The sequence below is a fragment of the Pirellulaceae bacterium genome (genome assembly GCA_029243025.1).
Lineage (GTDB): Bacteria > Planctomycetota > Planctomycetia > Pirellulales > Pirellulaceae.
This window is the reverse complement of record JAQWSU010000021.1, coordinates 1-115,343: the sequence shown is the minus strand read 5'-3', so window position 1 is coordinate 115,343 and position 115,343 is coordinate 1. Positions and strand designations below refer to the sequence as shown.

Sequence of the window (115,343 nt, the reverse complement as noted above, 5' to 3'; positions counted from 1 at the left end):
AGCCGTATTTCTTAGCCGTTAAATATTCACCTAAAGTCGTAACATCATCCTCAAGCCGTAAAAACCTAGGAGCTTGCCGATTGAAACGCAGCACATCCTTCAACATCCAATAAAAGCGAGGATTGAACAGGTTCAATCGCTGCGCGAACAGACCATTGAGAGAGCTACCTTGATACTCCAGACCGGATCGTTCACAGCGGACACTGAAGCTCATATCACTTAGTTGATGCGGCACGCCCAACAATTCCAAGAGTCGAATGAACTGCGGATAAGTCTGGTTATTGAAGACCATGAAACCGGTATCGACGGTGTACTCCGCGTCAAACGTCTGTACCTCGATCGTGTTCGTGTGCCCCCCCAGATAATCGGCTGCCTCAAATAGGGTGACATCATGATCCGGATGCAATAACCAAGCACAGACATTCCCGCTGACACCACCGCCGACAATCGCTATACGCATTCAAACATCCGTCCGTACAGATCAAGGGGAACGCTGCTCAGCTCGCGCTGACAAAGTGAAATCTCGCCCCTCGTCCAACACACGTTGGGGTACCGGTCGCAGATCCCAGACGATCCCAAGCCACGACAACAGAAGTAGAACGTAATAAGTGATATCGATTTCCCACCAGTAGAATCCTTGTCGCGCCGAGGACGAAAAGTAGTGATGATTGTTGTGCCAACCCTCACCAAACGTCAACAACGCCAGCCAAAAGTTATTGCGACTTTCGTCACCTGTCGGGAAACGACGGCTGCCCAACGTGTGGGCAAGGGAATTGATGGCATAGGTCACGTGATACAGCAAAACCGTCGAAACGAGAAAGGCCCAAACAAACATTTGCCATCCGTTAGTCCCCAACTGTGGTATCCAAACCTCCAATGCCGCTCCGAGAGCAAACATGGAAATAGCGAGCACGATCGGCGAAAAAAATTCAAAGCGATCAAGAAAACGTAACTCGGGAAACCGCCACAAATCCTTCAAACCACGACGTTCAAGGTCGTAATTCTCGCGACACAAAAACCAGCACGTATGACTCCACCAAAACCCATGAACGTGCGGTGAATGCACGTCGGCGATACGATCGGAGTGCCGATGATGGTCGCGATGATGAGCTGCCCACCAAATGGGCCCACGCTGGACGGCTGCGTTGCCGAGTAATGCTCCCACGAACTGAAACCAGCGAGAAGTCTTGAAAGCCCGATGCGAGAAATAACGATGATAGAAAGCCGTTAGTGCAAAGACGCGAACAAAATAAACCAACATTGCCACAATGACGGCGATCCAACTTACACCCACCAGGAAAACGGCAAGGCAGCCGATGTGCATCAACGAAAAGGGAATGATTCGAACCAGATCTCCCTTCTCAAACCGCGAAGCAGCTGCAGACATCTTCATGGAATTTTCCAAAGCAGTTTACCTCTTCCCATCCATTGACAGCGAACTGTTCACGACGCGAACGCCTGTCAATCTTTCGCCCAGCGATAGGCAGTTAGTCCCTTCAGGTCTCGAACGAATAGTTGCCCACGATCGAAAGCGAGATGAGCCCAAGTCGACTCCTCGCTGACCTTCTTCCGATCGAGAATCTCAAATTCGATCGGGTTTGCCGCGATCAACAACAATTCGCCTCGTTCATCCAAAGCCAGAATGCGGTCCCCCTGAGCCAACAGACTCCAGTACTGACCGAACGGCTTGGTGATCCATTTGTCCTCACCGGTCTCCGCATCGAGACACGCAAAGCGCCGATTTCGGAGATGAAGATAGATGTGATTGTCGACCACCACCGGCGAAGACATATAGCCCTGTACTTTGTTTTCCCATCTTTCCGAAACAGAAAATCCTTCCGGCGTCTTGTCAATTCCGAACATGAAAGACTTACCGCCGTAACTGCTCGTGAACAACCGCTCACCAATCTTCGTCGGTGTCACGATGTTCATGCCACGAAAAGCGGGGATATCCTGACTCCAAAGAAGTTCGCCCGTCTCCAGCGACAGTCCGGCGAGTGTCGTTCGACTCTGCACCAACAATTGCCGTTCGCCTCCCATGGTCTCGATGACCGGCGAGGAAAAGGCGCTACCGTTCATGCCACCACCATCGTTCATCGACCGCCAGACAATGTCTCCGCTCTGCTTGTCGATTTTGATTACCGACGCCCCTGCCTGAACGTAAATGTATTCTCCATCGATTAATGGCGATGAAACGTACCCGAAAGTCGGTACTGGAGTCTCCAGTTCCTCGACGAAATCAATACGCCACTTCTCCGTTCCCGTTTCGATGTCGAGCGCCACCAACACATCACGGATCCCTGCCACATAAAGCGTCTCTTCATCAGTGGCCGGTGTCGCGCGAATCCAACTCCCGTTCGATCGAGCAAAGAAGGGAACGCTCACAGCACCTTCCCATTCCTGGGACCACAATTGTTCGCCAGTGTTGCGATCGAAGGCGGTCACCCGCTCCGACTTTTTATCTATCGTTTCGGTCACAAACACCCGATCACCGCGAACAATCGGCCCCGAATAACTCGGCCCCAGCTTCACTTCCCACTGCTTTACCAGCGATGTGTCATCCAGTTTATCGGGCCAGACGGGCCCTGACGCATGCCCATCGCGCTGAGGTCCCCGCCACTGGCTCCACTCGGACTCCGCCGCGCCGGCGTGCAAGCCGAAACTGATGGTGAGTGCCCAGACGGCGATCGTAAGGAGGTTTTTTTTTCTCATGCTAAGCCAGCTCCATCGAGGGTTTCCATCACGCGTCAACCATCGTTCGGTCGCCGCATCGCTATGAATCAAGCGCCACTATAGAACCTTGCTCAATTTCGCCAACTCAAAAAAACACAACCTGTTGGGTAGCAAAGACTTAACGCATGAACCATTTGCATTCAAGAAAGCTCGAGTTATTTTTCGTCTCCTTTTATCGGTTATGTCCGCCGGCCCGCGATTTGGCCCGCAACCCGAGATACGTCCATGAGGTGAGTTAAGATGACTTCCATAGCTCCGAACGATCGATCGGAAACGAGCCCCGAATATACTCCAAAGGCAGCTTCAATGAAATTACTCGTATCCGGGGGAAGCGGTCTCGTGGGGACTGCGTTGCGGCGGCAAATGTCGTCAGATTCCTGTCAAATCACCACGCTGACGCGCTCCGAAGGGTCAGAGGACTCGATCCACTGGTCGCCCGAGCAGGGTCTGCTGCCGCTCGATCAAATGACCGGATTTGATGCGGTTGTCCACCTGGCCGGCGACAACATCGCAGACGGTCGCTGGACGGCAGCCAAAAAAGCCCGAATTCGGGATAGTCGGGTCAACGGAACCACTCTGCTCTCGAAGGCACTCGCAGAGCTCGAAATTAAACCAAAAGTGTTGGTTTCTGCCTCAGCAATCGGTTTTTATGGGAATCGGGGCGACGAAAAACTGGTCGAGGAGGCCTCCAATGGATCCACCTACCTTGCTGAGGTGTGTCGCGAGTGGGAAGCCGCGACACAACCGGCGAAAGACGCAGGAATTCGCGTCATCAACCTGCGTTTTGGGATTATTCTGAGTCCAAAGGGTGGCGCGTTGAAAAATATGCTTTTGCCGTTCCGCTTTGGAGCAGGAGGGCGAGTCGGGAACGGCCGCCAGTACTGGAGTTGGATCTCCCTTGCTGACGCCGTGGGCTCCATCGAGCACTCGATTTCGCACGCTGAATTAGTAGGGCCTGTCAACGCAGTCGCTCCGGAACCTGCTACGAATCTCGAGTTCACGAAAGCCCTGGGTGGAGTGTTAAAACGACCGACAATCTTCCCAATGCCCGCAGTTGCTGCGAAAATGGCCCTGGGCGAGATGGCAGACGCACTGCTTTTAAGCAGTGCCCGAGTCTACCCCCAGAAACTACAAGCTACCGGTTACACCTTCCAACATCCTAATCTTGCTATCGCTCTGCAGAGTTTGCTTGGCTGAGTTAGCTCCCCGCACGACGAATTATCAGCGGAAAATTTATGACCGATCAATTTGACTGCGTTGTTATTGGAGGCGGCCCCGGCGGTTGCACCACGGGCGCTCTCGTTGCCGAGTCCGGCCACTCGACACTCGTCGTCGAGAGAGAAAAAGTGCCTCGATTCCACGTGGGTGAGTCGTTAATGCCAGAGACTTACTGGACGCTCCAACGCTTGGGTGTTCTCGATAAAATGAAGCGGTCGGGCTTCGTCCCCAAGTCAGGTGTCCAATTTGTCACCCAATCGGGAAAAGAATCGCAGCCCTTTTTTTTCCGCGAACACGATGATCGGGAATCATCAACGACCTGGCACGTCGAGCGTGCCCGTTTTGACCAGATGTTGTTCGACAACGCGGCAGAAAAAGGAGCGGTCTGCCGCGATGAAACTCGCGTCACCGCGATCGAATTTCGAGAGCAAGGTCCGCATCGGGTTCAAATGCGGCGAACGGACGGCAGTTCGTACGACATCGAAGCAAAAGTTCTTGTCGATGGTTCGGGGCAATCCGCCATGATTGCCAGCCGGCTTGGGCTTCAAGAATTTAATCGCCGTCTCAGGAAGGCATCGATCTGGACCTACTACCGCGGAGCCGCGAGAGCGGAAGTCCCAAGCAAGAACACGACCTTGATTCTACTCACGAGCGACAAGAAGGCATGGTTTTGGTACATCCCGCTGGCAGACGACATCGTCAGCGTTGGAGTCGTGGGCGATAACGATCATTTGTTGAAGGGACGTGGGACTCCCGAAGACACGTTTCAAGAGGAGCTAGAAAAGTGCGAAGCCGTCGCGAGACGGATCCAACCTGGCCGACAAGAAGGCTCATTTCACGTCGCCAAAGAGTTTTCTTATTGGAGTCACAAGCATGCTGGCAATGGTTGGGTCTTGGTCGGTGATGCGTTCGGTTTTATTGATCCAGTCTACTCTTCCGGCGTCTACCTCGCGTTGAAGTCGGGTGAGCTGGCCGCAGATGCAATTGTCGCGGGTTTTGAAAAGAATGATCTTTCCGGGCAACAGCTCGGCGGCTGGGCAGAAGACTTCAAGAAGGGGGCCCAATGGATCCGAAAGCTCGTCCACGCCTTCTACACGGACGATTTCAGTTTCGGTCAGTTCATGAAGGCACATCCAGAGCATCAGGGCAACTTGACCGATCTTCTGATTGGCCGTGTTTGGCACGAGGGTGTAGGAAAGATCTTCAATGACATGGATCCGATGGTGTCACAATCGGAAGACACTGCGAGCACCTGAGAGGCGAAGAGTTCGAAACGACGAGGTCATTCCGGCTTAATCGCATGAAAGTACTTCCGAATTGTTTCCCGGTGGCCCAGCGGCAAAGCCTCTTGCTCCAGGACGCCTTCGGCCGCCCGCTCGAACTGCTTAAACCGTTGCTCGTATTCAACTCGTTTTGTCTCATCCGTCGGAGCTGAACCGGCTAACTCTTTCTCAGCAGGCCCTTCGCCGGCGATCCCGGAGATCGTTTCGCGTTTTCGTTGTGAAGCCAGATCTGCAGTAGCCGGCTGCTGCAAGGATTCAGGTGAGGAGCCTCTGCCCCACGTCCGTCTCGGTTGTTTTGTGGGCCTTTCGCTTGTTCCACCACTCCGAGCAACGCCCTTCGCCTCATTGATTTTCGATTTTTGTTTCGCCAAACTGCTCAGCAGTGCTTTTCTCGCTGCCAATTGTCTCGAGAAATCGGCCAGACTTGAGGCGGACGATTTTTGCTTGGCGAGGTTGTTGATAGCCGCCGAATCATCATCCGCTTTTGAAGAATTGGCCAACTCGTCGGTAAGCTTCGCCAACTTGGCTTGGTCTTGGTCACGAAAATCATCCGCCAGTTGTGCAAGTTCCCCGAACAGTTCGGCCTTTTCTCGAGACGTGACCTTTTCAGGTTCAAACTGATTAAGATCATTCGCTGCCGCCAAATAGTCCAGGTCCTCGAGAGCCCTACCGGCACTTTTCATCGCATCCGCTTGCTGTAGCGCCTGGCCCAATTCTTGCATGCTGGGATTGAGATGTGAGAGATCCCATTCTTTTTGGGCATCAGCAATTCTAGTTTGCATTTCGGACAGCGTGGCAAGCGCCTCTCGCGAGTCAACACCAGGCAACTTCATTTGCTTGACCATCCGATCAAGGTCGGCTGTCAAATCGTTCAACGTTTCTCGCTCTTTCGCATCCCACTTGGTTTCTTCCTTGTCCGCATCCTTCTTTCGGTCAGGTTGAGACAGCTGACGTAAAGGGTCGACCAATTCCAGCTCAAGTTCTTCGGCCAAGCGTACCAATTCGGGGCGAACGGATTTTGGTCCCGTGTCGCCCTTGCCTGATGCAAAGGGCAAGGTAAGCAGTAGCCAAGCGGTAAGCAACAACAGACAGGCAAAAGGGAACACCTGGGGCATGACTCGCGGAATAACCCGATTTGCTGAAACCGCTTGAAGATGGAGAAGCGCATCGTCGATTTGCAACTGTTGTAATGGAACCAAATCACTTTTTTCAGTCAGGCAGACCGCGGTCAGAGCGCGATCTTTCAGCACGTAAACCTGATCCACTTCACGTGCCACATTCATCCAGGATGGTTTTTCAAGAAAGGCAAGAGCTATCCCAACACTCACCACCAAGAGTGGAATGATGGATGCAACCCAAACTAGGAGCGGAACGCCAGCGAGTCTCAGAACGGCAAGCAGCAATGCCAACGCAGACCCAACCAAAAGCGCATGAATCGCAGATCGAAGTACCGCAAAACGGTGCATGCGTTTTTGAATGGGGCGCAATCGTTTGTGCAACTCACTGTGTTGCATAGCCTACTCCGACGAGTTGCATAGCCTACTCCGACGAACTGCTGATCGTTCAGCCTACAAGATTTCTAACACGGATGACATGCTCAACTCAACGAACCGGCCGCTTCGATCGACCTAATCCCCAGCTGGAAAGGTCGGTCCGACGTAAAGCAATGTCAATCACCAACAAGAACAGTGAAAACGAGAGCAACCAGGGCCACAAAGGTTCCGCACGTGAAGCCGGCGGCATCGTTTTCTGAAAAAACTCGGCCGCCGTGGGATTGAACTGGCCCCCCGAGGCATCGGAAACTCGCCGTAACAAGTCGGAATCGGTGGGTTTCAGTCGCAATTCGGCTGGGTAGCCCACATCAAAACCTTGTGAGGTCTGAAGTACAACTTGATTGTTTTCAGTTTGCGTAAGATCAACAAAATAAGCACCCTCATCTTTTATCGGGATGCGAATTGAGTATCGCCCTGGTGCGGTCTGCGGCACGACATAGGTCTCTTTTTCAACCTGATCAGCTGGTCGCACCAGAGTTAACTGCGTAACAAGTTGATTTTGAAATTGCCCGTTTGAATCAACAACGTCCAGCGTCACCTCCAGCGCGTCGTCCAGTTGCCTCAAATTCAACTCGCCTTGCTGAACGTCGCGATTTCGCATCACGCTTCGCGTCAACTGAGCCCAAAAGGCGGGAAAGTCAGGCCACGACATCCACTCGGATGCCCAACGACTTTTTGCATCCGAGGTAAAGACCATCGTCTTACCGAGTCCATATCGCCACCATGCCAAGAGAGGGTCTCCCTCCTCCGTCGTCAGCACAATCTCACTCGTCGGTTTCGCTCGCGTGGCAACAAAACCAAGCAGTGGAGGCGAGTTTTCGAGATCAACGCCATCCAGAATTCGCGTCACGCGGGCCTGTTGAGGCAGGAAAGGCAGTTCGTTGATGGCAGATCGACTTGCTGTCACCGTTTCTTTAGCAAAGATCTGTGGCACGGCTTGCGGATCATCACAAAGATAGAAACGTCCGCTGCCGATTTCGGCAATATCTCGCAGAGTTTTCTCATCGGCACCGTCCCCCACTGCCACGGTGGACACAGTGATGCGCTGTGCGACCATGTCGGCAGTCACTCCGGCAAAATCTCCCGGTGCTGAAATCCCGTCCGTCAGAATAATCACGTGTTTCAGCTTTGCGACCGCTGTCTGCAACGCCCGATATGCATCTGCCAACGCCGGGTACATATTGGTTCCACCGCCTGTCGCCAGTGTACGAATGCGGTTAACGATAAATTCCTTGTCAGATGCAGAATGCAATTCACTGATCCAATGAGAGCTATTGTCGAAAGCAATCACACCAACCTGATCACGTGGCCCCAACAATTCGACCGCGCCGCGGGCAGCATCTTTAGCTAATTCCAGCTTATCCTTTGCCATCGAACCTGATCGATCGATAATCAAAACAATCGCCAAGCTAGGCTTTTCTTTATCCTTTTTGGAGTCACTGCGGACGGGGAGCATTTCTTCAAGTGGCGTGCGATAATAACCTCCGAGCCCAAACGCCTGATCGCCTCCTACAACCAACAGCCCACCTCCAAAATCATAGACATAGCTGCGTAAATTCTGCATCTGTCGCAGTGAAATCTCCGTCGCAGGTACGTTAGAGAGCAGAACCGCGTCGTAAGTCTGGAGCGCATCAAGTTTTTGGGGCAGCCCCTGGGGCGGGCGCAAATCAACGTGGATCTGTTGTTCTTCAAGTGCCCAACGCAGCACGTCTGTTGTCGCGGGATCGCTATCGATTAACAACACTCGTGGCTTTCCCGTCGCGTTAACAGACCCGGATGCTTGATTGTTGTTTAGGAAAGTATCCTCAATCGCCCCAACGCGTACGGTGTAGACTACTTTCCTTTGCCCCGCCACTTGCTGCGGCACCAAGTATCGATTTTCGCCAATTTGCAAGCGAACCGTTTTCGTATCAATCTTAAGATCATCGCGAAAGAGATTAAGTTCGGCAGATTGTTGCCGCGTACTATCAATCACCACTTCCAGATTAAACGGTTCACCTTCCCGCACTTGAGTGGGCACGTCGACCGCTGACAGCTGCACTTCCGGATCACGGGGATCAGGCAAGGGAATGGTCGATATTGGAATCTCGCCTAGCGAAGCAATGCGATGAACATCGGCCACGGTTTGATTGCCGTCCGACAAGAGAACCACTTCGGGCACATAATTCGGCGGAATAACCGCCCTCGCAGTCTCCACAGCAGCAGCTAGATTCGACGCCAAATCACTCCAACCCGCTGGGCGAATCCCGGCCCTGTCGTTCGCCGCTAAAAAGTCCTCGCTCACATTTCCCGGCGTCGCTGCAAAGGGCAGAAAAACGACTCGAGCATCGCCCGCAGCCGCCTGGGCGTTTGCAATCCAGTCACGAATCAACTGTTGGCCTTCCTCGCCAACGCTACGACTTTGATCAATCGCGACAACAACAAACCGTTGGTTCGTCGTTCGCAACCAAACTAATCCTGCCATGGCACAAACCAATAGCATCCCTAGCACAAGTCGAACCCCAAACAGCAGATGCCGTTGGGCGTTGGGCAGATCAACGAGGCTTCGCCAGGCGCCGAAAGCGAGCCAGGGAATCAAGAACACCGCAAACACCAACATCGTTGGTCGCGCAAATTCAAGCGGCAGAGAATCAAGCATCAGCCGACCCACCTCCGCTGATAAAGGTACCATTCGATTGCGCTTAACAGCAGAGCAGCAAACGTCAGGTAAAACCAGATCGGATAGTGTCCCCAACCGCCGAGCTCACTCCAATGGGAGACATTCGTTGTTGTCCGAATATCACTCTCCGTCTGACTTGCAAGGTTACAGGCCAATGTGACCGTCTCAATCTCTGTTTCTGTGCCGGCTTCCTCCATTGGTTCCAGTTCGTAAAAACCGACGTGATCCAAAGGCCCAATGACAACTTTACCAGCCTGCACAGGTCGGGTCTCTCCCTGGGGATCGCTGATTTGCCAATCGGCTTGCTCACCGGCAGCAAGATGCGGCAAAGTGATTTGCGCCGTCCGCCCCGTCGCAATTGCACTCTGCAGGTCAGCATTCCCATCTTGAAACCAAGCAATCGCGTTCGACATCAGAATCGGGAAAGCCGTCCGCAAAGGTAAATCACCTCGCAGTAACTCGGTCGTCAGCAACAAGAGACGAGTGCCGTTTCGCTGACTTGCCAGGTAGAGCGGGTTTCCATCCAATGACTCTGCAAGCGTTTGATACTCTGTCGTGAACCGCAACTTGCGGGCGCCGGGAAAAACCACATTTTCAAGATTTACATGGGTCATGAGAGGACTTACTGAATCCTGCGACACGACGATGGGATCACGTATCGCAGCTTGCAACTCCCACCAATCTGAATCCGTAATTGGGTCAATCACAAACACATTTCCGGATGGCACCTGTTCCAGACGAGTGCGGTGCAGAATCAAGATCGACCCTTCCGGAATTTCTCCAGGCAAATCGGGAGTCACGACAACTTCTAATTGAGGGATAACCGACAAAACGCTTTCCAGAAACACACTCCCGGGAGTCACCAGTATCACCGGCTGCACGGGTCGAGGCACCACGACGGCAAAAGCTTGATTGTCACATGCGAGGAGATCCTTTTGATCCAAACGCGCCACCAATCTTCCGCCCTCAGCACTCGCATAATCGAGCACCAAGGTGCGCACCTCATCTGCTTTAAGTTCCAATGGGATTACATCAAGCAATCGATTTTCAAGACTCATTTCCAGTCGTAGCGAGGCTGGCTCATCGGAAAAGTTACCCACTTCGACCAGTGTTTGAAATCCCACCAGATCATCAAGATTCCGCCGCACTTGCAGCTGGGTAATCCCTCGATTTACGGCCGATCCGCCACAAGTGCGAAGCTCCACCACGTGTTCGGCTTCGCTCAAAGCGATTTCCTGATCGGTCAGCAAAATAATTTTGACGTTCCCATGATCGGCAACAAGACGTCGCGCGACGTTCAGAGCCTGATCCAGGTGGGCTGGAGCATCGGTTGGATTCAACTCAGATAATGCATGGCGCAAACTACGTCGATGGTCGGTCAAGCCGATCTCAACAGCGGCGTTTGCAGTGGATATGATCGCCATCTGATCACCTACACGTAATTCCTCGATCAACCGTTCCGCTTGCTGCCTGGCCCATTCAAAACGAGACGGACTCACATCAGTTGCTGACATACTGGCAGAATCATCGACAACAACGACGATCCGCCGCGCTTGATCTAATTGCGAGATAAACAAGGGATTGGCAAGTGCGAAAACCACGAGAGCCAGGAATAGCAATTGCAACAGCAACGAAACAATTTGCCGTAAGCGTTGCCAGATGGCGCGAGGCGTTTGCTCCTCAAAGACCTGTTCCCAAAACATAGTCGTAGATACGGACTCTCGGCGCAACTGCACCTTCAAGAGGTAAAGGGCGAGGATCGGCAACGCCAGCAGTAGCCATAACAAAGCGTTAGGAACAGCCAACTGCATGAAAACACCTCAGGACACAGTTCCGGAGTGACGCATCATTCGCAATACCAATTCGTCAAACGGCAACTCGGTTGAACTCTGTACGTATCCCATGCCATATCGAGCGGCGTAATCCTGCGAGGATTCGAGAAATTGCTGGAATACTTGGCGATAACGTGCTAAGCCACGTTCATTGACCGTAACCTTTTTTCTCTCCCTCGTTTCGGCATCGACCAGTTCGACATCACCGCGAAGCTGAGGATTAGCCTCATTTTGATGATAAAGGTGGACCAGATAGGGTTCAAAACGATGAAATCTTAAGCGATCAAGCCCCTCTCGATAGCCATGAGGGTCCATCAAGTCGCTCACCACAATGGCCAATCCAGACCTGCTCTGTCGATGCACGAAATCCGTGGCACAACGCTCGAGATTCGTATCCTGTCCCACTGGCTCTAGCTCTTCCAGAAAACTCAGCAACGAGAGCACACAATCCTTACCACGAGTAAGTGGGTAGGTTGCCAAGATCTCACCCGCGAATGCATTAATGGAAACTCGATCTAAGTCGGCAAGGGCAATATAGGCGAGCGCTGCAGTGATCTGTCTTGCGTAATCAAACTTTTGAGGCTCGCCAAACCGCATACTTTGGGAACAGTCGAGGAACAGATAGACATGCAAGTCCTGCTCTTCTTGAAAACGTTTTAATAACAGCTCGTCGTGTCGTGCCAGTACACTCCAGTCCAGATATCGCAAATCATCTCCGGTGGTATATTCCCGATGTTCTGAGAACTCAACTCCAGCGCCCAGCTGTTTTGTCCGGCGTTGTGCCAGGAGTTGCCCGCGAAAGACGCGTTTAGACACCAGCGAAAGGTATTCCAACTTGCTCAGAAAATCAGAGTCAAATAACGCCATAAAATCACCCGTAGCGAACAGTCGCCTAGTTAAATTAGTCCGCGATCGAAGTGGATTGGGTGACGTGTTTCAATATATCATCGATGACATCGTCTGGCTGAATGCCTTCGGCTTGCCCCTCAAAATTCAAAATAAGACGATGTCGCAACACATTGTGCACAACCTTTTGCAGATCATCTTGAGCCACATTTAGGCGACCATCCAAGATGGCTCGTATCTTAGCGGCCAGAATCAGAGATTGTGCACCACGTGGACTCGAACCGTACCGCACGTATCGCTTGGTTAACTCCGAGGCCTCTGCTTGTTCCGGATGGGTCGCCATCACCAATGAAATACCGTAACGGCGAATCGGATCAGCAATGGGAACCTGCCGCGCCAACCGACACATGGCGACCACGCGTTGCGAATCCAAAACTGAGTTGGCGACCGGTTGATCGGTTTCGGTGGTGCGATCCAAGATCGTTTCGATCTGTTCTGTCGTGGGAAACTTCACAAGCAACTTAAAGAGAAATCGATCGAGCTGAGCTTCGGGCAACGGATAGGTACCTTCCATTTCCAACGGATTTTGGGTCGCCATCACAAAAAACAACCCGTCGAGCGAGTAACGTTTACCGGCAACCGTTACTGCGTGTTCTTGCATGGCCTCCAACAACGCGGACTGAGTCTTGGGCGTAGCTCGATTAATCTCGTCAGCCAGCAAAACATTCGTGAAGATCGGCCCTTTCTGAAACTCGAACTGTCGATCCCCGCCTGCTGCCTCCAACAAAACATTGGTGCCAATCAGGTCAGCAGGCATCAGATCGGGTGTGAATTGGATACGGGAAAAATGGCTTTCCAATACGTCGGCAAGCGTTCGCACCAACAAGGTTTTCCCGAGCCCGGGGACGCCTTCTAACAGCACGTGACCTCCGGCAATCAATGCGGTCAATGTCGCCTCGACGATTTCATCCTGACCAACAACCACCTTCGCGACTTCGGCTTTGAGTTTGGCGTAGTCGTCGCGAAACCCGAGCAGTTCGTCTTTCAAATCCTGGCAATCTGACACAAATATCATCCTCAAATTTCGGGCCAGCGAAATGACAATACGCAGGAGAAAACACCAAGCAACCGAGACTGCCAAGCGAAACAAGCCAGACAGGCAATTCTCACTTCGATCGATACGTTTGCGACATCAGGATAAGCTAGACCTCGCGTCGCTTCCAATCCTGGGGCGCAATACCAAACCGTTCCTCCCCATCCCGAATTGCTTCTTCCAAGGTCTGAATCCACGTATCGGCAGTGAAGAAACCGTCGGGTGACATTATAAGATGGTAACCGTTTTTGTCGTCACCTTCTATTTCGAGTTTGATGTCACACTCGCTGCCAGGCCCACGATACCCGGAATCCGGCGATGAGCTCCAGGCATTCTTCCGTCCCCAGACACGTATTCGTGTTGAACTTGTCCAGCGCGGCATAACGACCTGAGCACCCAATATTAACGGGCCATCCGCGACAGCGATCGGTGGCAAAACAAACCACCCTTCGCGGAATTGAGTGCAAGAGAGAGTGTGTGGAGTCGGACCGCATCAGGTCAGAAAGCCACCCTCTCAACTAGCTGTTTTTTTTGCGGCCTTCTTCTTGGTGGTTTTTTTGGCAGCAGCCTTCTTTTTGGTTACTTTCTTCTTCGTTGTTTTCTTTGCAGCGGCCTTTTTCTTCTTCACTGTCTTCTTGGCCGCTTTTTTCTTTTTCGCCTTCTTCTTCGGCGCACGAGCCGCTCGTTCGGCTAACAATTGGACGGCAACTTCAAAGGTGGTCTCTTCCGGAGACGTGCCCTTCGGCAGCGACGCATTGGTCGTTCCGTCAGTTACATACGGGCCATATCGCCCCTCGAGCAATTTGATGGGCTCCTCGGTGACGGGAGAATTGTCGAATGTCTTAATCGGTTCTTTGGGTGCACCACGTCCGCGACCTCGCGTCTTCGGCTGCGCGAGTAAATGCAAAGCCTGCTCCAACGTTACCTCCAACGGTGAAACGTCAGCCGGCAACGATCGCGTCTCCTTATCGCATTTGACGTACGGTCCATATCGACCGTTGAAGGCCATGACCGATTCTTTCGACTCAGGGTGCTCGCCCAAGTCCCTGGGCAACGACAGCAGCTTCAGAGCAATTCCCAGATCCACATCCTCCGGCTTCATCTCTTTCAGCAAGGAGGCATTCTTCGGTTTTTCACCGTCTTCCGGCAAACCAAGCTGAATATAGGGCCCAAATCGCCCCTGCTTCATGAAGACCGGTTTGTGAGTGTCCGGACAAACCCCAAGCGGTTCATCGTCCTTGGCAGCTTTCTCAAGTAAATCAATAGCCCGCTCAAGAGTCAGTTCATCGGGCGCCATTCCGTCGGGCAAAGAGGCCTTATTCTCACCTTGCTCTAGAAACGGCCCATACTTACCAACTCGCAACACAATCGGATCGCCCTCCGCGACAGGCGTCCCGACTGGGAAGCGACTCATGACACGAGGATCAATTTCCTTCTCTTTGGATTGCAAACGCGTCTTGAGTCCTGGCTTTCCATTCCCAAAATAGAACTCCTTCAAATACGTAACGTGCTCAGTCTCCTGTCGACTGATTGCATCCAAAAAGTCTTCCATTTGCGCTGTAAACTCGTAGTCAACGAGTGAAGGTAAATGCTCTTCAAGCAAACGAACCACCGTAAATGCTGTCCAGCTTGGGACCAGTGCATTTCCCTTTTTGAAGACATAATCACGTGCCTGAATCGTGTCGATGATCGACGCGTAAGTACTCGGACGCCCAATGCCCTTCTCTTCCAAGGTCCGTGTCAATGTGGCTTCGGTAAATCTCGCTGGTGGCTGCGTCGTATGACTTTTTGGATCAGTCGAATTGCACTTGATCTCTTCCCCCTCAACGACGGCAGGCAATAAGGTTTCTTTGTCCGCCAACTCTGCTTTTGGATCGTCAGATCCTTCCACATACGCACGCAAGAATCCTTCGAAGTCAATCGTGGTTCCACTTGTTTGGAAAACCGCGCCCGCACCTTCCACCGTAATGATAATCCGACGCTTACGAGCATCAGACATTTGGCTTGCTACAGTCCGTTTCCAAATCAAATCATAGAGTTTGTATTCATCCGCATTCAGCTTACTCTTCAAAGACTGGGGCGTCGGAAAATCGGCACCCGCGGGGCGCACTGCCTCATGAGCCTCCTGAGCATTCTTTACCTTAGATGCGTACACACGCGGCTTATCGTAAAGATAGTCATCACCGTACTCCGACTTGACCAGGTTCCTCGCCGTATTCACGGCAACGTCGGCTAGTGTCGTTGAATCCGTACGCATGTAAGTGATGTAACCATTTTCGTATAGGCTTTGAGCCGCATTCATCGTGCGACGAGCCGTGAAACTGAGCTTTCGGTTCGCCTCTTGTTGCATGGTGCTGGTGGTGAACGGAGCCTTGGGTTTTTCCGTGAAAGGCTTGACCTCTAACGAAGCGATTCGAAATTCGGCCGTCGCAAGTTTCGCGGCCAACTGGTTGGCTGCTGCTTCGTCCATCAGATGCAGCGAATCGTTCTTTAGCTTACCCGTGGACGTGTCGAAGTCCTTGGCTCGTGGAATCTTCTTGCCATCCACCGACATTAAGGTCGCCTCAAACGATTCGCCATTCAACTTGGCAAACGCACCGATTAAATCCCAATAGGTCGATGAAACGTGCGCAATTCGCTCTCGCTCACGCTCGACAATCAAGCGAACCGCCACACTCTGTACACGACCTGCCGACAGACCGGGACCAACCTTCTTCCACAATAATTGCGAGACGTCGTAGCCATAGAGTCGGTCAAGAATTCGCCGAGTCTCTTGAGCACGAACCAGCCCTTCGTCGATCTCGCGGGGATGGGCCAAAGCGTCTTCGATGGCAGGCTTCGTGATTTCGTGAAACACCAAGCGCCTGACTGGCACCTTCGGCTTGAGCAACTCCAGCAAATGCCAACTGATCGCTTCCCCTTCCCGATCTTCGTCCGTCGCCAGAAAGAGGTCTTTGGATTCCTTCAGAGCTTTACGTAATTTCGTTACTTGCTGCTTCTTACCAGGCGGCACGATATAAACTGGTTTAAAATCTTCCTGGACATTAACCCCCAAATATGCCCAGTCTTCCTTCTTGAACTCCTCGGGCACCTCTTTCGAACCTTGAGGCAAATCACGAATGTGGCCGATGCTAGCCTCGACCGTGTAGTCGCTCCCAAGAAATTTTGAAATCGTTTTTGCCTTCGCCGGTGACTCAACGATCACCAACGATTTCCTTTTTTCGCCGGATGATTTCTTAGCCATAGCTCAAATTCTTGAATAAAAATGCCTGGGAAAACGGTGATTCGCCACCGCTAAAAACTGCAAACTGCTCACATTATCGGCTAGACCTTTGCCGATAATTCCATTCCTTTTCGCCGCTTCGCACGAACGATAATTTCGGCCTGATCGGTCCATCCCAACTTGATCATCCGTATAATAGCTCAAGTGTCTACCGGACGTTGCTTCCAAGACAAGCCTTTTTGGGATTGAATTTGCATCCAGTCTCCATACAATCAGCCGTCTTCCCGGGTGCCGGGCTAGGCAAATCAAATAATACGCTCTCCTCCGACTTGTCAAGTCGGCATGCCGGTCAATCTCGGCCGTAGATTAGACCGTGAGGACCCACGATGTCGAACCCACTCGCAGCATTTCGTAAGCATCAAAAAATCCTTTTGGGGGTTTTTGGTGTCGCTTTGATGATTGTTTTCACCGTCGGAGGCATCGTCAGCCAGTGGATGGGCACGGGGGGAACTCGGCCCACCAAGGGCGATCCTGTCGTCAAACTCAAAGCCGATCCGTCCGCTCGGTCAACTGAGACATTAAGCGAACAGGACATGACGAGTATGCGTTCTACGCGGATTGTCTTGCGTGAATTTATGCGACGCATCAACGGACTTGCCGTAGAAGCCGGTGCAACTCCGCAAAGATCTCTGGGAATTCCGGACAGTGTGGACGAAAGATCCTTGCTACAAACGCTGATTCTTTCGCAAAAAGCCCAAGAAATGGGATTGGTGGTTAGCAATGAGTCGATTAACGGTTTCTTACTGAGATATACGCAAAATCAGCTTGTCTCCAAAGATTTCTCAGAGGTGCTGAAAAATCTGACGCAGGGTCAGTGGTCGGTAACCCGTTTTTACAACGCAATGCGACAGGAATTGCTCGCTCTCAGGTTTATCGAGCTCTTTAATCGAGGATTGTACCCGGCAACTCCCGCCGCATCCTGGGATTATTTCCAACGCTTAAACCGCCAAGTCCGCATCGAAGCGGTCCCATTCAATGCATCAGAGTACCTGGATCGAATCAATCCACCGGCTGAGGCCGAAATAAAAAGCGAGTACGAAGCAGGAAAAGACCAATATTCTTTCCCAAGCTCGCCAAACCCCGGTTTCAAACAACGAAAAAAAATCAGCCTGCAATACGTCACGGCGAATCTGGACTCTTTCCTGGAGGAGGAAAAAAAGCAGATTACTCCCGAGGAAATCGAGAGCTACTACAACGAGAACAAAGAAAATTTCCGGAACACCCAACTGCCCAACGAAAGTGACTTCGGCATTCAAACGCCCCCTGCTGCTGCTGTCAACGAAAACGATGCCAGTTCGGAAGCAACCGACGCTCTGCCAACAGCGGGTACAGAGACGAACGAAGACGAGTCGACAGAAGAGATCGACAATAACTGTGACCCATTTCAGCAAGAGAGCGACGATTCGGTTGACGTAACCAACGCACCAACCGATCCAGAGCTTCCCAAAGACGACCCGGCAGAAGCCAAAGACGACTCGGCAGAGGCCAAAGACGACTCGGCAGAGGCCAAAGACGACCCGGCAGAAGCCAAAGACGACTCGGCAGAGGCCAAAGACGACTCGGCAGAAGCCAAAGACGACTCGGCAGAAGCCAAAGACGACTCGGCAGAGGCCAAAGACGACTCGGCAGAAGCCAAAGAAAATCCCTCAGGTAATTCTGATTTAAGTGACATTCTCCCCAACAATGCTGAAATCTCAAACGATGACACCGTTGATCTGAACGACCTACCAGACGGTGTTCAGCCAGAGGAAAAAGAAGAGTTCAAACCACTCGAAGAGGTTTCTGATCAGATCCGCACAGAACTGGCCACCCCGCGAGCGTTCGAGAAACAAACAGAAGCCATCAGCGCAATCCGGATCAAGATGGAAGATTACAGTGCGGCCTACGAGGGTTGGACGGCCATGGAGAAAAAGGGAGCCCAACCGACTCCGCCCAATTTGCAACAGATCGCTTCTGAGCAAGGTCTAACGAGTGGTGAAATTCCACTGATGGATGTAGTTCAAATGCAGGAAATCGACCCGCTCACCGGTGACCCTCGTTATCCCATTGCCCAGGCGTTCAATGCGAACTTCGTACCGTTCGCCCAACTTGCATTTTCCGATAATTTGATCAACTACAAACCCCGCGAGATTAGGGGATACGTTCGCGATCAAACCTACCTGTATTGGAAAACGTCGGAATTAGCGGAAAAAACGCCAACCCTGGAGGAATGCAAAGCTGAGGTTGAGCGCTATCTTAAAATGAAAGAAGCTTTGACGAAGGCAAAGGAAGCCGCCGAAACTGCTGCGAAGCAAATTCGAGACAGCAATCGCACGCCGGAAGATTTCTTCCGCAACTCACCCAACCGCAAGGTGGTTGAGGCAGGCCCTTTCTCGTGGATGTCACGAGGCAGTTTTCCAAATCAGCCTCCGCAAATCAGTCGCATTGAAGGAATTGACTTCGCGGGCAATGCATTCATGAGAGACGTCTTTCAACTGAAACAAGGTGAGTCAAGTGTTGCAGTCAACAACCCTGAAACGACCGCCTACCTAGTTTACCTTAAGGCAGATGTCTCCAATCCAAATCAGCTCCGAGATACATTTTTCCGCACCGGCTTTTCACCGGAGATCGTTCAGCTTGGACTGAGCGAAAGTCGGGAAATGCTACGTGAGTGGTACAACAAGTACGAGAAGCAGCTAGAAGTTGAGTGGCTGCGGAACCCGGAGACGGACGGTCGCCTACGCTAAGCAAGCCCTGGTAAGAATGAGAAGAGCCCGGAATGATCCGGGCTCTTTTTTTGGGCGGATTCCCTCTTTTCCGTTGAGGTTCTGCAGCGGCCGAGCAGAGGCTAACCCTGGGGTTTGAGAATCACAATACCGAGCGGGGGCAAGTTGATGCCGATCGACCAAGGCCGTCCATGCCACTCACTGGCCTCAGCATTCACGCCAGGATAGGTCCCGATATTGCTGCCACCGTAATGTTCGGAGTCAGTATTGAGGATCTCTTGATACCATCCACTGCGATGCACTCCCACTCGATGATTGGGCCGCGCCACGGGTGTGAAGTTACAGCAAACGAGCAGTTCATCGTTTGGATCAGCACCACGCCGTAGGAACGCCAGTACACTGTCATCGGCACTTTGACAGTCAAGCCACTCGAATCCGTCGGATGTAAAGTCTCGCTGGTAGAGGGCCGGTTCGTTACGTAGTGTGTGATTCAAATCACGAATGAGATTCTGCATACCTTGGTGAGATTTCCATTGGAGCAGATGCCACTGCAAACTCTCATCACAGTTCCATTCATTCCATTGGGCGATATCATTTCCCATGAACAGCAGTTTTTTTCCGGGATGCGTCCACATGTAGCCGTACAGCAGTCGAAGGTTGGCAAATTTCTGCCAAATATCTCCCGGCATTTGATCCAGTAAGGATCCCTTCCCGTGCACGACTTCGTCATGCGACAGGGGCAAGGTGAAATTCTCGGTGAAGGCGTAGATCATGCTGAAGGTCAACTCATCGTGGTGATGTCGACGATGAATTGGATCATTTCGCATGTAACGCACGGTATCATTCATCCAACCCATATTCCACTTCAACGAGAAGCCCAAACCACCGGACGACGTCGGGCGAGAAACTCCGCCCCAAGCTGTGGATTCTTCCGCCACGGTTACAACACCGGGAAATTGTTCGTGGGTTTGCTCGTTAAACTGCTTCAATAGGGTAATCGCTTCCAGATTTTCTCGACCCCCGTATTGATTCGGAACCCATTCACCATTTTCCCGGCTGTAATCGAGGTACAGCATCGATGCAACCGCATCAACGCGAAGACCATCGATGTGATATTTGTCCAGCCAGAACAAAGCATTCGACAACAAGAAGTTACGAACTTCGTTGCGACTGTAATTAAAAATGAGTGTTCCCCAATCCGGATGTTCACCTTGTCGGGGGTCGGCATGTTCATACAGAGCGGTCCCGTCGAATCGTCGCAAACCGTGATCATCTCGCGGGAAGTGAGCCGGTACCCAATCTAAGAGAACACCCAGGTCGTGTTTGTGGAGGTAGTCCACAAAGTACATGAAGTCTTCCGGTGAACCATACCGACTGGTCGCTGCATAGTAACCGACGGTCTGATATCCCCAACTCCCCGTGAAAGGATGCTCACTGATCGGAAGCAGTTGCACGTGGGTGTAGCCGATTTCTTGACAATATTTGACTAGCTCATGGGCTAATTCACGATAGCCAATCCAATCGGTGGGATCTGTCCCGTTGCGTCGCCAGCTACCTAGATGAACTTCGTACACACTCATCGGTTGTTCAAGCGCGTTCGTCGCTTTACGCCGATCGAGCCATTCTTGATCCGTCCACTGATAGCGAGTGAGGTCAGTTACGATGCTGGCAGTTCGAGGTGGCACCTCAGCCGCAAAGCCGTACGGATCACACTTATCCACATTGTGTCCATGCTGATTGACCTGGTACTTGTACTTCGTGCCATGCGTTAAGCCAGGTACGAACAACTCCCAGACACCACTAGGGACTCGCTTGCGCATCGCATGCCTGCGGCCGTCCCATTCATTGAAGTCACCAACAACGCTGATTCCCGTTGCGTTGGGAGCCCACACAGCAAAGTTGATTCCTGAGACACCCTCGATGGTCCGAGGGTGAGCCCCCAGCTTGTCGTAAGACTGCCAATGCTGACCTTCACCCAACAAATGCAAGTCAAACTCACTCAATAGCGGAGAGAAGGCATACGGATCATGCATCGTTGTTTTTCGTCCAGCTGAGTCTTCAATGTGCAATTGATAACGATTCATGCCTTCATGCCCCGGCCACGGGCAGATCGCTTCATACAACCCTGAAGGATGAATCCGTCTCATGGGTAACCGTGCCGCATCAGCCCCATGATCGATCCAAACTTGCTTCGACTGAGGTAGATAGGCACGAACCGCCAGTGCGCGCCCACCATCGTGTTCGACTTCGTGCGGCCCTAACAGTTCAAATGGGTCTTCGTGACGCCCTTCGATTAAAGCACCAACACTATCTAATTTAACACTTGTTCGCACCAGATTCTCCTCTGTTTCCCACAGTCGTAATTCTGTTCCAATTGCTTCAATTTTTAAATCTGAAGGCCGCAGATCGGATTTCCGACCCAAATAATGCCTAGCTTGCCGATTGCATTCCGCGATCAGCTGCTGGTGCCCCCTGCATCAGTGCTCTTGCACCCCGCGTCACGAATTTGGCAAGCAGACGCACGCGTTGCGAAACCGTGACATCTGCTTGTTCACCCGACAAGACAGCTGAGTTCTCCTGAGTAGCGTGAGCGGAGTCAATTCGCCAAGTCCGACACTCCACACGATGGAACTTCAAGGCTTGATCAATGCGTTTCCATAGATCGCTGTTCTTCACGGGAACACGGCGACCGTAACGCTCCCACTGCCAATTGTTGTTCCGCCACTCTGAAATTCCGAATCGGAATCCCCGGCTGACTTGACGACTCGAGGTCACCAGTGTCACGCGCGACGGTTGCTCCAAGGCTTCCAAACCACGGATCACCGCCAACAATTCCAACCTTTCGCCCTGCATACCCGGCTCGTCGTCAGCAGCTTCCACAACGGTTTCGCCCTGGAGCGATTCGAGCAGAAAGTGCCAACGGCCCTCCGAGGGTGAATCGGTGGCTTCCTGGGCTTCTGAAAAGAGCAAGAAATGAGGCTGTTTTGCAACCATGGCTCATCGATCCTGTGCTGCAAGCTAATACCGGAGTGGGGTGGGTCGATTCTCACCGGATGAGGTCGAACCGAGCTTCCTACGGACAATGATCGCAAGAAGGCGTGACGATGTCTCCTATCGGCAGTTTCTCCCTAAGCTCCCCAGTTTATCTGACAAGAAGTGTCGAGTTGCGGCTGAATAGAAGAGCAACAAGCGGTTCAAAGCCGGCCAACAGGCCGTTCAAAGAGTGAATCCACATCTCGTTAGAGAGCTAGGATTTTCGAATAATCGCATCGCCGGCAGAAGCCTTAGCGTCTTCGATCTTTGTCCAGTCGCGACGTTGTCGGGAGCTGGGGATCGACATTTTCCGGCGATACTTGGTGATTGTGCGACGGGCAACGTTGAGCCCATGTTTTTTCAGTTGCCGCACTAATTCGTCGTCGCTGTAGGGTTTGGTTTTGTCCTCTTGGTCGATGACCTCCTGTAACTTGATACGAATCGCATCCCAAGCTACATCTTCGCCATCGTCACTCTTCGTTCCCCCGACAAAGAATCGCTTCAATGGGAAAATCCCGCGTGAAGTCTGTATCCATTTGTCGTCTACAGCTCGGCTTACCGTCGTCACATGCACCCCGACCTTATCGGCGATTTGCTGCATTTTCAACGGTTCAAGCGCATCCGTCCCATCTTGGATAAAACGCGTCTGATGATCGACGATCGCCTGCGAAACACGCGTCAGCGTGTTTCGACGTTGCTCGATCGATTCGATCAGCCACTGAGCTGCGTTGATTTTTCGCTTAATGAACTCACGTTCTTCCGGAGTCGCTTCTCCGTTCATCAGTCGCTGACGGTAATAGTTGCTGATACGCAGACTGGGTGTGTGTCCTTCTTCGAGATAAACCTTATAGCTGCCATCGTCTTGGCGTTCGAGAAACACGTCAGGGGTCACGGTGGGAGCGATCGTGGAAGTAAAGTCCGCTCCCGGTTTCGGATTCAGTTTTTTCAGCTCATCCCAAGCATCTTGAATCCGTTGGATGGAATATCCTGTCTTTCGTTGGATCGCCGGCAAGCGGTTATCCCGCAGATCTTCTAGATGGCCTGATATCAGGGTTTTGACTTCGTCGTACATTGCCATGCGAGGCTGCAGTTGCAGCAGCAAACATTCACGCAAATCGCGTGCACCAACCCCCTTAGGTTCGAGCGACTGAACCGCTTCCAAAGCTCGACGCGCCAACAGACGCGTTTCCTCGCTCGCGTCGGACGGCAGCAAATCGTCTAAATTCGTCGTGAGATACCCATTCGTGTCGAGGCTGGTCACGACTCGCTCAGCCATTCCCAGTAGTTCATCCCCCAAGTCCATTTCGCCGAGTTGCATTTCGAGATAATGCTGAAGTGTTTCAGCGCGAGCTGCAATGTTGGCCATCGCATCGTGTTTGCGGCTGGCCATCTCCTCCATGCGATTCGCGGATCGCCGCGGTGAATCGTCAAATGCATCGGGAAACTCCCGGTCCATTTCGATCAGACGTTCAAAATCGTCCTTATTATCTTTGTTCTCATCGACGACCAGCTCTTTTTCACTGTCCGCAGGCGCATCAGGATTTTCGCGTTCAACCGGCTCTTCCGGCGAATCCGGATCCTGGTCGCCCGTCTCCAACATCGGATTCTCATTCATCTCTTGCTCGATTCGCTCTTCTAAAGCGAGCACCGGCAACTGCAAAATCTCCATAGACTGGATCATTCGCGGGGCCAGCACTTGCTTCTGAACGAGTTTTTGTTCGAGTCCGAGTGAAAGACGCATGTTGAAAGTCGCTATCCGTTCCTCATTACGATTTAAAATGACTTATCCGATAAACGTACCTTGAAGCCAGTAAAACGCATCCGGCTCCTCCGAAAACTTGGCATGAATCTTGAAAACGCCCAGCAGATCGCTAGAGTTTTTGTCGTCCACTCATCGCATCCGCCAAAATCTCTTTGTTCGTGAACTCCAACACACTGCCAGAGGTAATTCCACGTGCGAGTTGCGTAACCTCAACCGGCAACTCTTCCAATAAATTTGAAATATGCAGCGCCGTCCCATCCCCTTCCACTGTGGGATTTGTCGCCATGATGACTTCTCGAAACACGCCGCTTCGCACACGCTGCACAAGTGCATCAATCGTGAGCTGATCCGGCCCTACCCCCTCGAGCGGCGCAATCCGTCCAAGCAGTACATGGTACAACCCCCGATAGACACCAGCCGCTTCCAACTGGATCAGATCACGAGGCTGCTCCACCACGCAAATCTTCGTTTGATCCCGAGCCGGATCGAGACAAATCTCACAATGCTGCTGCTCCGCTAAGTGATAGCAGGTCTCACAGTAACGGACGTTTTCCTTCACGTTGCGAATCGCGTCGGCGAGTGCTAAGGCATCCGGCTTGTTAATCCGCAAGATGTGATAGGCCAAGCGTTCCGCCGACTTACGACCAATGCCGGGCAACTTGGCGAATTCGTCGACCATCCGAGTGACGGATTCGGTGAGGTGCGCCATCTACTTTCAATCCTTGTTGGAATCTACGAAGCGTCAAACCGCTTGGTTCCCTTAACCCGTGAACTTCCCCAATGCTTCATCCAATCCGGGCAGCTCCATACCGTCCGTGAGCGACTTGACAGCCTCAGCATGCAATTCCTTCGCATTCCGCAGGGCTTGATTGACTGCGGCCGGAACCAGATCTTCGATCATTTCGGTTTCACCGCTTGCGACCAGCGAGGCCTCAATCTTCACCTTAGTGATCTCCCCCAAACCATTGGCCTCGACCTGGACCATTCCCCCCCCGGCCGAACCTTCAACGCGCTTCAGCTTGAGTTGTTCATTGATGTCTTGCATGCGTCCACCCATTTCTTGAGCTTGGCGCATCAGATTACCAATGTTCGCGAGTCCTTTTAACACGACGAACTCCTTTAAAAGTCTTGTTTCTTTGCTCAGGACGACTTCTTTTCATCCTGCCCCAGCTCAACCGACGTCACCTCGGCATCGAACAATTCCACAGCAAGGGCGACCCAAGGATGGCTCGCAGCTTGCTGTTTGAGTTGCTGTCGCGACATGACCGGTTTCGGCGGAGTCGGGTGAGCGCGGTCTTCTTTCAGGACGTGAAAGTCAAGGCGAAGTGGACGTCCTGCTGCTACGGACAAGGCTTTTTCAAGAGTTTCTTTCCGAGCCGGCCGCTCACAGAATGATTTGCTCGAATTATACATCCCCCGAAATCGCACGACCAGTCGATTTGGCCCGGAAATTGCTACACTGTCAGCATGCGACGCACAATCAGCGGTCATGTCGTCAAGCGAACCTAAGGCGGCATGCCAAGCCTCTCGGGCCTGGGACTCGGTAAGCGGAGGATGGTTGCCTGTCTCCACAGGCTCTGAATCATCCACCTTCGCTTCAGTAGGGGGAGTCGAATCACTCTCCTCGTCAGCCGGCTCCGCCGAAGCATTCAGGGCTGGGGCGGTTGAGGGAATGGGAGCGGATTCCCTGCTAGAACGGGGTCCGCTCGCGTCAGGGCTTCTTTTGGCGGGAGCTGTTTTTTTTTTCGAATTCGGCACCGGACTGATCGCAGAAGCAGAATCACTGCAATCTAATCTTTGGATCAATTCAGACAGATCATCCAATTGTTCGAGCTGAGCAATCCTCACCAGGGACAATTCCAGCAAAATTCGGCTGTGGACACTTTGTTTCATCCTCGAAATTGTTTGATCGATAATCTGCACGGCCGCCAGCAACGACTCCATGCCCCAACTCTCGGCGCGTTCACGCAGCGAATTGAATTCAGAGGGAGCATGATACATGAGTATATCGGGAGAGCAGCCGACATGAGCTGCCATCATATCCCGAAGACAACCGACGATCTGTTCGGCCAACTGCCCAGCATCAACGCCTTCAGCCAGTGCCCGTCCCAGCCCATTCAACGCCCCTGCTGCATCGCGATCGGCCAACGGTTGGACCAAATCACGCAAGCGTTCATCACGGGCCGTTCCCAACATGGTGTGAACATCGTCAACTGAGATATGATCCCCAACAAATGACAGCAGTTGCTCGAGCAGTGATTGACTGTCACGCATGGAACCCGCAGCTCGTCGAGCGAGAAGCTGCAACGCGGCGGGGTCCGCCTGCGCTCCTTCTTGCTCGATAATTTGCTGCAAACGTGCGACTATTTCTTCCGCCGATACAGGCGAAAAGTCAAAACGCTGACAGCGAGACAAAACCGTGATCGGAATCTTCCCAGGCTCCGTGGTGCAGAAGATAAACTTTACATGCTCCGGGGGCTCTTCCAGCGTCTTCAACAACGCATTGAAGGCCTCTTTCGTCAACATGTGCACTTCATCGATGATGTAAACCTTGAAGCGAGCTCGACTCGGGCGGATCCCAACGTTCGACCGCAATTGACGAATCTCATCAATGCCCCGATTGCTCGCTCCATCAATTTCCAAAACGTCGACATCGTCACCATTGGCAACTTGTAAACAAATATCACAGCGACCACAGGGTGTTGGCGTCGGCCCGGTTTGACAATTCAACGCCTTGGAAAGAATGCGAGCTGTCGATGTCTTCCCAACACCGCGAGCGCCCGTAAAAAGATAGGCGTGACCAACGCGATCCGTCGTGATCGCGTTGCAGAGCGCCTGAGAAACCGTTCCTTGTCCCACTAAGTCTTCGAACGACTGCGGGCGATACCGCCTGGCGACAACAACGTACTCGCCAGTTTGATTCGATCGATCTTCAGAGCCGGACATAGTTGCGACAATCCAGGGTGGAGACTTCGTTCGGCAGCCCCGAACACCGAGCTGGCATCGACAAAACAGCGGATGACATTCAACTGCGGGCACAACCGAGCACAGAGCGACCCCCGCACAAGAGTACCCCACTTAGGGCTGCTCCGGTTAAGGCCTGACCCGGTTCGCGGCTCCCCCTCGCAGGGGTCGCTCAGCACCCGGTTTGTCCAGCAGAAGACTCTGTTTTGTACGAAGTTCCCCCTTGATCGTCAACGTGGTGGCCGCCAACAACAGACTCTGCAGTGATCCGCTAAAGTTCAGAAGCGGGTCGGAATTCGGTCCGAATCACGGATCGCGATAAAACTATTGCAAAAAGAGCGATTGGGGACTCCAACGAACAGAATGAGCGTCTAGAAGCGTGCGGCAATACCCGCGCCAAGCCCGTAATCAACTGCTGCCTCATTCAAGCCAAGGATAGCTAAAATGTCGAGTTGCAAGTTGTCGTTGACCAAGTAGGTAAAACCACCATCCATGTAATAAGTCGGCTTGGCGGTCGGCGAAATGGCACTGTCAGGCATCAACCCAAACCACTCGACATAGGTGCCCCACTGTTCGGTCAGGCTCAAATTGACAACAGCGCTCTGTCCGAACTCGTTGAAATCGTGCCCTAAATCATCGACTTCACCCAACAACTGCGTTTGGCCAGCAACCGAACACCAGTCGTTAAGATCCAGCTTGTAAATCAGAATTCCACCCGCTAACACTTTGTCGGCGGTAAATTCAGGACTGCCGGTCGGCAAAGTCATCTGAAGAATCAATGCCATTTCCGGGCGAAGTCCACACTGTTGGGTAAGGGCTAACTTAGTGCCAAGCTGTAAATCATCAGAGCCGACAGCACTTTCCCGTATCCCTTGCCCCCTCAAACTCTCATCCAACACAGTCCAACCGACTCGCAACTCGAACCAGTCACGGAACAATCCGACTCGCAGCAAACTATTCGGGTAGGCATGCCCCGACAGACGTTCACCACCAAAATTTTCGTCTTCGACATAGAGATATCCCATCTCCAGCTGCAAAACGCCCCGCCCTACGGTACTTGACGCTTCCGTGAAATCGGGTCGGTCCGTCTGCAGTGGCTCCGCAAAGACGTTGCCTCTCGGTTGGACCTGAGTTCCGGCCCAAGCAAATAAGGTCGGCAAATCACACGAATTACAGTCCGCGTTAACAAACCTTGGCGAGAGGCAGAGCGCCAGAAGTAAAAAAACGAGTGATTTCGCATAAAAGCTCAGAAATACAATCCGATCGATCATTTTTTTTCCTGACTGCAACGTCAAACGGGTAGCTCTCGTGCAGAACCCGTATCTGCGTAAAAATCCGCACAATCTATTTATTCGACAAGTGGCAACGGTGGAATTTAGGCAAGCGCAAGGAGTTACCGCCTTGATCACCAATCCCGCCCATACCACCGTCACAATCGGTAAATTCGCCTCCAGGCCCCCAAAGGCCGATGCAGGAACGTCCCCAACGGATCCAACCAGCCGCAGACCGCTTCTGGATTACTTTTCCGCCTAGAAAAGTTGACCGTTTGTGAAACGAGGGATAAATTAAGCTGAGAGAATAAGTTACGCGATTAAGATCAGCCGAATCACCCCAAGCGTTTTCGTTCATGGGCGTCACCTATTTCAAACGATTTCGTATGGAAATCCCGCTTCGAGCGGCAACGTTCCACCCCCCGCGTCTACCGAAGAATTACCAGCTTATTCGGTGGGACGTTTCTCTGATTCCCCACCATGCGGATGCGAAGTACCGCAGCTTTTGTAACGAAATCGACGCCGACGTTTTTCCTTGCTTGGGTGATCTTTCTGGCTGCCTACGCTTGATGGGCGAAATTTCGGAAAAGAATGGCTTTACACCCGAAGCAACTTGGCTCGTGATCTACCGAGACCCGTTGGAAAAAACGATTGATGCCTGCGCCACGATCCAAGGAATTGGTGACCACCGAGGCTGCGGAAGCATCCAAAATCTGGGGGTCATCCCAGAACATCGAGGCTTGGGGATTGGCTCATTTCTGTTGTTGAAAGCGCTTGACGGTTTCCGGCGTCAGGGACTTCATCGAGCATCGTTGGAAGTCACCGCACAAAACGTGGAGGCAGTCCGTCTTTACCAACGTCTGGGATTTCGTCGCGTCAAGACCGTATACAAAGCGGTAGAAGTAGCCTATTCTTAGGCTGGTTCGTTTAATCCCCAAGTCGCTGCTTTCCATGTCTTGCAGCAACCGGCGGACTGGCTCGTTCAAGAACCCTGCTCGTGACAAACTCGATTCATTCGCACACTTACGAAAACGGATTAGTGCTGTTGGCGGAGACCATGGATTGGGTCGAATCTGCAGCCTTTGCCTTGCTTTTACCCGCAGGCTACGTCCACGATCCAGCCCACCAATTAGGTGTGGCAAATTTCACTTGCGAGATGGTTCAGCGAGGCTGTGGTGACCGTGACAGTCACCAGTTTGTCGAAGATCTGGATCGTCTGGGAGTCGACCGGAGCGTCTCGGTTGCGGCTGCCCACACGAGTTTTGGTGGTGCAACACTCGCTGACAATTTATTTGATTCGTTGTCGATATACGCAGATCTGGTTCGAAAACCCATTCTCCCGCCCGATCAACTCGAGGAAGGCCGACAAGTCTGTTTTCAAGAGCTGTGGTCGCTGGAGGATGATCTCGCCAGAAAAACCATGATGCGTCTCAAAGAGCGTTTTTATGGCGCCCCATGGGGCCGATCATCATACGGTACACGTGATCATCTGGAAGCCATTTCCATCGAACAGATTGTCGAGCACACCCAACAATGCTACCAGCCTTCCGGCGCGATCCTCAGTGTTGCCGGCAAAGTGGACTGGGAACATTTGCGGGATCAAATCGAGGGATTATTTGGGGATTGGAGCAGCCGCACCAGTCATCCAATTCCTGAATCACCTGCGACTCGAGGCTACGAACACGTCTCGTTTGATTCAAGTCAAACTCAAATTGGCGTGGCTTACGAAAGTGTTCCCTATGCCCACCCAGACTACTTTCAAGCCCGAGCGGCCGTAGGCATTCTAAGCGACGGCATGAGCTCGAGGTTGTTCACGGAGATTCGTGAAAATCGAGGCCTTTGTTATTCGGTTTATGCTTCCTGTCATTCACTCCGAAGCCGCGGCAGTGTCTTGTGCTATGCGGCCACCAGTACAGAACGTTCGCAAGAGACCCTGGATGTGATGCTGTCAGAGTTAAAGCGGATGAAGGATGGTGTGCGAAAAGACGAACTCGACCGCCTTAAGGCTCGACTCAAAAGTTCCTTAATCATGCAACAGGAATCGAGTTCGGCTCGTAGTTCCTCCATGGCTGCCGATTGGTTCCACCTCGGACGCGTGATGGCCATGGATGAAGTGGGAAAGATCATCGATGAATTGAGCTGCGATTCGATCAACGCATTCTTGGAGAAAAATGCCCCCGAGACATTTACCGTCGTAACTCTTGGTGAGAAGAAGCTGGAGGTGCCGATTGGAATTTCGTGAAGCGACGTTACCGAACGGCCTTGAGATCGTAGCCGAATGCAATCCGCGTGCGTACACGACAGGTCTGGCCTTTTTTGTCAAAACTGGCTCACGTGATGAAACAGCTGAGATCGCTGGAGTCAGCCACTTTCTTGAGCATATGACCTTCAAAGGTACACCCCGTCGCAGCGCCGCTGATGTAAATCGTGAGCTTGATGAGATTGGCTCAAATTCGAATGCATTCACAAGTGAAGAGCAAACGGTTTATTATGCAACGGTTCTACCGGAGTATCAGGGACATGCCTTGGATCTCCTCGCCGACATCATGCGTCCTTCATTACGATTGGACGACTTCGAAACCGAGAAGCAAGTAATCATCGAAGAGATTCACAAATACGATGATCAGCCACCGTTCGGCGCACATGAAAAATGCATGGCTGCATTTTTCCAGGATCATCCCTTGGGAAATAGTATTCTCGGAACGGTGGAAAGCGTCGACAATCTCAGTGCAGCAGCCATGAAAACCTACTTTCAACAACGCTACAGCCCTGGCAACATGACGCTGGCGGCAGCTGGGCGTGTTGACTTCGACGCACTGGTTGAGGACGCGAAAAAATGGTGCGGTGATTGGCCTGCCTGCGAAACGTCTCGCGAAACCGCCAAAGTGGTCGGTCGCAAGCATTTCGAAGCGCTGCAAAAAGAATCTGCGACTCAAGAATACGTCGTGCAGGTTGCCTGCGGCCCATCCGCTGATGAAATGGAACGATACGCCAGTCGTATTCTGTGCACCATTTTGGGCGATGACACAGGCAGCCGATTTTATTGGGAGTTGATTGAAACAGGACTGGCTGAATATGCGGGTGTCGGACCGTACGAATTCCAAGGAGCTGGAATTCTGATGACCTACCTCTGCTGCGACCCCGCAAACGCAGAACAGAACCTGGAACGAATTCTGCAAATTCAACGGCAGTTGGAAACGGGAGGAATCACGGATTCCGAGCTCGAAATCGCCAAAAACAAAATTTGCTCGCATGTCGTCCGACAAAGCGAACGTCCAAGTAATCGCCTTTTTGGCGTAGGGAATGGTTGGATTCAACGCCACAGCTACCAATCCGTCCAAGAAAGATTGGCGGCTTACCAAAAAGTGAACATCGCTGACATCGAACGAATTCTGCAAAAATATCCAATGTCTACCAATACAACGGTGGCCGTTGGACCCCTCAACCAGTTCGCAGCCCCCTCTTAACGGCAGCCTCAGCTGCTTCCATCGACAGGCCTCATCGACAGGCCTGGGGGCGGATCGCCAAAACTTCTCTCGAAAACTCGCTTTGCCTGCGATCTGCTCGGCCCCAAACCCGCCACCCAACGGAGTTCCAAAGCACGGCTTAAGAGACCGCAGCCGCGTGAATGCCCTAGCCAGATACCGCTTGAGCCTTCTGCGGTGATTCCCTAGAATCCGCGTTTCGCTATCCGTCTCTGGAGCCTCCTCATGGAACGATCACTCGTATTACTGAAACCTGACTGTGTTCAACGCCGCCTCATGGGAGAGGTGATTTCCCGCTTCGAAGAAAAAGGCCTGAACATCATCGCGATGAAGATGCTGCAAGTCACACCCGAACTGGCGAAACAGCATTACGCCGAACATGTCAGCAAGCCATTTTACCCAGGTCTCGAAGCATTCATCACCGGTGCTCCGGTTGTCGCCATGATCATCGAGGGCCTGGAAGTGATCCAAGTGGTGCGAGACATGCTTGGAGCGACCAGTGGTCTCAAAGCAGCAGCAGGAACAATTCGCGGTGACTTGAGCAGTAGTCGCCAAATGAATTTAGTGCATGCATCGGACGGTACCGAGGCAGCCGAACGGGAAATCGGACTCTACTTCTCGCCAAACGAAGTCTGCGACTACGAGCCGACCCTTACACCATGGATGAAGGCAGCTGACGAATAGCAGCTGCCTCGCTGAATCAATCAGCGGACCGGCACTGCCAACTGGTCAATCATGTCGCGAGTCGCTTGCTCAACGGCTGCAAGCCAGCTTGAACTTGCAAGCGATTCATATTCGGGTCGCGCGTGGGCAAAAATGATTCCTCGAGAACTGTTGATGATCGCCCCGAGTCCGCGTTCATCCATGGCGTGCCGAACACTCTCTGCAGTTCCTCCCTGCGCACCGAAACCAGGAACCAGAAACCAACTATGAGGCATTGCGGCGCGTAACTCAACAAGTTGCTCGGGATACGTCGCACCTACCACAGCACCAACGGCTCCATAACCGTGGGTTCCTTGGGTCTCTGTTGCCAACGTTTCCACAAGCTGAGCAACATGTCGGTATAAAGGCTGGCCATCAATTAATTGATCCTGAAAGGTCTTCCCTCCCGGGTTCGACGTCTTTACCAAAACAAAAATACCCGCATCCTTCGACAAACCAGCTTCCACGAAGGGCGTCAGGCTATCGTCTCCTAGGTAAGGGCTCACCGTTAAGGCATCTGCCCCCCACGGTGAATCGGCTCCCAAGTAGGCCTCGGCATAAGCTGTGGCAGTTGAACCAATGTCATTTCGTTTTCCATCGAGAATTACCAGCAAATCTCGCTGCCGCGCGTAAGCGATGACTTCCGCCAAGGCTTGGAGCCCGCAAGGCCCAAGCGCTTCAAAGAAGGCCATCTGAGGCTTCACGGCGGGTACCCGACCGGAGACCACATCGATGATCTCTTTGCAAAACAACGCATAGGCTTTTGACTGAGTCGGAAAATCGGCATCTTCCCCCGGGAAGATTGCCTCCGGCAATTGCCCCAATCTTGGATCAAGACCAACAACCACGGGATTCTTTCGCTGCAAAATCGCATCGGCGAGACGATCGGAGAACGGCACGAGAGTTCCTTTTCCTTTCCGAGCAAACCCGAAATCTAGGGCCACGACGTGACGTGGCTAACTGTCCCCCATCCTAAAAAGAAAACACGAATGCCACAACGACACACCCTTCGAGCATTGGCCGCTTCGCTGGATTTGATATTTCCCGCCGTCAAGAGTTGGTTGGCAGGTGAAGACGCATCAGCCATTCCGGTTGTCGACTTGCACGACCAATAAGATCTTGCACGACCAAAAAGATGTTGTGCAGCCAAAGCAGCTTATGATTGATCGTCGCTCCGTCTTCCACGGCTCGCGAAACCTTACGTCGCCTGCTACTCAAGCCAGCGGATCCAGGCAAACAACGCCTCGAATCTTCCGGCCGAATTGAACCAGGAAGTGAGCAGCAACGATGTTCCAATTATCGGCGCAATCGACACGCCAGACCGACCAGTCCAATCAGTAAGATAATAAGGCTACTCGGTTCTGGAACAGCGAAAACACGAGCTCCCACTTCATACCCGCCGGCGGTAAATGCGGTGACAAAATCCGAGCTATCAAATTCGGTGTCACCATTCCAGTCTCCCGTCGACCAGCTTGAATTATCGTCGACGTTATCTTCGTATTCACCTGCTGCAAATACAGCAACAAAATCCGAGCTGTTGAACTCTCCGTCAAGATTTGAGTCACCAAAATAGGTATTCGCAACAACCTCAACCCACTCGATCCGATCTTTCGAGTCGACCCGTCCGTCAGCTGTTAAATCAAAGCTCGCAGGATTGTTACCGAATCGAACCTCTGCACTCAGCAAATCGATATCCATCGCATCCAATTGACCATCGCCATTAAAATCACCACGGATTCCAGCGCCCGGCAACAACGGCTTTCCCAACAAGCCGTCTTGATAAATCTTGGAGACTTCCTCACTGGTGAGAGCTCGATGCCAAATCCCAAGATCATCTAGCCGACCGTCCCAATACCCAGGACAACATCCTCCCGGATCAGCCGCATCGCCGAAGTTGTTGGTCTTCACACCAATTCCAAGTGCTTCACTATTGGGTGCATCCGTGAATTCAGTCCCATCATAGAGTTGATCATCAACGACTTCACCATTGCGATAGAGAAACACCGTTTCTTCGATTGGGTCGACGACAAAAGCAAAGTGCTGCCATTCTTCAAATTCAATGTCATCCACATCGGTACCCACATTGGCGGCACCCGACTCCGTGGTAATGAAGATGTTGAGCGTATCCGCATCTCCAACCCCGAGCCCAAAATGAAACTGCCCTACGGATCCTTGCCCCCAGTTTTTGACAAGCGAAGCCCAGGTGGGAGCTTCGTTTGCATATCCCCAAATTGAGACCGACAACGCCGTCTCAGCTAGGGGATGTTCGGCAGCAATCACAAAATCATCGATCCCGTCATACTCAAGAGCCCCACCAATCTGCCCGGCAACCCACTGCGAATCGTCATCGGGAAATTCATACAGTTCCCCATCTGACGACAGTCCCGTGACCTCGGTGAGCGTCAAACCGGCACCATCGTCGAACGGATAATAAGCGACTAAACCATCCGTAATTGCCCCATTCGCAAGAAAAGTCCAACTTGTGCAAAAAACGCAGCAAAGGACAGTTTGCACAAAAACCAGACGATCCAGTTGAACTTTTCGGATGGAGCGCATCGTTATCTCCTCGACATACAGAAAACCACACCGTCTCAGTGAAAGTGCAGCAAAAAAAACGTTCAGCACGGCATCGAACGTATACCAAACCAGCAGGCCAATCAACAAAAAAGCGTGGGGCAACTGTTCCGAACGAATGTCTGATTCCCCTCTCCAGTGCCGAGAGCGATTATGCAGCTATTTTGTCGACTTTTGCTCTTTGATTCCTCGATACCGGCCCTCTCCGCCCTCTTCTCATCGAGGGAGGTGCTGTCCGTAAACCAACGCTTTGTCCTTTGTGAAAGCTGGCGTGCAGCATCAAGAGTCGGACTTGACGCTTTGGCATCTATCCGGTCAACTTACCCGTTCTTCGGCGTCTACAGACGCTTCCGACTCACACGTGTTCAAGGATGCAATTGACGTGGGCCGAGAGACTGAGTAGGCTCGGAGGATTGCGGCCCTTGTCAAAAGGGTGGCTCGGGGTGTAGCGCAGCCTGGTTAGCGCGTTTGACTGGGGGTCAAAAGGTCGAAGGTTCGAATCCTTTCACCCCGACTTGAAATCAAAACAGCTCATCGCGTTCATTCGCGGCGAGCTGTTTCTCGTTTGGTTGCAGCAACTTGCACGATCCATGAAGCCCATGTGGGTCGGTTCAAACAGGCGGTACATTTCAGGCCAGGCAAAGAAAAATCACTCTAAACTTATGTCAAATAGAGAGTTACCGAGTTCAAGTTCCGTCGCCACTCTCGGCGTTCGTCACTCGGATTCGAGTCCTATCTGAGGAACTTCAGGTCTCACTCCGAAACCTCATGTGCCGACCACTGCTCCAGATCGTGTCACTGGTCCGTCTGAATCCGGATCTGACGGAGTCCAGCAGCGACTCCTCCCACGACGATCCGACCGTCGGTCGGATGGATTGCAATCGAGTACGCCCAACCTTCGAGGGCGGGAATGTCCTGCGTCACTTCCACTTTCTCAGGTTGCACCGGCGTGGTCGGCGACAGGTATCGTACACCGACTCGTAACCTTGACGCGGAAGAATGGGATACGCCTTGGGATCGGCAAGTATGTTGGCTTCGGCATCAGCACCAGTTTCTCGTCGAATTCGATCGAAGAAACGCGCGGCGGATTGTTCGACGATGCGGCTGATCAGCCTAGATTGTACTTCTGTTCCAGTCGCCCCGACTTTTTCAGGCAAGAGTGTTTCGGAACCTCTTTCCACACAACAGCTTGCGAAAAGTTCAAACCTGTCTCGTTGCCATAAGGCAACGAGACAGGCGGCTGTCCGGCAATTTCTATTGTGTTGACAACCCGTCCTGCAGTGTTTGTTTTCAGGGCCAAATGTGCGAAAACAGTTCTTACTATTTCACAACGAATGTAAGTGTTGGGACCGTGCAATTGAAACGAATCAAGCTTTCCGAGAAGTTCTCCAAAATCACCGAACATTGGCGGCCCAAAATCGTTGCCGAGCTTAATGGCCAAGAACTAAAGCTGGTCAAGTTTCACGGAATGTTTCCCTGGCATCGCCATGAATCCGAAGACGAGCTCTTTCTGGTTTGGAGGGGTTCGATGCGTATCGAGTTCAGAGATAAAGTTGTTGAGCTAACGTCGGGAGAGCTGTGTGTTGTGCCTCGAGGTATCGAGCACAGGACACTGGCGGATAGCGAGGCAGAGGTACTTGTATTTGAGCCTTCGAACACAAGGAACACAGGTGACATTATCGACGATGATTTCACTGCCCCTGGGGGTATCAAGATATGAAAGCTGAAGAACTTCGGACCAGACCATGAAAACTCGTCCGTGTTCGATGGAAGATTTCAGTGCGGTGATTCAGCTTCTCCATCAGCTTTGGCCCGACCGATATCTTGATTCCCAGCGACTCAAGGACACCTTTCAACTCGCGCTCCAAACAGCTCAACAACGCTTACATTGTGCCACCATCGACTCAAACGTTGTCGGCTTTTGTTCGCTAAGCGTCAGGCATAGTCTTTGGTGTCAGCAGCTACTCGCACATGTCGATTCTGAGCTTGGCAATCCAGTCGCGAAGCTCCGTGTTATTACGAGCGGTCGCCGACTCGTCGACTCGTCGATCTCCTTGAGTATCCGCTGGCTCAACAACTCGTCTTTTGAGACTACAGCGGTCTGCCAAGTTTCTTAATGCCGCCGAGCCATAGCGGCACCTTTCAGATCGAAGTGATGGCGGTGGCCTACTTCGAATTCAGGAGAAGGCCACTCCTCGCCGCAACATCGATGCAGGCGGTCCAGATCCACAATACTTTGCCAAGTCGATCCATCCAGCCCCTGAGATAGAGTAGCGAGAACGCAATTACGACACTGGCCACAGTTGCCCAAATGCAAATCGCGATCGTCAGCCCGAAAATGCCTCCGACCGCCCAGAACGCAACCGGACAGGCCAGGAAGAAGAAAAAACCTTTGCGATGAGTAGCCTATCGTCACGTTGGCACATGCGAACAACGACCAACAAACTGGAGACCAACAAACTGGAGACCAAGCACCCCAACACACTCAGTAGGAATATACGGGTGACGAGATTGAGCATCCACGAAGAACAGCTGAAACATTGCCGTTTTGTAAAGTCCAACAATCACCTGGCGGAATCGTAAGTTCGCGACGATGCGGCTGATCAACCTCGATTGTACTTCTGTTGGGTAATTAGAGTGATCCTTCGTCATATTGAATGAGGCAACCGGTGGGTTTCGTCACGGATATCGAAATCGGCTTGGCTGCGAGCGCCGTGGTGATTGCGTCTCGCAAGTCGTGTGACGTTGGCGATTGCCTCCTCTTGCCGAAGCCGACGTACAAGTCATCGATGCGGCCCCGATACAAGATTTCTTCCTGCGGCGAGATTAAAAACGATTCGGGTGTTACCTCTGCGCCAACACGCCGTGCAATCGTTTGGTTCGGATCGAGGATCATCGGCGAAGCGATTTCGAAGTCCGCTACGTGTTGTTTTGCTTTCCCAATCGTCGCCGACTTCGTTGGGTTGATTTGGTAGAAGTCGACATCCGCCTCGGCAAACTCTTTGACGATCTCGCGCAGCGTTGGCTGGTATGCGTTGGCGACCGGACAATCTGTGGTGACGAAGACCAAGACGCAAAGTCGATCCGCGCCGGGTGCAAATAGTTGGTGCGCGTTACCGTCAATATCGGTCCACTTTTCGGCTCGCTCATCAGAGTCGCGTACCTCGCTGCGTCCTGACGCACTTAACGTTAACTCGCTGTCCTGCTCGACGCAGCCAACGAAACCAACCATCAGGAGGCAATACGACAGCGAACGGAAAACGGGCTTAATCATCGCCGACCTCCTCGGAAGTTACGCAATCGGTTCATCCTGCCGCGAGCTGCTTCCAGTTCGACTTTATCCAGCACGCCGTCTTTGTTTTCATCGAGGCGATTGAAGATCTGTTCGCCGCGAGGGAACTGCCCCGCTAATTCTGAACGTTGAATACGACCATCACGATTCGCGTCCAGACGGTCATCGGCGATCGATTGTGCCGGTCCACTTTCGCGGTTGCCTCCTCCAAGTTGACCATTGCGCGCGGCAGTCACGAATGCACGACGCATTTTCCCGCGAACGGCCTCGTTGAGCCGAGCCTGATCGCTCGCGTTTTTGGCGACGACTTGTAGACTAACACTACCCATCTCGTCGAATGACTCGCGGCCCCATGCCACTCGTTTTGGCGGATTGCTTGGGTTCGACGGATTCGCTTTCGAGTTGTCGTAAAGGACCTTTCCATGGATGACAGTTCCCGCAGGCAGTGCGACAGGACTTGAGAACTGATACATGTCCTGCCAGTCCAAGTCCCATTCGTGAATCTGCAACAGGTCAAGCATCTTGCCACTTGGCAGTCTTGCGGTCATGCACATTTCCTTGCCGAGATAATGAGCGTGCCCCGACGCGCGAATTGCATTCACATCGACCGGCAAGGTAAACGAATCGATCAGCGCATAGTCTGTCTTGCCAGCAGGAATGTCGATGTTGGAGAACCGTCCAAACAGCGGTGGAATCTTAATCGTGGTCAGTTGTCGTGACGGCGGTCGATCAGCCAAGTACAACGCCAGTTTGGCGTGTTCGGTTTCGTGTTTGCCAGTTGGATGGAAGTGTACCTGCATCACAATGTCCGATCCCTTGGGAAGCAGCATGGCATTGTCTCCGGGCAGTAGCATGGGCGTCGTTCCCGGTACGTATCCGCCCAGTGAAATCGACGGCTGAATTGACGCGTCCTTGTTCCGGGCGTTGGCGGATGCCATCGCGGCCCGTCCAAGAAAGCCCATTCCTGACATCCCCGGCTTGCCGTCTTTGCCGTCTTCGGATCGCGACGACTTGGCTGCATCCACAAAGAAGAGCGCGTGATGCAACGCAGATTTTGCTTGCGACTTAACCTCGACCGCCTTCACCCATTTGTGTTCGGGCAAATCAAGCTGAAAGACAAACGAGCGATAGACGTCGGGACCACTCGCGGGAACGTCAAAGCTACCGTTCATTTCGACTACCACATCGGGCCGACCGAGTTGCCACTCAGTGGGAAACTTAGGCAGCGGCGGCGCGGTTCGCGGGTTGCCTTGTGGGGCGCCGGCTGCGACCCAGCGTTGGATCAGCTGAAACTCGTCTCTCGTAAGCCGCCGGTCATGTTGAAACGAGACGTCGTCGGTCATGTTTTTCCACGGTGGCATATACCCGTCATCGACAACCGCTTTGATCGTATCAGCTCGTTCCGCTATGTCATCGTACGTTAACAAATCGAATGGCCCCGCTTGTCCCGGACGATGGCATGAACTGCACTTCGCGTAGATGATCTTCGCAATGTGATCGGAGAAGGTAACTTGTTGTTGCCCTTGTGCGGTTCCGACAGCGCTGACAAACAGCACTGCTCCAAAAACTGACTTGGTGAATCGTAACATGGTCATTTCCTTACTATGGATTGCGTTCCGAAACGGCTAGCTGCCGCCCTCTACTAGTAGTCAGTCACGACACTATTCTCGGGTTCGGCACTTTGTCGCTGGACTCGCAAAGTTCAGTTTTGTCGATCCAACTGAATTCTTGCGAATCCAGCTACCAAAAAATTTGGCTGTGCCACACTACTAGTATTTGTCCGATTGCAGACGAGTGTGACTCCCAAGTGAATCAATTGGCTGGAAGACGAAATCGGATGTTCGAGTATTGGCTGTCCGATACATCAGCCACCACTTGCTAGAGTCCGGTTCTTGGATGAGATAAACTGGACGCTAACGCGCGGCTGATTTGATAATTTGGCGAGAAAGAATTCGCCACTCTATGGCTCGTGATGGTCGGCCATAAAAAACGTGTCCGGCACCTCGGTGACTTCGCGCAAATTCAATTCGACTCGGCTCTCGGCAACGGGACTGAACTTTTCCCGCAACAAGTGCATCCGCACGACAACGCCCGTTTCCGGATGAGCCCAAATCCGCACCGTCTGCGGTAGGTTGATGTCGTTTTCCGATCGCGTGGCCTCAATCGGACGGCACATGACCGCTGGGTCACCCGGCAGCGGTTCTTCCGCCAAAAGCCGCAGCTCGTATTGCTGTGGTAACTCCGTGAGGAACACATTCATTTGCAATTGCAGCGTCGTAAGACGGTCAATTACGGCTTCCCGCCGGTTTACCGCATGTTGCCAACTGTCGCTCGAACTCCATTTTTTTTTGCCACGAATCCACCAGCGATTCGTGCCATCGGAGCCGATCGTCGTCGGATAGAGCTGAGTGTCCGGAAACGTCGCCACGAATTGATCAGTTGAGCGCGTATAAAGCGTGCCGCCTAGTTCTCGTTCACGTCCGGCGAAAGTCGTCGTAACTTGCACGTCATAAACGCGGGTTATCGGAAGTCGCAGCGCAGCGATCACTTGTTCCATTGCGGCATGAGCACTTTTGGGCGTCGCCAATAAAAAACTGACCACAGCGAAAACGGCGATTGAGGCAGCAGTTACCATGACGGCCGACACCCACCGAAAGCGAGTTCTATCCGTTGGTGAAGGCTTGGCAACAGGGGCCAATTGACTGCGATCCACACCGACATGCCCGGTCTCTCGCACCCCATTCGTCTTCGATTCGTCATCAAGACCGCCCGCTGATGAATCGGAACCGTCAATGCGCGGCCCGGTAGAGTGGGCACGATCACGCGCATGCAATGTCGATTCCACGCGCCGCTGACGATCTTCTTCAGGCTCAAATTGTCCGGCGAGCATGCTATGCATTAGCAGCTGTTCGAGTTCCGAGCTGGTGAGTGCTGCCTCAACAGAATCGGCCCGGCTTGCCTGTCCGTCGTCGTCTCCGTCAAGCCACTCGTCGATTGAGTTCGTCCGGCGATTGTTATCTTGGTCGTCGCTCATATTCACCCTTACATAACTTTGCACGCAAGCGTATTGTGATTTATCGAAACGTCTTCATCGAATGCTCAAGCGGGTGCCGAACGCTCCGTCTTTCGCTGTATGCATTCGGCCAACAGTTGTCGTATCCGCTGCAACTGTTTGCGTATCGCCGCCGGTGAACTTGACTCGCACTGAGCGATTTGTGCCGCGTTCGAGTTTCGCTCATATCGCAATTCCACGATCCTGCGAGACCGCTCTGGCAACTCATTGACGCAGCCGCGAATTGCACTAACCTGCTCCTCCCACGCTTCGTTGATACCGTCGAATTTCCTAAAGATTGACTCGATCGCTTCCTCAGCCGTCGGACCAAATACTAGGCAGTCGCGGCGCCTCGAACGAGCCGCATTGCGCACCAAGTTGAAGGCAATTCCTCGTAGCCACGGGCCCAATGGCTGAGTCGGATCGAACTCGCCGAACTTGTTCCAAGCCGTAATCAGCGTTTCTTGAAAAAGGTCGTCGACCAGCCCCGGGTCGCGGACCATCGTCCGCAAATACGCTGTCACCGCACGTTCGTTCTCACGCACGAGCGTCTCAAACAAGATTTCGCAACGATCTCGTTTTTCGCGCAATTGATAACCTCTGTGATTGAAACTTGTTGCTACTATCTTCTATCGTACGAAATCTGGGAAGTGTGACTTTGGATCGTTGACCAATTACAAATCGGATTGAGTGCCAATTTCGCCGCCACGCATTGTCGACATCGCGCGCCACACAGCCACATCAATCTCATCGGGAATTGAACGGACTGATCCGTCACACATTCCTACGTTGACAAGTCCTGCATGCGCACTCCGCGCGGTCACGTAGGAGTCCTGTCCAACTGCTCTTAGCCGCACCCTGTCGCACGGCATTCCGATGTCGGGGCGATCCAAACAAAGGACAATTCGATCAGGTTCGACGGAGTTGGGCGTCTGTCGCGTAGACACGTGGTAGGCACCAATCGCCTTGCTTCGCCAAATCCGTCCACGTACGTCTACGAGTCGGGTAGGTTGAGTCGATCGAAATGGAGCCTTTCGCATTTCAATTATGGCCATTGTCTTGCTCGCCCCGTCGCTGATGTGTTGGAATTTTATCTTGGACGTTGTTTTCCCCGCATAGGCTGCGAAAGGTCCCTGTGTATTTTTGTCGGGCCTGCGAAAGTCGGCAAACCCCCAGTTGAATCCGTAATTCCCTTTCTGTTCGGCAAACGTCTTTCCTCGTGCCGATACGGTAATTATCTGCTCGACGTCGGAGGGGCAGGCGAAACTGGGTTCGCTAAGCACACTCGATCCGGAAAGGCCAGAGTCACGACGAATCGCAACGCCTGTGGTGCCTTCGATGTACGGTAGTAACTGAGTCGAAGTTGTTTTCTTGCCATTCATTTCGCCGTCTTGAAGATAGATCGCCCTATTGTTGAAGAAAGGACGCTGGGGTAAGTGACCACGTGCCGATTCAAACGCGACAATGGCCAGACAAATCTGTTTTGTGTTGTTGATACATTGCGTGCGACGGGCTGCTGATCTGGCAGCATTCACGGCCGGTAGCAAAATGGCCACCAATAGTCCGATAATTGCAATTACAACTAAAAGTTCAACAAGTGTGAATCCGTCAACCGACCGGCGATTTGAGGTAGGGCTCACGCTAATCAGCCTCCTATGAAGAATCGATAGCCAGGGGTCGTTTGCATAGGTTGTTGAAAGGGTCAAACAATGGTTTGCTCGCCATCCAGCGGCCATTCGTTTTCCGCTGAAGCAGGTTCGATTCCGACATGATCATCAGCCGCCGTGCGTTAACGCTCAGCGGCTGATTTGTCGATTTCGCTTCGTCTCTAAACAGGCCGCTCCGCGCAACCAAGGATCGCTCTATCAACGACGGAAGCGGCCAAGGCTGCGGACTCTCTGGATCACGTTCGACATGCGTGAACCGATTGGCGTTTCTGCTTGAGCCGCCTCAGCACGTGCTTCCTGTCGTGCTTCCTGTCGTGCTGCACGTGCTTCTTGTCGCGCTTCCCGTGCTTCTTGTCGTGCTGCACGTGCTTCAGCGCGGGTGTCGCCGTTGCCCACTTGTCGCTCGGCACGTTTCACCTCCAGGTGTTCGCTTAGTTCATCCTGAGTCACAGCGTCGTCATTGCCGGCCGCTTCGGAAATGCGTTCCCACCGTCGGTTTGAGACTTCGTCGGCTGTCACGCTTCCGTCATCATTCTTATCGAGACGCTCGAATGCTGCATCAAATCTTTCGGCATGTCCGGCGGATCGTTCAGCTATGCGGGTCTCGATATGCGAGGTTAGTTCAGCTTGAGAGATTCCGTTGCCGTCAGTATCAGCATCCGCGAGTCGCTCCAAGACTCTTCCTGCGATGCCGTCATCCGCTGTAAGGACAGTGTCGTCGTTGGTGTTCAATCGCGTGAAAACGCTCTCAGCAATATCTGGCGCTGACGGTGGTTCACCGACCAAAGCGCCACCGTGGAGCAGTTGTCGCGATTCAAGTGATTCCGACCGCAGCTTGCGGAATGACCTAGTCTTTGATTTCATGTGTTTTTCTCCAGATAAGGATGCTCAGACAGGATGCTCAGACAATTCGCTCTCAGATCAGGTGCGAATCTGTCACGATCGGAGAGCCAACGAACGGAACGTGCGTGTTACGAGATTCACTCTGCGACACACCTCCACATTCCGTCGAAACGGTACACGTACGAGTGCTTGCTCAAGCTGCCTCTCTTGCTCTCTATTGATAATTGTCCGTGCGCGGCCAAGTGTGACATCCTGCCAGAGAATTTGAAGCCAGCCATATAGCGCGCCTTGTGAACCCACCCCTGTTAATTCGACCTCGACAAAATTCGCGCAGGATGCGTCAACTTCAGCATTTACGATTCGCGGCCCACTGACGTAGGTGAAGAAGACCGACTTCAATTTGAAACGGCCAGAGTACCAACACGCACACTCGGCGCTCACGGAGAACTTGCTGAGACAGTCGAGCGATGAATTCAGGCCAAGGTGAAACTGGGCGAGCAAAAAATTCAATAGCCGTCCTGTCACCCCGAATCTCCTCAACAACCCAGTCCTTTGACCATGACGTCAGAGTGTTTTTTTCATGCGACTCCCGTCTGACTGCGCTGAGCAGATATCGCGTCAAAACAGACGAAATGCACGATTTCCTGACTCTACAAATGCCAATTCGCTGCCGGCCACTATAATTCTCTCCCCGGAGATGATGCTGTGTTGGGTAGTCCACCGGGTTCCCGTTTACGTCCTCAAATCGTGAGCACTTCCAGCTAATCCAGCCGAGCCCGAAGTTAATCTTTCCACCGATGCCACGGTTTCCTTCGTATCGCGTTTAGATTGGAGCAAAGCTGTGAGTCGCAAGAATCGTCAATTGTTCGTCGCTTACGGATGCCCGTCTGACGAATTCGACATCGTCTTTTACGGTGGGCCTCTTGATGGCGCCCGCGTCCGCACGGACGTCTTTCCCGACTCGAAGACGTTCACTCACCGGGTCGGCCAGCGAAACTATACCTACCGCTACACCCAAATCTCCTCATCTCGCTTCCACGCTCATCTCAACTCTTTTGAAGGCGGTTGAAGAGGAGGCGTAACAAAGAGTGGGTCATGAAAAGTCACATCCCGTGTCGGGATTGGCAACTTTTCATCGGGGACAACATGAAGAACCCCGGTTCTCGGGCCCGCTTGCAGCGCAAAAAAAAAGGCCTCTTGGTTTCCCAAGAAGCCTTTTTTGATTAATCAAACGTTAGCCAACAAATCGATCGTTGGTTACTTACGTCGACGAGCGAATCCAACCAAGCCGAAGAGGCTCAACATCGCCAATACGAGGCTGGAGGGTTCAGGCACAGCAGCTGTTGCCGGATTAGGACCACCAGGTCGCTGACCCGCATTGTAACCAGCGTTGCTGAAAGCTTCGACCAAGTCACCAGAATCGAACTTTTGGTCGCCATTCCAGTCGCCTTGTCCCCAGCTTGCAGCTTGGCCTGTTTCGTACTTCGCTGCTGCGAAGACGGTTACCAAGTCACCACTGTCGAAGACGCCGTTCAAGTCAGCATCACCCATCCAGGTGTTCTTCAGGTCGTTCACCCAGATCTTGCGATCAGCCGTATTGACCAAACCATCGTTGTTGAGGTCGTAAGCCAAGTCCTGGCTTGGGATACCAACAGCAGCGTTCAAGTCCAGGTCTTCAGCGTCAAGCAGGCCATTACCGTTGTAATCGCCGACCAAAGTACCGGCACAAACTTCGTAACAAAGCAAACCATTCTCAGCATCAAATGCCCAAGTCTGGGAAGGATCAAGCGAGGACAAGATAGGCGTTCCCGTGATCTGATCCGCATCAACGATGCTGAAGCTTTCACCCGTGCTGAACGATCCAACGCCCTTGATCTGGAAGGTCACACCATCCACATCCAAGATCGTCGTATAAACTTCTGAGTCAGGATTCTCGATCGCCAATTGATCAGCCGATCCGGAGTCTCCATTGACATCAAATTCCAACGGACGCTCTGCGACGACTGAAGCATTCAAGTCGGCACTGACGAGAGGCACACCCGTGTGCTTCACAGACCAATCGAGCGTACCGTCACCAAGCAATTCCCAACCATTGTCAGGACTAGCATCCTCAATCACTTCGCCTTCGATGACAGCGATTTCAAAACTGTCGCCGCCACCTCGCTCGAAGAATTGTCCGATGATCGCTGTTTCTAGCGGTTCGTCCAAGGTGAAAGTACCAACGGTCCAACCATGACCACGAGTTCCTTCGAAGCGAATCTGGTCATCGTCAAAGCTATCGTTGGTGTCAGAAGTCACAGTGAACTCAACACCAGGAATCGTGAGTGCACCACCGTCATCAGAACCGAATCCAACCGTCCATGTGCCGGCGGGAATCACTACTTCCGCGACGGTCTCAACCGCAAAATCTTCTTGACCGGTACCGGCGACACCGTTCGGGTAAGGGAGATTCACGGGGAACGTTCCGCCGCCACCTGCCATGTCAACAACCGGGTAAGATCCGACATCGCCTTCTTCGTCTTCGAGAATTTCTTCAGCGACTGTCATGCTGTCGATCGTTAGTCCCGTGTCGGTCACAATACGGCCGGAGTGTCCGGAAACACCAGGCTGCTCAGGGCCAAACACTTGGTTCGACACGGTGGCATCGAAAGTTCGCGTACCAATCACATTTTCGCCTGCGACGTACGACGGAGGAATAATGACACAACCTTCGCCAACATCCGTTCCGGTCTTGACCTGGATATTGTCGATATGGTGATAAGCGTTTGCTCCACCCGTTCGACCACCGAAAACAAGCAAACCAGGTGTTGGATCGTATTCAACCACTTGGTCGAACACTTCGACGTCTTTGTATTTAACACTCAGGTTGTTTGCACAAAGCTCGATCGAAAGATGAGCCCAATCCATCATGTCCTGTAATTCGTCGTCGAAAACCCCTTCAGGGCCCGTTTGCAACGAATCTTGGTCGTCAACTTCGCCGTTCAACAAAGGAAATTCGTATTGATCGACGAGATCGTTGTCGAGTCGAATGCTCATGCCAACAACGTCGGAACCACCGCTGAACCATTCATCAAAGCCGATGGCCAAACCTGTGGTTGTTCCCTCTTCAGGAAGATTACCTTCGTTGGTGGGGCTCGAAGCCCAACCTTCACCGTCGTCTAAGACAGGGTCACCAGGACGAGCAAAATTGAAACTGAAACCATCCGCAGGTCGACTCGTACCACCACCCACACGCAAGTCAGCTTCGATACTGAAAGCCTTCAGAGATTCCCCATTTGCCAAGTCGGGGAAAACAATAGCACCACGTTGGCCATTCAGAGCATCGGTAATGCTCAAATATCCGGTGTCATCAAACCCATCATCTTCACGCCACTCCGATGTGCCGAAAAATTCGATGCCCATGTCTTCCGGATCGGTTTCGAAATCAAGGTCAAAGACATCGGCTTTCACCGATGTACAACAGAGGGCTAACATCAGCCCCGCAACAAGATACTTAAAATTCCAAACTTTCATTTTCGTCCCCGCTCGAAAAAAACGTGGCAAAACAATAACGATCAAGGTTGCGTAACTAAATTCCGCCAAACTCACTACCAGCGAGTTCATCGCAGCCAAGTGGATCGAACGCCACAAGGAAGGCTACGGTCGGTACAACCAAAGCATTTAGATCTGTCAGTTTCCCTAACCTAATCGACAAATCCTATAATGCAACCGCACCTCCGTGCTTGCTCACAGAAATTCTTGGAAGCTTGTGAAGAAGACGCTTTTAAGCCAAGAAAGGGCTGAAACGTGAAGCCGATAAGCATGCCTTCAAAAATTCAACAACCGTTTAAGAATCGGAACGGCGGTTACCTTAGCGACTCGCATTGCTTCTCATTTTGAACCTCGCCCCCCTGAGGCGCAAGAAAGAACCAAAGCAAATCTAAAAAGCGCAGAGAAGGAATCCGTTTGTCGCCTCAGTCAGCGGAAGCTCCAGTCAGCCATCATCACGCATCCGGCCAACTCGCTCCGTGCCTTGGGACACCGGTTCCCATCGCCTGGCGGCGTTTCTGGAGAAATTCACCGGCAGCGAAAAAGGATCCGTGCTTTCATCCAGCCCTTTGCCAAACTCGGTTCGTTCTTGGACATCCGAACATTCCGCTCACAATCGTCGAGCCTGAGCTATGCAATCAAGTCGCGAACAACACTCCCTCGCGACAGCACAAAGGGACGATTCAACGAATCTCGGATCTCTGTTTGGTGAGAAATCCCAAGTTGGTGCCACATGGTGGCAAGCAAATCAGCTGGAGAAATAGGCTGATCCGCCACTTCACCGCCCTTCCAATCACTGGCTCCCACCGTTTGCCCTGACTTGATTCCACCTCCAGCAAGCGTTGTGGAATAGACATTGGGCCAATGATCACGACCTGCTTGTTTGTTGATGACAGGCGTACGCCCAAATTCTCCTGAATTAATCACGAGCGTTTTGTCCAAGAGGCCGCGATTGGCAAGATCTTCAATTAAGGCGGCGAAACCCTGATCAATCGGTGGGACAATTTGTTTGTAGCGCGGCTCTAGATTCCCATGCGTGTCCCATTCCTGATTGAACGCATTGTAAGCGACGAATTTGACTCCCGCTTCTACCAGTCGACGAGCCACCAACAATGACTGACCACACTTGTTGCGGCCATAGCGATCTCGCACATGAGTCGATTCCTTGGAAAGGTCGAGCGCTTCTCGGACTCTCCCATCAATCACCAAATCGTAGGCAGACTGTTGCAACGCATCGTGCTTACGGCGTAGCTCCACTTCGAGGCGACGAGCCATCTGATCGAGTTGTTTCATCAGTTGCAATCGATTGTTCAATCGCATCTTCGTCATCCCCGCCTGCATGGCGAGTTGAAGTGGCTGATACGTGTTGCGATTGGGATCACCCTCGATCACGAGCGGGTCAGAAACCGCTCCTAGAAATCCGCCGTACTGTCCCGGCATACGATTGGAAGGCCCGGGAATGCTCAACCAATTGGGGAGCGAAACGCTACAAGGCACGGATCCCACGCTTCGAGTTAGATGATTCAAGACCGCGCCAGGCCCCGGAAAATCGTTAACATGGGCTTCCCGATCCTGGTCGGGTTGATTCACTGAGCCTGTTAAAGTGACATATGTACCCGCAATATGATTGGTGAATCGATGAGTCATTGATCGCACCACGGACAAATGATGAGCCACCCGAGCCGTGTGAGAAAGAGGTTCACCAAATTCGACACCGGGCACGGAGGTCCGAATGGTCTGGTAGGGGCCTCGAATTTCCGGCGGTGCCTTCGGTTTTGGATCCCATAAATCGATATGACTCGGACCACCTTGCAACAAGATAAAAATACAGCTCTCCGCTTGCGGTGCCACGGAGGCCGCTTCGCCGTGTTGCGACACAAGCCCGCCCAAGATAGAGACACCGCCAATACGTAGGAGCTCTCGTCGATTAACCAGCAAATCATCCATGTCAATGTTCTCTTTTGAACCTTCCACTTGCCCAGTTCAAAAAACGACGTTTCCCATTGTCTTACGCAGTTCAAGCGGATGCAATCATCAACTTGCCTGCACGATTTCCCGCAATCAACTCAGCCAAAATGAGTTACAGACAACTCTGCGGCATTTTACGCCCGAAAGACAGCCGATTCTCGACAGACTCTCTTTCACTTACGTTTCATTTGAGAATTTTGAGCTGCAGATTCTTAAACTCCACAATCATCCCAGGGTCGTGCAATTGAAGCTGAATCATCCCCTTATGTAGGCGGCGTTTCGCCTCCAAATGTTCGATAAACTCCGATGACAGCTTGCCATTGATATAAAAACGGAATTGGTTGCCCTGAGCAACGACTCGAACATCATTCCACCCACCACGATGAATATCGTCTAAAGTCACGGCTCCATCAATTTTTGTGATCGCGGGTTGGTCATTTTCATCAATCACCAGCCGATCGCCTCGAAAGCAAGCGTGCTCGGTGCGACCTGGCGTATGAAAATCCCATGCACCGAGAACCTGTCGACCAATTCCCACATGACCAAAATCGGCGTGGTAACTCTGAAAGCCGCGCTTTCCGGTTTCATCTTCACGGGCGCGAATACTCACCCCACTATTTCCTTTCCCTGGAAAGCGATAACTGAGCTTGAGTTCAAAATCAGCAATGTCGTGCTTGTCGTAAACTAAATAACTTCGACCCTTGTCACCATTGCCAACAATGGCACCCTTTTCAACTTGCCAAGCCTTTACAGCCTTTGCCGGCATCACTGTCCAACCGTCAAGAGTCTTGCCGTCGAAGATTGAGACAAAACCGGCTTCGACGTCCGATTCCGCCGCGGACCCGATGCTGGGCACCGTGAGGATCAGGGCGAAAAGAAACAGAATTCGGCAGCGACAGTTCATTTGATTTCCCCAAGATCTGAAAGGTATTGAATGAGGTCCAACAATTGCGGACGGGAAAGTACCGAGGTCAGTCCGCGAGGCATCGGGCTTCCTGTTGTCACTAGCTCGTCAATGTCCTCTCGTTTGATAGAGACCGTTTCGGACGAACCAATCTTTTGCAACAACAACTCACCGGATGATCGATTTTTCTTTGAGTTACGTTCATACCCCTGATAAATCTTGCCTTGATGGGTAATCACCTGGACCACTGAGTAGCCCTCTTTGACTTGCCGATTTGGCCAGAGTAACTCTTCGGTAATTCGTTCAGGCGCGAGGGTTGTACCGATTGAGGTCAGATCAGGGCCAATTTGCGTGTCACCTTCCCCCCCCACTTGATGGCAGGAAATGCAGGCCAGCGATCGAAACCATTTTTCACCACGTGCGGGCACACCCCGCTGGGCCGCCTCCGTCACAAGTTGCGCCACCTCCGCCTCACTGAATTCCGGTAATATCGAGGCCGTCCCCGCAGAGCGATTTAAGACATCCAACAAAACTTGGTCCGAACGACCGGTGGAAAACAGTGATCGTAACATTTGTTTGGCACGGTGAAGGGAAAGTGGCGTTTCGCGCAATGACATCGCGAGAGCCTCTGCGCCTCCCTGCTGATCAAGAAACGCCTGCAAAACGGATTCGGTTTCGACGGCATCCGGCTGATCGAGATCCCGAAAAAGCTGGCCTGCCAGCTCGGCCGCCAACGACACGTTTCTTCCGATGAGTGCCTGCACCGCTGCGGCGCGAATTGAGAAGGCTACATTCGAAGTGGCGACTTTGACCAAGACAGCTTCAGAGCCTGGCAGCTTCATCTGTCCCATCGCATGCAAAGCAGCCGTCCGTGTGGCCGATGGCAAACGATTATCTTGAGCCATCTCCGAGACACGTTCCCCCAATTCAACCACGCCCCAAATGCCAATCAGCGTCAAGGTTTGAGCTTGAAGTGAAGAGTCATTCCCATCGCTCAAAAAGGGCAGTAGGAGATCGGCCAAATCACCTGCAGGCCGAACGTCTCGAAAGCGAGCGACCTCCACCAAACGCGAAAGGACCTCCGCGTGAAAGGCAGCCTGATAAACCTCGGCTTCTTCGAATTGCGACACATCAAGGCCAAAATCGCACAAATCCTGCGGAGCACCCACCGCAAAAATTGCAGCGGAAGCAGTAGCCCGGGCGTCACGAGACAGCTCCTGGGAGCCAACCAGTTGCTTGAGGCTTTCTACGACCTCCTGGCCGCCTACCTCGTTTAACACCGCAATCAAATGTTTCGGTTGTTCAAAATTCAGTTCCCCCCGTTGGAAAGCAGGAAACCACGAGGGGCGTAATTGATGGATCGTTTGCTTGAACGCATATTCAATCCATTCGTCTCGAGGTTGGTCGCTGACACAGGCAGCGACAACCATCGACAAGGGTGAATTGATTGCTGAGCAGGCGATCACCGCCTCCATTCGGACAAGTGGATGCTCATCTCGAACGCGTTCCGCCAGCAAGGTCAATGGGCTCTCCAATCGATCATGCCAACGACCGACTACACGAGTCGCATAGGCTCGTGCCATGGGTTCACGCGCATGGAGTAAACGCGTCAAGAGCGAGGGTTCGACCACCTCAATTGTCTCGTAGGCCCCCAAAGCTTCGTACAGATGATGCTCATAAGCAGGTTGCTGCGGATCGAGCTCACGAACCCATCGATTGAGTTCAGTTGCCACCTCGTTAACGTCACGTTCGGTGAGCGTCCGTTTCGCCTGATAACGAGTCCAATGTTCGGGCGCCATCAATCCATCGAGAACTTCAGCCGTCGAAATCTGGCTCAGTTTTGGTGGCTGAATCGTCGGTTCTTGCGTCGAGATTCGCCAGATCCGTCCATGCGCTTTGTCACGCGTTGGATCACGATAAGCATCATCTTGATGACAGGCGATCGGATTGTACCAATCCACGACGTAGATCGCTCCATCAGGGCCAACCTTCACATCAATCGGGCGAAAATTACGATGCTTCGAATGAAGTAAAGGGGGCTGCCATTCGAGTTTAAAACCGGCTTGTTGGCTTGCTACCGTAAATCGTTTGATGCGATTCGCTTTGTAATCGCCGATGGCAAAACTACCACGTAAAGCTGGGGGAAGATGACGCCCATCGAGATAGCCAATCCCGCAATAGCCTCCTGGTTTCCCGATCGTGCGAATTCTCAATCGGTGTGAGGTGGAAACCTGTCCGGGTGAAAGAAAGGTCACGCCCCCGGCACCATCAACACTGAAGATTTGTCCCCAAGCGTCAAAGGCAACTCCCCACGGATTACCGGGCCCCATGAAATCATCCAAAAGCGGGTCCAACTGCAATCGCTTGGGACGGAAACGATAAAAACCTGCCTGATAAAGATCGCTTGAGCCCCAAGGGGTTTCCACACGTGATTCGCAGCCATCCCCCTGTCCAAAGAACAATTCACCACCCGGACTCCAGATGAATGAATTGATCGTTTGATGAGAATCGCCATTGCCAAAACCACCCAGCAGCCGACGTCGCTCATCCGCCTTTCCATCACCGTCATGGTCTTTCAAAAAAAGCAATTCGGTATTTTGACCAACGTAAACGCCTCCGTCTCCAAATTCCAAACCCGTGGGAATGTTCAAGCCTTCCGCAAACACGATCGAACGATCCGCTTTGCCGTCACCATTCGTGTCCTCCAACATGATAATTTTGTCGTTGGGCAAATCTCCCGGGAACACATGAGGATAAGTCGTGGTAACGGTTACATACATGCGACCTTGTGGGTCCCAACGCAACGCAAGTGGCGACGTCAACCCTTCGCGTTCGGACGCGAACAGATTGACTTTTAATCCTGCGATCGTCGAGAACGACGACAGTTCAACATCGATATCCGCATCTGCAGCACCATGCAACACTTCCGGCGTTGGTCGCTTAAGCCCAAGATCCTCGCCGTCACTCGCAACCTGCCAGACTCGTTGTTCGGCCTGATCAATCAAAGGCAACAGCTTTCGCCACTCTGCCTTAAAAGGGATGTAATTCTCCCCCCCGCGTGTGAATTGTCGTTCGCCATCATCCCCATAGAGCAACTTCCAGTTGGCAGGACGCCAATAGTCATACCAAAGTCGATGTCTTTCAATCACCGCGCTTCGCAACAACTCCAAACCTTCTATCTCTTCCGTCTCCACACCCAACTGATTGGCAATTTCCCGCGACATCGCTAATTGAGACGCTGGTCGGACATGCATTCCATCGTCTGTTAAGTCGGAGAGTTCGCTGGAATATAGGTCGACAAAGTTCAAGCCCCGATCGGTCGCGAGCTGCTTGATCGCATCAACGTACAACCCTAGGTCGGCGTTATGTTGGCTCAAATTCGGAATCAAACGATCCGGTGGTGATTCAAAACGAGACGGCGCAATCAATACAATCTGCCGGCCGTGTTTCTGATAGAGGTCAATCAACTTTTTGTAAGCCGTGATAAATTCATCCCGACCACGCAAACCGGCCATCGACTCCAACTGACCGAATTGAGCGATTATGGTCGTCGCTCCGACACGTTCGAGTTGATCATCAAGGTTCCCGAATCCATCGATTCGCCAACGCTCGAAAATAGTTCCCTGCCGAAACACCGTGTCCGCTTCCCAGCTAAGATCACGAAAGGAGGGACGCTGTGATGAAAATTCTTTCGCAAGCCAGGCTTCGAGATAGCCCGCCTGCTGCATGTGCAACAGATTAGCTCCTCCCATCCAGACAATGACCTCGTCTTGCTGACACTCAAATTTCGGTTGGGCTTGGACACAGTTGGCGACAAAAAGTAGCGTCACCCAACTCAACACCGATGAGATGGATCGTTTCCCAATCAACCGATTCCGACTCGGCTGGTCTCCATCCCGATCACTCAAAACATCCCAACAGAAATCTATTATTGCGTGCGTCAATCTCTACTCCTCATCGATTCAGGCGACGTTCGTCCCAGTTTTGCGTTTCTGTAATCATTAGCAACTGCCTCCAGGGGCGGTCGTGGTCCGGTGCGGTAGCCTTTCAATCAATCGGTAACCAAATCACCATACGCTTGTAAACAAAATCATTTTATGGTCGGGGAGGATCGCAAAGCAAGCGATCCGTTCTGCTTCGCGTTAAGCTCCTCAATTTGCACCTATTCCGCCTAGAATGTAAAAGCCACGTAGATCCTGAATAGATCCATTCGTCACAATTCGAAGCAGACAAGAGCTGAGAGGCCCGGCGATGGCGAAAAATGCCCCGCACGAGAAATCAGCAAAGCTCGACTCAAGCAGTTGTCAACGAAAGAGAGTCACTCTCGGATTGAGCTGGACCAGCTCATTCCGAGAGTGACTCATCTGGAAACTCGGATCAATAGAAATGGCCCCGCAGTAATACCCCGCAGTAATACCCCGCAGTAATACCCCGCAGTAATACCCCGCAGCGCGAAAACAGAGGAAGCGATCAGACGCTTCCTCTGTTTCTAATTCGCGGCGGTGATTACACTCCCGCGAAAGGATTCTTCTAGATCGGCTTACTGTCGCTTACGACGCAGCAGAACGAGCCCAGACATCAACAGTAAGACAAATGTTGATGGTTCCGGTACCGCCGCTGTTAATGCATTCGGACCACCAGGTCGAGGACCTTTGTCGTAGCCGGCGTTGCCGAAAGCTTCGACTAAGTCACCTGAACCGAACCGCATGTCGCCATTCCAGTCACCCTGACGCCAAGTCGCTAATGCACCCGTCTCGTACTTCGCAAAAGCGAATACGGTGACCAAGTCAGAACTATCGAATTCACCGCTGAGGTCCGCATCTCCCATCCAGGTATTTTTGAGAAAGTTGGTCCAAACAACACGGTCAGTCGTGTTTACGAAACCGTCACCGTTCGTGTCGTAATCCAGATTCTGCTTCGCGATCCCCTGGGACGCATGCAGATCGAGATCAATAACATCTAACAGACCATTCTCGTTGTAATCGCCAGGGATCGAAGGATTAGGATCGATCGCTTTCACCGTCGTACGGCCACCGGCAAATGTCACGGCCAGTTCCGCATCGCCATCATAGCCTTTCAACCATTTGCTTTGGATGTAGGAAGCGATGTCATCTCGCTTGTCGCCTGCAACCGTCAACACACCTTCGGTGATGTCAATTTCTGCACCTCGGTACAGATTCAAATCTCGACTGCCGACGTTCAGCGTGCCACCATAAAGTCCGATTTCGCCAACTCCCCGCTGTCCATCTCCCGGCATCTCAAGACCATTGACATTAAACTCGCCGCCGGTCATTTCCAAGATTCCCGTGGAGCTTTTCGGAGCATCCACCGTGCTTTGATCGCCCATGATGAGCATACCGGGGTTGCCGGTTAAGTTGACAACGCCACCACTCATTTCGAAGGTCGCCCTACCGAACTCCCCCCAGAAAATCCCTCTACCTGTGACGTCGAGACTGCCGCCGGTCATTCTCAGCTTGGGAGAACCATCGTCACCAATCATCACGGACACGCTTGCTTCCATCCCCTCTTCGATAAGGGGTCCCTTTTTACCTCGGGCCGGGGTTCCACTGACGAACGCGGAAGTTCCAACAGGAACTTTGTTTCCCGACCAGTTTTCTGGATTGTCCCACAGAGTATCCTCCCCTTCGCCGGTCCAAAAAGCGGCAAAGCTTTGAGTACTCAGAAACGTCGACACTAACAAAGCAAAACAGATGAATCTGAAAGACTGAAGTCTATCGATCGATTCTCTTTTTGCACAAATCATCTGAATCAACGCCTCGATCATTCCAGTTTCCTCCGAAACTCTTGGGGATAAAGCAATTTCAAAATGCAGCCTCCGCTACCTCGCGCCCACCAAGCAGCATCCAATTCAACTGAACGGCTAACACCCGCAACTTGAATGCCGCAGTCAGACCGAGAATTCGGCGTGCTCCGATTTTAGCTGCCGGAGAAACGAATAGCAAACAATCGGTAAGAATATAAACAGCAGCCCGGCAATCCGCCCCCATCGCTTTGGACGAAGAGTAAATTTCCTTGAACTTTGGCTACCACGAATCGGACGAGTATTGAATAAAAAACCTCCCTCGCAAAAAGTAACGTCTGGGCGAGCAGACCATGCCGGCTCTCCAACTGATCTAACTCAAATCGCCGTGTTCCGCCGTGCTTTCACTTGGCCTTTCCCAAACCGACAACCTCCGCAGCCACCGGAGCCATCATCGACCGACTGGCGGCTGGCAGCCAGGTTGAGATTCCGGCTAAGCGGTTTCTATTCAGAAAAACAAGAATTTTCTTTCTGATCAAGGAGAATCTACTGTTCGCTCTTCTAAGCTCGGTTGCACATCGGGCGAAGCAAGGGGATGATACCGACCGGCGGACGAAAGGCGTCGCCAGAGCAAAACCTCCCAAGAACGAAAACCGGCCAACAAAGGTGATTTACCGTGAGTTTAAAAACGACGGGTATTTTCGGGCTACTGATTGCTGTAGCGATAACAGGCCTCGCCTGGAGTGCAGAAACAGCGCCTGAAAAAGCAACAAAAATTCGGACCGTCGAGGGAATTACCGAATATAAACTCGCAAACGGTCTCAGAGTTTTGTTGTTGCCGGACCCATCTCGTCCAACCGTGACAGTCAATCTCACGATCATGGTGGGATCGCGACATGAAGGATACGGAGAGGCCGGCATGGCTCATCTCCTTGAGCACATGGTCTTCAAAGGAACACCCTTACATCCCAATGTACCAAAAGCGTTGCAAGATCGAGGCGCGAAATTCAACGGAACAACCTCCTTAGATCGAACCAACTATTACGAGACGCTTCCGGCCAGCGATGAGAATCTTGAATTTGCCATCCGGTTAGAAGCTGACCGAATGATCAATAGCTTCATCAAAGGTGAAGACCTCGCCTCTGAAATGACGGTTGTCAGGAACGAGTTTGAGCGAGGAGAGAACCAACCCCTTGCGGTCTTGAGAAAGCGTATCGCAGCGGCTGCTTTTGAGTGGCACAACTATGGCAAAACGACGATTGGTAATCGAAGTGACATCGAACGAGTACCTATCAACAAGCTACGTGATTTCTACCGACGATATTACCAACCCGACAACGCATTCTTAATTGTGGCTGGAAAGTTTAATGAAGCCAAAGCATTGACTTACATCAACAAATATTTCGGTACGATTCCGCGTCCCACCCGCAAGCTTGACAACACGTACACGATTGAGCCAGCTCAAGATGGGCAACGTTCTGTCGAGTTACGCCGTGTCGGTGAAGTGGGTGCTGTTGCAGCTGCCTATCATGTGCCATCGGGCGCTCATGGGGACTATGCTCCACTGTCAGTGTTAGCAAACATCTTAACGTCCGCACCATCGGGCCGTCTTTACAAGAATCTCGTTGAAAGCCAAAAAGCGACACAGGTGTTCGCCTTTGCTCGTGGCTCTCATGACCCAGGCTTGTTTTGGGTCTTCGCGTCGGTACCGGATGGTGAGAACTTGGATGAAGTCCGAGACATCATCCTTGCCAACGTCGAATCGGTCGAAAAAGACGGCGTGACCGAAACCGAAGTCGAACGCGCCAAGCGCAAGATTCTGAAACAGTGGGAACTGGCGCAGGCAGATACTTCGTCAATCGCCGTCGAATTGAGCAATTGGGTCTCTCAAGGCGACTGGCGACTGTACTTTCTCTACCGTGATCGCATCGAAGCCGTCACCCCCGCCGATGTCACACGCGTCGCCTCGGAATACCTCGCACGCAGCAACCGCACCTTAGGGGTTTACATTCCGTCCAAGGAACCGGAACGGGTCGCAGTACCTGCAACACCCGACATTGAAGCATTGCTTGCCGACTTCAAAGGACGAGAGGCGAAAGCAGAAGTCGCCGCTTTTGACACCTCGCCGGCAGCAATCGAAGCTAAAACGATTCGTACAACTCTACCAAGCGGAATGAAGCTCGCGATGTTGCCCAAAGAGACGCGTGGCAACGCCGTACAACTGCAGGTCACCCTGAGGTTTGGAGATGCAAAAAGTCTTGTTGGGTACCACGCTGCAGCAGAATTCTTGCCAGTGCTAATGACCCGTGGCACAAAGCAACTTGGTCGAGCACAGCTCGAGGATCAACTTGATCGGCTCCAAGCACAACTTGCCGGATCAGGCTCGCCCTACGGGCTGGCAAACTTCGCAGTAGAAACCAAGCGAGAAACACTCCTTGACGTCATTGGACTGCTCAAGCAGGTTTTGCGCGAACCGGCTCTCTCAGAGAAGGAATTCGAGATCTTGCGTAATCGCCAGGTCGCCGCCATCGCCCAGGTTCGGACGCAACCGCATGTGCTCGCCACCAATCGACTCAGCCGAATCCTGTCGCCCTACCCTGCCAACAGCGTTCGATATGTGCCGACATTTAACGAGAGTGAAAAATGGTACAAAGAACTTACCAATGAAAAGGTTGCAACGTTGTATCGTGAGTTCCTTGGTGCACAGGCGGGAGAAATCATCGTTGTCGGTGACTTTGACCCAGCGGAGGTCCAGCCGGCACTTGCAGATCTGGGAAATGGCTGGAGTGCCAAACGCCGTTTTGAACGCGTGCCCAGCGAACTATTCAACGTTGCCGGTGAAAGCGTAGCGATCGAAACTCCCGACAAGGCGAATGCACAGTATTCGGCGGGATTGACGGTTGCGATGCGTGACGAAAACAAGGACTATCCCGCGCTGCTAATTGGCAACTTCATCTTTGGCGGCGGCTCGCTTTCTTCGCGTTTGGGAAATCGCGTCCGCCAGCAAGAGGGACTTTCTTATGGCGTGAGTTCACGCTTCTCGGCTCATCCAATTGACCGCGTCGCTAGCTTTCGAATCAGCGCGATCTCTAACCCGCAAAACACGCCAAAAGTCGTCGCTGTCATCCAGGAAGAACTGGAACTACTTTTAAAAAAGGGCATCACAGACGAGGAGCTTGAACAAGCAAAACAAGGCTACTTACAACGTCAACGTGTCAGCCGAGCGAACGATTCTATTCTGGCCAGCATTCTCAGTAGCAATCTTTACGTCGATCGGACCATGGCCTATTACGCCGATCGCGAAGCACAGATTCAGGCGCTTACGACGGCAGATGTCGTCAACGCACTACGAGCTTACATCAAGCCCGATCGACTGGTTGTAATCACCGCCGGTGACTTCGCGAAGCCGAACAAGGAACAGACGAAGGATGTCGGCAAATAACAGGAATCATTCATTGGCAAGCAACCACAAACTCGCCATGATTCGCTTGTAGCGGGGCCAACATCGTTCGCCCCCTGCATCTTGAAACGACAGAGAGCAAGTTCATCGATTGACATCCAATCCGTCCCATTTCGGCACTTGCCCTGAAATCGTCAAACCGATCGACAATTTCAAATACCAGCATCGAAAGCAGGCAAATCGCGATAGATCGTATCGGGATCCTCAACGCCACTTCGTTTTGATGCCTGTGAAGGCAAGGTGCCACAACGTGAAAGAGAATCCAAGTTCATTTCACGGGTCGCATCTCGGTCTGCTCAGCTGGCAGCGGTTGAATCATGTCACGAACTGCTGAAAAGTGACTTTTTCTTATTTCTTTGCTCAACAAATCGACGCGACCGAAAATCGGTGGATCAGTGGGGTCAACCAAGAGGGAATATCCGGTTTCGCGACGCAACCGACGCTTGCTGACTTAAGTTCGGAAGCCGAATGAATGGCAAACGTCGTCACCGCTTTTTCGACAATCTGTTATCAAACGGGCGATCGGCTCGTCGCCCCCACACGTGCGACTCACTCTCCCGACATCGAAAACAGGCTGATGCGCTAAAATAGGCCAGGCACCGCAACCAACTCAATCTCCCAATTCCCAGACATGCTTACGGTATTTTGACCCACACACGGGACGAACTCACGCTCACTGCATCGCCAAACGGTTTCCTCGTTGAATTCGACAATCAACGTCAAAGCATCTGGGGACAAGGTGCGGAAGCCATCATCAACCAACGTCGATAGCGATGGAAAGCGTAAGCGTAACGATAGAAAGTTAGTCCCGGCGTTTTTTTACGCAGCCGTTTTCGTCCCAAAAGCTTCTTAAATTGCTCTCTCACAACACATCACTGATTGGCTGATCTTTCACGGCACTCACCTCGACACCAAACAAACTGTCGACTTCACGATGGCATTCCGTCCTGAAATTCATCTCCGAAGATAGAAAGCAGTTTGCGGCTGCAATCAACTATTTGGATCCAGTTATTCCCGGGCAAACTTTAAGTTTCGTATACTACGAATTCATTTTCCCAAAGCATGCGTCGCCATGGACAGGTAAACGGCGAAGCGTTTTGCGATGAACCCGATTACCCACGGAGCATCAACATGAAAGATCCGATAACGCACGCCTCATCTCGCCGGCAACTGCTACAGGCCTCCGCAGCATTCGCTTTTGCGAGTTCGCTTTCCCTTGATGAAACAGTCGGGCAGGAACCCGTCGCAAAAAAAGGGCGAATAAAACAAACGGTTTGCAAGTGGTGTTTCCCCAAATTCTCACTGGACCAATTGGCTCAGGCTGCCAAGTCGATGGGACTCGTAGGTGTCGATTTACTACAGCCCAAAGAGTTTCCAATCGTGCAAAAGCACGGCCTCGTTTGCACCATGACGACCTCACACTCGATTGGCAAAGGTCTCAATGACGTCGCAAACCACGATTCTTGTTTGAAAGCAATCAACACAGGAATCGAGGCAAATGCAAAAGCTGGCTTCCGTAATGTCATTTGCTTTTCGGGCAATCGCAACGGTATCGACGATAAAACAGGGCTTAAGAATTGTGTGAAGGCATTAAAACAAATCACTCCCGTTGCAGAAAAAGCGGGCGTCGTGATCAACATGGAGCTACTCAATAGTCGGGTGAATCATCCGGACTACATGTGTGACAAGAGTAACTGGGGAATTGAACTGGTTAAGCAAGTCGGCTCCGACAACTTTCGGTTGCTCTACGACATTTATCACATGCAAATCATGGAAGGAGACATTATCCGTTCAATTCAAGACAACCACATGTACTTTGGTCACTATCATACAGCCGGAAACCCTGGCCGACACGAACTCGATCAGCAACAGGAACTCAACTATCCAGCAATCTGCAATGCAATCGTCGAATCCGGATTCGACGGCTACCTCGGACAAGAGTTCATTCCCCAGCGAGATCCATTGACGAGCCTGTCCGAGGCTGTTGCACTCTGTGACGTCTGATCATACAAAGCCAACCAGCCACCTTTTCCCAGACGCGTCACGGGGACGCTTACGAGTGCAATCGGATACCGCGGCACCAAAAACCCGGGCACTGAGGCTGGAAACAGGCTAAAACCAAGGCGCCTCCCAATGAGTCGTAAAGCGAGAGCACATCTGAGTCAGGATCCCCGATTGCAGGAGATCATTGCCAGCACACGGCTTAAACATCGCCAGATCGATGGAGATGTTTATGCCAACTTGCTAAAAACAATCATCTTTCAGCAACTTTCCGGAAAAGCGGCGACCACCATTCATCAACGCTTTACCGATCTTTTCAAGACCGGCTACCCTCACGCAAAGTCAGTGCTTCAATTACATGAATCCGACTTGACGACAGCCGGTTTATCGCGACAGAAAAGCGGCTATGTTCGAAATGTGGCAAAACATTGGTGTGAGCACAAACCGCCAGGGGCCGCATGGAGCTCCATGAAGGAGGAGGACGTAATCGAGCAATTGACCTCGATCAAAGGAGTGGGCCTTTGGTCGGCACAAATGATTCTGATGTTCACACTCAAACGCCCCGATGTGTTTCCAACAAATGACCTGGGCATCCGCAATGCAATCATCAAACGATACCGTTTACGGAGTCGAGGACCTGCACTTGATCGGCGTATGCGAGAAATCGCCGAGCCATGGCGACCCTATCGCAGCCTCGCTTGCGAATACCTTTGGGCGTGGATCGATCAAAACTGATCGATCATCAACAAGTTCTGCCCCAACAACGATGGCAAACACCGATCAAGAAAAAACTCGTCACAGCAAGTCTCCAGGAGACAGGCTCTGGAACGACGTTGACCTCAAATTGAGTGACTTCACTCAAGGCTTCGCCGCGTCCCGTATTGTCGCCCCAAAAAAAGAAACTTGGCGTGGTGTATGGAAAGTCCTTGGGTGGATCCGGAGCGATCGAAGCATAATTTCTCAATGACCCCTCAAGTAACAACAAGTCATCAACAAGTAACTCATAACCTGTCTGCGAGAGTTTGAGTTCAAAATCATATAAAGCAGCAGTTGAATCAAATGCCTGAGACTCACCAATCGGGAATGCTGTGTTTTCGTCGTCCAACGCAACAATCTGGTCGGTTTGAAATTGAAGTTCGATACCACTGAGATCCTCGCTAATCGCAATCAGAGCGAATCCTCCCCGATTGTGCTCACCTACAGCAAGCGGATCAGTGTCCGGAAGGTTGCTACCAGCGACTTGTCGCATGCCGAAAGTTATCGAATACGAAGCCAAGCTCAGATCGATCACAGGATGATCAGGATGCTGAAATGACAAAAAAGGAACCTTACTAAAATAACCAGCCTGCTCCGAGATATCATCGCGTGTGTTCAATAACAGCAATCCGCCAACGATCGATTGGTGCGAGGCTGCTCCAATCGGCGGATCCGTTGCAAACAACCATCCCTGTGCATCAGGAGTTGTTCCAACTGTCGCGTCGAATAAAACGATCGCCTCAACGGTTCGACCGATCCCAAATAGGGTTCCCCAGATTAGAGTTATTCTGATAAACCAGCTCATCTTCAATACCTTGTGAATCCATCTGCCAGTTGCTTCAGCAGCGAAGTCTCACACGTCAAGTGACCTTACGAAACGGGTTCATCACTGGGTACGAATCCACGCGTTGGCTGCTCTTCGATGAAACTCATTTGACAACGCAAACGCTCGAGCACCGATTCCCCCCGAAAATAATGCATGTTGAGAAAACACATCACGAACTTTTCGTGCGGCACACGGCATTCCCATCCTGTTCCTACTTGAATCTACCTTACGTGGCGTGCTCGGTCCCAGGCAATGGAATACACTCCAAACACGCACTTCGCCCGCAAACAAGCCGCCCATCGTTGGATCGCCGCGACGGCACTCGAACAGCCTTTGCGTTGTAAGCCGCACGAAACCGCTTGCAAGGACCTGACGGGAGCAAATCCATCAATCGATGGAATAATTGAGCTCCGTATCTGCGATCGCCAGACTGAGATCGACCGCTCGCTGAACATCGATTGGGTTAGAATCATAGGCGAACCTCACGTTCACATCGAGTTGTTCGCCAGCACGAATCGACTGCGGCTTGAACGCCACGTAGGTCTGCGACCAGTGTGTTTCAGGGCTATGCGGACCAGTATCGAGTTCAATACTCGGCGACAACTGCGCTTCAAACCAAAGACCAAACCCATTGAGCACTCCATCGCGATTGGGTAGGAAGCTGAACTGACCTTCAAAGCAAATATCTTCCATGTTTGTCGTAAGCAGATCGAGTTCGAGCAGAATTTGGCCCGGCGCAAGCAAGGCCGCCGGTTCGATGCGAATTTGCAGCGGACGTCCCTGAGCAAGCTCAACATCTTGTAGTGCGCTTAAATCGATACCATGGACAGGCGTTCGCCAAAATCCTGGCCCCTCGTTGCGGTAGAGAATAGGATCGTCAAGCGGAGCTAACAGCACTCGAACATGAGATGGCATCATTCGCCCAGTCGCCGCCAGATTGTTTCGTCGGGCTTGGAGGACAGCATGTAACATCCCCTCTGCAAATGCAGCATGCCCAAGCCATTCACTGACGATCAGGTCAACCTCATGATCAAGATGAACTTCGTCGGCTGCCTCCTGCAACACTTGAATTCGTCCCGACAAATCATTGACTTCGATTAAATACTTTGCAACTTCAGCAATGTCGGTAATGTCAACAGCGCACACCGATTCAGCGCCTGCCCGCGCGGCTAACATGGCGAGGATTCCCGTACCGGTCCCCACATCCATAACGCGGTCACCCGGCTGCACACATTCACGAATTGCTGCTGCAAAAGCGTCAGTGCGATAACGATCACTCACCATGCGACGTTGCAGCTCAATGTCACCATACGGCTTCAGATAGTTGTCCAACGATTCATCCCCGCAAGAAAAAGAGATCGGAAAACAGTACCTGCACATCCGATCCCCAACCACCAAAACGCGGAGGAGAGCTGGACAAAGGATATTTCAAGCGATCGTCGCTCAAAGAATCCACAGGGAGGCACACAATACCAGCTCCGGATTTACCTGACAATTGCCGCCGTCAGCCAGACAGAGCTGTCCAGCCGCCGGTACGACTTTACAGCCCCAATGTTGCATGATCTCCCAAATCTCCCGATCAACTTGGTGAAGCTCGTGCAAAAAGCAAGCATTAAGACAGCTGGAGTGCTTGATGCCAAACCGACGGCTACTGTTATTACCAACGGTCAGCGCTCCTGCGTTCACCCTCCAACAACTCCTGGCGCACAAGCTTCACCTCTGGGACTTCACCTCTGGGACTTCACCTCTGGGATCCGCCGTCCGACTTCAATTGACTAATTTTTTCGTCACACCCCCCGCATCCCCAACAATTGTGTTCAACAGCATTCGCATCGGCGCCAAACATGGAGTGACTGGTACCAACCGACTGCTCCCCGATCATTCCGAGCATGGCCAGGACACGACAAACGGCACAAGTCAACATTTCCCCCGGGAAAAGGGGGCAGATCGTATTCGCTGGCAGCCAGTTTAAGGTCAAAACGCTCCAACGGAGCAAGTGTCCATCGGCAAGGGGGTAATATCCCGAAAGTCGATTAAATCTGCGAGTCATGCCTACCTATCGGACAAGATCGATGGAATTCCGTTGTTCGGCTTCGGTTTAAACGAAACGGGCCGCTCGCCAGGTGCATCTCGGGTTACAATAGAGGAACACATCCGTGGACCGGGGGAGCGCTTCGTATCGCCTCAGTCCTGCAATCCAAAGTGCGATCCCTGCCGGGGCATGTTGTCCAATTCAGTGTGCAACTAGTCTGCCGATATTTTTTTGGAATCCGACTCTTGTCGAACTCACCTCAGCCCCAAGCTTCCGATTCAACCACGCAAGAGACGCTGGTAGATGCTGCCGACACGAAGACAAAACAGCAGCCTAACAAACTATCACGATCCCGTTTGTGGCTATTCCGCATCTGCTCCATCCTCTTGATTCCAGTCGTCATTTTGGCTGGCATTGAAATCGGATTTCGTCTCACGACCGAGTCCTACCCCACCGGGTTTCTCGTGCCAGCTTCCTCGAAACCCGGACATTTGCGCGACAACTTCAAATTTGGCTGGCGTTTTTTCCCCAAGGCACTTTCTAGAAACTCACAACCGATCATGATCACCGCTGCCACCCCGCCCAAAACCAAACGGGTGGTCGTCTTTGGTGGATCAGCAGCCATGGGTGATCCCGAACCGGCCTATGGGTTGCCACGTGTTCTGGAAACCCTCCTTGAGGTTCGTTTCCCGAACCAAAAGTTCGAGGTGGTCAATGCGGCGGTGACAGCCATCAATTCGCATGTGGTACTACCGATCACGAAGGATTGCCATCAACTGAACGCGGATGCCTGGGTTGTCTACATGGGCAATAACGAGGTGCTTGGACCGTTCGGGGCGGGCGGTGTTTTCGAAGGACAAGGAACGCCATTATGGCTAATCCGAGCAAGCTTGGCATTCAAACAGACCAGTACAGGGCAGTTTTTTAGCGCTAACCGTCAGCAATCAAACACATCGACGCCTGACAATTGGCGTGGCATGGAAATGTTTTTGGACTATCTGCTGCGCCACAACGCTCAATCTCTTGAGCGCGTTTACAACAACTTCAACCACAATTTGAACGCGATAATCAAGACGGCGAAAAGCAGTGGAACGCCAATCGTAATCAGTTCGATCGTGACCAACTTGAGAGACTGTGCGCCTTTTGCCTCGTTGCATCGAGAAACACTGACTGACGAGGAGTTAGCGGAATGGGAGAAGAATTTCGAGGAAGGCTGTACGGCCCAAGATTTAGGTCAATTCAGCGACGCACTCGAAGCGTATCAGCGTGCGATGGAAATCGACCCCGAGTTCGCTGAATTACCATTCCGACGTGGCGAATGCCTGCTCGTATTGGGAAACAATAAAGAAGCACGCGAGCAGTTTGAATTGGCCAAAGAGCTCGACACCTTGCGATTCCGAGCTGTCAATCGCATCAATGAAATCATCCTGTCCACCGGAAAGAACCACGACAATCCGAACGTCCGTATTGTCGACGCATGCGCGACGTTCACAAATGCAAGTGAAAACGGCATTATCGGTTCAGAATTCCTTCACGAGCATGTGCATTTCAATTTTTCTGGCAACTACCTGCTTGCCCGCGTCCTGGCAGCTCAACTCGTTGATTTACTCGGCCTGGATACTGGTGCTGATACCGGCTCGGATTGGCCTTCCGAAGACGAATGTGCTGCCCGACTTGGACTAACTCCTTACCACCGGGTATTGGTTGCCCAGGAGATGCGAGGACGACTACAAGCACCGCCCTTTAGCACTCAGATCACCCATCAACGCGACCTAGCTCGTATTGCGGCGGAAGAATCTCGCTGGAAGGCTCAACTGACCGGTACCGCCGCGTCAGCCGCGATTGACAACTTTCGCAACCTGTTGGAATCGGATCCGCACGACACAGCCCTGCGGGCACAGTTTAGCAAGCTTCTAGAATCAACCGGTGACATTGAAGGCGCAACAGAGCAATGGATGGAGATTTCTCTTCGCTTTCCCCATTCGGCGGAAGCTTTTTTCCGCCTGGGAGCCTTGTTTAATCGAGAAAAGAAGTGGAATCAAGCGGAACAAGCATTGTCCAAAGCTTTAGCGATCCGCCCGTCCTTCGCCCGTGCTTTGAATAGTCTTGGCATCTGCCTCTCGCACTTGCAGAAGTTTGATGAATCCTGCTTACGTTTTTCCCAAGCCGTTGCTTTGCGACCCGAATTTGGCGAAGCTTACCTTAACTGGGGCCAAGTGCTCGCCAGTCAAGGCAAAGAGCGCGACGCGATCGAGCGTTACGAGGCCGCGACGGAAGCAAATCCCGACTACCTGCCGGCCTACGTACGGCTGGCCAAATACCACGTACGCAAACAGGACTTTGCCTCGGCGGAGCCGTTTTACCGAGAGGTCGCCAGGTTACGGCCCAAAGACTCCGGAGCACTCACCAACCTCGGAGTGCTGTACATACGACTGAAACAACCCACGAAGGCAATTGAGCAACTCAATCGAGCCCTCAAATTGGATCCTACCAACAGCCTCGCAGAACGTGCGTTGGCTCAAGCACGGCAATTGTCAAATCGGACTAGCTCCCCCCAATAACAACGGGTGTCGTCCAGCCCCACAAACCAGACTCTAAGCATTTTTGTCGGGAATCTGAATCGAATGATAAACCAAAAACTATCATCCACCCTAAGCCCAGCTCTGATCTTTCTCTTCGCATGGAGCCTCATCTCGATCGCAAGTGCCGATGCCATCAAGTCACAACCACTTCAAAAAGCGGCAGTGCCAGACGGCGAAGCGGAACCCAAGACCAAGTTCCTTCGACTCTCCCCGCAAGAAACCGGCATCAACTTCGTCCAACCGATTGATATCACCCATCCCAAAAAGCAAATCTATGTAGGCGGTTTTGCCTCCCCGGGAGTTGCGATTGGCGATCTAAACAACGACGGTTTACAAGATGTGTTTTTAACAGGCGGCCCGGTAAAAAACCGTCTCTATTTGCAAATTGGTGAGCCAGACGGATCCAGCAGTTTTCGTTTTCAAGATGTCACGGACAAAGCAGGCGTCGATGGCGGCGACACGTGGTGTTCTGGCGCATCGATGGTCGATATTGACAATGATGGTGACTTAGACATCTACGTTTGCAAGTACGATGCACCCAATGAGCTGTTCATCAACCAGACGACTCATGATGGAACCATTCGTTTCGTTGAGTCGGCGAGAGAATATGGCTTAGATCTTGTCGACGCATGCCTCGTGTCCGCATTTTGTGACTACGACCTTGACGGTGATCTCGATGTATTTATTGCTGGTTACCAATATGTGAACCCAGCGGGGCGTCCTAAAGTGCCCCCGGTCGTTGAGAAAAACGGGCGATATTCAATTGAACCGGAATTCCAAAAGTACTATGGGATCGTTCGAGGCGCCGATGGACGGCAGATTTTCACGAATATTGGTCGTCAAGACTATCTGTTGGAAAGCAATGCGGCCAACAATCCGCAAGCGGGCATTGTATTCACTAACGTCACCAATCGAGCGGGTATCGAAGGCGTGGGAGTAGGTAATTCAGTTGTTTGGTGGGATTACAACGACGACGGGCTCCCTGACTTATTTATCGGAAACGACTTCAAAGCACCCGACCAGCTGTATCGCAACAACGGCAACCGCACCTTCACAGACGTTATTCGGAAGACAGTTTCCCACACCACGTGGTTCAGCATGGGCAGCGATGTTGGGGATGTCAACAACGACGGCAGACTCGACCTTTTTGTGAGTGACATGGCCGGTACAACTCACTATCGCTCCAAAGTCACCATGGGTGAAATGAGTTCAAACAAAGCGTTTTTGATGACGAGTGAGCCACGTCAATTCATGCGAAACGCCCTGTTCTTGAACACCGGTTCTGATCGTTTCTTGGAAGGCGCCTATTTGGGCGGTATCGCCAACTCGGATTGGAGTTGGGCCACCAAGATGGCGGATTTCGACAACGACGGCTGGATCGACATCTTTATGACGAATGGTGCCGCTCGGATGTTCAACCATTCGGATCTCAACTTCACCGACGAACAGCGACACGGAAAAACACAGTGGGAACTCTGGGAAGACACTCCTCCCCGTCTCGAAGAGAATTTGGCTTTCCAGAATCAAGGGGATCTGGACTTCAAAGATGTTAGCGTGCAATGGGGCTTACATCACAAAGGCATGAGCTACTCAACTGCCTATGGTGATCTGGACAACGATGGTGATCTTGACCTCATCGTCACAAACTTGGACGAACCTGTCGGCATCTACAAGAACCAGACCCACGACGGCCATCGCGTCAGAATTCGGCTGGTGGGTCAGCGTAGCAACCGATACGGCTTGGGCGCGGTGGTTCGCATTGAAACCGAAGCGGGCCAGCAAATCCGCCAATTGATGCCCATGACCGGGTTTGTTTCTTGCAACGAACCACTGCTCCACTTTGGGCTCGGCGACGCTGAAACGATCTCAAAACTAACCGTAGAATGGCCCAGCGGCATCGTGCAGGAGTTTCAAGATTTGGCGGCGGACAAACTGTATGAAATCACTGAAGACGGCGATCAAGCAAGACGGCCCACCGCCCCCCCCGTCCCGCCGTTGTTCAGTGTTGCAAAATCGTTTCCGGCCATCCGACACACGGAAACCGACTATGACGATTTTTCACGACAACCACTACTGGCCTTCAAGCATTCGCAACTAGGCCCAGGGATTGCTACGGGCGACATTGACCGCGACGGTGATCTCGACTTTTACATTGGTCGGGCGTCCGGACAGCGCAGAGCAATCTATCTGAACCGAGGCAAAGGACAACTCGGCGCAAGATCGTTGGATGCATTTCGATCTGACACGCAAAAGGAGGATATGGGGGCGATCTTCTTTGACGCGGATGGAGACGGTGCGGAGGATTTATACGTCGTGAGTGGCAGCGTTGAATGCGAACCGGGCGCATCGGTTCTTCGAGACCGCCTCTACCTGAACGACGGCAAGGGGCACTTCAAGCAAACAGTGGACGCCTTACCGGACTTACGAGACAGTGGAAGCGTGGTCTGTGCAGCCGATTACGATCGTGATGGAGACTTAGATCTCTTCGTAGGAAGCCGTGTCATCCCGGGGCAGTACCCCGTCGCTCCCACCAGTCGTTTACTGAGTAATGAAAGTCGACCAGGAAAACCATCCTTTCGCGACGAAACCCCAAAGTTCGCTCCTGAACTAATGAAAACAGGCCTGGTGACCAGTGCGATTTGGTCTGATGCAAACAACGATGGTTGGATCGATTTATTGGTATCCCATGAATGGGGCCCCGTTAAGTACTTTCGAAATGAGCCAAATGCTGAAGGTCAGAGACAGCTGATCGACCGCACCGAAGAAGCCGGATTATCTCAACGACTTGGCTGGTGGAATGGAATCAATGGTCGCGACCTGGATAACGATGGCGACATTGACTACATCGTTTCCAACTTTGGACTCAACACAACCTATCATGCGAGTGATGACAAGCCGGAACTGCTTTATTACGGAGACTTTGACGAATCGGGAACCCCGCATCTGATTGAAGCCAAATACGAAAAAGAGCGCTGTTTGCCTCGTCGGGGGATGAGTTGTTCAAGCCATGCCATGCCGTTTGTACGTCAAAAGTTGGGCACGTTCCACAACTTCGGCTTGGCAACATTGGAGGACATTTACACCGAAGAAAAACTGTCGGAGTCCCTACGATTAGTCGCCAACGAACTGTCTTCGGGTATCTTGATCAACCTCGGCACCAATGCAAAAGGGATACCCATTTTTCGATTCCAACCATTACCCAAGCTTGCACAAATCTCGCCCACGTTTGGCGTGTGCATCGCCGACTTTGATGCCGATGGTTGGGCGGACTGCTTTTTAGCTCAAAACTTTTTTTCACCCCAATTTGAAACAGGGCGGATGGATTCAGGGTTAAGCTTGATACTTCGAGGTCAGGGGACAGGCGTTGATCACGCCATTGAGTTCAAAGCGAGTTGGCCGCAAGAAAGCGGCGTCAGCATTCCCGCCGACGCAAAGGCTGCCAGTGTTTTGGACTTTACCGAGGACGGGCGTCTGGACTTGCTGGTCACGTCCAATGACGATGTCATCGAAGCGTTTGCTTCGATGCCAACGAAGAATCGTGAGTTGAAAGTTGAATTACTCGGACCTGCCGGCAATCCTCAGTGCATTGGCGCACAAGTGAGCATCGAATTTGCCGACAAAACCATGCCCACTCAAATGGCTGAGATTTATGCCGGCGGGGGCTACTTATCTCAGTGCTCGAGCAAGCTTGTATTTGGCTGCGGCGCCGACGGACAACCACGTTTAGCCAAGATCCGTTGGCCAAATGGAAAGTCGACGACAGAGCCAATTCGAGACGATCAGGTCATCCTGATCCTACGTCAACCGTAGGATTCTGCCGCCGGAGTGGTTATTGATCCATCGATAACCGACAAAATCGGTGATTCCCGGAACCGTTCGTGTCTCATTTCTTCCGCCTCCGATCGATTGCGACGGATTTGAAAAGCGGCCGTAATGCATTACACTCCCATCTGATTGGCATACCGAATTGATTGGGTTAGCGAATTCGATTTGACCGCAAAAGCTCTATCGATCGCCTTGCTTGTCTACCGATTCCGGTTTCCCCGGCTGCTCGGGTCCCCCAAGGGGAATGCGGAAAATCCCAAGAAAAAAGGAGAATGCATTATGCAAATCGAAAAGAACGCGGTTGTCGATATTGACTACACATTAACCGATGACAATGGCAATGTATTGGACACGTCAGAAGGCCGGGATTGCATGTCATATTTGCATGGCTCCGGGCAGATAATCCCAGGACTTGAACGCGAACTTGAGGGGCAAGAGGTTGGTGCTGACCTAAAGGTGGCCGTCGCGCCAGAAGACGGTTATGGAGAGCGGAACGAATCACTACTTCAGACGGTCACGCGCGATCAATTTGAAGAGGTTGACGATTTGGCAGTCGGAATGCAATTCCGAGTTGATTCGAACGCGGGCCCGATGGTGATCACCATCGTAAAAATCGAGGACAACGATATCACGATTGATGGTAATCATCCGTTGGCAGGTGTGAATCTGAATTTCACGGTAACGGTGCGCAACATTCGGGAAGCCACCGCGGAGGAAATAGATCACGGTCATGCGCACGGTCCTGACGAACAAGAGCACTAATTGACGGTGAAATAAACACACGCGGGCAGGCATAAGATTTTTCGACGCCAATTTCTCTGAAATCATTCTGGAGAGACGAGAAACGATCTGGGAAAGACGCGGGGGACAAGACAGGGGACGCGGGGGCAAGAAGGGGACGCGGGGGAAAGGGACGCGGGGGACACCCCCCTCGGGCAACTGTTGTACGGGACACCTTTGGACAACATCCGATCCAATTTGACATGTTCCGAAACGGCTTGTAGCCAAAGCTTATGAGTCACTAAAGGCGTTTGCCGCTCGAAAGCCAAATGTGAGACCACCGTTTCGATAGAAACATGCAATTACTGGCTCGTTGCTGCACTTTCAAGCAAGGAGTCAAACTACACCGCCTGAGTTGCGGCGCACCTAGAGAGCGGAACGGAGACGATTGGAGTTGCCTGTCTACAAATGAAAATAAGAATACCTGATCGTCAATTTGCCCCAATCACACAATTAAGAAGCGAGAACATCCCTCTCTTACATGCATTGCGATCTAGCTAACCAGGCCGACTGGTGACAGACTCGATGTGGTCAGTTCTAGCTGACTGAGCGTTAGCATGCTGGATTCTTAAAATAATAATCCAGCTCAGTCGCTTGATTAACAGGTTTTCCTTGTTTGCGTATGATGGTATTCGCGCAGCCGTGAAAAATATCGAACCAATCCTTGGACTTTCGGATTTTCAATTGATTAAGAATATCTGGGAGACCAGTGGGAATTCTTCCACGTTTCCCTGAGCGCAACTGACGGCCAGTCCAATCCAGCATCAAGAGATAGTTTTCCACTGACATAGGAAGACAACCATCATCAGAAGCTCGCCATTCTGGGTAAGACAGCCGTTGGCGTTTAGATGATTGGGACGATGTATAGGCTTTGATCTCAATCGGAGTGATCCACTCATCGAGGATTGCCTGGACAGCTTTTTCTTTGCGAGCTTGATGCAAGTGGCTCGACTTATCCCGGCGTTTTAACGCGGCAATACGCCGAAATACAGATGTGTGGTAACTCCGTTCGAGTGACTTCGCCAAGCCCGCTCGGATTGGATTCAGATCGACATAGATCATGGTCGACAGCAACTGCCGAAGATCTCGGATTCGATAACTATCAAAGCGTCCTTGCCAAAATCGCCCACTGACATCGTCTTCCTTATTTGCTGCTACGGCTACCGCTTGATTAAGATAACGCATCATCCAGGAAATGCTGCTTCGTCGGGAGCGCAGTTCTAGAATGCCCTCGCGATTCGCCAAACAGACCTGTATCAACTGCTTCTTGAACGTATCCGACGCGTTTGGACGATAGTTTGTCAATCGCCACCATCGAAGGACAACATCGCGATCCGATAACTCTCTCGCTAAGTCAGGTCGATTCCAAAGCACCAAATGGTAGTGGTTGCTCATAATTCCAAATCCATGAACATCGACGAGAAAAACACTTGCTAGAAACGAGATACGATCTTCAATCCACTGCCGACGATGGTTGTAGGACTTTCCCGTGACAGCATCTTGCCCACAGAGAAATGCACGGCGAACACAACGATTGACGCAGTGGTAGACACCCACGATGTCTTCATCAATCGCCATACGTCTCGGTACTCTCGCCATCGTTTCCACCTTTCTATCCGAGATTACAAACGGCTCAGCCCCGAGCCTCCCAATTCGCTAATTCGCTAATTCGTTCTTTCCCCTTTCCCTTTACTTCTATCTATCTCTATCTATCTCCATTTCCATTTTCCCATTCCATTCTTTTTCTTTCCATTCCATTCCATTTTCCAAGCGAAATGCATGGTATCACTAGGACACCAAAAACGGCAAAGTATCACGAGACTTTGGAAGTCCCAATGGTGAGGAAAATAGCGGTATCACAATTCATTGTCGTAAATCGTGACGTATACTTTTCAAACTATTTTTTGGAGATATTGAATGCGATTTTTAATGGCAATTCTGTTGATCGGTGGAACCTTCATTGTCGCCAGTACCTGGGATTCAAGCCAAAGTCGAAGCTTTCGAGCTCGCGTTGGCAAGGCAATTCGCCACAACGATGACGACAAAATAGAACGCGTTAAACAAAGCTTCACCGATTACTTTTCCCGATCGGAGCAAACACTCGCCCCAGCCCCCTCGAGGCCAACGCCAGCTTCTAATGGAATTTCCAATTTAGATTCCCAGAGCTCACAAGGATCGAGACGTGGTTTTTCCCAGCGTCAAGAAAATCCCCGACGACGCGTATTCCTGCGACGCCCCTTGTTGAGAAATGCGCAAGATCCTCAATAAGCGAGAACAACAACGGTCAATCGCTTGAAACATCCTCGGAATAAGTTATTTGGAACGCATCCCAATCATTTCTTGCCATCTTGATCGGCACGGATACAAACAAAGCAGACCGTGACAGTCTCGCAGACTAGGCGTGGCAAGCGGGGAAGTGATTGGCTACCGAAAACGATCGGTCTTGATTAGGTAATAACCGAGCCGGAAATCGGAACAATCTCCCCACAAGCGTTCCTTAACGGAAGCAAAAAAGTGTCGCTCAGCTGAAGCTTGAGATTAATACGTCGCGCCCTCATCAATCGTATTTGACTCATCGGTATTATAGGACACTTCAACCGTTCGGTTCGCACTTCGGCGACCGGCGATGTGGCCGACAACTGCACCAGCGATCGTCAGGGCGGCATCCCCTTCGGACAATAATCCTCCCATATCGCCACCTACTGATGCTCCGTACCTCGGATAGAGAACACGAGTGGCTTCGGATAGCGAATCGGGATCGCCATCCATAGCAAGATAATTCAGTGCGTCCTGGGTAGCATGTGTTTCATGAACAATCCCAAGCACAGGGAATTCTTGCCCGAACACATACCAACCGGGGTGCTTGCGAGATCGAATGTCTTTGGCATACGCAACTTCAGTCATCGCAATCGACGGTATGTCGGAATAAACACTCAGAGTATCAGTGTATGGATTGTATTTATCATCACCGAATATCCTGCCGGGAATGAGCGTGTAACCAACATTATGGAGGGTACCGAGTGTGTAGCGGGCAATCGCAGGCACGCTTTTGTTCTCAACCAATCTCCGCCATTCATCAATTGGAGCGTACTGATTCAAACGCACTTTGGTCGATTCGAGTCCATTGTCGATCATGTAGCGACCGAGCTCGTTTTCAGTCTTGGAGGAAATATTACGATTTCCTGCTTTTCGGTTCCATAAAAGAACCTTCGACGGGATGGAAAACGCGTCACCAGCTGTATCAAGAAGAACATTGGGACGTCCTCTTTCGACCTGACTTTTTTCGCCCCTAGAAATCGCGCATTCTTGAGGTGAAATAGAAACACAGCCGATTGTGAGACTCGACAAAATCATGAGCCCCCCAATCTTACAAGTCGTCCATCGCATATTCAGGCTTCCTTGAATACGAGGAAAGTCACGCTCGCTCGCCCCAGCTAGTATCGAAATGACAGCCCAGACATCTTGGAACGCTTTGGTATCAAATCGTAAATGAAACTAGCAAACCTCAAGTGAAATCCTTTTCCCACAACTCAAAAAAAGCGACAATGAACGTTAAGCCCTGCCTCGGTAACATGTTAGGAGCATCGACGCACAAAAAAAAGATAACCAGTGCGTCTGCGCAATGTGGCTGTTCCCACGACCGACCGTCCCCAAGAGTCGAACAACGAGCGAGGGGGTGTCCCCCGTGTGCGCCTCCCCCGCCTGCGCCCCCCGTGTGCGTCCCCGTGTGCGTCCCCGTGTGCGAAGGTGTGCGTGGAGGAGAAAGGAAGAGAGAGGGACGAAGCTATGCGGGTGAAGTGAGCCTGGCACCCCATCGCAAATGATCCTCTGCGAGCCTTGCCTCTACTCCTTCGACATCTCCAGCGCCGGCGGTAAGTTGCCGAGATATTCGGGATGCACGCCCTTCAGCCAAACATGACTACCCGTGATTCGCTTCGGAGTAATGACACAAGCCGCCTGGAGAGCCCATAGCGTTCCCACAAATGTCAAAAGCAGCCCAAAAATTAAACTGATCGTCCACCATGGTGTTCCACTACTCATCAGCAGCCCGCTAACCAAACAAGTCACAATCCCAACCGCCGCGAACGACCAGGCGATTATCAAACGACGTCGACGAACCGCTTTCCATCGGTCGCTTAACCAAACATCAACCGTCGTCTTTTCCCCGAAAATAATCGCCAACAACACGTAAATGACTAACACGTAAATGACTAGCCCCGGAAGCATTCCCAGCAAGAGTGGTAGATAGATCGACGGGTGGTGCCAAGCTAAGCGGTGCCTTATAGGTATTGGGCTCGCCGGTCCGTTAGTTTTCAAGCAGCGCTGCGGAAGATTGGCATTCTTCGCCATCACCAAAAGATTTCCATCACGCCAAACACCCAACGTCGTGACCTGCCCCAGATCTATCTCTGACAAATCGTCGTCAGATACAGGCGATTTGTACGGATTCGAATCAGTCATCAGAAACCCCGTGAAAACCACTCTGCTCCATTCAACAAGACTCCGTTGGGAGTGTTCGACAAACGACGATCTGGCTTACGGGTAGGTCAACGGTCCTCCCGGACCAAGATTCACTCCCGTTTGTATCCATAGGACTAACATGATTGACCAGATTACAAAAAAGGCGATCGAATAGGGCAACATCAGTGAAATCAAGGTTCCGATCCCTGCCTTCGGCACATACCTTTGGATAAACACCAAAACAATGATGATGTACGGATTAAGCGGAGCAACCACGTTACTGACCGAATCCCCCACGCGGTAAGCAGCCTGAGTTAACTCGGGGCTGATATTCACACCCTCAGCCATAAACATGGGGATAAAAACAGGAGCCAGAAAAGCATACTTCGCCGATGCCGATCCAATGAACAGATTTGCGACCATCACGACCAAAACAAAAGCAATTAGCAGAGCGCCTGTGGGGAGATTGGCGTTTGCCAGCGTCTGCCCACCCACAATCGCCAGCATCTCTCCCAATTTGGAAAACTTAAAGTACTCGATAAACTGGGCTGCAAAAAAGGCAAGCACAATATAAGGCCCCATATCAGCCATCGTTTCGCTCATTAATTTCGCAGTCTGGCGATCACTACGAATTTTCCCAACCGCCACACCGTACAGAATTCCGGGCACAAGAAACATTAGAAACAAAATAGGTACGATCGCTTCCACCCAACGAGCAAATCTCGCCCCACGGCCATAAAGAGGTGCTCCGGGATAGAGGATCATCACCATCAGAATGCCAAACGCCACCAAGAAACCAACCGTCGCGGCAGACAAGCCGCGACGTTCATCAGCTGTCAGTTTCGTACTGTCTTCGCTTTCCTGATGCTCCACAGGCCCTCCTTCGCTGGGCGTCTTCGACGCATAACGCGGCTCGACAAACCATGCCGTCACAGCCCATCCCACCAAGGTCAACATGATGGTCGAAGCGATCATGAACCACCAATTGCAAGTCGCTGCTACACGGTAGGTGGGATCCAACACCTGCGCCCCGGACTCGGTGAAACCGGCCAACAACGGATCCAACCCCGTTGGCAAAAGGTTAGCACTAAAGCCAGCGGATACCCCGGAAAACACTGCTGCTAAACCAACCAACGGCGAACGTCCCACGGCTTTATAAAGCGCCGCTGCGACGGGCGGTAGAATTATGTAACCCGCGTCCAAGGCCATGGATGACATCACTCCCACAAACACCATCGACGGAGTCAGCAAACGTTGAGGCGTAACCAGCATCGCAGCCTTCAACAGAGTGCCGATCGCGCCCGTTTTTTCCGCAACACCGATCCCAAGCATGCCAACGAGAACCACACCCAGCGGTGGAAAGTTGACAAAGTTTTTCACCATGCTGCTGATCGCCCAATTCAATCCGTCTCGAGTCAACAGGCCAGTGGCGCGAACTTCCTGTTTCGCTTGTTCCTGCTCCGCCTTTCCAGTCTCGACATCCTCAACGGGTGTCACAACCACTTGAGACCTTACGGTTTCCCCATCGGCAGACCGTCGAATGGTTCCGTCGGGGTCCATCTGCAGAATCTCAATGGGCTCCCCCGTGCCCGAATCAATCACCGGCTTCATCACAGGCGCCAGGACAGTTTTAGTAACCGTCCAATCAAGTGAATCCGCAACCTGCGAAAGGATGACAACGCCAATTGCCCCTAAGACGAATAAAGAAACCGGATCCGGCAAGCGATTCCCCATGCGCTCAATCCAGTTCAAGAGGCCGCGGCTCTCATTTCGTTTTTTTTCAACATGCTTTGACATAATCAAAGATTTTCATCTGAGACATTTGACTTAGCAACCCCAGTAGATTCGGCTTTCATCACGCCGCCCCAAGAGGGGCAAACCTCCTATTGCCCTGCCGACTTGACGGTCAAGTGACATCGCCATTACGATGCCAACTAACACACTGGTTTAGGCGACACACCCTGGAGTAGGGCAACCTTGCTCTCGCGACAACATCAAGTCGCAAGTTCTCAACCACTGCAAGATGACACTGAACCATTTCATCGTGAACCGTTGGTCGACAAGAGGGAAACCACGATTAACGACTGATCAAGAAACAGACTGTTCCCTGCAGGAAAAAGTTTTGGTTCAAACGTCACCAAATCGACAAGTCAGGCTGAACATTCTGTCGGCATTTACCAGCCTTCCCCTGCTTTTGTCAATCTATCGAAACAGCTTGACGAACGGCCCGTGGGTGGCCTCGCCCCTCCCCTTGAAGCCCAGCCCGTTAAAGAAAGAAAAATCCAACCACCGGGACAAATCTTTCGCAGGCACAAAGAAGTGTGAACGGCAGACAAAAACGGATCTGGCTCTTCTCATCCAGTGACACCAACGGAATCGCTATGCCAATTGAAAACGCCCGTATCATTGACCTGAGTGTCCCGCTGGAACACCTGCCGAAATGCGAACCTATTCCTCCCGAGATTCGCTATGTCGATCACGAAAACGAGGGGCTCGCACAGATGGAGCAATTCTTTGGTGTCACCCGAGAAGATCTTGTCTATTCAAAAGGCAAAGGTTGGGCAATCGAGTACGTCAATGCGATCACCCACACGGGGACACACGTCGACGCACCCTATCACTACGCCCCCGAATCGGAAGGACAGCCTGCAAAACGAATTGATGAAATCCCACTCGACTGGTGCTTGGCGCCCGGCGTGGTGATTGACGTTCGGCATATCCCAGTGGGTGACATCATCACCGTCGATCATCTCAAGGATCAACTTCAAATAATTGGGCATCAGCTGCAACCACGAGACATCGTGCTGCTGCAAACGGGCGCCGACAAACGACTTGATTCGACCGCTTATTTCGAACAACCCGGCTTGGGGCGAGAAGGCGTCATCTGGCTTGTAGATCAAGGTGTAAAAGTGATTGGTATCGATGCCTATACACTCGACCGTCCCTTTCAAAACATGGTGGACGACTACAAACGAACGGGAGACGGGCGCCATATTTGGCCTGCCCATTTTGCCGGAATCGAACGCGAGTATTGCCAAATCGAAAAACTGGCAAATCTTGATCAGCTTCCCGAACCGACCGGATTTCTTATCTCCTGCCTGCCCGTAAAAATCCGATCTGCAAGCGCAGGATGGTGTCGTGCAGTCGCAATTCTTCCGGAAGATAAAAAGAACTAAGCTGGAAATTCCAACTCCCCGGCTGGACCTCGATCCCAATCTTATAGAAACTGTCGTGAATATTGCTCCGTTTCCGTCGAAATCGAATCTGAACAGGTGCGTCGCAGCAGCTGCCAAGAGTTACCTGCGCGATCGTCACGACAAGCACACAAGTGTCATTGCAAATGCAGGAGATTGGAATTGAAATCAGCGAGTACTCTGTGGCAGCTCATGTCGAACAGTTATCGTTCCTGTTGGAAGCAACTTGCTGCCACCGACATCGTTTACAAAGTCATTACCTTCATCCTGCTCACACCCATTGTTGGTTTGTTCTTTCGGATCTTAATTAACCTTTCCGGACGAACAGTGCTCGCCGACCAAGATATTCTGTTATTTCTGCTGGAGCCCCTCGGCGGTGCCACGCTGATTTTGATCGGATCGCTGTTGGTCACCATTCTCGCCCTCGAACAGGCTGCCCTGATGCAAATCGTCGCGGCCAAAATGTGCGGCAAACAGCTCAGCCTGCGTTCTGTATTAAGGAATACAGCCGTTCAAGCAGCTACGGTTGTCCATGTTACGATTCGTTTGCTTGCCTTTTGCATTTTGATCGCCTTGCCATTTCTAATCATCGCCGGCCTCGTTTACAGGTCGCTTTTAACCGAGTTTGACATCAACTTCTACCTGCAAGAAAAACCGCCGGCTTTCATATTGGCTGTGGTAATCGGTGGTATTTTAGGCACCGTTCTCACCTTCACTTTGACTTGGTTTATGTCCGGTTGGGTTTTGGCATTACCACTGGCGATTTTCGAAGAGATCGCTCCGAAAAACGTATTACGTGAAAGTCAACGGCGAACCCAAGGAAAGCGACTGACTTTGATTGGATGGCTTGTAATTTGGTTTCTCTTGAACAGTTTATGCTCCGCAATCGCATCGAGCATCGTGGGAGTGACTGGCAACATGATCGTCAGTCGCACGTCAGGATCACTCTGGTTGCTCGTCGTCGCTGCCGGATTCACCTTGCTGCTACTGAGTGCAGCCAACCTACTAATTAACCTCTTGAGTACCACAACTTTTGCGGTGATGCTGGTGCATTTGTACGAGCGTTATGGAGCTGGCAAGGTTCAACAATTCGATTGGCAACCGAGACCGGCGATGGCGGGCGTTGAACATTTCTTTCGCCTGTCACGCAAATCCTTTACCGTGATGGCAATTGTCGGTTTGATCACCGCCGCCTTTGTCGGACACAGAATGCTCAACGAGGTGCAAACCAAAGACCGAACCGAGGTTACGGCACATCGAGGTGCTTCCGCTTCGGCGCCTGAAAACACGCTGGCTGCCATCCGACAAGCCATTGAACAAGGGACTGACTGGGTCGAAATCGATGTTCAAGAATCGCTGGACGGACAAGTTGTCGTTGTGCATGACAGCGACCTCAAAAAGATTGGCGATTCCAAGCTAAAAATCTGGGAATCAACTACCAAACAACTGCGATCTGTTGATATTGGCAGTTGGTTCGACCCCAAGTTCAGTGACCAACGTGTCCCGCTGCTCTCAGAAGTTCTGGCAATCTGCAAGGGTCGCGTGAAGTTGAACATCGAACTCAAATACTATGGACACGATCAACAACTTGAGCAACGCGTGGTCGACCTAGTGAAAGCAGCCGGCATGGAATCCGACATTGTCATCATGTCACTCAAACAATCCGGTATTGATAAGATCCGCCAAATTGAACCGGATTGGACTGTTGGCTTACTAACGGCAGTTGCGATTGGTGACCTCACTCGATCCGACGTTAATTTCCTAGCTGTCAACACGGGCTTGGCAACACGAAGCTTCGTACGATCGGCTCATAATTCGAACGAACAGGTCTACGTCTGGACGGTCAACGATCCGGTGACAATGTCAATGATGATAGGTCGCGGTGTTGACAACCTCATCACTGACAAGCCTGCACTCGCTAAATCAGTACTGAAGCAACGTACGGAGCTCAGCACTATCGAACGGCTAATGATCGAAGTCGCGAGTTTACTCGGGGCGAGTCCAGCAATGAATCAAAACATCGAATCTTTTTAGATTCGCGACACCTGAGCGGATAGCGACTAGAATAAAGCCCCAAGCGTTCGACATTTACGACACCTCCAACCTGCCGGAATCCACCATGAGTCGTTGCCATGGCCTGATCCTGATCGCCGGGCTCGTCTCTCTGAATGCTGCTACCAACGCGTGGGGTGAACCGAACCGAACGAACTTCGTATTTTTCCTGGTCGACGATCTCGGCTGGAAAGACCTGGGCTGCTACGGCAGCACGTTTTATGAGACTCCCAATATCGATCGGCTCTCAGCAAGCGGAATGCAATTCACGAATGCGTACGCGGCTTGTCCCGTCTGCTCACCAACTCGGGGGAGCATCATGACGGGCAAGTACCCTCAACGGCTGGGAATCACCACGTACATCAGCCCGTCCGGCGGAAATCAACCGGCGAAATGGCGACGAGGCACGACCCTACTACCCGCTCCTTATCGCGATCGTTTGGAGCTGAAGGAGGTGACGTTAGCCGAAACCTTAAAAGAAAACGGCTATCGCACTTTCTTCGCCGGCAAGTGGCACCTTGGCCCGGAAGGTCATTGGCCGGAGAACCAAGGCTTCGACGTTAATCAAGGCGGGATCGATCGTGGCGGACCGTACGGAGGTCGCAAATACTTCTCCCCCTATGGTAACCCGCGTCTCGATGATGGAGAGCCTGGCGAACACCTGCCCGATCGACTGGCCCGCGAAACGATTCGCTTTATCGAACAACATCGGGAACAACCGTTTTTCGCCTACCTTTCCTTTTATTCCGTGCATACACCTTTGATGTCCCGAAAAGATCTGCAACAAAAATATGCCAACAAGCGCAAGCAACTAAAACATCCAGGACCGATCTGGGGGAAGGAAGGTAGCCGCAAATCGCGGCTGATTCAGGAACATGCCGTCTATGGAGGGATGGTGGATGCGGTTGATCGGGCTGTCGGTAAGGTGCTGAATGCGATCGACGAATTGAACCTCTCGGACAACACGGTCATCATCCTCACCTCCGACAACGGAGGCTTGTCTACCTCAGAAGGTCATCCGACAAGCAACCTGCCGCTGCGAGCTGGCAAAGGCTGGATGTACGAAGGTGGTATTCGGGAACCATTACTCGTTCGAGCACCCGGCGTGACAAAACCAGATAGCCAATCTGATCAGGTGGTGACTAGCCCCGACTTTTTTCCAAGCATTCTTGAATTGGCAAGTTTGCCATCTCAACCCGAAGTGCACCTCGACGGGAAAAGTTTTTTGCCATTACTGAAGGGGCAGGAGCGTGAGCGGGGCCCCATTTTCTGGCACTTCCCGCATTACGGCAATCAAGGAGGAGCACCCACGGGGGCCGTTCGGGATGGAGATTGGAAATTGATCGAATGGTACGAAGACGGAAAGCTGGAACTATTCAATCTCAGACAAGACGCTGCCGAGCAGCACAACCTCGCTGCAGCACAACCTGAATTAAGAGATCAGTTGCATCATTCACTGCAGAACTGGAGGACTCAAGTCGAGGCCATCATGCCAACGCCACGCTCGAGCAATTGAATTAACGGGTACAGCGCAGAGCCTTTTCACACATTTTGAGAGAACATGAAGCGAATCCACATCATCGGCGGAAAGAACCAAGGGAAAACTACGCTCGTGGTTGAGCTCATTCGCGAGTTTCGACAGCGAAAAATAAAAGTTGCCTCGATCAAACACACGCACCACGAACACGAACTGGACGTACCCGGCAAGGACTCCCATCAGCATCGCACTGCTGGAGCCGCAGCCGTTGGCATCGTTTCGCAGGGGTTGAACGCCGTTTTCTGGGAAAGCGAACAGCTCCCAGATGACAAGCCATACCACATGCTGGAAAGCTTCATGAGTGATTGTGATTTGATCTTGGTCGAAGGCGACACACGTGCCGACGCGCCAAAAATAGAAGTCTGGCGCAATCTTAACCAAACGGCGCCGCTGGCGAGCACCGACTCCAGTATCCAACTGGTCGTCACCGATGAAGATATTTCAATCGAAACGAAAGTGTTGCCCCGATCCAATGTGACGAGCATCGCAGATTGGATCACTAAACTCGCGTTAAACTAAGCTCGCGCTATATATAAGCTCCTGGCTTAATCTTGAAGCATCTGGCAATAGCTCTCGTAACGTCGCACATCCAAGCGACCGTCAGCCACCGCATCTTTAATCGCACAATCGGCTTCATGCGTATGGCTGCAATTTGGAAATCGACAGTGGGAGACATAGGGTCGCAAATCGCGGCAGAAGCCAATAATCTCGGTGTTTATCACGTCCCACAATTGAAACTGCCGAATCCCCGGTGTGTCGAGAATATATCCGCCCGACTCCAAAGGAATCAGCCGTGCAGCAGTCGTCGTGTGACGTCCTTTTTCCGTGTCGGTACTCACCGTCGAAACTCGCAAGTCCAAACCTGGCTCAATCACGTTCAGCAACGAAGATTTGCCGACACCGCTTTGGCCAACCACAACGCTACGAGAGCCAACAATCAGTTGCCGAAGCCGTTCGGTGCCGAGTCCAGCCGTTGCCGAAAGCACGAGCGTTTCATAGCCCATCTGTCCATAGACACCGATCAGCGGCTGCAAATCAGCAGGATTAACGAGATCAATTTTATTGATGCAAATGACAGGGCGAATTTCCGACTTCTCAGCGGTCACGAGCAGCCGGTCAATCAAATGAGGCTTCAAGGTGGGCTCAGCCGCACTTGTGACAATCAGCATTTGGTCGATGTTCGCGACCATCACATGCTGTCGTCCCTTGCTAGTACGACAGAGTACTCCATGCCGTCGCTCAATCCTTTCAATGATTCCTTCTTGGTTGTCGGCAGGCCGAAATAAGACACGGTCTCCTGCCGCCAACACATGCCGCTGGTCGGTACTTAGCGTCTTGAGCAAACGCCGTGTGGCACACTGGTAGATTTTGCCATCGAGATCGGCTTGCACTGGGTTGTGTAAGCCACCAACGCTCAGCACCGTCCCACTCAGACAGTTGGCCTCATCAACCTCGGGCAACACGTTGAGACCCGAATCATCATCAGCCTGCTCACCAACGATGGTTCGCTTGCGGCTGAGAGCCCCTTTGCCACTGACGCGTTCGGAAGAAGCGGAATCGTCCTGTTCGAAGCCATGATCCTGAAAGTCTTTGGTAAGATCGCCGCGTCGCACACGAACTCCGCGATTCTTGCGAAATTCGGTTCGTATTTTCCGTTTTTTGTTGCTCGACATGCGTCGTCAGTCATGTCTGAGATTAGAGCTGCCCAGAATCTTGTGCGGCCAGCTCGCCAGACTCGTCCTTATCAACAAACGGTTTGCCGTTCTTTTTGTGATGCACAGAGGGTCCAATTAATTCCACAATATCTTTTTCACCGACCTCTTCGCGTTCCACCAAGGCGGTCGCCAAAGCATCGAGCTTTTCACGACTTTCGTTGAGTATATTGATCGAACGATCATAGGCATCATGCAGAATGCGAGCGACTTCATCATCGATGATTTGAAGCGTGTGCTCGCTGAACTGACGCTGTTGGTGTATCTCACGACCCAAGAACGGATCTTCGTCACTCAGTTTGTAACTCACGGGCCCCAGTTTGTCGCTCATCCCCCACTTGGTCACCATTCGACGAGCCAATTCGGTAGCTCGCTCCAGATCATTTTCAGCACCAGCGCTGAATTCGTGGAAAACAAGTTTCTCGGCTGCCCGTCCTCCCAACAGGAATGCGAGTCGATCGAGCAACTCGCTTTCCGAAATATTCATCCGATCCTCTTCCGGCAAGGTCTGAGTGACGCCAAGAGCCCTGCCCCGTGGAATCACCGTCACCTTGTGCACGCGATCAGCCCCCTTCGTCAACCAGGCTAACAGCGCGTGTCCGGCCTCATGATAAGCAGTCTTTTCTTTTTCTTCACCCAACAAGACTTCTTCCCGTTTGGGCCCCATGAGAATCTTGTCGCGGGCATACTCAAAATCTTCCATGTTGACCCTCGACTTACCGTTTCGCGTGGCCCATAGGGCGGCCTCATTGACGAGGTTGCGAATATCAGCTCCCGTCAACCCCACGGATCCTTCGGCCAATCGCTTTAGATCAACATCTTCGCCCATCGGGATGTCTCGGACGTGAACATTGAACATCTCGACACGACCTTTCAACGTAGGTCGGTCAACGGTAATGTGGCGATCGAAACGGCCTGGCCTCAGCAAAGCAGGATCCAACACGTCCGGTCGGTTGGTGGCAGCGATCACAATCACTGAATCGGTGGGCGTGAAGCCATCCATCTCGCTCAGGATTTGGTTGAGCGTTTGCTCGCGTTCATCGTGGCCCCCTCCCAAACCGGCACCACGCTGACGCCCCACTGCGTCAATTTCGTCAATGAAGATGATGGCCGGCGAGTGTTCCTTTGCCTTCTGGAATAGATCGCGGACGCGACTTGCTCCCACGCCGACAAACATTTGAATGAACTCGGAACCACTGACTGTAAAAAACGGCACATCGGCTTCGCCTGCCACGGCTCGGGCCAGCAACGTCTTACCGGTTCCAGGAGGTCCATTGAGTAACACCCCCTTTGGAACGCGGCCGCCGAGCCGTTGAAATTGCTCGGGATCCTTCAAGAAATCAACCATCTCCTGGAGATCCGCTTTGACACCGTCCAGACCGGCAACGTCTTTAAAGGTGATCGGCGCATCGGTGGACTCGTAGCGTTTCGCTGGACTTTTGCTGAATCCAGACAGGAATCCGCCACCCATAATTTGATCCCGCGTACGGCGGAACATAGACCAAAGAAAAACAAAGAGAAGAATAGGCAACAACAGACTGAGAAAGGTCACGAAGACTGCTGACCGGTCCGACGGCTCTTTATAAGGCAACGGTTGGGTATGTTCGGCGACTAGGTTCGCCAGATCGGTTCGCTCTTCTTCACTGGCCCAGAGCGGGATCGAAACGCTGAAAAAACCTCCCTTTTCCGACTCTCCATCATCCTTAACCTTCTCCGAGATCACCTTGTCTTTTTGTTCAACCAAATCTCCCTTGCTGTTCAACTCCTTCGGAGCGACAGGAGGCTCTTTGAAGCGACCGGTTCCCTCATAACCCTCGAATTGCACATACTCAACGTTTCCCTTCTTCAACTGTTCCTTCAAGAAAGGAATCGAAATTGCCGTGGGCGTGTCTTTTTGATTAAACGAGAAAATGACAAAGCCCGCGAAGACCAACGCAATAAGAAACCACATGTTGGGGCCCGTTGGACGCACTAATGACTTTTTTTCCTCGGACTTTTTGTCGTTGTCCGGAGAGTCGGTGGACATCTGGATCCTCTCTTGTCCTTTTTATCACTCAAACTGTCGAATGAGTCTCATCATGGGCGAGTTTACCGGCAAAATGCTGGCTCGCATTTACTCTTCACATGAAATATCGTTGCTATCCGCAGTGAATTGTAAACCACTCCGACCTTTTTTTCGATCCAGGTCGGGGCGAATTCAATTATCAAAAGTCGTTATATCATCGGACGTTTCGGCGATTCGCCACTTGCAATACAGTTGTAAATGATGAGGCGTAATCGTATCTGGCAACTTGGCAACTTCGGCGCGAAAAGAACGATTCGGTTGCTGTCCGACCATCTCCTCGAGATGGTCGAAAACAGCCGTTGGAAAGACGTTTTTCAGCGGAATTGGCCGTCCCTCTTCAACCGCCCTGAGGGCATGATCCAGGATTTGCTCCTCACTCAAACGGCGAATTGCCGCACATTGTTCCAACGAATAGCCGTCAACTGCCAATAATCGCCACGTCAGGCAGTATTCGGGATCACTGCTCAAATCGTCTTGTGCACCTGAGGAAATCATAGCACCTTGTGCTGGACGCTTGGGAGTTGGCAGCGAATCGGCCTGATCGATTCGAACTGCAGGGACCGGAACAGGACCATTGTTCGGTAATTCAGCGGGTGTGATGACCGGCTCTGGCTCCGATCGATTCTTTCGTGCGGAATTTGCCGATTGAGCTGGCAAACTGCCGCAGATTTTGAGCTGGAGCGAACGTGGAAGACGTAAATTGATTAGGGGTAGCCGGCCCTTCATCACTTCGACACCTCGGTCCGTGAGCTTGATAATCGGGCGAAATCGATCGATTTCCGGCTGTTCAATCAATCCGGCGGCGATGGCCACGTCAAGTAACTCCCCTACCTCGGGTTGGGTAAATTGTCGCAGCACGCCAAACGTACTGAGTGAATCAAGCTTCCACTTCAGCACCTTCGCCGATCGAGACCCGCACAGCATCCCAATTACCATCTGTTTTCCGAAGCGTCCACGCGTGCGAGCAACACCGCTCAACAACTTGGCAATCACCGTCTGGATTCGCTCATCCACCGGCTGCTGCTCACCTGCTTCGTCAAGTGGTCCCCGCGAATGGCAATTGTCACAATGACCGCAATCCGCCGAATTGGTTTCGCCAAAATAATTCAACAGGATTTCTTGCCGACAACGATGTGAAGTTGAGAACTGAACCACCTGCTGGAGTTTGTCTAGATTTGCCTGGCGACGTTTTTCCAAATCGGCAAAATCCAACTCCAGTTCTTCAAATCGCTGATCTTTGCGAATCATGCGGAGTGCGCGACCGCGAAAAGGTGGAATGTAAGTGAATGCTTCCAATCGATTGAGTTCACGAATCGCTCGATTCACTGCAGCCGGAGCCATCGCTGCAGCCTCTGCGATCTCATGGGGATAGACGTAAACCAGCTCGTATCTCCTCGCACCGATTCGTTTTTCGATCACTCGTGCAACAGTCCGCTGAGTCTGAGCTTTCGGTGACAGGAAGTCACAAAGCGATGGAACGTCAGAATCAATTCGCACCATCGCCATCTTGCGATGCGGTTCAAGTCGTTCGAGCACACCACATTTTTCCAGCAGACGTTCACATGTCCCGACTCCTTCGTTGCTAATGGAAGACTCAATCGTGTTGCGTATTTCCTCCTGGGTAACTTCAATCGGGTTTTCGTCTCTTATCCGAAGATAGTCGTAAACTTGTCCGATCGTCTCACGATGAGGAAAAGCACTCTCGATGAAGAATTCTTGGATGTAACGATCGGAGGGCGAGTAAAACAGAACGCATTTTGAATCGTGGCCGTCACGGCCTGCCCTTCCCGCTTCCTGATAATAGGCTTCCAAACTACCCGGCATATTATAGTGAGCAACAAACCTCACATTTGATTTATCGATCCCCATCCCGAAAGCATTGGTTGCGACAACGATCGCATCCTCCGCCTGCATGAAGTCCTCCTGAACAGACCGACGTTCGTCTCCTGACAATCCTCCATGGTAAACCACCACTTCACGCTTCTGCCAATCTGCCATGGCACTACCAAGTTCGTCACATGCCTTCCGAGTGGCCGCGTAGACAATCCCTGATCCGGGCGTTTCGTCGATAAATGCACGCAACGCCTCTCGTTTGTCCCGATGCCCGGAATGGGCCTGCACTTGATAGTGAAGATTGGGACGGGCAAAACCGGCAATGAATGTCTTTGCGTCATTCAGATTCAGCTGTTTCGCAACATCCCGTCTGACCTCATCGGTTGCTGTTGCGGTCAGAGCAATCGTCTGAGGGTTACCTAATTGCTCTCGAAACTCACCCAAACGCGCATAATCATGGCGAAAATCGTGCCCCCATTCACTAATGCAATGCGCTTCATCGACAGCCAATAATTGCACTCGCGTGCGGCCGATGGCTTCTAAGAAGCGTGGGCTGCGAAAACGCTCCGGCGCCACATATAGCAAGGAATATTCCCCGTCGGTAAGTCTGCCGAGGCAATCCGCCTGTTCAGCCGGCGTCAGCGTGCTGTTCAGGTAATTGCAGCCAATTCCTCGCCGCGAAAGTGAATCAACCTGATCCTTCATCAAAGCGATCAGTGGTGAAACCACCAGCGTGACACCGTCCCGCATCAGCGTCGGCAACTGATAACAAAGACTCTTGCCGCCTCCGGTGGGCATGATGCAGAGACAATCGTCTCCGTTCAAGACTGTCTCAATCACATCCCTCTGGCCCGGCCGAAAATCAATCAAGCCGAATTTCGACAGGTAATGGTCTGGCGACGATTCTCGATCAGATGACATGCAGGCCTACTTGCCAAGCTCGCTTGCTGCAGCGAGTTTCCAACTTTACATTCGACAGATGCTTTTGCGGCTTATTTTAGCGGCTTATGCCCCCCTGAAAAGCGGCCGTGAGTGTGTCCGGTTGCCCAGACGCAACGTTTTATCCTCGAATCACCATGGGGCACGTGACAGAAAAACAACAGGCGCGTCGCGTCGCCAGCGTGCAGCAAAGAGCATACAATACGCCCGTTCTTCCTGATTCTCCCCGACGAAATGTCACGTTTATGTGCCAATCAACCGCTCAAACCGAGCCAGCACGTCGAGGCGTGGTCGGCGTCTTTTACCGTGACGACCGTTTCCTCGTAATTCGGCGTTCACAACGGGTACGTGCACCGGGTGCCTATTGCTTTCCCGGTGGCGGTGTGGAAGTCGGGGAAACCGAAACAATCGCCTTGATTCGAGAAATGGACGAAGAACTTTCGGCTTCGGTTCAAATTCTGCACCGTATTTGGCAATGTGAAACACCGAGCGGGACGCGGCTTGGCTGGTGGCAAGTCAACCTGCAACCCCAAAGTCCCTTCATTCCGAATCCCGCCGAGGTTGAATCGCTTCATTGGCTGACTCTCGAGCAAGTGCTCTATTTGCCGGGTCTGTTGCTGACAAACCGTCACTTTCTGGCCGCTGTCGCGAGTCAACAGGTGCGACTCCATTCCACCCAAAACGGCTGACACATCCCGCTTGGACTGCCCCTGAGTCGTTCCGCAACTCCCTTCATGGGCCCGCACAAGGTAAAGCGGTATAATGGAAGCCGAGGACACGTCCAACGACTCACCCCGATGCTCCCCTTCTTAAGCTGAATTCTTGATGGGCAAACGACACAAGCAGCCAACGCCTTCGAACTCGTCTTCCTCGCCAAGACGCAAAAAAATCCTTTTATGGTTGGCTTTTTTCAGCTTCCCCTTGCTGGCAGCGAGCTACCTGGCCGCCGATTGGTGGGTCGGATTACCGGCGGATTCCACCCCCAGCTATGTGGGTCGAAATACGTGTGCGGAGTGCCATGCGACGGAGATGAAGCAGTGGGAAGGCTCCGACCACGATTTGGCCATGGATCTTGCCACGCCGGAAACGGTACTGGGCGATTTTGACAATGCTGAAATCGAACATTATGGAATTGTCTCTCGCATGTATCGTGATGGCGATCGCTACATGGTACACACCGAAGGCCCGGACGGCTCCATGATGGACTTTCACGTCAAATACGTATTTGGCGTGCGACCGCTTCAACAATACATGGTCGAATTTGACCGACCCAAAGAGATGCCCGCGCATGAAGTCTCGCGTTTGCAAGTCCTTCGCATTTCTTGGGACTGCGACCAACAAGAATGGTTTTATCTTTCGCCGCCCGATGTAAAAGAGAAACTGTCACCAGATGACCCACTTCATTGGACAAACGCGGCTCAAAATTGGAACCACATGTGTGCGGAATGCCATTCAACGAATTTGAAGAAAAACTATGATGTGCCAACCCGCACCTATCATACGACCTTTTCAGAGATCGACGTTAGTTGTGAAGCGTGCCATGGCCCGGGCAGCCTACACGTTCAACTGGCAAAAGCAAAATCACCCTTTTGGGATCGGAAATTAGGATACGGACTCAAAAAACTCAAAGGCACGGATTCGAAAGCACAAATTGAAACCTGCGCTCCTTGTCATTCCAGACGTCGCGTTGTCCATTCAAATCAGGGCTTCGACAACTACTACGACTGCTTTCACAACGAGCTAATTCGGCCCAACGTCTACCACGCGGACGGTCAGATTTTAGATGAGGTTTATGTTTACGGCTCGTTCATCCAGAGCAAGATGTACCACAAAGGCATCCGTTGCACCGATTGCCACGACCCTCATACGACTCGCCTCAAAGCAGAAGGCAACCAACTTTGCGTTTCATGCCACACCCATACACCTGCCAAATACGACACGAGCGGCCATCACTTTCACCCAGTGGGTTCCACGGGTGCGGAGTGTGTGGAATGCCACATGCCAGAGACTCCCTATATGGACATCGACTTACGTCGTGACCATAGTCTACGAGCCCCACGTCCGGACCTTTCGGTAGAGTTGAACACGCCAAACGCATGCACGGGTTGCCACTTGGACCCGAAGCGTATCGCGCCCGAAAAACGCGAGAAACTGCAACACTATTCGCAATGGCTGGCTGCTGCTCGTGAAGGCGACGAGGAAGTTGCAGCAGAGATTGATCGCGTCAATCGTTGGTCTGCCGAATGGTTTGAAAAATGGTGGGGCAAGAAAGAACGTCCACACTACGCCGCCGGAATCGCAGCGAGTTGGAATGGCCAAACCGACGCGATCCCCAAATTGCTGGAAGTTGCCAAGGAACGCGATTACCCAGCCATTGCAAGAGCCAGTGCGTTGCTAGAACTTCAACGTTACAACAGCCAAGATGCAATCAAAATCGCTTATCGTGCCCTCCGAGACAAAGACCCTCAGCTGCGTGCCGCAGCAATTCTCTATCTCGAAACACAACCACCGCGAGAGCTGATCAATCGACTTACACCGCTGCTTCAGGATCCGGCGAGACTAGTTCGCACCGAGGCAGCGCGCGTGCTTGCCGGTGTGCCGATTTCACAGCTAACAAACGAAGACCAGCGTGCCTTTCAACTGGCTCTCGATGAATACCAAGAAGGCCTGCAACTCAATTCTGATCAAGCGGGCGCCCAAATGGCCTTGGGGATACTTTCGGAACGGATGAACCGCCCCCAAGAGGCGATCGATTATTATCGAGCTGCGATTCATGTCCAACCTAATGTATCCGGCCCCCGCAGCAATCTCGCATCTCTTTTGGAACAAATGGGAGATCGCGGCGGTGCGACAAAACTTCGTCTCGAGGAGCTAGAATTATTGCGACGTGATGCGGAAATGGCTCCAGACTTAGCAAATGTTCACTACCGCTACGGATTGTCTTTGTATCTCAACGGAAAAATGAGTGAGGCCGCGATTGAGCTGGAACAAGCATGCGAATTAGACGCGGAGAATTTCGACTTCCGCATGGCGTTAACGCTACTCTACGAACGACTCGGCCAATGGAACCAGGCCATCAAAAGCCTGGGCGCACTTCGCCAGCTTCAGCCAGAGAACCCGTCCTTGAATGATTTGGAAATGCGATTTCGATTGCAAGCTCGTCAGGCCAACACACCTCCCTGACCAAAGCAAATGGGAGGTTTAGGACGACCGATTTAGGACGACCGATGATTTTTGAACTCATCGATCTGCTCGAATAGCTCGTCCAGTTTGTGCTTCAATCCGACAGCCAAATAGGCCGCGTCTTGAGCACGTCCCTGATCACCCGCCTCCTCAACACGCGCAGCCCAAGTCTGCAACTCTGGCATCCCCAACGTTCGCAACATACTTTTGAGTGTATGCCCCACGCGGCGAATCGTCTGAGCATCGTCTGTTGCGATTGCGAGTTCTAGTTGCTGCATCAACTGCGGACATTCTTGTTCAAAGAGTTCGATGACCTCTAACATCAATTTCCGATTGGACCCGATGTCTTCAACGGTCGGATCCCAATTTGGAAAATCTTCTGCTGGGGTTCGCAGCAGCGATTCGGGTGCCTCCCAACTTGTCTCTCCAGTCCTTTTCTTCATCGCAGCCGCCATGGCTTCGTTCAGTTCCTGTTTGTGAATTGGCTTGGAAACATACGCGTCCATGCCTGCCTCCAGACATTTTTCCCGATCGCCTTTCATCGCCCTTGCCGTTAAGGCGATAATCGGTGTCTGCTTCGAGAACGTCGCTTCCGCCAAACGAATCGTACGAGTTGCTTCTAATCCATCCATTTCAGGCATTTGGACGTCCATCAAAACGACATCGAATTCGCCGCTAGCGTGTTTTTCCACCGCCTCTCGCCCATTATTGGCCACGGTGACTTGGTGCCCCCACTTGGTCAACAATCCGACTGCCAGTTTTTGATTGGCAAGTCCATCTTCGGCCAACAGAATGTTTGAGGGTGCCAGCAATTCGGATTCGGGTGCAATGCCTTCCGAATCCGGCATTTGCGAATTGATTGCGATGGCTACGGTGGATCGCAATTCCGATTGCTTAACCGGTTTTAGCAACCGCCCTTGCACGTTGAGCTGTTTCAGTCTTTTTGTCTTGAATGTTCGATCACTGGAAGCCAAAACGACAATCACAAGATCATCATAGACGTGACGAATGCGTTCACACAATTCGACGCCATCAACATCTGGCATATTCATATCGGTGATGACGATCTGAAACGGCTTGTTTTGCTGGTGATGTTCCCGGAGCAGCTGTAGCGCATCTTCCGCCGTTTTCGCGCTGTGGACTTCCATACCCCACCGTTCCAAGATCCGCTCAAGAATCTGTCGATTCATTTTGTGATCATCGACCAACAACCCTTTCACATCTCGAAATTCGATCTGTGAGTTTCTTTGCTGTTTTCGACGATCGAACTTCAACTGAATTGCGAAGGCAAAAGTACTGCCCTTCCCTTCACTACTTTTGACCTGCAATTCTCCTCCCATTAATTCGACGAGACGGTAGGAGATCGCCAAGCCAAGTCCGGTGCCACCAAACCGTCGAGTGGTGGAAGGGTCAGCCTGATTGAAGGCCTCGAAAACATCAGCCTGCTTTTCATCCGGAATGCCGATCCCAGTATCCGTCACACGGAATTCGACAGAAGCATCATCATTCGTTCGCTTCAGTTGCCTCACATCAACAAGCACTTCACCTTGCTCAGTAAACTTGATCGCGTTTCCGATCAAATTAGTCAGAATCTGACGCAACCTCACCGCATCCCCCAGCAGCACATCTGGTACGTTCTCGTCAATTTGACAGACCAATTCGAGAGACTTCGAGTGGGCTCGAAATGCGAGAGACTTGAGTGTATCACCCAACAGTTCGTGGATTTCAAACGGTGCCTGCTCGATTTCAAGTCGACCTGCTTCAATCTTGGAAAAGTCAAGAATCTCATTGATGATCGTGAGCAAGGACTCACCGGATTCCAACACAATGGCTAAGTATTCACGCTGCTGTGCTGTCAGCTTAGAATCAAGAACCAACTCGGTCATACCAATCACGGCGTTCATCGGCGTGCGAATCTCGTGGCTCATATTGGCGAGAAAATCACTTTTCGCCTGATTGGCAGCCTCCGCGGCATCTCGGGCCACCGCCAACTCGTGATTCGTAGTTTCCAGTGAGTTGGCATACCGCTTGATATCACTCTTCATCGCGTTGAAAGAACGTCCCAATCCAGAAAGTTCATCATTTCCTGGCACGACCACTTCACTGCTCAAATCCCCTTCCGAAACAGCTTCCGTCGCGTTAACCAATTGTTTGATTCGACGAGAGAGCGAGAGCGCAATCGCGCCACTAAACATGAGGGCGGCTAACGAGGCACCAATGGCAATCAGGAGGATCTGATTTTCCAAGTCCTCCACGGGTTTCAAAACTTCGTAAGCATCTCGCTCGACGATAATACCGAACGGCAATGAAGGCATTCCACCACGCGCCGTAGATTCGGCGTAAGCGAGCAAAAGGGGCCGCTCCTTGACCGAATCGTAAGTTTGCTCAGTCGTGCTAAAAAGCTCCTCGAGATCTTTATTTTGATACCGTTCGTCAATCGTCATTAAGCCCTTTAAATTATCGGGCTGCAATTCAGTTCCGGCAAAATCATCTTCCGACCCTAAACCGCTCAAAGATTCGCACAACACACGTTTTTGACGGTCCAACAGAACGATTGTCGTCTTCGATTCCTGAGCCCGTTCGTCAACCAATTCTCGAATCTCAGCAATATCCAATACGGCCTTGAGCACACCAAGGAATTCGTCGTTTTCATCATGGACAGCAATGCAAAGGTCGATCGCTTCCACCCCAGAGCTTTCATCTCTCTCCACATCACCAATGAATATGCCATCCAACTTAGCCTTCGCCCACCAACTCTCGTCACTCTGGAGAAAGTCCGTCGTCTGACTCGACTGAGCCGCGTTTACACCGAAAGCGTTTGTAACAAAGACTTCCCCATAGACCGGACGACCCTGAACCGAACCAAGCTTGGCAAGCCAAGCGATTAAATCGAGAGAAAGAGCGTTACTCGCCAACTCAATCATTAGATCAGTCGGCTCGTTGTCCGTGGCATGTATCCACGATTTTTCTTGCTCATCAATGTAGAAATTCATATCCGGAAGCTGAGCAAAGGATGAATTGGATAGCTTGAGAGTGTTTTGCACCACCTGACCGTTGGCATAGGCTTGCCAATTTGCGAGATGTGTTAACACGACTCGGTCAATTTCATCCATCAGCGACTCGGCTTGTGAGTCCGACTGCCTTTCGATCGCCACTCGCAACGTTCGCTTACTCACGTTCATCGCATAGTAACCCACCTGCCAAATCAAGACGGCCGGTAAGGAAACGACGACCAGTAACTTGGTAACGAGTTTCATGAGTCACACGAACGATTTAAGAAGATCACAATCATTAGGCCCTTGCTGCAGGCGGACTGGGCCCGACATCCCCGATCGCGGTTAAATTCAACCGCGGCACGATAATTGTGCCATGAGTATACTCCGCTTGACCGCTGTCCGATACAATTCAAACCCGGTATCGTTATGGAGATGCCCGGAAGAATGGTAGCAAGTTGTAATTCATTGGCTGCCTGGCTCAAGGACATCACCGTTGCAGGTTTTGATTCACTCCCCCTCAGTGATCAAGGAGATCCGTACCATGGCCACCGCCTCTCTCGCCGTGAAACCACCACAGATCCGCCAGACAGGGTGTTTTATCGGCGGCAATTGGCTTCCCGCTCAAAGCGGAAAAACGTTTGCCACCATCAACCCAGCCAACGAAGAACGAATCGCCGATGTGGCCGAAGGGGATGCCGACGACATTGACGCCGCAGTCAAAGCCGCACGCCAAGCATTCGAAGACAGCGAGTGGAGTCGTATGGACGCGCGGGACCGAGGCGCGTTAATGCATCGACTCTGTGACCTGCTCGAAGCTGAGTCCGAAGAACTTGCGGCCCTGGAAACACTCGACAACGGCAAACCAATCCGCGATTCGCGCGCCGCCGACCTACCACTATCCATCGATTGCTTGCGATATTACGCAGGTTTTGCGGACAAAATTGAAGGTGAAACGATTCCCGTTCGCGGCGATTATTTTACTTACACACGTCAAGAACCGGTCGGTGTGGTTGGCCAAATTATCCCCTGGAACTTTCCAATGTTGATGGTGGCTTGGAAATGGGGACCGGCGCTAGCGGCCGGTTGCACGATCGTGATGAAGCCGGCCGAACAAACACCGCTTACCTGCTTGCGAATGGCACGCTTGGCACAAAAGGCCGGCTTTCCTGATGGAGTCATCAACGTCGTCCCCGGTTATGGCCCGACGGCAGGAGCCTCTCTCGTCAAACATCCTGACGTTGACAAAATAGCTTTCACAGGCGAACACCTCACAGCCCAAACGATCATGCGAGACGCCGCCGATGGGCTGAAACGATTGACGTTCGAACTCGGCGGGAAAAGTCCCAACATTGTCTTCGCCGACGCGGATCTCGACGCGGCTGTCGCCGGTGCCCATTTCGGACTGTTTTTCAACCAGGGCCAATGCTGTTGTGCCGGAAGCAGAGTCTTCGTCCAAGACGAAATTCATGATGAATTTGTCGAACGGTTGTGCCGTTTCAATCAAGATCGAAAGCTGGGCAATCCGCTCAATCCCGAGACAGAACAGGGGCCACAAGTCGACCAACAACAGTTCGACAAAATCATGCGATTCATCGAACAAGGAAAATCGGAAGGAGCCGAATGTCGAGTGGGCGGGCAACGCCATGGGGATCATGGCTACTTTGTTGAACCCACCATCTTTACAGGCGTCTCGGACGAAATGGGAATCGCGCGTGAGGAAATCTTTGGACCCGTCATGTCGATCCTGAAATTCAGCGATCTGGACGAGGTCATTGAACGGGGTAACAACACGTTCTATGGACTGGCTGCAGCAGTCTGGACGAGAGATATTGGCAGAGCTCATCGAATGGCAGCCGCCCTGCGAGCAGGCACCGTTTGGGTGAATTGCTATGACGTGTTTGACGCGGCGGCTCCCTTCGGCGGCTTCAAGATGTCTGGCAAAGGACGTGAACTCGGTGCTCGAGGGCTCGACGCCTACCTCGAAACGAAGACCGTCACCGTAGCACTCGACTGATCCACCCGACTGATCCACCCGACTCAATGGTAAGTTCGAAAACCCTCAATGGGGTGAGGTGGGTGACTGAATTTGAGAAACGTATTTAGCCACTTAGCCATTCGCTTGCCAAGATCGCTATTTCTGACAGCATAGTGGATAGGAGGACTTTGCTTCGAGCGGGTCTTCCTAAGCCCTTGCCCCACCCACGCCGATCTCTGGTCGGCGTGGGTCGCTTTTTGCGCCGGCACGGCCACCTTTCCACGACTATCTTTCGACGGCCACCTCGGCGAAAACTTCAACCGGTTCCCTTTGTTCGCGGATCAGGTTAGGATCATTAAGTGGCACGAGAGAGCCTCAATCGCCATTTCGATCCTCCCCACCCACTGACGAAATATACTGTGTTTGGCCTGCTGAACGTCAACAAACCGAAAGGCCTGACGTCGCGCGACGTCGTGAATCACGTACAGCGAATTGTCAAACCGCTCAAAGTCGGACACGCGGGAACTCTTGACCCTTTGGCCAATGGCGTTTTAATGGTGACCATCGGTCCCGCAACTCGACTCACCGAATTCATCCAACGCATGCCCAAGGCTTATCGGGGCACCTTTTTGCTCGGACGAACAAGCGATACGGAAGACATTTTGGGCACGGTTAATGAGCTGGACGGAGTGTCCATTCCATCACCAACCGAACTCGCCGCCGCTATCCCCCAATTTGTCGGCCAAATCCTACAGCGGCCACCGGCTTATTCAGCGCTGAAAGTCAAAGGAAAACGGGCCTATCAACGAGCTCGTGAGGGGGAACAGTTCACGCTCAACGCCCGTCCCATTCGCATCGATCACCTTGAAATTGAATCCTACTGCTACCCTGAATTGACGTTGGTCATCGGGTGTGGCAGCGGCACCTATGTTCGATCATTGGGTCGGGACCTGGCTGCTGCCGTGGCAACGGGGGCGGTCATGTCGGCTTTAACCCGAACGGCAATCGGACATTTTGAGCTCTCAAAAGCCATCCCACTGGAGCAGATCACGCGGGAGAGTCTGCCGGATCAGCTTATTCCTCCGGTCGAGGCCGTCAGCGAACTCCCCCAGATTCTGATCAACCCGGCCGACCAGATTCTCTTACAAACGGGCCGAGCCGTGAGCTATCAAGGCTTTGAATCGCCGCAACTGGCTGCAGTGAACGAAACGGGGGAACTGCTGGCCATCTTGCAGCGACGCGATGGGAATCACCAAACTTCCCCTCAGTTCATTCCTGTGCGGAATTTCTCCGCCCGTCCCAACAAACGGTAATCCGTGATCCGACCAGCCGATACGATCGGTTCTTTTCGTCGTTCCGTGCTGTCAAATGACAAACTTTGTCGATCATGACTCTGACAACCGCGTTTCGAACATTGACAGTTGGGCAAAGTCTTGCGACGGCGCAGCTCATCTCTCATGCCCCTTACCCTCGCATGCCGAAACGATAGGAACGAGGGAATAGGAGCCGTTGCTGCATGGACGCGCGGGCAACACGAGTCGCCACGAGGGCGATTGTGCCGAATTGACATGAGGTAAGAGCGCGTTCATGTTCGAAGATAGAGACCGACAACTCGACCTGTCTGCTTTGGCCCTACTCGCGGTCACGATTTTCTTGGGATTGTCGCTGGCCAGCTATCACTCAACGGATCCCATTCAGGTTCCTGTGTTTCCGCTTAATCGGATTTATCAGCCAGACGCGCTGGTCTATCCGGCTCCAGAATCCCTTTCGAATCTCTGCGGTCAGTCAGGTGCTTTAGCAGCAGATCTGCTCTTGCGATCCTTTGGCTGGGGTGCCTACTTCCTCGTCCTTTCCTTGGCGACGCTAGTCGGATACCTGCTCTGCCGACGACAAATATCGGCACCCGTCGTCCGTATCATTGGTTGGTTTCTCACACTGATTGGTTTGACCACCATGATCTCAATTATCGGACCGGCGACTTGGACCGGCCCAATGATCGGTCCGGGAGGCTACGTGGGAGCAATTGGCAATGCGGTTTTAACCACGCACTTTGCCACCGTGGGAGGTTTGATTCTGGCCTTCAGCATCACGCTATTCGGTCTGATCCTGTGGACTGACTATGTGCTGTTCCAGATGGGCTGGCAAGTCGGAAGAGCTGCCCTCGATCGTTCTCGCGGTCGTCAAGTCAAGTCGAAGAAGAGAACCATCGAGAATGATGTTGATAATGACGTGCAAACGTTAGCGGTTCGAATCGGCGGTAAACGAGTCGAAGCCGAGCAAGAGGATTGCGACGAAGACTGGGAGGAGGACCAAGCTGCGACGGATGATTACGAAGAAGAAGAAGAAGAAGAAGAAGCCGAGCTCGAAGCAGATCAAGACGAATACGAAGAAGAGGGTGAGGAAGACGAATTCGAAGAGGAAGAACCCGCTCCAGCGCCCTCCTCTGCTGCTTCCGGACTTCGCAAATTGATGGGGAAGGCGACTCCCGCCCTACGTGTCCGAAAGGTTCCCGAGAAAGATGCTCGCGAGGAAGTGATAGAACAACTCAACGAAGCGAGCCTGCAGGAGGATACAAGAGAATATCAACTGCCCGACATCGACCTGTTAATTGAAGGTGAAGACTTCTCGTTCGACCAACAAGAAAAAGAAGTTCGGCGAAAAGCGCGCATCCTGGAAAAAACCTTCAAAGACTTCGGTTTCCAAGTCAAGGTAGTCGAGATCGAAACGGGCCCCGTCATTGCTCAATACGAAATCGAACTCGAAGCCGGACTGCGACTCTCAAGAATCACTGGCCTGGCGGACGACTTGGCCATCGCCTTGCGTGTTCCCAGTGTTCGGATCGTCGCGCCGATTCCAGGCAAAAACACCGTGGGCATCGAAGTACCCAACGAACAACGTCAGGTCGTGCGACTGCGTGAGGTGATGGAAGAATCAAACGGTCGCATTAAAAAAATGCGGATCCCATTATTCCTTGGCAAAGACGTGTCTGGGAACCCTCTGACGGTTGACCTTTCTACCCTCCCTCATCTGCTGATCGCGGGGAGAACGGGTACCGGAAAAAGTGTCTGTTTGAACGCGATCATTTCCTCGATTCTGATGACCCGTCGCCCCGACGAAGTCCGGATGCTAATGATTGACCCCAAAATGGTCGAACTAAGCGGCTATCGAACTTTGCCGCACCTGATGCATCCAGTAGTGACAGACATGCGCAAAGCCGAAGCCATTCTGGCCTGGGCCGTCGACAAAATGGAGGAACGTTACGAACTGCTTGCTCGCGCCGGAGTCCGACATATCAGCGGCTACAACCAGTTGGGCGAAGAAGAATTAATGGAACGGCTGGAATTGTCAGATGAGGAACGAGAGGCAATCCCGCTGCACTTGCCCTACATCGTCATCGTCGCCGACGAAATGGCAGACTTGATGATGACATCCGGTAAAGAGGTCGAACAACACATCATTCGCTTGGCTCAAAAAAGCCGGGCCGTCGGAATTCACTTGATCCTGGCCACTCAAAAACCAACGGTTGACGTCATCACCGGCCTGATCAAATCCAATCTACCCGCTCGCATCGCTTTCCAAGTCGCTAGTCGAACTGACAGTCGAGTCGTCTTGGACGAAATGGGCGCCGACAAACTGCTCGGAAATGGCGATATGCTGTTCCTCTGGCCAGGAACCAGCGCTCTGTTGCGTGGGCAAGGTACGTTCTTGACGGATGACGAAATCAATTCGGTTGTGGAATGCGTCAGCACGGGTGAGCAAAACTTTGTCAAAGAACTTGTTCAAATGAAAGTTGACGAACCCGATCAAGCGGTCGGCGGTGAACTCAAAAAACGAGATGACCTCTACGAAAGTGCCGTCGACATCGTCATCCGCGAAGGCCGAGGCTCCGTCTCCCTCTTACAACGCTGCCTGGGCATCGGTTACGGTCGCGCCGCGCGACTGATTGACTTCATGGCCGAAGATGGAATTGTCGGCCCCTACAACGGCTCACAAGCACGCGAGGTCGTGATGTCACTGAGCGATTGGCAACAACTCCAAGGGGGAGAGTCGGCTGAAGCCGTCGAGGAGGAAGAGCCGACAGCACTTAAGAAAAAACGCTCAAACAAAATCGTCCCCTCCCAAACCTGGGACGAATCGTCCACGCCAACCGACGCAGCTAGCGATTGCTCCGAGGACGAAGAAGAAGAGCAAACGGAGCATGAAGAAGAAACGAGTCGAAAGATCAGACGTCCTTCCGTCAAAGCCAAACTGGCAAACCAGCCAGCCGACAATGAATCCGTGCCGAACGACGTGACGAGCCAAGAAGAAGAAGAAGAAGAAGAAGAGGATCTCGTCGACGAATACGAAGACGAAGATTATGAAGTCGAGGAATACGAGTACGATGAAGAGGCCGCTGCCGACGAAGAAGGCGACGACGAGCCAGAAGGTGACGACGAGGGCGACGACGAGTACGACGAGGGCGACGCCTATGACGAAGAAGAATACGAGACCGAGAAAGCCTGACCTGTTCGCTATCGTGTCGCGACGACAATGGTTCGTTGGGGCGCCGGATGGCCCTCCAGGGTGCGAGCCGCATCGCTCGGATCAAGAAAGTCTGATAGCGAATCAAATTGCATCCAGGTTGTAGACCGCTGCTCCGCGACCGTCGTGACCATCTCATCGACGACCCGCAAGTCGGAAAATCCAGCACGCGACAACCAACCTTGGAGACAATTCGAAGTTGGCAGGAAAAAGCAGTTTCGCATTTTCGCGTAGCGGGAAGCTGGAAAAAGGGCGATCGAATCGTCTCCGGGAATCGTCAACGTCTCAATCACTAGGCTCCCGCCCGGCCGCAAATAGCCAGCCAATTGGGCCAGAAAATCCAGGGGGGAACGTTGATGATAGAGCACCCCCATGCAAAGCAAGACATCAAAGTACTGCTTCAAGTCGGGGAGCCGATCCAGCGAAACGGGTAGAAAGCGGATATTTTCGATCTGCATGTACTGCTGCAAGGCGACAAATTGAAATAAGTAACGAGCGTAAGGATCGATACCCGCCACCACTTGCGGGCACTGCGCGGCGAGTCGATACAGGTAGTATCCGTTTCCACAACCAACGTCAAGCACACGTTGATTGGTCAAAGTCGGCAGATGCGTCACGACGCGGTCCCATTTCCAATCTGATCGCCACTCGGCATCGATCAAAACATCGCCAATCTGGAATGGGCCTTTCCGCCAGGGTGCGAACTGCATGAGTGAGTCGACAAGTTGCTTTCGCTCAAGCTCACTCAGCGGCTTCGACAGTTGGGCCCTGACGACGTCGCGACAATCACAATCGACTACGCTCAAGCGAGGTAGCTCGCCCAAAGCCGTCATCAGCTCTGCCCCGATCCCTCGAGGCAGCTCCAGCCTGACTTCTGCTTCCAACGCACGCAGATCCAGCACGTCTGCCAGTTCCAGATCGGGCATGGTCGAAAACAACGACGATAAGAGATCGATGCGATTCATTTGCAAGCGTAAAACGACGCGAAGTTATAACGTTGATGCCAAATATCGACGGAGGAAAATCCAACATCGGCAAGACGCCGTAAATGCACTTCCTTACTTTCTGTCACCAGCACGTCCTCAAGCGACTGCCGTTTCTGATGGATCTCCAGATCTGAATAGCCTTGAGAACGTTTAAATGCGTGATGTCGCTCACGATAAAGCTGGTCGAGTGCTGGATTCGGTGCCGCGATTTTTTCGGTCAACAGTAACACGCCCCCATTGACCATCGCATCATAAATGCGTGCCAACAAGACGTGACGAGCTTTTACGGGGACAAACTGTAAGGTCAGATTTAAAATCACCACTGACGCCGGCTGAAAGCTCATTTGGCTCAGATCATCACAGAGCAATTTGATCGGCAAACCATCCCCACGTCGCGAAAGCTCCTCCAGCATGGCGCTTGATTGATCGACTCCACAGATCGTACCGGCCTGGGAGGCCAACCGCGACGCCACGGGAATCAAAACGGCTCCTAACGAACAGCCCAAGTCATATAAGTGGGTTTCTGGCTGAAAAGCATCGACTGCCAGCTCAATGATCTCCAGAACCACTTCGCGATAATGGGGCACGGATCGTTCGATCATGTCATCAAACACGCGCACAACCTGCCGATCGAAGACAAACGGCTCGACTTCTTCTCGGGGACTGGCGTAGATCCGGTCTTGTTTCATTGATTCTCTTTGACGTGACTGAGGAACGATAAGCAGCGAAATCGAGCTCCTGCCAATCTCGAAACTCCCACGGGCCGAGATGCTCGTTATTTAACTCGGTGGGGATCGCAGGGGGAATGGTAGGCGATCGGAGACAATTTCGCTGCAACAGCCCTCACAGCTCCGAAGCGTCACAATTGACACAACGTCTTCAACCGCCTATTCTTACAAATCAAGCGAGAATAGCCCTTATTTATCCGAGTCATGCTGTACACGGCCACTCTATCGATCGACGCCCGATTCTACCCGGTTGCCCCTATTCCTAGTGGCATTCCATGGATTGGCACGATTCGCGAATCATCGCGGGCCTGAGGGCGTTGACTGGATGTTTTGAATCATCAGCCCTGAGGCCAGACGGTCACAGGGCTTTTTTTGTCTTTGTCGTTACGGCCCGAAACAGGTCGGAGGAACTCAACCGATGCGACACATACAGATCTACGACACCACGCTTCGCGACGGGTCCCAGGGCGAAGGCATCAGCCTATCACTTCATGACAAACTCTTGATCGCCCGAAGACTGGACTCAATCGGCATCGATTTTGTCGAAGGTGGCTATCCGCTCTCCAACGAAAAAGACGTCGAATACTTCACACATTTACGCAAAAAACCTCTCTCACATGCCAAGGCATGTGCGTTTGGGATGACCCGCCGCCGCGGCAAACAAGCCGCTGAAGACCCTGGCATGAAGGCATTGGTCGCTGCCGAATCCCCCGTCATCACCCTGGTCGGCAAGACCTCTGAATTCCACGTGCGCGAAGTCTTGGGGGTAACGCTGGAAGAGAATCTGGCAATGATCGGCGAGAGCGTTCAATACCTGTGCGATGCGGGGCGCGAGGTAATCTACGATGCCGAACACTTTTTTGATGGCTGGAAACTCAATTCGAGCTACGCCGAAAAAACGATTCGAGCAGCTGCCGAGGCAGGCGCTTCGACCATCGTCTTGTGCGACACCAACGGTGGCAGCATGCCGGAAGAGATTGCTGAGCTAACGCGCAAAGCGGCGGCGGTCTCGATCCCAATCGGGATCCACTGCCACAACGATTGCGATTTGGCGGTTGCCAATTCATTGGCAGCTATCGACGCAGGGGCCGTTCAGGTTCAAGGAACAATCAACGGTTTTGGTGAACGTTGCGGTAACGCCGATTTAATTTCTGTCATTGCTAACTTAGCAGTGAAGAAAAAAGGCTACCGAATACTCAGCAAAGAGGCGATCGAGCGTTTGACGGAAATCTCGCGATATGTTTACGAAACAGCCAACGTAAATTTCCGCAGCGGCCAAGCTTTTGTCGGCCCGAGTGCCTTCGCTCACAAGGGCGGCATGCATGTGCATGCGGTAAATCGCAACGCCTCCAGCTATGAACACATCGCACCGGAGTCCGTTGGAAATGAACGCCGCGTGTTGGTCAGTGAATTGTCGGGACGATCCAATATCATTTCCAAGATGACCAAACACCAATTGGACCACGACCGCGATCTGATGGATAAGATTCTAGCCCGGGTCGTGACGCTCGAAAACGAAGGCTACCAGTTTGAAGCAGCTGAGGCTTCTTTTGATCTGCTAGTCAAGAAAACAGCCGAAACGTTTAATCCGCATTTTCGTCGGATTAAGTATCATATTGAAGTGATTGGTGATGCCGGTGAGCCGCCTCGCACGGAAGCCACGATCAAATTGAATGTGGGTGAAGAACTAAGGCACGAAGTCGCTGAAGGTGACGGTCCAATTAACGCTCTCGATGCGGCTTTGCGAAAAGCATTGAACGGAGCGTTTCCTAATCTTCAATCAATGCACTTAGTCGATTACAAAGTCCGCGTCGTCAACACCGACGCAGGGACCGCGGCCCGAATTCGCGTCTTCATCGAAAGTCGAGACGACGATAGTGTTTGGGGGACGGTCGGAGTCAGCGAAAACATTATCGAGGCAAGCTGGAGCGCTCTGGTCGACTCGTTCGAATACAAGCTGTATAAGGACGAAACGAATCAGCAATCCCAGCAAGACAAACAGGTAGCCTCCTAGTCCCCCCCTATATCACCGCGCAGTGCGACCGACGCAGCGTCGCCTCGCCGTCGCATGAAAGAAACTCATGAGCGTAGAATTCTCGGCCGAAACGCTGCCAACACGATTCGATTACAAAACAGCCCAGCAACGGCTGTCCGAGATGTGGGAGCAAAAAGGTTACTTCCACAGTGAACCCGATTCGACACGTGAACCGTTTACGATCGTGATCCCACCGCCGAACGTAACGGGAGCTTTGCATCTGGGACACGCCCTCAACAACACCCTGCAAGACGTTTTGATCCGCTATAAACGAATGCGAGGTTTTAACGCACTCTGGATGCCAGGCACCGACCACGCTGGCATTGCCACGCAAGCGGTGGTGGAAAGAAGACTGTTCGAGGAAGAAGGAAAAACGCGGCATGATCTGGGTCGCAAGCAACTGGTGGAACGAATCTGGCAATGGAAAGACGCCTACGAAACTCGGATCCTATCTCAGTTAAAGCAAATGGGGTGTAGCTGTGATTGGCAGCGAACACGATTCACGCTTGACGAGACTTGCGCTCGTGCCGTTCGACAAACATTTTTCGACCTATTCCAGAAACGACTCATCTATCGCGGCAAACGACTGGTGAATTGGGACACGTTTCTACAGACCGCCGTCAGCGACGACGAAGTATTCCATGAAACGGTCAAAGGACATTTCTGGCACTTCCAATACCCGGTTCTGAATCCGCAACCCGGCGAACCTGAATTCGTAACAATCGCCACGACACGGCCGGAAACAATGTTGGGCGATACTGCAGTGGCCGTTCATCCCGATCCAGCCGCCGCCCTGGACGCGGTGGAAAAAGAACTCCAGGAACGGTTGTTAACGGCACCGGGAAAAGATAAAGAAGGCATCGCGGCAGAGCTGGAACAAGTTCAACAACGGCGCGTTGAGATGCTGCCGCAGCTGATCCAATTGCGAGACATGGCAGTCGCAGGACGTATGCTCCAGTTGCCATTGGTTAATCGAGAAATCCCCTTGATCACCGATGAATGGGCCAAACCTCATCTAGGGAGTGGCTGCGTGAAAATCACGCCGGCTCACGATGCTAACGACTACGAAGTTGGCAAGCGAGCGGATTTGCCCATGATCAACATCCTCAATCCTGAAGGAACTTTGAACTCCAACGCAGGGCCCTACCAAGGCGACAAAATCCAGAAAGCTCGCAAGCGAGTGATCGCCGATCTGGACGAGTTAGGCTTGCTTGGTGAAATCGAAGATCGTCAGATCGATCTCGCTCACTCCGATCGGAGCAAAACACCGATCGAACCCTATTTGGCCGACCAATGGTTTGTAAAAATGAACCAATTGGCCCAGTCGGCAATGGATGCGGTCACTGACGATCGAGTCCAGATTTTTCCACCTCGCTATCGTAAAGGCTACCTCGACTGGCTCAGCGAAAAGCGAGACTGGCCCGTCAGCCGACAACTCTGGTGGGGCCATCGCATTCCAATCTGGTCGTTTACTGCCGAAAATGATGCCAATGTTTGGGCAAAGCAGTCATTCGACTTTTTGGAAACGGTCGATATCACCCAAGAGTCCCAAGCCATCGCCAGCGATTACGAAGGCAAGCTGACCGCCATCATTGGTCCCGGGGCCGCCGAGAATCAACTGTCGCTACTTGTCTGCGTCGCCGCCGATGAACCCGAAATTGAACAACAGCTAGAATCCTCTGGGCTCACGAAAGAGGACGATGTGCTCGACACTTGGTTTAGCTCGGCACTCTGGCCCCATTCGACATTGGGATGGCCGACTTCGTCGGAGCAGCTGAATTACTACTATCCAACCAGCACGCTGATCACCAGTCGTGACATCATTACGCTCTGGGTGGCTCGGATGGTATTGGCCGGTCTGAATAACATGGGTGAGATTCCGTTCCGCGAAGTCTTTATTCACCCCAAAATCCTCGACGGATATGGCGAAACCATGTCGAAGTCGAAAGGCAATGGTGTTGACCCGCTGGACGTTATCGAAAAATTCGGCGCCGATGCTTTGCGATTTGGCATCGCCTACCTGACCACGGACACTCAGGATGTCCGTATGCCCGTACAATTTGAATGCCCCCATTGCCAGTCTCTGATGGATCAAACCAAAAAGAATCGCGAGCTCCCGCGCGTTCAATGTAAAAAATGCCAAGAAGAGTTTTCGACCCAATGGGCAAGGAAGGAAGAGGATCAAGTTCTCTTGCGCGGCGCCGTCGTGAGCGAGCGATTTGAACTCGCGAGAAACTTCTGCAACAAACTTTGGAATGTTGCTCGCCTTACCTTGATCAATCTTGATGGTTACGGCTCATCCCCGGTGAGTGATGGTGATTTAGCCTTTGAAGATCGCTGGATCCTCAGTCGCCTCGCCACAGTCACCGAACAGGTAACAGAAGGACTCGAGCACTACCACTATGCCGACGCAGCCCGAACGCTCTACGACTTCGCTTGGGACGAATTCTGTAGTTTTTACGCCGAAATGGCCAAACCTCGCTTCGAGGACCCCGCGACACGGCCCACAGCGCAACGCGTGATCGCATACGTACTCGACTCGCTCCTGAGACTGCTTCATCCGATGATCCCATTCCTGACCGAAGAAGTCTGGGGATTGCTCAATCGAGTGGCACCCGTCCGCGGACTATCCGAACCGACTTTGGCATGTGAACACGTTGTCGTAGCGCCCTGGCCGACGGTCGAGAGGGCACGCCAAGACAAACAGCTCGAGGGACAATTCGCTAAATTCCAGGCAGTTCTGGGGGCCATCCGAGAAATCCGCAGCCGTCAGGGAATTCCCCCCCGAGATAAAGTCGAATTTGTTGTGCGATGCGGAGCCGAAGATAATGGCCTGCTGCAGCCGATGGAACGTTATTTTGAACGAATGGCAAATGCCCACGCCACCGGCTGGGGTGAAAAGGCAGAAATCCCGCAGACCCACGCCAAGGTCGATCTCAACGAGATGGACGTCTTCGTCGATCTCAAGGACTTCATCGATGTAGAGGCTGAAATTGAACGGAACGCGAAACAAGAAAGTAAGCTGCTGGGCATGATTTCGGGCAAAGAGAAAAAACTGAGTAATGAAAGTTTCGTGCAAAGAGCCCCCGCGGAGGTGGTCCAACGTGAGCAGGAGGGGCTGGAAACCCTCAAACAGCAGTTGGCATCTGTTCGTGAAGCACTGGAAAAGCTTCGCAGTTCGTCCTAGTTGCCCCACTCTCCAAAATGCTTGCAAGCGGGGCTGATTTTCCACAGCGATCAACCCGGCCGTCGCGATGGTCGATCTGACGCAGTAGAACGACCAAAAGCGTCAAAAGACAGTAAAAATGGAGCTCCCGGCCCGACTTCCTCAAATCGGAATCCTGCCCCTCTTCGGCCAATGCTACTTTTCTAGCTCGATGCCAAATCAATCGCCCAGTGCCCTGTTTCGCATTGAATCCACTGAGATAGAATAAGGGCAATCATTAGAGCAATTCTACGTCCGATGTCCGGAACCCAGTGACTGGGGCGATCGCGGTGGTCTGTCAGCTAGACCAGCATGATCAAGGAATCAACCAATGCCTGTGCAAATGCAGTTGTCGCGGATCATTATCAGTGAGATCAACGATCAACAAGTAATCTATCTTCGAGAGGTCGAAGGTGATCGACAGTTTCCAATTTTAATCGGCATCTTCGAAGCGACGAGTATTGATCGACGCGTCAAGGATTACCAGTCCAGCCGACCATTGACCCACGATTTGGTCGTCAACATCGTGGAACAACTCGGAGCAGAACTGGATAGTGTTGTGATCACCGAACTGCGCGACCACACCTATTTTGCCAAACTTCGTATTCGACAAGATGGCGAGTTAACGGAGATCGACTCCCGACCTTCTGACGCAATCGCAATTGCGGTCACCTGTGACCCGCCACTGCCGATCTATGTTGATGAAGAAGTTCTGGAAGAAGCCATGGAATAGGTTCGTTTTCAGTCTGCGTTTGCCCTCCAGCCTCCTGCTCCACCGATACACTCCACTTATCTACCTTGCGAAGGAATCCCTTTGACACCCGGTCAACAACTGCGTCAGGCGATTCAATCGGACACGATCCAGGTCCCCGGCGCTGCCAACGCGCTGACGGCAAGAATGATTGAGCAGTTTGGATTCGAAGCGGCCTATCTGTCGGGGGCTGCTTTTTCTGCGAGCGTCTTGGCACTACCGGACGTCGGACTTTTTACGCTCACCGAACTTGTCAATCAGACGAGTCAAATTACACGGCGAGTCAACATTCCCTTGCTGGTTGACGCAGACACCGGATTTGGTGATACGATCAACGTTGGGCGCACGATCATCGAGTTGGAAGCGGCCGGTGCGGCCGCAATCCAGCTCGAAGACCAACAACTCCCCAAGCGGTGCGGCCACCTGTCAGGTAAGACTCTGGTATCGGTGGACGAAATGTGTCAGAAGATCAAGGCCGCAACGACTGCGAGGACGGATCCTAATTTAGTGATTATCGCCCGTACGGACGCTCGTGGCGTGAGTGACTTGGCGGAAGCGTTGACACGAGCCCAACGTTATGTCGACGCTGGTGCTGACTGGATCTTTCCCGAAGCGTTGGCGAACGAAGAGGAATTTGCATCCTTTTCAGCAGCAATTGAGGTTCCCTTAGTCGCCAACATGACCGAATTTGGCAAGAGTCCGTTGTTAACTTGCGAAGAACTCGCCGAACTCGGCTATGCGGTAATCCTCTATCCCGTCACGTTGTTGCGTGTTGCGATGAAGGCATCGGAAGCCGCGCTGGGGCTCCTTGCGGCCGATGGCACTCAAAAGGATCTACTGGATCTGATGCAAACTCGCCAGGAGCTCTACGATTTATTGGAATACGACGATTACGAACAACGTGATCGAGCACAATTTGGAGACCCTGCCTGATGACGGATGCCATGTACCACCCCGGTTTGGAAGGCGTTATTGCGGGTGAGACCTCGATCAGTTCCATTGCAGACGGCCTGAATTACCGAGGTTACTCAATCGAAGATCTTGCCGATCGGGCGATGTTCGAAGAGGTTGCCTATCTCATCCTGCACGGCGAACTCCCCAAGATCTCACAACTCAAGACATTCCATCAACAACTAACCCACAACCTTCAAATCGATCCCGAAATATTTGATGTTCTGCGTCGGATTCCCAAATCGGCATCCCTCATGGATGTGATGCGGACGGGAGCGAGTCTCTTGGCCCACTGGGATTATGAGATCGGCGACAACAGCCACGAAGCCAATCTGCGTAAAAGTGCGAGAATCTTAGCAGGGCTCCCAGTGATCATGGCCGCCCGTTACCGCTTGGTGCAGGGGCTGCAGCCTTTACCACCCCAGAATGATCTTTCGCTAGCGGGCAACCTGCTCTGGATGCTCCATGGTCAGATGCCACATGAAGATCACGTTCACGCCATGGATGTGTCACTCATTCTCTACGCGGAACACGAATTCAACGCATCGACGTTCACAGCGAGAGTCGTTGCATCAACACTCTCCGACTTACATTCGTCAATCACGGCAGCGATCGGTGCGTTGAAAGGACCGCTGCACGGTGGAGCAAACGAGCGGGTACTGGATGTTCTTGCCGAAGTCGGTTCGCCGGATCGCGCCGAGGCCTGGGTCCGTCAAGCACTTGCCGACAAGCAACGGATCATGGGATTTGGACACCGTGTCTACAAAACGGGCGACCCACGAGCCAAGTACTTAAAAAGCTTGTGTGGGAAACTTGCGGTTGAGCCCGAACATCAACAATTGGAAGCAATGGCGGAAATCATAGAAACAATCGTTGTTGCAGAAAAAGGGCTGCCCCCGAACCTGGATTGGCCCAGTGCTCGGCTCTATTTCTACATGGGATTGCCGGTGGAATTGTACACGCCTTTGTTCGTTGTCAGTCGGGTCGTCGGTTGGAGTGCTCATGTGATGGAACAGTTGGAAAACAATCGCATCATTCGACCACGATCACGCTACAACGGCTCGTCCGCTCGAGAATGGGTTTCCATTGAATCCCGCTAAAGTCTCCGTCTTCGGTCGCTGACAAGCATTCCAGGCAAATCACCCGATCAATACTTTTCTGCTTTAGCGAAACGCCAATATGAAGCCAGATGGTGGATATTCAACTTGCCTCGTCGCGATTCAACTATTCGGGATGTTGCTGATGACCGGCTGTCAGCCGGCCTCTGTTTCCGACAAGACTCCGAAGGACGAAACACCGACAGTTCGCCAGCCATTACGGATTCTTGTCGTTGACGACCCCCCATTAGCAGAAGCGATCCAGAGAGAATGGAACGCTCAATCTCAAGACCCGATTCAGGTCAACCTTACCTCCGTCGAAGAGTTTCAGATCGATGCTGCCAAGCAGGCGGATCTGCTGATCTTTCCCACCTCCTGGCTAGGAATGCTTGCCGAACAACGAGCGATCCGTCCGTTACCCAAATCCGTCTTACAACCAAATTCATCAGCCGCCAAAGATTATCACTGGAATGACATTCTCCCGCTGATTCGACGGCAAGAAATCCGCTGGGGAGACGAGACCTACGCGGTTAGTTTCGGTTCTCCGCAACTGCTGCTCTTCTATCGGAAGGATCTGTTTGATAAATGGAAGCTTTCCGTTCCAAAAACCTGGTCCGAATACCAACAAGTCATTCACCAAATCGAGGAACAACTTCAAAGCGACTCAACGGCAAAAACAGTCGAGTCAGCCACTGTTGAACCGTTGGGTAAGGGATGGGCTGCTAGAACATTGCTGGCTCGATCGGCTGCCTATGCACGACACCGCAGCCAGTATTCAACTCATTTTGATTTCGCTTCGATGCGTCCACTTATTAACTCACCACCCTTTGTGCGTGCGTTCCAAGAGCTAACGGCCGCTTACGCATCGATGCCAGAATCAGCGATCGAGCAAACCCCTCACGATGTCGTGAAATCTCTCTTGAACAACCAAGCTGCCATGGGCTTGGCATGGCCTTCCGCCAGCCGCGAAGCCGCGCCGCAAAACGTTGCCCTGCGACTTGGCAATTTACCCGGTGCGATCGATGTATTCCAACCGAGCGATGGAGCATGGCAACAGCGAGAAGCGGGCATAATGCAAGTGCCTCTTTTGGCAGTCGATGGAAGGCTAGGAGCCATTTCCCGTTACGGAAACAACTCCGAATTTTCTGCCCGGTTTTTATTGTGGCTCACTGATAAACAACAAAGCCCACGAATTTCGACCCGAGGATTTCACACAACCTTGTTTCGGGAATCCCAATTGGTCAATGCTAAGATGTGGGTCGACAACCAACTTGCTGCATCTGCCAGCGATTATGCCGAAATCGTACGAACTGAACAGAGTCGGCCCCAGTGGCTGATGATGCCCCGCATTCCTGGGCAACGGCAGTATATTGAGGCACTCGACACAGCGATTCGTCAGGCTCTCACTCAACAGCAGAAAGCTCAGGAAGTTTTGGATCAAGTCTCATCGGAATGGTCAAACATCACGAATAAGTTGGGGCTCGAAAAACAGCGAAAAGCTTACCTTAGGGACATTGGTATCGAATAACGACCACACAGCAGGATTGGCATGCTAAAAAAATCCCACCCGTGGACCCGTAAGCTCCCTCGCACCTTGAGCTCCCTCGCACCTTGGGTCAAAGCTTTCAGGGATTTTAGGTGTCAAAGGCTTCGATCCCGAATTCGTCCAGATTGAGAAGGTAGGTGTTCTGACTCGGACCTCTAAGTTGATGCTCTTAGGACGCAAGCTAGGCCCCTTCCTGGCAATGGAAATCCCGGATCTCGGCAGCAGGCCCCCCCACCCCGGGTACCTATAACAATCTTTTTTCGAACGAAACGGAAGCTGCTGCCGTTGAAGGCCGGGAATATGTCGACAGTCCGGTTCTATAAGTGAGATCTCTTCACGCCAAGCACGACATTCTGGCCGTTGTAACAGAAATCTGTCACATGATTTCACGGTGACACATCCATGTCAAATCGCTCTGCTGTGACAACCTCGTGTCACATCTAACTTGTGACAATAAATTGTCATGTTTTCCTAAACCATTAATCGTGGCTAGCGTAATAACTGCATGAAACGAAAGCACTTCCGAAAACAGAGAGGCAGCCAATGGAACGTTTAAAACAAAAGATCACCGACATGATCCGGCTCGACAGCAGGTCCCATGCCGCCCTCGCACGCGAGCTTGATTGCAGCCGTTCTCTAATTTGCATGATCAGACATGGTCAATCAAAGGTCGGAGGTAGAACGCTATCCCGAGCGATGGAACTGTACGGAATCACAATTAACCTTTAGATAATGGAGAAGCAAACCGTGGACATTAAAAACCTCAAGATTGTTGGGCACATTCACCCCGAACTAGCCGATCAAGTGGCGGAATTCAATTCGCTGATCGATGTGGCTATCTCTGAATCCAACGAAGCGAAACCAAGGCCCGCAGGACTTCTGGCAACGGCAGAAGAGAAAAGAACCGTAGACGATTTGATTCATGATGCGGAGTTGATTGAGTCGTATGCAACAGTCTTATCACTGCAAACACACATCCATCGCATTGGGACGTTGTCGGCGGCGGCCTCCTTAGCCCAAGTTTGCAACGACTGTTTGACTAAGTACAGGCTTGGGACTGCAATGAGGATCGTCTTGGGCTTCAGTTTCTTAGCGATCCAGTACCCAGTGAGACTCTTTCCGGTTCCACACGGTGATATCAGTTTGCCGCGTTTTTCTTTTTGGTTGTTGAAATGTTTAACCGCGTTTTTTATTGCCCGTTTCTGATGAGGTCGTGGTTTTGCAGGCTTCGTCTTAACTTGGCGACCGGCAAGTTCGGATCGACATTTCCGGAAGAAATCTTCGTCGAGATCTCGCCATGTGT

78 protein-coding genes, 1 tRNA gene and 1 other RNA gene (1 of these 80 running past the window's edge) are annotated in these 115,343 nt (G+C 52.2%); 36 read left to right on the top strand and 44 right to left on the bottom strand.

Going from position 1 to position 115,343, the window contains the following annotated elements; all coding sequences use genetic code 11:
* The 3 genes from P8N76_09720 to P8N76_09710 form a co-directional block, all read right to left on the bottom strand.
* On the bottom strand, nt 1-460 hold the beginning of the coding sequence (locus tag P8N76_09720; GenBank protein MDG2381941.1) for an FAD-dependent oxidoreductase. The gene continues 842 nt to the left of window position 1, outside the view; 460 of the gene's 1,302 nt are visible here — the first part of the coding sequence; its start codon is at nt 458-460; its stop codon lies off the left edge, out of view.
* A gap of 21 nt (nt 461-481) precedes the next feature.
* On the bottom strand, nt 482-1,393 hold the full coding sequence (locus tag P8N76_09715; protein MDG2381940.1) for an acyl-CoA desaturase: 912 nt from the start codon (nt 1,391-1,393) through the stop codon (nt 482-484).
* A gap of 68 nt (nt 1,394-1,461) precedes the next feature.
* Nucleotides 1,462-2,712: a PQQ-like beta-propeller repeat protein gene (locus P8N76_09710; GenBank protein ID MDG2381939.1), complete on the bottom strand. Its 1,251-nt coding sequence runs from the start codon at nt 2,710-2,712 to the stop codon at nt 1,462-1,464.
* Nucleotides 2,713-3,039: 327 nt separating this feature from the next.
* Between P8N76_09710 and P8N76_09705 the strand changes: the two genes are divergently transcribed.
* Both P8N76_09705 and P8N76_09700 read left to right on the top strand, forming a co-directional pair.
* Entirely contained in the window at nt 3,040-3,930 is an 891-nt protein-coding gene (locus P8N76_09705; protein MDG2381938.1) for a TIGR01777 family oxidoreductase, read from the top strand.
* A gap of 38 nt (nt 3,931-3,968) precedes the next feature.
* On the top strand, nt 3,969-5,207 hold the full coding sequence (locus P8N76_09700) for an NAD(P)/FAD-dependent oxidoreductase (protein MDG2381937.1): 1,239 nt from the start codon (nt 3,969-3,971) through the stop codon (nt 5,205-5,207).
* 26 nt (nt 5,208-5,233) lie between these two features.
* On the opposite strand, the gene P8N76_09695 is transcribed toward P8N76_09700, so the two are convergent.
* The 7 genes from P8N76_09695 to topA form a co-directional block, all read right to left on the bottom strand.
* Nucleotides 5,234-6,748 carry a hypothetical protein gene (locus P8N76_09695; GenBank protein ID MDG2381936.1) on the bottom strand — a complete coding sequence of 505 codons (1,515 nt, stop codon included), beginning with the start codon at nt 6,746-6,748 and terminating at the stop codon, nt 5,234-5,236.
* 88 nt (nt 6,749-6,836) lie between these two features.
* Nucleotides 6,837-9,425 carry a FixH family protein gene (locus P8N76_09690; protein MDG2381935.1) on the bottom strand — a complete coding sequence of 863 codons (2,589 nt, stop codon included), beginning with the start codon at nt 9,423-9,425 and terminating at the stop codon, nt 6,837-6,839.
* The gene (locus P8N76_09685; protein ID MDG2381934.1) at nt 9,425-11,257 is read right to left on the bottom strand and encodes a VWA domain-containing protein; all 1,833 of its coding nucleotides are present in this window, start codon (nt 11,255-11,257) and stop codon (nt 9,425-9,427) included. Before P8N76_09685 ends, P8N76_09690 begins: the two co-directional genes overlap by 1 nt.
* A gap of 9 nt (nt 11,258-11,266) precedes the next feature.
* Entirely contained in the window at nt 11,267-12,145 is an 879-nt protein-coding gene (locus P8N76_09680; GenBank protein MDG2381933.1) for a DUF58 domain-containing protein, read from the bottom strand.
* A gap of 34 nt (nt 12,146-12,179) precedes the next feature.
* A complete protein-coding gene (locus P8N76_09675; protein ID MDG2381932.1) occupies nt 12,180-13,190 on the bottom strand; it encodes a MoxR family ATPase in 1,011 nt (336 codons plus the stop codon).
* 136 nt (nt 13,191-13,326) lie between these two features.
* Nucleotides 13,327-13,599 carry a hypothetical protein gene (locus P8N76_09670; GenBank protein MDG2381931.1) on the bottom strand — a complete coding sequence of 91 codons (273 nt, stop codon included), beginning with the start codon at nt 13,597-13,599 and terminating at the stop codon, nt 13,327-13,329.
* Nucleotides 13,600-13,731: 132 nt separating this feature from the next.
* Nucleotides 13,732-16,461: a type I DNA topoisomerase gene (gene topA, locus P8N76_09665; protein MDG2381930.1), complete on the bottom strand. Its 2,730-nt coding sequence runs from the start codon at nt 16,459-16,461 to the stop codon at nt 13,732-13,734.
* A gap of 365 nt (nt 16,462-16,826) precedes the next feature.
* Here topA and P8N76_09660 point away from each other — a divergent pair, with 365 nt between their 5' ends.
* The gene (locus tag P8N76_09660) at nt 16,827-19,226 is read left to right on the top strand and encodes a hypothetical protein (protein MDG2381929.1); all 2,400 of its coding nucleotides are present in this window, start codon (nt 16,827-16,829) and stop codon (nt 19,224-19,226) included.
* Between the two features lie 101 nt (nt 19,227-19,327).
* On the opposite strand, the gene glgB is transcribed toward P8N76_09660, so the two are convergent.
* From glgB to P8N76_09615, 9 genes are all read right to left on the bottom strand, one after another.
* Entirely contained in the window at nt 19,328-21,538 is a 2,211-nt protein-coding gene (gene glgB, locus P8N76_09655) for a 1,4-alpha-glucan branching protein GlgB (GenBank protein MDG2381928.1), read from the bottom strand.
* A gap of 97 nt (nt 21,539-21,635) precedes the next feature.
* Nucleotides 21,636-22,199 (bottom strand): hypothetical protein, encoded by a 564-nt coding sequence (locus tag P8N76_09650; protein ID MDG2381927.1) that lies wholly within the window; start codon nt 22,197-22,199, stop codon nt 21,636-21,638.
* A gap of 253 nt (nt 22,200-22,452) precedes the next feature.
* A complete protein-coding gene (rpoN, locus tag P8N76_09645; protein ID MDG2381926.1) occupies nt 22,453-23,979 on the bottom strand; it encodes an RNA polymerase factor sigma-54 in 1,527 nt (508 codons plus the stop codon).
* Nucleotides 23,980-24,109: 130 nt separating this feature from the next.
* Complete coding sequence (recR, locus tag P8N76_09640; protein ID MDG2381925.1) at nt 24,110-24,709, bottom strand: recombination mediator RecR; 600 nt, start codon at nt 24,707-24,709, stop codon at nt 24,110-24,112.
* Between the two features lie 51 nt (nt 24,710-24,760).
* A complete protein-coding gene (locus P8N76_09635) occupies nt 24,761-25,108 on the bottom strand; it encodes a YbaB/EbfC family nucleoid-associated protein (protein MDG2381924.1) in 348 nt (115 codons plus the stop codon).
* 32 nt (nt 25,109-25,140) lie between these two features.
* A complete protein-coding gene (gene dnaX / locus P8N76_09630; protein MDG2381923.1) occupies nt 25,141-26,946 on the bottom strand; it encodes a DNA polymerase III subunit gamma/tau in 1,806 nt (601 codons plus the stop codon).
* Between the two features lie 100 nt (nt 26,947-27,046).
* Nucleotides 27,047-27,139: signal recognition particle sRNA small type (gene ffs / locus P8N76_09625), an RNA gene on the bottom strand.
* 196 nt (nt 27,140-27,335) lie between these two features.
* Nucleotides 27,336-28,235, bottom strand: a complete 900-nt coding sequence (locus P8N76_09620) for a transporter (protein MDG2381922.1) — start codon at nt 28,233-28,235, stop codon at nt 27,336-27,338.
* Nucleotides 28,236-28,308: 73 nt separating this feature from the next.
* Nucleotides 28,309-28,593, bottom strand: coding sequence for a hypothetical protein (locus P8N76_09615; GenBank protein MDG2381921.1), 285 nt, complete (start codon nt 28,591-28,593; stop codon nt 28,309-28,311).
* 28 nt (nt 28,594-28,621) lie between these two features.
* On the opposite strand from P8N76_09615, the gene P8N76_09610 reads away from it, so the two are divergent.
* From P8N76_09610 to ndk, 4 genes are all read left to right on the top strand, one after another.
* Nucleotides 28,622-29,152 (top strand): GNAT family N-acetyltransferase, encoded by a 531-nt coding sequence (locus P8N76_09610; GenBank protein ID MDG2381920.1) that lies wholly within the window; start codon nt 28,622-28,624, stop codon nt 29,150-29,152.
* A gap of 80 nt (nt 29,153-29,232) precedes the next feature.
* Nucleotides 29,233-30,477 carry a pitrilysin family protein gene (locus tag P8N76_09605; GenBank protein ID MDG2381919.1) on the top strand — a complete coding sequence of 415 codons (1,245 nt, stop codon included), beginning with the start codon at nt 29,233-29,235 and terminating at the stop codon, nt 30,475-30,477.
* Nucleotides 30,464-31,702, top strand: a complete 1,239-nt coding sequence (locus tag P8N76_09600) for a pitrilysin family protein (GenBank protein MDG2381918.1) — start codon at nt 30,464-30,466, stop codon at nt 31,700-31,702. The genes P8N76_09605 and P8N76_09600 overlap by 14 nt, the downstream gene beginning before the upstream one ends.
* A gap of 243 nt (nt 31,703-31,945) precedes the next feature.
* The gene (gene ndk, locus P8N76_09595) at nt 31,946-32,404 is read left to right on the top strand and encodes a nucleoside-diphosphate kinase (protein MDG2381917.1); all 459 of its coding nucleotides are present in this window, start codon (nt 31,946-31,948) and stop codon (nt 32,402-32,404) included.
* 20 nt (nt 32,405-32,424) lie between these two features.
* Here ndk and pyrF read toward each other — a convergent pair whose 3' ends face one another.
* On the bottom strand, nt 32,425-33,321 hold the full coding sequence (gene pyrF, locus P8N76_09590; protein MDG2381916.1) for an orotidine-5'-phosphate decarboxylase: 897 nt from the start codon (nt 33,319-33,321) through the stop codon (nt 32,425-32,427).
* Between the two features lie 90 nt (nt 33,322-33,411).
* Between pyrF and P8N76_09585 the strand changes: the two genes are divergently transcribed.
* Nucleotides 33,412-33,537 (top strand): hypothetical protein, encoded by a 126-nt coding sequence (locus tag P8N76_09585; protein MDG2381915.1) that lies wholly within the window; start codon nt 33,412-33,414, stop codon nt 33,535-33,537.
* Between the two features lie 181 nt (nt 33,538-33,718).
* On the opposite strand, the gene P8N76_09580 is transcribed toward P8N76_09585, so the two are convergent.
* Nucleotides 33,719-34,978 carry a PEP-CTERM sorting domain-containing protein gene (locus tag P8N76_09580; protein ID MDG2381914.1) on the bottom strand — a complete coding sequence of 420 codons (1,260 nt, stop codon included), beginning with the start codon at nt 34,976-34,978 and terminating at the stop codon, nt 33,719-33,721.
* A gap of 457 nt (nt 34,979-35,435) precedes the next feature.
* Here P8N76_09580 and P8N76_09575 point away from each other — a divergent pair.
* From P8N76_09575 to P8N76_09565, 3 genes are all read left to right on the top strand, one after another.
* Nucleotides 35,436-35,510 (top strand) — tRNA-Pro (locus tag P8N76_09575).
* Between the two features lie 954 nt (nt 35,511-36,464).
* On the top strand, nt 36,465-36,716 hold the full coding sequence (locus P8N76_09570; GenBank protein ID MDG2381913.1) for a cupin domain-containing protein: 252 nt from the start codon (nt 36,465-36,467) through the stop codon (nt 36,714-36,716).
* A gap of 25 nt (nt 36,717-36,741) precedes the next feature.
* A complete protein-coding gene (locus P8N76_09565; GenBank protein ID MDG2381912.1) occupies nt 36,742-37,113 on the top strand; it encodes a hypothetical protein in 372 nt (123 codons plus the stop codon).
* Nucleotides 37,114-37,628: 515 nt separating this feature from the next.
* Here the strand turns inward: P8N76_09565 and P8N76_09560 are convergent.
* The 6 genes from P8N76_09560 to P8N76_09535 form a co-directional block, all read right to left on the bottom strand.
* Nucleotides 37,629-38,270: a redoxin domain-containing protein gene (locus P8N76_09560; protein MDG2381911.1), complete on the bottom strand. Its 642-nt coding sequence runs from the start codon at nt 38,268-38,270 to the stop codon at nt 37,629-37,631.
* Complete coding sequence (locus P8N76_09555) at nt 38,267-39,877, bottom strand: cytochrome c (GenBank protein ID MDG2381910.1); 1,611 nt, start codon at nt 39,875-39,877, stop codon at nt 38,267-38,269. Before P8N76_09555 ends, P8N76_09560 begins: the two co-directional genes overlap by 4 nt.
* A gap of 371 nt (nt 39,878-40,248) precedes the next feature.
* Nucleotides 40,249-41,322, bottom strand: coding sequence for a hypothetical protein (locus tag P8N76_09550; protein MDG2381909.1), 1,074 nt, complete (start codon nt 41,320-41,322; stop codon nt 40,249-40,251).
* A 65-nt stretch (nt 41,323-41,387) separates the two neighbouring features.
* Nucleotides 41,388-41,885 carry a sigma-70 family RNA polymerase sigma factor gene (locus P8N76_09545; GenBank protein ID MDG2381908.1) on the bottom strand — a complete coding sequence of 166 codons (498 nt, stop codon included), beginning with the start codon at nt 41,883-41,885 and terminating at the stop codon, nt 41,388-41,390.
* Nucleotides 41,886-42,014: 129 nt separating this feature from the next.
* Entirely contained in the window at nt 42,015-42,980 is a 966-nt protein-coding gene (locus P8N76_09540; GenBank protein MDG2381907.1) for a DUF1559 domain-containing protein, read from the bottom strand.
* A gap of 225 nt (nt 42,981-43,205) precedes the next feature.
* Nucleotides 43,206-43,871, bottom strand: a complete 666-nt coding sequence (locus P8N76_09535; protein MDG2381906.1) for a hypothetical protein — start codon at nt 43,869-43,871, stop codon at nt 43,206-43,208.
* Nucleotides 43,872-44,691: 820 nt separating this feature from the next.
* Here P8N76_09535 and P8N76_09530 point away from each other — a divergent pair.
* On the top strand, nt 44,692-44,919 hold the full coding sequence (locus P8N76_09530) for a hypothetical protein (GenBank protein MDG2381905.1): 228 nt from the start codon (nt 44,692-44,694) through the stop codon (nt 44,917-44,919).
* A gap of 188 nt (nt 44,920-45,107) precedes the next feature.
* Here P8N76_09530 and P8N76_09525 read toward each other — a convergent pair whose 3' ends face one another.
* From P8N76_09525 to P8N76_09505, 5 genes are all read right to left on the bottom strand, one after another.
* Nucleotides 45,108-47,363, bottom strand: a complete 2,256-nt coding sequence (locus P8N76_09525; protein ID MDG2381904.1) for a PEP-CTERM sorting domain-containing protein — start codon at nt 47,361-47,363, stop codon at nt 45,108-45,110.
* 645 nt (nt 47,364-48,008) lie between these two features.
* Nucleotides 48,009-49,325: a DUF1501 domain-containing protein gene (locus P8N76_09520; GenBank protein MDG2381903.1), complete on the bottom strand. Its 1,317-nt coding sequence runs from the start codon at nt 49,323-49,325 to the stop codon at nt 48,009-48,011.
* A gap of 205 nt (nt 49,326-49,530) precedes the next feature.
* Complete coding sequence (locus P8N76_09515; protein MDG2381902.1) at nt 49,531-50,250, bottom strand: DUF1080 domain-containing protein; 720 nt, start codon at nt 50,248-50,250, stop codon at nt 49,531-49,533.
* Nucleotides 50,247-54,194 (bottom strand): c-type cytochrome, encoded by a 3,948-nt coding sequence (locus P8N76_09510; GenBank protein MDG2381901.1) that lies wholly within the window; start codon nt 54,192-54,194, stop codon nt 50,247-50,249. The genes P8N76_09515 and P8N76_09510 overlap by 4 nt, the downstream gene beginning before the upstream one ends.
* Before the next feature lie 596 nt (nt 54,195-54,790).
* A complete protein-coding gene (locus P8N76_09505; GenBank protein ID MDG2381900.1) occupies nt 54,791-55,750 on the bottom strand; it encodes a PEP-CTERM sorting domain-containing protein in 960 nt (319 codons plus the stop codon).
* Nucleotides 55,751-56,687: 937 nt separating this feature from the next.
* On the opposite strand from P8N76_09505, the gene P8N76_09500 reads away from it, so the two are divergent.
* From P8N76_09500 to P8N76_09490, 3 genes are all read left to right on the top strand, one after another.
* Nucleotides 56,688-59,453: a pitrilysin family protein gene (locus P8N76_09500; protein MDG2381899.1), complete on the top strand. Its 2,766-nt coding sequence runs from the start codon at nt 56,688-56,690 to the stop codon at nt 59,451-59,453.
* A 1,149-nt stretch (nt 59,454-60,602) separates the two neighbouring features.
* On the top strand, nt 60,603-61,475 hold the full coding sequence (locus P8N76_09495) for a TIM barrel protein (protein MDG2381898.1): 873 nt from the start codon (nt 60,603-60,605) through the stop codon (nt 61,473-61,475).
* 129 nt (nt 61,476-61,604) lie between these two features.
* The gene (locus P8N76_09490) at nt 61,605-62,207 is read left to right on the top strand and encodes a hypothetical protein (protein ID MDG2381897.1); all 603 of its coding nucleotides are present in this window, start codon (nt 61,605-61,607) and stop codon (nt 62,205-62,207) included.
* A 7-nt stretch (nt 62,208-62,214) separates the two neighbouring features.
* Here the strand turns inward: P8N76_09490 and P8N76_09485 are convergent, their stop codons facing one another.
* Both P8N76_09485 and P8N76_09480 read right to left on the bottom strand, forming a co-directional pair.
* Entirely contained in the window at nt 62,215-63,033 is an 819-nt protein-coding gene (locus P8N76_09485) for a hypothetical protein (protein ID MDG2381896.1), read from the bottom strand.
* A gap of 408 nt (nt 63,034-63,441) precedes the next feature.
* Nucleotides 63,442-64,386 (bottom strand): 50S ribosomal protein L11 methyltransferase, encoded by a 945-nt coding sequence (locus P8N76_09480; protein MDG2381895.1) that lies wholly within the window; start codon nt 64,384-64,386, stop codon nt 63,442-63,444.
* 301 nt (nt 64,387-64,687) lie between these two features.
* On the opposite strand from P8N76_09480, the gene P8N76_09475 reads away from it, so the two are divergent.
* From P8N76_09475 to P8N76_09460, 4 genes are all read left to right on the top strand, one after another.
* Nucleotides 64,688-65,026 carry a hypothetical protein gene (locus P8N76_09475; GenBank protein MDG2381894.1) on the top strand — a complete coding sequence of 113 codons (339 nt, stop codon included), beginning with the start codon at nt 64,688-64,690 and terminating at the stop codon, nt 65,024-65,026.
* A 305-nt stretch (nt 65,027-65,331) separates the two neighbouring features.
* On the top strand, nt 65,332-67,647 hold the full coding sequence (locus P8N76_09470) for a tetratricopeptide repeat protein (GenBank protein MDG2381893.1): 2,316 nt from the start codon (nt 65,332-65,334) through the stop codon (nt 67,645-67,647).
* Between the two features lie 63 nt (nt 67,648-67,710).
* Nucleotides 67,711-71,478 carry an FG-GAP-like repeat-containing protein gene (locus P8N76_09465; protein ID MDG2381892.1) on the top strand — a complete coding sequence of 1,256 codons (3,768 nt, stop codon included), beginning with the start codon at nt 67,711-67,713 and terminating at the stop codon, nt 71,476-71,478.
* A 294-nt stretch (nt 71,479-71,772) separates the two neighbouring features.
* Nucleotides 71,773-72,255, top strand: a complete 483-nt coding sequence (locus P8N76_09460) for a peptidylprolyl isomerase (GenBank protein ID MDG2381891.1) — start codon at nt 71,773-71,775, stop codon at nt 72,253-72,255.
* A gap of 570 nt (nt 72,256-72,825) precedes the next feature.
* Here P8N76_09460 and P8N76_09455 read toward each other — a convergent pair.
* Nucleotides 72,826-73,872, bottom strand: a complete 1,047-nt coding sequence (locus tag P8N76_09455) for a hypothetical protein (protein ID MDG2381890.1) — start codon at nt 73,870-73,872, stop codon at nt 72,826-72,828.
* 318 nt (nt 73,873-74,190) lie between these two features.
* Between P8N76_09455 and P8N76_09450 the strand changes: the two genes are divergently transcribed.
* Complete coding sequence (locus tag P8N76_09450) at nt 74,191-74,541, top strand: hypothetical protein (protein ID MDG2381889.1); 351 nt, start codon at nt 74,191-74,193, stop codon at nt 74,539-74,541.
* A 270-nt stretch (nt 74,542-74,811) separates the two neighbouring features.
* On the opposite strand, the gene P8N76_09445 is transcribed toward P8N76_09450, so the two are convergent.
* From P8N76_09445 to P8N76_09435, 3 genes are all read right to left on the bottom strand, one after another.
* Entirely contained in the window at nt 74,812-75,660 is an 849-nt protein-coding gene (locus tag P8N76_09445) for a hypothetical protein (protein MDG2381888.1), read from the bottom strand.
* A 456-nt stretch (nt 75,661-76,116) separates the two neighbouring features.
* A complete protein-coding gene (locus P8N76_09440) occupies nt 76,117-76,734 on the bottom strand; it encodes a hypothetical protein (protein ID MDG2381887.1) in 618 nt (205 codons plus the stop codon).
* 75 nt (nt 76,735-76,809) lie between these two features.
* Nucleotides 76,810-78,531: an AbgT family transporter gene (locus P8N76_09435; GenBank protein MDG2381886.1), complete on the bottom strand. Its 1,722-nt coding sequence runs from the start codon at nt 78,529-78,531 to the stop codon at nt 76,810-76,812.
* Between the two features lie 584 nt (nt 78,532-79,115).
* Between P8N76_09435 and P8N76_09430 the strand changes: the two genes are divergently transcribed.
* The 4 genes from P8N76_09430 (at nt 79,116) to mobB (ending at nt 84,036) form a co-directional block, all read left to right on the top strand.
* Entirely contained in the window at nt 79,116-79,910 is a 795-nt protein-coding gene (locus P8N76_09430; GenBank protein MDG2381885.1) for a cyclase family protein, read from the top strand.
* A gap of 180 nt (nt 79,911-80,090) precedes the next feature.
* Entirely contained in the window at nt 80,091-81,962 is a 1,872-nt protein-coding gene (locus tag P8N76_09425; GenBank protein MDG2381884.1) for a glycerophosphodiester phosphodiesterase family protein, read from the top strand.
* Nucleotides 81,963-82,047: 85 nt separating this feature from the next.
* Complete coding sequence (locus tag P8N76_09420; protein ID MDG2381883.1) at nt 82,048-83,496, top strand: sulfatase; 1,449 nt, start codon at nt 82,048-82,050, stop codon at nt 83,494-83,496.
* Between the two features lie 45 nt (nt 83,497-83,541).
* The gene (gene mobB, locus P8N76_09415; protein MDG2381882.1) at nt 83,542-84,036 is read left to right on the top strand and encodes a molybdopterin-guanine dinucleotide biosynthesis protein B; all 495 of its coding nucleotides are present in this window, start codon (nt 83,542-83,544) and stop codon (nt 84,034-84,036) included.
* A 26-nt stretch (nt 84,037-84,062) separates the two neighbouring features.
* On the opposite strand, the gene rsgA is transcribed toward mobB, so the two are convergent.
* The 3 genes from rsgA to P8N76_09400 all read right to left on the bottom strand — a co-directional run bounded on the left by rsgA (nt 84,063) and on the right by P8N76_09400 (nt 90,048).
* Complete coding sequence (rsgA, locus tag P8N76_09410; GenBank protein ID MDG2381881.1) at nt 84,063-85,190, bottom strand: ribosome small subunit-dependent GTPase A; 1,128 nt, start codon at nt 85,188-85,190, stop codon at nt 84,063-84,065.
* 22 nt (nt 85,191-85,212) lie between these two features.
* Entirely contained in the window at nt 85,213-87,180 is a 1,968-nt protein-coding gene (gene ftsH / locus P8N76_09405; GenBank protein MDG2381880.1) for an ATP-dependent zinc metalloprotease FtsH, read from the bottom strand.
* 246 nt (nt 87,181-87,426) lie between these two features.
* Nucleotides 87,427-90,048 (bottom strand): RecQ family ATP-dependent DNA helicase, encoded by a 2,622-nt coding sequence (locus P8N76_09400; GenBank protein ID MDG2381879.1) that lies wholly within the window; start codon nt 90,046-90,048, stop codon nt 87,427-87,429.
* A 155-nt stretch (nt 90,049-90,203) separates the two neighbouring features.
* On the opposite strand from P8N76_09400, the gene P8N76_09395 reads away from it, so the two are divergent.
* Nucleotides 90,204-90,755 (top strand): NUDIX domain-containing protein, encoded by a 552-nt coding sequence (locus tag P8N76_09395; protein MDG2381878.1) that lies wholly within the window; start codon nt 90,204-90,206, stop codon nt 90,753-90,755.
* Between the two features lie 136 nt (nt 90,756-90,891).
* Complete coding sequence (locus tag P8N76_09390; protein MDG2381877.1) at nt 90,892-93,249, top strand: HEAT repeat domain-containing protein; 2,358 nt, start codon at nt 90,892-90,894, stop codon at nt 93,247-93,249.
* 32 nt (nt 93,250-93,281) lie between these two features.
* On the opposite strand, the gene P8N76_09385 is transcribed toward P8N76_09390, so the two are convergent.
* Nucleotides 93,282-96,506 carry a response regulator gene (locus P8N76_09385; GenBank protein MDG2381876.1) on the bottom strand — a complete coding sequence of 1,075 codons (3,225 nt, stop codon included), beginning with the start codon at nt 96,504-96,506 and terminating at the stop codon, nt 93,282-93,284.
* Between the two features lie 280 nt (nt 96,507-96,786).
* Between P8N76_09385 and P8N76_09380 the strand changes: the two genes are divergently transcribed.
* The 3 genes from P8N76_09380 to P8N76_09370 all read left to right on the top strand — a co-directional run bounded on the left by P8N76_09380 (nt 96,787) and on the right by P8N76_09370 (nt 102,723).
* Nucleotides 96,787-98,259: an aldehyde dehydrogenase family protein gene (locus tag P8N76_09380; protein MDG2381875.1), complete on the top strand. Its 1,473-nt coding sequence runs from the start codon at nt 96,787-96,789 to the stop codon at nt 98,257-98,259.
* A 320-nt stretch (nt 98,260-98,579) separates the two neighbouring features.
* Complete coding sequence (gene truB, locus P8N76_09375) at nt 98,580-99,533, top strand: tRNA pseudouridine(55) synthase TruB (protein MDG2381874.1); 954 nt, start codon at nt 98,580-98,582, stop codon at nt 99,531-99,533.
* A gap of 274 nt (nt 99,534-99,807) precedes the next feature.
* Nucleotides 99,808-102,723 (top strand): DNA translocase FtsK 4TM domain-containing protein, encoded by a 2,916-nt coding sequence (locus P8N76_09370; GenBank protein MDG2381873.1) that lies wholly within the window; start codon nt 99,808-99,810, stop codon nt 102,721-102,723.
* An 8-nt stretch (nt 102,724-102,731) separates the two neighbouring features.
* Here the strand turns inward: P8N76_09370 and cmoB are convergent, their stop codons facing one another.
* Nucleotides 102,732-103,706 carry a tRNA 5-methoxyuridine(34)/uridine 5-oxyacetic acid(34) synthase CmoB gene (cmoB, locus tag P8N76_09365; GenBank protein ID MDG2381872.1) on the bottom strand — a complete coding sequence of 325 codons (975 nt, stop codon included), beginning with the start codon at nt 103,704-103,706 and terminating at the stop codon, nt 102,732-102,734.
* Nucleotides 103,703-104,416, bottom strand: a complete 714-nt coding sequence (gene cmoA, locus P8N76_09360; GenBank protein ID MDG2381871.1) for a carboxy-S-adenosyl-L-methionine synthase CmoA — start codon at nt 104,414-104,416, stop codon at nt 103,703-103,705. Before cmoA ends, cmoB begins: the two co-directional genes overlap by 4 nt.
* 457 nt (nt 104,417-104,873) lie before the next feature.
* Between cmoA and cimA the strand changes: the two genes are divergently transcribed.
* From cimA to P8N76_09325, 7 genes are all read left to right on the top strand, one after another.
* Nucleotides 104,874-106,469 carry a citramalate synthase gene (cimA, locus tag P8N76_09355; GenBank protein ID MDG2381870.1) on the top strand — a complete coding sequence of 532 codons (1,596 nt, stop codon included), beginning with the start codon at nt 104,874-104,876 and terminating at the stop codon, nt 106,467-106,469.
* A gap of 67 nt (nt 106,470-106,536) precedes the next feature.
* Nucleotides 106,537-109,677: a valine--tRNA ligase gene (locus tag P8N76_09350; GenBank protein ID MDG2381869.1), complete on the top strand. Its 3,141-nt coding sequence runs from the start codon at nt 106,537-106,539 to the stop codon at nt 109,675-109,677.
* A gap of 349 nt (nt 109,678-110,026) precedes the next feature.
* Nucleotides 110,027-110,428, top strand: a complete 402-nt coding sequence (locus P8N76_09345; protein MDG2381868.1) for a bifunctional nuclease family protein — start codon at nt 110,027-110,029, stop codon at nt 110,426-110,428.
* Between the two features lie 81 nt (nt 110,429-110,509).
* A complete protein-coding gene (gene prpB, locus P8N76_09340) occupies nt 110,510-111,379 on the top strand; it encodes a methylisocitrate lyase (protein MDG2381867.1) in 870 nt (289 codons plus the stop codon).
* Complete coding sequence (locus P8N76_09335; protein ID MDG2381866.1) at nt 111,379-112,497, top strand: citrate/2-methylcitrate synthase; 1,119 nt, start codon at nt 111,379-111,381, stop codon at nt 112,495-112,497. The genes prpB and P8N76_09335 overlap by 1 nt, the downstream gene beginning before the upstream one ends.
* Nucleotides 112,498-112,576: 79 nt before the next feature.
* On the top strand, nt 112,577-114,022 hold the full coding sequence (locus tag P8N76_09330; GenBank protein ID MDG2381865.1) for an extracellular solute-binding protein: 1,446 nt from the start codon (nt 112,577-112,579) through the stop codon (nt 114,020-114,022).
* A gap of 765 nt (nt 114,023-114,787) precedes the next feature.
* Nucleotides 114,788-115,246, top strand: a complete 459-nt coding sequence (locus P8N76_09325; protein MDG2381864.1) for a hypothetical protein — start codon at nt 114,788-114,790, stop codon at nt 115,244-115,246.
* Nucleotides 115,247-115,343: the final 97 nt, after the last annotated feature.

What these genes read in the sequence shown, in the direction of transcription:
- P8N76_09715 (MDG2381940.1), bottom strand. Translation starts at nt 1,393, where the DNA reads ATGAAGATGTCTGCAGCTGCTTCGCGGTTTGAGAAGGGAGATCTGGTT.
- P8N76_09710 (MDG2381939.1), bottom strand. Translation starts at nt 2,712, where the DNA reads ATGAGAAAAAAAAACCTCCTTACGATCGCCGTCTGGGCACTCACCATC.
- P8N76_09705 (MDG2381938.1), top strand. Translation starts at nt 3,040, where the DNA reads ATGAAATTACTCGTATCCGGGGGAAGCGGTCTCGTGGGGACTGCGTTG.
- P8N76_09700 (MDG2381937.1), top strand. Translation starts at nt 3,969, where the DNA reads ATGACCGATCAATTTGACTGCGTTGTTATTGGAGGCGGCCCCGGCGGT.
- P8N76_09695 (MDG2381936.1), bottom strand. Translation starts at nt 6,748, where the DNA reads ATGCAACACAGTGAGTTGCACAAACGATTGCGCCCCATTCAAAAACGC.
- P8N76_09690 (MDG2381935.1), bottom strand. Translation starts at nt 9,425, where the DNA reads ATGCTTGATTCTCTGCCGCTTGAATTTGCGCGACCAACGATGTTGGTG.
- P8N76_09685 (MDG2381934.1), bottom strand. Translation starts at nt 11,257, where the DNA reads ATGCAGTTGGCTGTTCCTAACGCTTTGTTATGGCTACTGCTGGCGTTG.
- P8N76_09680 (MDG2381933.1), bottom strand. Translation starts at nt 12,145, where the DNA reads ATGGCGTTATTTGACTCTGATTTTCTGAGCAAGTTGGAATACCTTTCG.
- P8N76_09670 (MDG2381931.1), bottom strand. Translation starts at nt 13,599, where the DNA reads ATGCCGCGCTGGACAAGTTCAACACGAATACGTGTCTGGGGACGGAAG.
- topA (MDG2381930.1), bottom strand. Translation starts at nt 16,461, where the DNA reads ATGGCTAAGAAATCATCCGGCGAAAAAAGGAAATCGTTGGTGATCGTT.
- P8N76_09660 (MDG2381929.1), top strand. Translation starts at nt 16,827, where the DNA reads ATGTCGAACCCACTCGCAGCATTTCGTAAGCATCAAAAAATCCTTTTG.
- P8N76_09650 (MDG2381927.1), bottom strand. Translation starts at nt 22,199, where the DNA reads ATGGTTGCAAAACAGCCTCATTTCTTGCTCTTTTCAGAAGCCCAGGAA.
- rpoN (MDG2381926.1), bottom strand. Translation starts at nt 23,979, where the DNA reads ATGCGTCTTTCACTCGGACTCGAACAAAAACTCGTTCAGAAGCAAGTG.
- recR (MDG2381925.1), bottom strand. Translation starts at nt 24,709, where the DNA reads ATGGCGCACCTCACCGAATCCGTCACTCGGATGGTCGACGAATTCGCC.
- dnaX (MDG2381923.1), bottom strand. Translation starts at nt 26,946, where the DNA reads ATGTCCGGCTCTGAAGATCGATCGAATCAAACTGGCGAGTACGTTGTT.
- P8N76_09620 (MDG2381922.1), bottom strand. Translation starts at nt 28,235, where the DNA reads ATGATCGATCGGATTGTATTTCTGAGCTTTTATGCGAAATCACTCGTT.
- P8N76_09615 (MDG2381921.1), bottom strand. Translation starts at nt 28,593, where the DNA reads ATGAACGAAAACGCTTGGGGTGATTCGGCTGATCTTAATCGCGTAACT.
- P8N76_09610 (MDG2381920.1), top strand. Translation starts at nt 28,622, where the DNA reads ATGGAAATCCCGCTTCGAGCGGCAACGTTCCACCCCCCGCGTCTACCG.
- ndk (MDG2381917.1), top strand. Translation starts at nt 31,946, where the DNA reads ATGGAACGATCACTCGTATTACTGAAACCTGACTGTGTTCAACGCCGC.
- P8N76_09585 (MDG2381915.1), top strand. Translation starts at nt 33,412, where the DNA reads ATGCCACAACGACACACCCTTCGAGCATTGGCCGCTTCGCTGGATTTG.
- P8N76_09580 (MDG2381914.1), bottom strand. Translation starts at nt 34,978, where the DNA reads ATGCGCTCCATCCGAAAAGTTCAACTGGATCGTCTGGTTTTTGTGCAA.
- P8N76_09570 (MDG2381913.1), top strand. Translation starts at nt 36,465, where the DNA reads ATGTTTCCCTGGCATCGCCATGAATCCGAAGACGAGCTCTTTCTGGTT.
- P8N76_09565 (MDG2381912.1), top strand. Translation starts at nt 36,742, where the DNA reads ATGAAAACTCGTCCGTGTTCGATGGAAGATTTCAGTGCGGTGATTCAG.
- P8N76_09560 (MDG2381911.1), bottom strand. Translation starts at nt 38,270, where the DNA reads ATGATTAAGCCCGTTTTCCGTTCGCTGTCGTATTGCCTCCTGATGGTT.
- P8N76_09555 (MDG2381910.1), bottom strand. Translation starts at nt 39,877, where the DNA reads ATGTTACGATTCACCAAGTCAGTTTTTGGAGCAGTGCTGTTTGTCAGC.
- P8N76_09550 (MDG2381909.1), bottom strand. Translation starts at nt 41,322, where the DNA reads ATGAGCGACGACCAAGATAACAATCGCCGGACGAACTCAATCGACGAG.
- P8N76_09535 (MDG2381906.1), bottom strand. Translation starts at nt 43,871, where the DNA reads ATGAAATCAAAGACTAGGTCATTCCGCAAGCTGCGGTCGGAATCACTT.
- P8N76_09525 (MDG2381904.1), bottom strand. Translation starts at nt 47,363, where the DNA reads ATGAAAGTTTGGAATTTTAAGTATCTTGTTGCGGGGCTGATGTTAGCC.
- P8N76_09520 (MDG2381903.1), bottom strand. Translation starts at nt 49,325, where the DNA reads ATGGATGATTTGCTGGTTAATCGACGAGAGCTCCTACGTATTGGCGGT.
- P8N76_09515 (MDG2381902.1), bottom strand. Translation starts at nt 50,250, where the DNA reads ATGAACTGTCGCTGCCGAATTCTGTTTCTTTTCGCCCTGATCCTCACG.
- P8N76_09505 (MDG2381900.1), bottom strand. Translation starts at nt 55,750, where the DNA reads ATGATTGGTGACGATGGTTCTCCCAAGCTGAGAATGACCGGCGGCAGT.
- P8N76_09495 (MDG2381898.1), top strand. Translation starts at nt 60,603, where the DNA reads ATGAAAGATCCGATAACGCACGCCTCATCTCGCCGGCAACTGCTACAG.
- P8N76_09490 (MDG2381897.1), top strand. Translation starts at nt 61,605, where the DNA reads ATGAGTCGTAAAGCGAGAGCACATCTGAGTCAGGATCCCCGATTGCAG.
- P8N76_09485 (MDG2381896.1), bottom strand. Translation starts at nt 63,033, where the DNA reads ATGAGCTGGTTTATCAGAATAACTCTAATCTGGGGAACCCTATTTGGG.
- P8N76_09475 (MDG2381894.1), top strand. Translation starts at nt 64,688, where the DNA reads ATGCCAAACCGACGGCTACTGTTATTACCAACGGTCAGCGCTCCTGCG.
- P8N76_09465 (MDG2381892.1), top strand. Translation starts at nt 67,711, where the DNA reads ATGATAAACCAAAAACTATCATCCACCCTAAGCCCAGCTCTGATCTTT.
- P8N76_09460 (MDG2381891.1), top strand. Translation starts at nt 71,773, where the DNA reads ATGCAAATCGAAAAGAACGCGGTTGTCGATATTGACTACACATTAACC.
- P8N76_09455 (MDG2381890.1), bottom strand. Translation starts at nt 73,872, where the DNA reads ATGGCGAGAGTACCGAGACGTATGGCGATTGATGAAGACATCGTGGGT.
- P8N76_09450 (MDG2381889.1), top strand. Translation starts at nt 74,191, where the DNA reads ATGCGATTTTTAATGGCAATTCTGTTGATCGGTGGAACCTTCATTGTC.
- P8N76_09445 (MDG2381888.1), bottom strand. Translation starts at nt 75,660, where the DNA reads ATGCGATGGACGACTTGTAAGATTGGGGGGCTCATGATTTTGTCGAGT.
- P8N76_09440 (MDG2381887.1), bottom strand. Translation starts at nt 76,734, where the DNA reads ATGACTGATTCGAATCCGTACAAATCGCCTGTATCTGACGACGATTTG.
- P8N76_09435 (MDG2381886.1), bottom strand. Translation starts at nt 78,531, where the DNA reads ATGTCAAAGCATGTTGAAAAAAAACGAAATGAGAGCCGCGGCCTCTTG.
- P8N76_09430 (MDG2381885.1), top strand. Translation starts at nt 79,116, where the DNA reads ATGCCAATTGAAAACGCCCGTATCATTGACCTGAGTGTCCCGCTGGAA.
- P8N76_09420 (MDG2381883.1), top strand. Translation starts at nt 82,048, where the DNA reads ATGAGTCGTTGCCATGGCCTGATCCTGATCGCCGGGCTCGTCTCTCTG.
- mobB (MDG2381882.1), top strand. Translation starts at nt 83,542, where the DNA reads ATGAAGCGAATCCACATCATCGGCGGAAAGAACCAAGGGAAAACTACG.
- rsgA (MDG2381881.1), bottom strand. Translation starts at nt 85,190, where the DNA reads ATGTCGAGCAACAAAAAACGGAAAATACGAACCGAATTTCGCAAGAAT.
- ftsH (MDG2381880.1), bottom strand. Translation starts at nt 87,180, where the DNA reads ATGTGGTTTCTTATTGCGTTGGTCTTCGCGGGCTTTGTCATTTTCTCG.
- P8N76_09400 (MDG2381879.1), bottom strand. Translation starts at nt 90,048, where the DNA reads ATGTCATCTGATCGAGAATCGTCGCCAGACCATTACCTGTCGAAATTC.
- P8N76_09395 (MDG2381878.1), top strand. Translation starts at nt 90,204, where the DNA reads ATGGGGCACGTGACAGAAAAACAACAGGCGCGTCGCGTCGCCAGCGTG.
- P8N76_09390 (MDG2381877.1), top strand. Translation starts at nt 90,892, where the DNA reads ATGGGCAAACGACACAAGCAGCCAACGCCTTCGAACTCGTCTTCCTCG.
- P8N76_09385 (MDG2381876.1), bottom strand. Translation starts at nt 96,506, where the DNA reads ATGAAACTCGTTACCAAGTTACTGGTCGTCGTTTCCTTACCGGCCGTC.
- P8N76_09380 (MDG2381875.1), top strand. Translation starts at nt 96,787, where the DNA reads ATGGCCACCGCCTCTCTCGCCGTGAAACCACCACAGATCCGCCAGACA.
- P8N76_09370 (MDG2381873.1), top strand. Translation starts at nt 99,808, where the DNA reads ATGTTCGAAGATAGAGACCGACAACTCGACCTGTCTGCTTTGGCCCTA.
- cmoB (MDG2381872.1), bottom strand. Translation starts at nt 103,706, where the DNA reads ATGAATCGCATCGATCTCTTATCGTCGTTGTTTTCGACCATGCCCGAT.
- cmoA (MDG2381871.1), bottom strand. Translation starts at nt 104,416, where the DNA reads ATGAAACAAGACCGGATCTACGCCAGTCCCCGAGAAGAAGTCGAGCCG.
- cimA (MDG2381870.1), top strand. Translation starts at nt 104,874, where the DNA reads ATGCGACACATACAGATCTACGACACCACGCTTCGCGACGGGTCCCAG.
- P8N76_09350 (MDG2381869.1), top strand. Translation starts at nt 106,537, where the DNA reads ATGAGCGTAGAATTCTCGGCCGAAACGCTGCCAACACGATTCGATTAC.
- P8N76_09345 (MDG2381868.1), top strand. Translation starts at nt 110,027, where the DNA reads ATGCCTGTGCAAATGCAGTTGTCGCGGATCATTATCAGTGAGATCAAC.
- P8N76_09335 (MDG2381866.1), top strand. Translation starts at nt 111,379, where the DNA reads ATGACGGATGCCATGTACCACCCCGGTTTGGAAGGCGTTATTGCGGGT.
- P8N76_09330 (MDG2381865.1), top strand. Translation starts at nt 112,577, where the DNA reads ATGAAGCCAGATGGTGGATATTCAACTTGCCTCGTCGCGATTCAACTA.